This window comes from Vibrio sabulosilitoris, from assembly GCF_055391395.1.
The window spans coordinates 110,901-226,243 of the sequence record NZ_AP029599.1; the positions used below are offsets into that span (position 1 = coordinate 110,901).

The following is a 115,343-nucleotide window of genomic DNA, read 5'->3' on the forward strand; positions in this document are numbered from 1 at the left end:
GAAGTACGGATTTTGTCGCTCATTATGCGCCTGCCTTCTCAGTCAATACGGTTTTAACACGTGCGATATCACGACGTACAGCTTTAAGAGTATGAGTCTGCTGTAGTTGACCAGTCGCAGCTTGCATGCGCAAGTTGAACTGTTCACGTAGCAGATTCAGTAGCTCAGCGTTAAGTTCTTCAACGCTTTTCTCGCGTAGCTCTTGTGCTTTCATTACATCACCTGTTTAGTTACAAATGTTGTTTTGATAGGCAGTTTACGAGCCGCTAGGCGGAACGCTTCACGTGCCAACTCTTCAGGTACGCCATTCATTTCGTACATAACCTTACCAGGTTGGATTTGAGCAACCCAGTACTCAACGTTACCTTTACCTTTACCTTGACGAACTTCAAGAGGCTTTTCAGTAATCGGCTTGTCTGGGAAAATACGAATCCAGATTTGACCTTGACGTTTGATGTGACGTGTCATTGCACGACGTGCCGCTTCGATCTGACGAGCAGTGATACGACCACGGCCAACAGCTTTAAGACCGAATTCGCCGAAGCTTACTTCAGTACCTTTAGCTAGACCACGGTTACGACCAGTCTGAACCTTACGGAACTTAGTACGTTTTGGTTGTAGCATCGTTAGACTCCTTACTTACGGCCTTTACGCTGCTTCTTAGGCTTGTCGCCTGGCTCTACAGCGTTAGCTGCTGGCATGCCGCCTAGGATCTCACCTTTGAAGATCCAAGTCTTGATGCCGATCACACCGTATTGGGTGTGAGCCGAAGAAGTTGCGTAATCAATGTCAGCACGTAGAGTGTGTAGAGGCACACGGCCTTCACGGTACCACTCTGAACGTGCGATTTCAGCGCCGCCTAGACGACCACTTACTTCCACTTTGATACCTTTAGCGCCTAGACGCATTGCGTTTTGTACCGCGCGCTTCATAGCACGACGGAACATAACACGACGCTCTAGCTGAGACGCGATGCTATCACCAACTAGCTGCGCATCAAGCTCAGGCTTGCGTACTTCAGCGATGTTGATTTGAGCTGGTACACCTGCAATTTTAGCTACAGCTGCACGTAGTTTCTCAACGTCTTCACCTTTCTTACCGATAACAACACCAGGACGAGCAGTGTGAATAGTCACACGGATGCTCTTCGCTGGACGCTCGATAACGATGCGTGATAGAGACGCTTTTGCTAGTTCCTTAGTAAGGAACTGACGTACCTTGAAGTCGCCGTCTAGGTTGTCAGCGAAATCTTTGGTGTTAGCAAACCATGTAGCATTCCAAGGCTTAACGATGCCAAGACGAATACCATTAGGATGTACTTTCTGACCCATTGCTTATCTCCTAGTCTTAAGCGTCTGCAACAACAACAGTGATGTGGCAAGAACGCTTCAAGATACGGTCCGCACGGCCTTTAGCACGAGGCATAATACGCTTCATGATAGGGCCTTCATCTACGAAGATTTTAGCGACATTTAGATCGTCGATATCTGCACCTTCGTTGTGCTCAGCGTTCGCGATTGCTGATTCAAGAACTTTCTTAATTAGTTCAGCAGCTTTTTTGTTGCTGAAAGTCAAGATTTCTAGAGCTTGATCAACGTTCTTGCCGCGGATTTGGTCCGCTACAAGGCGAGCTTTCTGTGGAGAAATACGAGCAAAGTTATGTTTAGCTACTGCTTCCATTTTCTACTCCTTATTTCTTCTTAGCTTTCTTATCCGCAGCGTGACCGCGGTAAGTACGAGTTGGTGCGAATTCGCCCAGTTTGTGACCGATCATTTCTTCGGTTACGAATACTGGTACGTGCTGACGACCATTATGGACAGCGATGGTCAAACCGATCATCGTAGGGATGATCATTGAGCGACGGGACCAAGTCTTAATAGGCTTTTTGTCTCCGCTTTCCACCGCTTTCTCTACCTTCTTCAGCAAGTGTAGGTCAATAAATGGACCTTTCTTGAGAGAACGTGGCATGGCGATTCCTCTTTAAATAGATTACTTGTTACGACGACGTACGATGTACTTGTCAGTGCGCTTGTTCTTACGAGTCTTAAAGCCTTTAGTTGGCTGACCCCAAGGAGATACTGGGTGACGACCACCAGATGTACGGCCTTCACCACCACCGTGTGGGTGGTCTACTGGGTTCATCACAACACCACGAACGGTTGGACGAACACCGCGCCAGCGGTTAGCACCAGCTTTACCTAGTTCACGTAGCATGTGCTCAGCATTACCAACTTCACCGATTGTTGCACGGCCTTCTGATAGTACTTTGCGCATCTCGCCTGAACGTAGGCGTAGAGTTACATATGCACCGTCGCGAGCGACGATCTGTGCGTATGCACCTGCAGAACGAGCAATTTGTGCACCTTTACCAGGCTTAAGTTCAACACAGTGTACAGTTGAACCTACTGGGATGTTGCGCATCGGCAGAGTGTTACCTGCTTTGATTGGCGCATCAACACCAGACTGGATTGAATCACCAGCTTGGATGCCTTTTGGTGCAATGATGTAGCGACGCTCACCGTCTGCGTACAGAACTAGAGCAATGTTTGCGCTACGGTTTGGATCGTATTCTAGACGCTCAACTTTCGCTGGGATACCGTCTTTAGTACGTTTGAAGTCAATTACACGGTAGTGGTGCTTGTGACCACCGCCGATGTGACGTACTGTGATACGACCGTTGTTGTTACGACCACCGTTCTTAGAGTTTTTCTCTAGAAGTGGTGCGTATGGCTTACCTTTGTGAAGGTCAGCGTTAACAACTTTAACTACGTGACGACGACCAGGGGAAGTCGGCTTACATTTAACAATAGCCATTGTTTAACTACTCCTGTTATTCCGCGCCGCCAACGAAGTCAAGATCTTGACCTTCAGCCAAAGTAACGTACGCTTTCTTAACGTCGCTGCGGCGACCTTGGCGTAGACCTTGACGTTTGGTCTTACCCTTAGTGATAAGAGTATTTACAGACTTAACTTCAACTTCAAACAACTTTTCTACAGCTGCTTTGATCTCTTTTTTAGTTGCATCTTTTGCTACTTTGAAAACGATAGTGTTCGCTTTCTCAGCAGCCATAGTTGCTTTTTCAGAGATGTGCGGGGCACGTAGAACTTTTAGGATACGCTCTTCAGTGATCATGCTAGCATCTCCTCAACTTGCTTAACTGCTTCAGCAGTAATAACAACTTTGTCGAACGCGATTAGAGATACTGGGTCGATACCAGCAACGTCGCGTGCGTCAACTTTGTATAGGTTACGAGCCGCTAGGAATAGATTCTCATCTACTTCGCTAGTCACGATAAGCGCGTCTGTTAGCTCAAGCTCTTTCAGCTTAGCTACAAGCTCTTTAGTCTTTGGTGCTTCAACTGAGAAGTTATCAACAACGATTAGACGCTCTTGACGAACTAGCTCAGAAAGAATGCTCTTCATAGCACCGCGGTACATTTTCTTGTTTACTTTTTGGCTGTGATCTTGTGGTTTCGCAGCAAAAGTAACACCACCTGTACGCCAGATTGGGCTACGAATTGTACCAGCGCGAGCACGGCCAGTACCTTTTTGGCGCCATGGCTTAGCGCCACCGCCAGAAACTTCTGAACGTGTTTTCTGAGCACGAGTACCTTGACGAGCACCTGCTGCATATGCAACAACTACTTGGTGTACAAGAGCTTCGTTAAACTCACGTCCGAAAGTAGCTTCGGAAACAGTTAGTGCATCAGCACCTTTAACCATTAGTTCCATTACTTACTCCTGAGACGTTATGCTTTAACAGCTGGTTTAACGATCACGTTGCCGCCAGTTGCGCCTGGGACTGCACCTTTAATAAGAAGCAGGTTGCGCTCAGCGTCAACACGTACGATCTCTAGGTTTTGAGTCGTTACACGCTCAGCACCCATGTGACCTGCCATTTTCTTGCCTTTAAATACGCGACCTGGAGTTTGACATTGGCCAATTGAACCAGGTGCACGGTGAGACAATGAGTTACCGTGAGTCATATCTTGAGTAGAGAAGTTCCAACGCTTAACAGCGCCTTGGAAGCCTTTACCTTTAGATGTACCAGTAACGTCTACTTTCTTAGTTTCGTTGAACAGTTCAACAGTTAGCTCAGCGCCAACTTCAAACTCTTCACCGTTTTCCAAACGGAATTCCCAAAGACCACGACCAGCTTCAACACCTGCTTTCGCGAAGTGACCTGCTTCTGGCTTAGATACGCGGTTAGCTTTCTTAGCACCAGTAGTTACCTGTACTGCTGAGTAGCCGTCAGTCTCAAGTGTACGAACTTGAGAAACACGGTTAGCTTCTACTTCAACAACAGTTACTGGGATAGAAACGCCTTCTTCAGTAAATACGCGGGTCATACCCACTTTACGACCGATTAGACCAATCATTCTTCTAATCTCCCTTAACCTAGGCTGATTTGAACATCAACACCAGCAGCAAGGTCTAGACGCATAAGTGCATCTACAGTCTTGTCAGTTGGTTCAACGATGTCGATCAAACGCTTGTGAGTACGGATTTCGTACTGGTCACGCGCGTCTTTGTTAACGTGCGGAGAGATAAGAACTGTGAAACGCTCTTTACGAGTAGGTAGTGGGATTGGACCACGAACCTGTGCGCCAGTGCGCTTAGCCGTTTCTACGATTTCCGCAGTAGAAGCATCGATTAGTTTGTAATCGAAAGCTTTTAGGCGGATACGAATACGTTGGTTCTGCATGAGACAGAGCTCCAATATTAAAAATTACACAAACAATATCGCCACTCAGACTCGCAAAGGCGAGAGAATGTACGATTGATTTATGTGAAACCGTAGCCTCCAAAATTAGGAAGCATTGTCAGTTAATTTTCGATTAACTCTTTCCATCCGAAGACAGAGAACTAATTGTATTAACCGCGAACATAAGCTGAGTCTACATTACTAAGCACTTACCGTAATAAGTAAAGCTTACTCCTCAATGCTCATTGGTTCACAACTGGCTTAACCAGTGCGGGGCATTATACAGATCACAGAATCCCATGCAAGGGGTGGGTGAAAATTAATCGGAAAAAAATCGAGGTGAGGAAAAACAGGGATATAACAGAGGGAAAAGTCTCCCCCTCAATACTAAAGGGGGAGACAAATGGCCGCTTAAGCTAAGCGCTGGCGCACCGCTTCAAATAAACACACACCAGAGGCTACCGAGACATTCAAGCTCGATACGCTGCCCGCCATCGGGATCTTGATCAGGTCATCACAGGTCTCACGTGTCAGGCGACGCATACCATCGCCCTCTGCGCCCATCACGATCGCCAGTGGACCCGTTAGCTTGGCTTGGTAGATATCGTGGGTCGCCTCACCGGCGGTACCCACAATCCATACGCCCTGCTCTTGCATCGCACGCATGGTGCGCGCCAGGTTGGTCACGCGCACCAATGGCACGGCCTCAGCCGCGCCACACGCCACTTTGCTCACGGTCGCGGTTAGCGGCGCTGACTTGTCTTTTGGCACAATCACGGCTGCCACGCCCGCGGCATCGGCATTACGCAGACACGCACCTAGATTGTGTGGGTCCGTCACGCCATCTAGGATTAGCAGTAGTGGTTGTTCATGCTTAGCCAGAATCGCGTCTAGGTCATTCTCGTTAAGCTGTTTGGCTGGCTTCACGCGCGCCATGATGCCTTGGTGGTTGGCACCACGCGCTTTATCGTCAAGCGTCTTACGCGTCATCTGCTGCAGTGACACGCCGCAGTTTTGCAGCTCAGTCAGGATCGGCATCAGGCGGTCATCTTGACGACCTTTAAGGACAAACGCCTCGATAAAGCGCTCTGGCTCACGCTCAAGTACTGCCTTGACCGCGTGGATACCATAAATAAATTCGTTACTCATATTCTGCTCTCTAACTAATTCTTACCGCGGGCTGGTCGCGCGTTCTTCTTGCGACGCACTTTCTTGCCCTTGCTGGTTTTCTTGCCGTTGGCCGGTTTGGCGCTGGCATCTTCTTTGCCATCAGGACGCACCGTTGGCTCAATCAGCGGTACCGCTTTTTGTCTCGAACCAGGTTTGGTCGCGGCACGCTTTTTCGCCTTGGCTTTCTTCTGCGCATCAGCGGCGCGTTTCTTGGCGGTCTTGCCTTTGCCGCGTAGCTTACGACTTGTCTCGACCATTTCAAAGTCAATTTGCTTATCGTTGAGGTTAACCGATAGCACCTTAACCTTAACCGCATCGCCAAGTCGGTAGATATTACCAAAGCTCTCACCAATCAAACGCTGGCCAATCGGGTCGTATTGATAGTAGTCGTTAGCCAGCGATGAGATATGCACTAGGCCATCGATATGCAGCTCAGTCAGACGGACAAAGAAGCCGAAACTGGTGACATTGGCAATCACCCCTTCAAGCTCTTCACCCACGTGATCTTGCATATACTCACACTTGAGCCAGTCAGCGACATCACGTGTCGCGTCATCGGCGCGGCGCTCGGTCATCGAGCACTGCTCACCAAACACATCCATATCGTCAAACGAATAGTGGAAGCCACCGGTCGGTGTCCAGCGATCTTTATTCGTACCCGCCTCTTTAGCAATCAGGTACTTAATCGCGCGGTGCAAGAGCAAATCTGGGTAGCGGCGAATTGGCGAGGTAAAGTGCGCATAGCGCTTGAGTGCCAAGCCAAAGTGTCCGGCATTATCCGCGTTGTACACCGCCTGCTTAAGCGAGCGCAGCAGCATGGTCTGGATCAGCTCTTTGTCCTGACGCTCACTGATCTTGTGTACAAGCTCAGCATAATCGGTCGGCGAAGGCTCCAGCCCACCTTTTAGCTCAAGGCCGAGCTCGCCTAAGAAATCACGGAAACCCTGCAGCTTAAGCTCACCCGGTGATTCGTGGATACGATACAGCGCTGGCTCTTTGGCCTTCTCTACCAGCGAGGCTGAGGCGATATTAGCTAAGATCATACACTCTTCGATGATCTTGTGCGCATCGTTACGTACCACCGGCTCAATGCGGTCAATCTTACGCTCAGCGTTAAAGATAAACTTAGTCTCAGTGGTTTCAAACTCGATCGCACCACGCTGATCACGAGCGTGCTTGAGCACCTTATACATCTTATGCAGCTCTTCAATGTGGCCAATCAATGGCTCATAGCGTGTACGCAGCTCTTCATCACCGTCTAGGATGGCACCAACCTTATTGTAGGTTAGGCGCGCATGCGAGTTCATCACCGCCTCATAGTGTTTGTAGCCAGACAGCTTACCCGCTGCGGAGATCGTCATCTCACACACCATACACAAGCGATCCACCTGTGGGTTCAGTGAGCACAAACCATTCGACAGCACCTCTGGAAGCATCGGCACCACCTGAGATGGGAAGTAGACCGAGTTACCACGTTCAATAGCTTCTTTATCCAGAGCGGTATCTGGGCGCACGTAATAACTGACGTCGGCAATCGCTACCCACAGACGCCAACCACCACTCTTCTTCGCCTCACAAAAGACCGCATCATCGAAATCACGCGCGTCTTCACCATCAATGGTCACCAAAGGCAACTTGCGCAGGTCAACGCGGCCGACTTTGGCCTCTTCTGGCACTTCCTCGCCTAAGTTGGCGATCTGCTTATCCACCTCTTGTGGCCACTCGTGCGGGATCTGATGGGTGCGGATGGCAATTTGGGTCTCCATGCCCGGCGCCATGTTCTCACCAAGCACCTCAATTACTTTGCCCATCATGCCACGGGTACGTGAGCCACGGTCGGTGATCTCAATCACCACCACGTTACCCATCCGAGCGCCTGCCTTGTGCTCGTTCGGGATCAGGATATCTTGGCTGATACGTGAGTCATCCGGGACCACGTAAGAGTAGCCATATTCTAGGAAGAAGCGGCCGACAATTTGGGTGTTACGCTCTTCAAGCACGCGCACTAGGCGACCCTCACGGCGACCACGCTTACTGTTGTCGGTCGGTTGCACCAGAACAAAGTCACCATGGATCAGGCTCTTCATCTGATGATGAGGCAATAAGATATCATCTTCTTTCTTTAGGCTTCCCTCAGGGCGTACCCAGCCATGGCCATCTTTATGACCTATCACGTAGCCTTTGATCATCTCCAGTTTCTCTGGCAACGCGTAGCATTGGCGACGGGTAAACACCAACTGACCATCGCGCTCCATGGCGCGCAGGCGGCGACGTAGGCCTTCGTATTGATCTTCACCGTTGAGCTCCAAAGCATCAAACAGGTCATTTCGGTTCATTGGCACACCCGCACGCTCGAGATAATCAAGGATGAACTCTCGGCTTGGGATGGGGTTTTCATAGTTCTGTGATTCGCGATCAGCAAAAGGGTCTTGATGACTCTTATCAGACATAGGCAGGCCTAAATTAGTTCGGAGATATGGAGCTAGTATAACATAGCTAACTCTACGAAATGGTTTGGAAAACTGGTGATGCTTGAGTTTCTATAGCTCGAGAAGGGTTACAAGTGGCTGGTTATCATCAATCAGAGACTGAATTGAACAATCATCCAGCTCTGCCAGAAACGCACGCTTGGCGGTGGCTAGCGCCTCTTTGAGACGACAGGCGGGCGTGATATGACAAAACTCACTTGAACAATTGACGAGCGTCATTGGCTCGATATCTCGAACCACCTGACCCACAGTGATCGCTTGAGCTGGTTGCAATAAGCGTATTCCACCGTTTTTGCCACGCACTGTCTCGATGTAACCAAGCTGCCCGAGGCGATTGATCACCTTGACCATATGATTACGCGACACACCAAACAACTCGGTAACACGAGTAATGTTGGTCAACTCACCTTGAGGCAATGATGCCAAGTAAATCAGGGTGCGAAGTGCGTAGTCGGTAAAGCTGGTTAAGTGCATGCTGCTATCCTCATTAATGGCAAAAAGTGTAAAGCTTTTCTTGATCAAAAGATACATTTCGGATACAACTTTAAACATACATAATAAATACACGTTAATAGTTAAGTCATATCAGAGTTTTAAAGGAAGCCACTATGCTCAGCAATCAAACCATTGAGATCGTCAAATCCACCGCCCCGTTACTGGCGCAAACAGGGCCTAAACTGACTGCCCACTTTTACACCCGCCTCTTTAGCCACCACCCTGAGCTCAAAGATATTTTTAACATGAGCCACCAAAGAGAAGACCAAGGCAATAATGGCGCACAACGCGAGGCGCTGTTTAACGCCGTGTGTGCATACGCCAACAATATCGACAACCTTGAGGCGCTATTACCGGCGGTTGAGAAGATTGCCCATAAGCACACCAGTTTTCTGATCACCGCTGAGCAATACACTATCGTGGGGGAGCACCTGCTGGCAACGATTGATGAGTTGTTTGCACCGGGCCAAGAGGTGCTTGATGCCTGGGGAGAAGCTTACGCTTTACTTGCAGACATCTTTATCCAGCGTGAGGAGCAAATCTATCAACAGTTGGACTCTCTCGAAGGCGGGTGGCGCGGCTTAAGAGAGTTCGAATTGGTCGAGAAGACCAAAGAGAGTGAACTTATCACCAGCTTTGTCTTTAAGCCGGTTGATGGTCAGCCTGTAGCGAGTTATAAGCCCGGTCAATATATTGGTCTCTACATCCAGTCCAATCTGCTCGAGAATCAGGAAATCCGTCAATACAGCCTATCTAGCGCGCCACGTAGCGATCAATATCGTATCAGCGTCAAAAGAGAAGGAGACGGCCAGGTTTCAAACTTCCTGCATGAGCAGCTCAATCTTGGCGACAGCGTCAAGCTTGCCCCGCCAGCAGGCGATTTTTTCCTTAATGCAGAGCCAAATGACCCGGTGGTGTTAATCTCTGGTGGCGTAGGGCTGACTCCGACTCTTGCGATGTTAGAAAGCCTAACTGACCATGCCGCACCCGTCACTTGGCTGCATGCGGCCAACAATGGAGGTCAACACGCCTTTCGCCAGCATGTAAACAATCTGGCACAGCAATATGCGCACATCAACGCCTACACTTGGTACAACCAACCACTGACCACAGACAGCAAGACACACGACTACCAATTTGAGGGAATGATCGACCTCAGCCGCGTGCAAAATGCGCTGACCAATCCCGATAGCCAAGTTTACTTCTGTGGCCCGGTTGGCTTTATGCAGAGCGTTGCCAAACAGTTGCTAGATCTGGGATTGCGATCAGAGCAAATCCATTATGAATGCTTCGGTCCACACAAAATCATCGACTAAAGGGCAAAAAGCCGACGTTCTCGTCGGCTTTTCTTTATTCTGTAACTTCTAGCGCGTTACGGTGCGCTTGGCTACCAGCGCGTCTCACGCAACTTGGCTCGGGCAATAATATTGTCCGGCATGCGCTGCTCTAGGCCTTGACGTAACAGCGAGATCCGTCGGTGGGTGCGTTGATCAGCAGTGACCGAATTGTACAGCCAGCGATAGGCATCCTCATAATCTAATGGACTCCCGTAGTTTCCTAGCAGCAACTCAGCTAACTGGATACGGGCATTGAGGTTACCCATTGACGCCGCCTCTCGAAGATACGGGATCGCCCGCTCCTGATCCTGCTGAACCAAGGTGCCGCGAGAATAATAACGACCTAGTTGCTCAAGCGCGGTAGGCAACCCTTGGTGGGCAGCGTTTTCCATGTAGTAAAGGCCAAGCTCGACATCTTGCTCGACACACACGCCCCAAGCAAGCATATCGCCATAAAGAAATTCATAAGTAGGCAAGTTAATCCGCGTCGCACGCGCAACAATGTCCTCTACCAGCTGACAATTATCCGCCCTCACCCGCTCAAGGTGCTTATTTTGTTCAATCAGCGAGATCAGCTCAGTTTCAGAGTAGATAGGCACAGGCTCGCCCACCTGATCGAGACCGGCCACCGCCCACTGGCTACTGACCAGCAGCAAAGCCGTTGTCGCAAATTTTGCTAGCCTCATAACATCACTCTTTCCCAGATCTATACACTCAAACACTCCCGACAAAGAAATACCATCGGGCTTGATAGAGTTATCGGCACTCGGCAGCGCAACTTTAGCTCAAAGTGGCAATAAATTGCCGTAGCGAGAAGCGCTGCTAGAGGCGAGAGTCGAGATCGTTTCACTGCGAGAACGCTTCGCTCGAGATGGTGAAATACTTGACAGCTGTGACCAAGGTTGGAAAATTTTCTCGCCTCTCGCAGGGCAAAGCCCGATCTCGACTCTCGCCTCTGATCTTAGGGTACAAAAAAGCCAGCGATAACACGCTGGCTTTCAGGTACAAACTAAACAAAATTAGTCGTTAAGCGGATGTACTTTAACGATAGTCTCGTTACGGTCAGGACCGGTAGAGATGATATCAACAGGTACGCCTGTTAGGTCTTCGATACGCTTGATGTAGTCAAGAGCCGCTTGTGGAAGCTGGTCGATTGACGTCGCGCCGAAGGTCGTCTCAGACCAACCTGGCATGGTTTCGTAGATTGGTGTCGCTTGCTCGAATGACTCAGCAGCCATTGGCGAAACCTCTAGGATAGAGCCATCTGCCATCTTGTAACCCGTACAGATTTTCAGCTCTTCTAGACCGTCTAGAACGTCTAGCTTGGTTAGACAGAAACCAGTGATAGAGTTGATCTGGATTGCGCGGCGCATCGCCACAGCATCAAACCAACCAGTACGACGTAGACGACCAGTTGTTGCGCCGAACTCGTGGCCAACATCACCTAGGTGCTTACCAATTGGGTCTTGCTTGTCTAGACCATCGTAAAGCTCAGTTGGGAATGGACCTGAACCCACGCGAGTACAGTACGCCTTAGTGATGCCAAGGATGTAACCGATGTGGCGAGGACCAAAACCAGAGCCTGCAGCAACACCACCAGCCGTGGTGTTAGAAGAGGTTACGAATGGGTAAGTACCGTGGTCGATGTCCAGTAGTGTACCTTGCGCACCTTCGAACATGATCTTGTCGCCACGCTTGCGCGCTGCATCAAGCTCGTCAGTTACGTCAATAACCATAGAAGTCAGTAGCTCAGCGAAGCCTTTAGCTTGCTCAAGTACATCTTCGTAGCTCACTGGGTCTGCTTTGTAGAAGTTGACTAGTTGGAAGTTATGGTACTCCATCACTACTTTCAGCTTCTCAGCGAATGCTTCCATATCGAAAAGGTCGCCAACGCGTAGACCGCGACGAGCAACTTTATCTTCGTATGCAGGACCGATACCACGGCCTGTTGTACCGATCGCTTTTTTACCAAGTGCTGCTTCGCGCGCTTGGTCCAAAGCCACATGGTAAGGAAGAATTAGTGGACATGCTTCAGAAATGAAAAGGCGCTCGCGCACTGGGATGCCACGCTCTTCAAGAGGCTTCATTTCTTTTAGTAGCGCTTCTGGAGAAAGAACTACACCGTTGCCGATAACGCATTTTACGTTATCACGCAGAATACCTGATGGAATCAAGTGAAGAACGGTTTTTTCACCGTCAATAACAAGAGTGTGACCTGCGTTGTGACCGCCTTGGTAGCGAACCACGTACTTTGCATCTTCAGTTAAAAGGTCAACAATTTTACCTTTACCTTCGTCACCCCATTGGGTGCCTAGAACGACTACGTTATTTCCCATCTTTCCAAGTCTGATTGCTAGTTAAAAATGGATTCTAGCACCGAATCGATCACTATGCAGTCATTTTTTAATCATATAAATGTAATCACCATTTAAGTCGCTGAATTTGTATGATGATTAATCTTGATCTGCGTAGATCTTAATCTCGCGCTCGCCGTCGGACGTGATCGCCCCGCGATACATGCCTAAACTGTTCATCACAAAGTAGGGCTTTCCCTCTGGATCCATCGCGATCAAACCGCCTTCTCCGCCGCGACGTTTAAGTGGCCCATGAATGATCTGCTGTGCCGCCTGCCCCGCATTTTCACCAAGATAACGAATCCTAGCGGCGACGTCACTGGCAACACTCTCTTGCAGAAAGTGCTCTCCCATACCAGTTGTCGACACGGCGACTACCCCATTCTCTGCCCAAGTGCCGGCGCCTATCACCGCCGAGTCACCAACTCGACCATACTGTTTGTTGGTGATCCCACCGGTGCTGGTTGCCGCAGCAAGGTTGCCCTCTTCGTCCAATGCAACCGCTCCAACCGTGCCGTACTTGTTGTCGTCGGGGTAACTCGACTCAGAGAGCGCAAACAGACCCTTTTGTTTCATGCTTTGCAGCTGGTCGTAGCGGCGGTCGGTGTAAAAATAGTCCTGCTCGGTATAGGTAAAACCGCGCTCAAAGGCGAATGCCTCCGCGCCCTCGCCGACCAAAAACACATGTTGGCTGTCTTGCATGACACTTTTAGCAAGCTCGATGGGGTTACGAATATGGCGCACACCGGCAATTGCCCCAGCCTGCTTGCCCCGGCCGCTCATGATAGAGGCATCCATCTCAACCATCTCACGATGTGTCAATACTGAGCCATGCCCAGCATTAAAGTGCGGGCAGTCCTCGAGCACCTTGACCGCACAGGCCACCGCATCAATCGCACAGCCCCCATCCAGCAGGATTTGATACCCCGCAAGCAGCGCTTTATCCAGGGCGGCCTCTATCTCAGTCTGCAGTGCACGACTCATTTGATGGCGTAAGATGGTTCCAGCACCGCCGTGGATGGCAATTGAGATTGGCATAATCACTCCAGAGAGATAAATGACGGGCCAACAGCATAGCGAGTTCATCACATTGAGGCAAACAAGGCCTGAGGTATAAAAAAAGCGCAAACCATCTGGTTTGCGCTTTTTATCAACTAGTCAGTATGACTGGAGGGGATTAGTGTGCGCTGCAGCACTCGTCACCGTTACCACAGTCGCCTTTACCACCACAGCATTCGTGGTCGTCTTCATGGCCGTGGCCACCACAACAGCCGCCCTCTTTGTGGATATGACCGTGTGCGATCTCTTCTTCAGTTGCGGCGCGCGTTGCCACAACTTCAACATCAAACGTCAGTGTTTGACCTGCTAGCATGTGGTTACCGTCAACCACTACCTCGTCACCGTCTACCTCAGTCACTTCCACTGGGATTGGGCCTTGGTCAGTATCCGCTAGGAAACGCATACCTACTTCAATTTGGTCCACACCCTGGAATACGTTTGCTGGCACTCGTTGTACTAGCGCATCGTTGTGCTCACCGTAAGCTTCTTCAGGAGCAACCGTTGCAGAGAACTTCTCACCTACCGCTTTGCCTTCAAGCTGCTTCTCAAGACCTACGATTAGGTTGTTGTGACCGTGTAGGTAATCAAGTGGTGCATCGACGGTTGATTGATCGACAACAACACCATCTTCAGTAATTACTTGATAAGCCAGGCTTACTACTACGTTCTTTTCAATATTCATAACGGCTCCAGGGCGGTTAGGCTGAGCAAAATGCTCAGACATAAAAAATCAGATTCCCCGCTATTATGGGGATCAAATTAGGAAACTCAATCAATCTGGTTTAAAAATCGCGATCATTTGTTGCTCAGATTGGAGAGATTGCTCTAACGATTTTGGGCTTCGCTGTGCCTTGTGCTGGCACTCAACACACTCTACCCACTCAATATTATTCTCGATCCACCAACGCAAGCTGTCTACATTTTGACACTCAGGACAACTTGCTCCGGCAATAAATCTTTTTTTCATACCTTTACTCACTCTTCCAATAGTGGCGCGAGTGCTTGTCATCATCCATCTCGCGACCGAAGATCTCTTCCAGCTCCTTACGCGCCTCTTTCGCCCTTTGTGCCAGTTGCTGCTCATCACTGTGCCCCGGCAAAAGCTCTTTAAGCATCGCGTGATCGAGCTTGCGAAAGTGCGCCTCAGCACGCTTGGCCTGATAAGGGTGCATACCTAGCTCTACCAGCGTCTGGCGACCAAGATCCAACGCGCTGTGGAAGGTCTCTCGCGAGTATGCGGTTACCCCGGCATTGAGCAACTGATAGGCCTCTACACGGCTGCGCGCCCGGGCCAACACCTTGAGGTTAGGAAACTGCTGCTTACATAGCTCCACCACCGCCAAAATCTCATCCGGCGAGTCGGTACAGACAATGATCGCCTCTGCCGTTTCTGCGCCCGCTGCGCGCAGCAGATCAAGCTGGGTGGCATCACCATAAAACACCTTGTAACCAAACTGGCGCAGCAATTGAATTTGGCTGGCTTCACTCTCTAATACGGTCACTTTGATCTTATTGGCGTACATTAGGCGCCCAACCACCTGACCAAAACGACCAAAGCCTGCGATGATCACCCTCGGCTGCTTGTTGATCACCCCCGGCTTTTCAGGTTCCTCATCTAGGCGATTGAGCCTGCGCGCGTACCAGTAGCTCTGTGCCATTAATGCTAGTGGCGTGGTGACCATAGATAAACTCACCACCAGCAGCAGAAACGCCACCAGTTGGCTCTCAAGCAAGCCCTGACTGCCAGCGGCAGCAAAAATCACAAATGCAAACTCGCCACCTTGGCTCAAGATCACCGCCATCTTACTGCGCGCCTTGGAGCTCACTCTGGCAAAACGAGCAAGCAAATAGAGGATTGCGGCTTTAAATACCACCAGTAAAGTGACACACAATAAAATCTCGAGCGGCACTTCTAACAGTAAGCCAAGATTAACCGCCATCCCCACTGCAATAAAAAACAGCCCAAGTAGTAGGCCTTTGAATGGCGCAATCGCGATCTCTAGCTCGTGGCGGTATTCACTTTCCGCCAATAATACACCCGCAAGAAAGGTGCCCAACGCCATCGAGAGTCCCATCTGCTGCATCACCAGCGCGATACCGATCACCACCAGCAGCGCCGCGACGGTAAACAACTCTTTGACCCCGCTGTGGACCACATAACGAAACAGAGGACGGAGCAAAAAGTGCCCCGCCACTACCATAGCGATCACCCCAAGCAACACCCACAGCGCGTCTAGCCAATTGCCAGAGGTATTACCCGCTAATATGGGCAACAGAGCCAGCATAGGGATCACCGCGATATCTTGAAACAGCAAGACTGCAAATCCAGATTGCCCCGCCTCTTTGGCCGTAAGCTCCTGCTCTTCAATGATCTTTAACGCAATTGCGGTCGACGACAGGGTGAGCCCCATCCCCACCGCTAGGCTCGCTTGCCAGCTGAGACCGGCCAGAAAACACAGCGCGGCTAAAACAATACTGGTCACCGCTACCTGGGCGCCGCCCAAGCCAATAATTGGGCCTCGCATCTGCCACAGCTTTTTCGGATTAAGCTCCAAGCCAATCAAAAACAGCAGCAAGACCACGCCAAATTCAGAGAAGTGAAGAATCGAATCTACGTCGGTGATCAGCCCCAACCCCCATGGACCAATCATGATCCCAGCAAGCAGGTAACCCAATACTGAGCCAAGACCTAGCCTTTGGGCCAATGGCACCATCACGACCGCTGCCGATAGAAACACTACACTACTGGTGAGAAAGCTCGACTCAGCCACCATTAACTCTCTCCCCGCTGTGCACGATAACTCAATAACCACCGGCGATAAGCCTGACCGTGCGCATGGCGCTGCGCATCAGTGACGTTATGCGCCCAATACAGCACCAATGGCTCAATCCACTCCATCAAACACAGAGACGCGACCAGCTCAAAGGGCTGAAGGATCTGCTCCATTGGGTATTTGTTATAACCTTGGGTACCAAACGCCTCTTGTTTGCCGCCCGTGGTGATCACGTTGCGCCAGATCTTACCCGCTAGGGCGCAGTCACCGCCAAAAGCAAACCCCTTACCCAACACGCGATCAAGCCACTCCTTCATTAGCGCAGGACATGAATACATATAGAGTGGATGCTGGAACACGATCACGTCATGCTCGATAAGCAGTTGATGCTCGGCTTTGACATCAATAAAAAAATCAGGGTAGACGGCGTAGAGGTCGTGAATGGTGACGTGGTCTAGATCGGATATCGCCTCGATGGCGGCTTGGTTGGCAATAGATTGCTCGGATTCTGGGTGTGCATAGATCACCAGCACGCGCTGATGAGCGCTGCCTGTGTGGGGATCGGGGTTGGAGGGTAAGCGAGTCTGTTTGTCCTGCTGGGTCATTCCTTGAGCCCTACTTCTTTTTCCTTAATCGCTCTCATCATACCCGAAATTAAGATAGAATCGACTTTTGTGCTCGCCAAGTGCGTCAGCAAGCGACCTTTAGATTGCCAGATTAAGAACGAAGACATCATGATCACCTTTACCGATATCCAACTCCTTCGCGGTGGAAAGCCGCTTCTTGACCAAGCATCAGCCACTATCCATCCAGGGGATAAAGTGGGTTTAGTCGGTAAAAATGGCTGCGGCAAGTCAACCCTGTTTGCCCTGATGAAAGATGAGCTGTCGATCGATGCCGGTAACTTCCAACAGCCCAAGCACTGGGAGCTCGCCTGGGTGGCGCAAGAAACCCCAGCGCTTGATCGCAGCGCGATCGAATACGTGATCGACGGCGATCGTGAGTTTCGCCAGCTAGAAGAGCGCCTGGTTGAAGCCGAGCAGGCCGATAACGGCACATTGGTGGCGGATCTGCATGGTCAGATTGAGACCATTGGTGGCTACACGATTCGAGCGCGAGCGGCTGAGCTGCTTGATGGCCTTGGTTTTAGCCAAGATCAAATGCTGTGGAACCTAACGCAGTTTTCCGGGGGGTGGCGCATGCGCCTTAACCTTGCTCAGGCTCTACTGTGTCGCTCTGATCTGTTGCTGCTCGATGAGCCAACCAACCACTTGGACCTTGATGCCGTGATGTGGCTTGAGCGCTGGCTGCAAAGCTATCCTGGCACACTGGTACTTATCTCACACGACCGTGATTTCCTCGATCCGATTGTCAATCGCATCATTCATATTGAGAACCAGAACCTGAACGAGTACACGGGTAACTACTCATCGTTTGAAGATCAACGCGCGCAGAAACTGGTGCTGCAACAGGCCATGTTCCAGAAGCAACAAAAGCAGATGGCGCACATGCAGAGCTACATCGACCGCTTCCGCTATAAGGCCTCCAAAGCACGCCAAGCGCAGAGCCGAATTAAGGCGTTGGAGAAGATGGAAAAAGTCCTTCCGGCGCAGTTTGATAACCCATTTAGCTTCGAGTTTCGCGAGCCTGCGGCGCTGCCCAACCCAATCATGATGATGGATGATGTCGCAGCTGGCTATGACAACAATCTGATCCTAGAGAAGATCCGCCTTAACCTCGTCCCTGGCAGCCGTATTGGTCTTTTGGGTCGTAATGGCGCCGGTAAGTCAACCTTGATCAAGCTGCTCTCAGGCGAGCTTAACGCGCAAGGTGGTGAGCTCACCTACTCGCAAGGTGTGAAGATCGGCTACTTTGCCCAGCACCAGCTTGAGACCCTGCACCCGCAAGAGACGCCGCTGCAACATATGATGCAGATCGCGCCGGATCAAACCGAGCAGCAACTGCGTGACTATCTTGGTAGCTTTGGCTTTCAAGGCGACAAAGCACTAGAGCCAGTAGCCCCCTTCTCCGGAGGTGAAAAAGCCCGCCTTGTGTTGGCGCTGATCGTGTGGCAAAAGCCCAACTTACTGCTGCTCGATGAGCCGACCAACCACCTTGACTTGGATATGCGCCAGGCATTGACGCTCGCGCTGCAAACCTTCGAGGGGGCGATGGTGATCGTCAGCCACGACCGCTACTTACTGCGTGCGACCACCGATGATCTTTACCTGGTGCATGACAAGCAAGTGGCGCCATTTAACGGCGACCTGACCGATTACTACAAATGGTTGACGGAACAACAAAAAATAGAGCGTAAAGAGGCTCAGGCAGAGCAACCGGTAAAGGACAACAGCCAAAGTGCCGCCGCGAAAAAAGAGCAAAAGCGTCGTGAAGCTGAGTTTCGTAAACAAACCGCACCTCTTCGCAAAACTCTGACAAAGCTTGAGCAGAAAATGGATAAGTTAGGCGAAACCGTCTCATTGGCCGAGCAACAGTTGTTGGACAATAGCCTGTATGAGGCAGAAAACAAATCGAAGCTAAATAAAGTGCTTGCCGAGCAAGCTAGCGCCAAGTCTGCACTTGAAGAGGTGGAACTCGAATGGATGGACTTGCAAGAGCAGCTCGAGCAGATGGAACAGGAATTCAACGCAGCATGAGTCAACCGCAGGCACACCCCCTTCTCACCCTAGAGCAGTTGTGGCAATTTAGCCTCGACTACTATGGCGACCGAGAAGTCAAAGATGCCTGCCTTACCCTGCAAAACCACCATCAAGGTAACGTTAACCTGCTCATCGCCCTCAAGTGGCTCGATGAGCAGCAACTCACCCTTCAATCGCCTGATTGGCAGGCCCTTGAGCACAGCCTTGCGCGTACTGAGAGCCTGCTACACAGCTATCGTGGGTTACGTCGCAAGCTTAAGACCGCAACTAACGATACACTGTACCGAGAAGCACTACAGTTCGAATTACAATTAGAAAGACAACAGCAAGCCGACCTGGTCGACTGCATCAATCACCTGCCACTATCACAGGGCAGCGCAGAGAGCCTTACACTGACGTACTGTAAGCATCTTGGTGCAGAGCACCTACAGGCGGCCTTTGCTAAGCCAGTGGACGCGTTGTCAGGCTAACCATTGCGTTAAAAACTGTTTTAACCAATGCGTCAGCCAGTCAACCCAAGCAACAAGGACAGCTGCAATATGCCACAATTCATTGCCGCGACAGGGTTGAAAAACCCACACGCCCAAACTTTACTGCCACGGATGATCCGCAAAAAGGCGCTGTTTGAACCGTTCTGGCAGACGCTGGCTACCCCAGACGGCGACTTTCTCGACCTCGCCTGGAGTGAGCAATCTGATACCGAGACCGCGAAAAACAAGCCTATTTTCGTCCTCTTTCACGGACTCGAGGGGTGTTTTTACAGTCCCTATGCCAATGGCTTGATGAAAGCCTTTGCCGACGATGGCTGGCTGTCGGTGATGATGCATTTTCGCGGCTGCAGCGGCAAACCAAATCTGCAAGCCAGAGCGTATCACTCAGGTGAGACCGAAGATGCACGCTTGTTTCTAGAGACAGTCCGTCAGCAGTTTCCCACTAACCAACTGGTCGCGGTCGGGATCTCGCTTGGCGGTAACATGCTGGCCAATTATCTGGCGAAATATCAAGACCAATCCTTAATTGACGCCGCGACCATTGTCTCGGCCCCTCTTGACCTTGCTGCCTGCTCTAATCGTATCGAGCAAGGCTTTTCTCGTGTCTATCGCAACTACCTGCTCGGCTCACTCAAGCGTAACGCCCTGCACAAGCACCACTTAATCAAGGGCGAGTTAAAAGTCACTTACCAAAGCATCAAGCGAGTCACACGCCTGCAAGACTTTGATGACTTGATCACCGCCCCTCTGCATGGGTTCAAAGATGCCGAAGATTATTATCAGCAATGCTCTGGCATCAATCATCTCAAGGCGATCACCACCCCAACCTTGATCATCCACGCCAAAGACGATCCGTTTATGACCGATGATGTGATCCCGAAATTTATTCTGCCTAGCAACATCGATTATCGTCTGTTTGAGCACGGCGGTCATGTCGGGTTTCTCAGCGGCAGCTTGCTAAAACCGACATTTTGGTTGGAAGAGGCGCTGCCAGCCTATTACGAATGTCTAGCAAAAACGGCATAATAGCGGCCACTGTGCCCAAGTATTCTCTCATCACACAAAGGGAAGCTTGGGCGACATTAATGATCAGCAACAAGAGAGGTCGTCATGATCGTTCCGTGGCAAGAGATAGAGACAGAGACCCTAGATAACCTAGTGCGTGAGTTTGTGTTACGTGAGGGCACCGATTACGGTGCGCAGGAGATAAGCTTAGAGCACAAGGTCGAGCAGGTAAAAGATCAGCTGCGTAACGGCCAGGCGGTGATCGTGTTCTCAGAGCTACACAACACCGTCGATATCCAAGTTCGAAAATTCTAACCCCGCTTCTCGCCATTTAACCATGGGTACGCTAAGGTTAGTTTCTCAAAAGATATAACTACTTAAGACAGGGAATGTCATGTCAGCTAAGCATCCGATTATCGCGGTGACCGGCTCCTCGGGTGCCGGGACGACCACCACATCAGAAGCCTTTCGCAAGATGTTCAATATGATGGACGTTAAGCCTGCATGGGTCGAGGGCGACAGCTTTCACCGCTTCACCCGCCCAGAGATGGATGTCGAAATTCGCAAAGCGCGCGAACAAGGCAAGCACATCAGCTACTTTGGCCCACAAGCCAACGACTTTCCTGCTTTGGAGCAGTTTTTTCGGCGCTATGGTGAAGAGGGACAAGGTGAGGTTCGGCGCTACCTGCACACCTTTGATGAGGCGGTGCCTTACAACCAGATGCCCGGCACATTTACCCCCTGGCAGCAGCTTGCCGATGACACCGATGTGTTGTTCTACGAGGGACTGCACGGTGGTGTGGTTGATGGTGAGGTCAACGTCTCCAAACACGTCGACTTTCTGATTGGTATGGTGCCGATCGTCAACCTAGAGTGGATCCAGAAATTTGTCCGTGACACCCGCGATCGTGGTCACTCGCGAGAGGCGGTGACGGACTCTATCGTTCGTTCAATGGATGATTACCTTAACTACATCACGCCGCAATTTTCGCGAACCCACATTAATTTCCAACGCGTGCCTACGGTCGACACCTCAAACCCACTCAACGCTAAGGGCATCCCTAGCCTAGATGAGAGTTTTGTCGTCATTCGTCTGCGTGGATTCAAGAATGTCGACTTCCCTTATCTGCTGGCGATGATTGATGGCTCATTTATGTCGCGCCACAACACCCTTGTAGTGCCAGGAGGTAAGATGAGTTTTGCGATGGAGTTGATCGTGCGTCCTATCCTGCAGCAACTGATCGAAACTGGGAAAATAGGATAACTGTGCTCAATCACCATACTGACTTCTCAGTACGTGATCAGGTGCACAAAATATGGGTGAATTTCGGTCAACTTACCCCATCAAAATCAAGAAATCGTCACCGAAAAACGGTACTATCTCGTATGAATTACAAGATAGCTTGCAGCATGTGTCGTGAACACATATGCTACTATCCTAGTCAAGGCTTAGCGCAATATGGATAGCAGCAAGCATACCCTGCAGAGGAAGATATATTTATGGTTCTAGGTAAACCTCAAACCGACCCAACGTTAGAATGGTTCTTGTCACACTGTCATATTCATAAGTACCCATCTAAGAGCACGCTGATTCACGCTGGTGAAAAAGCAGAAACTTTATACTACATCGTAAAAGGCTCTGTAGCAGTACTTATCAAAGATGAAGAAGGTAAGGAGATGATCCTTTCTTACCTTAACCAAGGTGATTTCATTGGTGAACTTGGTCTCTTCGAAGAAGACCAAGAGCGTACTGCTTGGGTACGTGCTAAATCACCATGTGAAGTTGCGGAGATCTCATTCAAGAAATTCCGCCAGCTGATTCAAGTCAACCCAGATATCCTAATGCGCCTTTCTGCGCAGATGGCAAGCCGCCTTCAGGTGACTAGCCAAAAAGTAGGTGACTTGGCATTCCTTGACGTCACTGGCCGCATTGCACAGACGCTACTTAACCTAGCGAAACAACCTGATGCAATGACTCACCCAGACGGCATGCAGATCAAGATCACTCGTCAAGAGATTGGTCAGATTGTTGGCTGTTCTCGTGAGACGGTAGGTCGTATCCTGAAGATGTTAGAGGAGCAGAACCTGATTTCTGCCCACGGTAAAACTATTGTAGTTTACGGCACGCGCTAAGCAAACCGCTGTAAAACATCCAACACCAAGCCTCCTCGGCTTGGTGTTTTTTATGCCCTTGCCAATCCCCCAGCAGGGGCATAGTTATCGATCAGTACTCTCAAATATCTTATCTGCCGATGCGGCAACAAAGCCGGAATAAAGCCCGCCACTCAAGGTTGGGTAACGCTTAGCAAACTCGTAAAACCCTCCGGGTATCTCAAACTGTCCCTCATCAAACGCCACCATGACTTTATCAGCCATGGTTGACGACTGCTCGAGCAACACATCCGGTGAGCCTTTGACCTCACCACCGGCTTGATTGATGATGAACCCAGCGTCGATTAGGTGCTGATTAACCTCACTCACCTCTCCAAAGCGCTTGAGCTGGTTAACATTGACCGTAAAGTGATTGGCGCCATAGCCGTGTGCGGCCAACCAAGCCGCATATTCACTCTCCTGAGCTAACTGCTGATAATCACGGTAACTGAGTGACCATAAGCGCCCCGCATAAAGGAACTCTGCACCGTTTAGTTTATCCACTTCGATCTGCGCGATTAACTTGGCCACAATCGCTTGCAGCGACTCGGAGCACTCTTGCACCTTGAGTTCACTGATAAACACCTTAGGCAGAGTTGGGTCTGAGTGCTCATAATGTTTAGCAACCAGCTTCTTGGCGTTAAATAGATAGTCACCGCCAGGCTCATAACCCAGAGCCAAAAACGGCCTAGCCAGCGTCTCAAGACCAACCGGGTCAAGATCAAACGTTCTCAGTGCTATATGGTCGTTAATAAGTGGTGCGTCTTCTTCAAGTAACTGATGAATACGCGCCGCTGAGGGGCAAAGGCGAGCCGTGTAGTCGCGCCATAGCCACTCAAACAGTGCGGTAACACAATTTTCAGGATGCATATAACCTCCTATCACTGGCATCAAATAACAAAACGCCGCGCCAAGTACCTAGTCTAAATCATCGAGATAAATACCAGGGCTAAGCGTTGCAGGCAGCACTGGCGCATCCCCTTCCATCGAGGCCATCGGGTAAGCGCAGTAATCCGCGGCATAATAGGCACTCGGGCGTAAGTTACCCGATGCGCCAGGACCGCCAAACGGCGCGTCGCCACTGGCACCAGTTAGGGGGCGGTTACGATTCACGATCCCAGCACGGATATGGTCAATAAAGTAATCCCACTCACCATCATCGGTTGAAATCAATCCCGCCGATAAGCCATAGCGAGTCTGATTAGCGATCGCCACAGCGCGCTCTAAATTATCGTAACGGATCACCTGTAGCAGTGGCCCAAAGTACTCCTCATCGGGCAGCGCACCTATCGCTGTCACATCGATAATACCCGGAGAGACAAATGCATAGCCCAAGGACTTAGCCTGCAGCAGTGACTGCCCTCCCATCGATATCAGTTTATCTTGCTGCTCAAGGATTCGCTCGGCGGCTTGCGAGGAAATTTGTGGCCCCAAAAACGGAGCCGATTCATCGAACGGTGACCCGATAGTCAGCTTGCTTGTCGCCTTAACAACCACCTTGAGCAGCTCATCGCCGCGATCACCATACGGCACAATCAATCGTCGCGCGCAGGTGCACCTCTGCCCTGCACTCAAAAAAGCCGACTGCAGTATCGTGTACACGCTCGATGTTCGATCACCAAACTGACTTGAGACCACCAGCGGATTATTCCCACCCATCTCAAGTGCCAACATTTTCTCCGGCTGACCTGCAAACTGGCGATGCAACAAGTGCCCAGTATCCGCACTGCCAGTAAACAGCACGCCATCAATCCCTTGTGCTTGCGCGAGAGCAACCCCAACGTCTTTCCCCCCTTGAACTAGATTAATCACCCCATCGGGTAATCCTGCCTGCTGCCACAGCTGCATCACGACCTCAGCGCTTTTCGGCGTCAGTTCAGAGGGTTTAAACACCACAGTGTTACCCGCTAAAAGCGCGGGGACGATATGCCCATTCGGTAGGTGTGCAGGGAAGTTATAAGGGCCAAATACTGCCATGACCCCATGCGGACGGTGACGAAGCACAACTTGACTGCCATTGGCTTCTCGTTGATGTTGCCCAGTCCGCGCTTGGTAGGCCTGAATAGAAATGGCCACCTTACCCACCATGGCGGCGACCTCTGTGCGCGTCTCCCACAATGGTTTACCCGTTTCCTCAGCGATCACACTGGCGATGCGCTCACTGTCAGCGCGAACCCGATCCGCAAAGCGCGTCAAGATGGCTTCACGCTCAGGCAGGGTGGTCTTTTTCCACGTAAAAAATGCTTCTCGTGCCGCCATCACTGCTAAGTCGACCTGCTCGGCTGAGGCGCTGTGGCCACGCCAAATAACCTCATCACTGTACGGCGCAGTAGAGACCAGTTCATCGCCATCCCCACTTACCCACGAACCTGCAATCCAATGTGTCATCAGCGACTCCTTGTTTATTGTGCGTGCATGCGAACCTTATCACCCTCCAAAACGCGTAGCGCATCAGCGACTTGCGCGGTGAGGATCACTCGGCCTTCATCGGCATCGAACGCCGCCTTAGCCGCTGTGGCGCGGAAATCGCTAAAGCTAGTATTGGCAATCAAATAGTCTTGTGAACAGCTATGCTCGGCAATATGCACCGTGGCTTTAAAAGAGTTACGCACGGTTTGGATGTGTTGCACATCGCACTCCACCGTCGGTCCCGCATCGAAAATGTCGACATAATTACGACAGGTAAACCCCTCTTTCTCGAGCAGGCGTAGCGCGGGGCGAGTATCATCGTGTACCTGTCCTATAACGGCTTGCGCCTCTTTACTTAACAGGTTGATGTAAATGGGGAGCTTGGGCATCAGGTCGGCAATAAAACCCTTCTTACCAATCCCAGTCAGGTAATCTGCTAGGGTAAAATCAATCGAGAAGAAATGCTCTTGCAGCCATTGCCAAAACGGCGAATTGCCCTCATGATCGGACACGCCGCGCATCTCGGCAAAGATGGTGTTAGAAAAGCGCTGTGGATGCTCAGCCATCATCAGAAAACGGGCTTTGGACATCAGTCGCCCATTGAGCCCATGGCGAAAGCTTGGGCGCAGAAACAGGGTACAGATCTCAGAGCAGCCGGTATAGTTATTACCCAGGGTTAATAGCTTGACCACATTGTTGACACCAAGCTTGGGTGAGGAGTGCACCACAGTGCTGATGTGATAAGAGTAGAAGGGCACATCCCAACCGATAGCAGCCTCGATACCGGTGCAACCCGCCACCTCTCCGGTCTCGCTATCGACCCCGACCATCAGGTAGCCCTCGTCCGAGGGCTCTCTCACATCCGACTTAGCAAAGCTATATTCAGAATGGGTGATGCGGTTAGTCAACAGCTCTTGATTGACCGGTAGTGAAGTGAACCCATGCCCAGATTCGACTGCACAGGTGTGCAGGTCTTGATAATCCGCCATGGTAATTGGACGAACAACAAGCATAGGTATTCCTCCGTAAACGATGAGATTGCGGCGGCAGCTCCCGACCACCGCATTAGCCAGCTAGTCGGTGACAAGGCTCTCCAACGCCTTATCGAGACACGCTAAGCCAGTATCAAGCTCTTCTTTGCTGATTACTAGAGAAGGGGTAAAGCGCACCACGTTGGCCCCTGCGACTAGAACCATCAGCCCCTGTTCGCCCGCCGCGACCAAGACGTCTCGCGCGCGTCCCTGCCACTGCTCATTCAAGGCCGCGCCCAGCAGTAACCCCTTACCGCGTACTTCAGAGAACATGTGATATTTCTGGTTGAGTTTCTCAAGTCCCTCACGCAGCCACAACTCTCGCTGCTTCACGCCCGCCAGTACCTCTGGTTGGCTGACAAGATTCACCACGGCTTGCGCCACTGCACACGCGAGCGGGTTACCACCATAGGTTGAACCGTGGGTACCCACTGTCATGTGAGCCGCCAGTTTTTCCGTGGTCAGCATCGCGCCGATAGGAAAACCGCCGCCAAGTGACTTGGCAGTACTGAGAATATCAGGCGTGATCCCAAGCCCTTGGTATGCATAGAAATCGCCAGTACGGCCATTACCGGTTTGCACCTCATCAAAGATCAGCAATGCGTTGTGCTTATCACACAGCTCCCGCACCGCCTGCACAAATTCTGGAGTTGGTGGCACGATCCCACCCTCACCTTGTAACGGCTCCATCATCACGGCACAGGTGCGATCAGAAATGTGCGCCTGCAAGGCATCCACATCGTTATAGGGCAAGTGAGTCACATCACCAGGTTTAGGACCAAAGCCATCGGAGTATGATGCCTGACCACCGACAGTAACCGTAAAGAAGGTGCGGCCATGAAAGCCTTGATCAAATGCGATGATCTCCGTTTTTTCGGCACCATAGACATCTGCAGCATAGCGACGAGCCAGCTTGAGTGCAGCCTCATTGGCCTCAGCGCCAGAGTTGGCAAAAAAGACCTTATCGGCAAAGCTTAGCTCTGTCAGTTGCTTAGCCAGTTGCAACGCAGGCTCATTGGTCATCACATTACTCAAGTGCCACAGCTTGTTGCCCTGCTCTTGCAAAGCTTCAACCATCACTGGATGGCAGTGGCCAAGACAGCTCACCGCAATCCCACCGGCAAAATCGATGTATTCATTACCTTGCTGATCCCAGACACGTGCCCCCTGCCCCTTGACAGGAATCATCTCCATCGGGCTATAACAAGGCACCATCACCTGATCAAAGTCTTTGCGTTCTACGTTGTGTTCCATTGTCATCGCACATTCCTTTTCGATACCGCATGCGCCTGGCTTGCGCAACAAACACCTAGTAGTGAGCATGTTCTCTATTTACAACCAAGTGTGTTAGAGATCACCGATCACAGGGTATTTTGTATTGCATTTGACCTATGCTGCATTGTATTTACATTTAATTAACTTTTTCAATAGAGGATCGTTCTGAAGTTAACTAGCCTAATAATGACCAACCCACACTAAATGAATAAAAAATCATAACAATCACATTATTATACAACAACGAAATCTAATCAACTGAATAAGATAGTTAATACGTAGGCGATTATAGTGACTAAAATAGTGAAGATGATTAAATAGGCCTACCTGCCACCATAGCTATGCTGGCGAAAAATATGCATGAATATGCGAGATTGAGGATTAGCAACTAACAGCAAACGCACAGCGAATAGAATTGCAACTGTTTCTCATCACTGCCAAGGCGAATGATTGTTATTAATAGTGATCAATGTCTCATTTATGAGCGAAGAAAGTTCGCCAGCAGCTCGTGACCCTGCTCGGTTTTGATCGATTCTGGATGAAACTGAACCGCATGAATAGGCAGTGTCTTGTGCCGATACCCCATGATCTCATCCATGCTACCATCTGCAAGCGTGGTCCACGCCGTTATCTCGAAGCAATCAGGCAGGCTGTCAGCTTTAACCACCAACGAGTGGTACCGTGTTACGGTTAATGGATTATTCAACTGGTGAAAAACACTGTCATCACGATGGACGATCGCAGACGTTTTGCCATGCATCACTTGGCGAGCACGTACCACCTCCCCCCCAAATGCTTGTGCAATCGCCTGATGACCAAGACACACGCCCAAAATTGGCAATTTACCCGCAAAATGACCAATCGCCTCAAGAGAGATCCCCGCCTCATTGGGTGTACAGGGACCTGGCGAGATCACGAGGTGTGTCGGTGCCATCTGCTCGATTTGAGCAATGCTAATCTCATCATTTCTGACCACCTGAACCTCGGCTCCCAATTCACAAAAGTACTGATAAAGGTTAAAGGTAAAGGAATCATAGTTGTCGATAATGAGTAACATGCAAAGCCAAACGAGTTATACAGGAGGTTTCAGGGCGGTATTGTCCTATCTCACCACGGAAAGGCAAGAAAAAAACGCAGGCCAAGGCCTGCGTTTGCAAATTATCAAGCGAAAGAGCTGGCCTAGAACAGCTCTTCTGCAACTTGGAACAGATCTTCACGAGTTGGGTTACTCATGTTCTCGATACAGTCGATGATATCGTGGTGCACCAGCGCTTCTTTCTGGATGCCCACACAGCGACCACCGTGGCCTTCCATCAATAGGTGAACCGCATAGTTACCCATTCGTGACGCCAACACTCGGTCGAACGCTGCTGGACGGCCGCCGCGCTGGATGTGACCCAGCACAGTTGCGCGGGTCTCGCGCCCTGTTGCCTGCTCAATCTCTTTCGCCAAATCATTCGCGTCCATCATCAGCTCCGTCAGAGCAATGATCGCGTGCTTTTTGCCTTTCTTGATGCCATCTTGAATGTTCTGGATCAGATTGTCTTTTTCCAAACCGGTTTCCGGTGTGATGATGTACTCACAGCCACCTGCGATTGCCGACATTAAGGTCAGATCGCCACAGTGACGCCCCATGATCTCAACGATTGAGATACGCTGGTGCGATGAAGAGGTATCGCGCAGGCGATCGATATTCTCGATAACCGTATTCAGAGCGGTTAGGTAACCGATGGTGTAATCCGTACCAGCGATGTCATTATCAATCGTGCCAGGTAGACCGATACATGGGTAACCCATCTCGGTTAGCTTCTTCGCCCCCATGTAAGAGCCGTCACCACCGATAACCACTAGCGCATCAATGCCATGCTCTTTGAGGTTTTCAATCGCCTTTTCGCGAACTTCAACTTCTTTAAACTCAGGGAAACGCGCCGAGCCTAAGAAGGTTCCGCCACGGTTGATAACGTCTGATACGCTCGAGCGATCCAGTTTCTTAATTCGGTTCTCATATAGACCTAGGTAACCGTCGTAAACGCCGTATACCTCAAGATCTTTAGAAAGTGCAGTACGAACCACGCCGCGAACCGCCGCGTTCATGCCTGGTGCGTCACCGCCACTTGTCAAAACACCGATCTTCTTAATCATGCTTACCCTCGACTTTTGGGAATATTATTCAAAATAATGGTGTAACCACTGATAACCATCCAAGTCTCAGTGACTACCGGATTCTTTTTGTATTGATTTTTATACCGCTCGGTTGCAAGTTAATGACTAGCGAGAAACCAACTTACCCCTGACGGTGTTATTTTAGTTCGTAAAATTATTACAGATTTAGCTACCTTGTGGATTGATTCGCGTCAGAAATGTGAAATCTGTCCGTAGATATTATACGAATCTCATTTTTCGGCCACCTCATCCTCTCGCTCTACCACCCCTTGGCTTTTTGCTCTCTTTCTGTGGTAACCACCACAGAAAACGGATCTTGGTGGATAATCACATCCGACTCAGGAAACAAGGTGAGGATCCTCTCCTCAACTCGATCGGAGATCTCGTGTGCCTCGATAAGTGGCATTGTGTCCTCCAACTCCAAATGTAGCTGAATAAAGCGCGTTGGGCCTGACATTCGAGTGCGTACCTGGTGAATACCAAGCACGCCAGGCTCCTTACGACACTCGGCATGGATCTGCTCAATCTCACTATCAGGCAGTTTTCTATCTAGCAGGGTTTGAGTCGCCTCCCGCACCATTTTAAAGGCACTGACGAGAATAAAGACCCCAATACCAATCGCGAAAATTGCATCCGCCTGAGTAAAGCCGAACCAACTCAGCCCCAACGCCAACATAATGGCGGCGTTCATATACAGGTCGGTTTGATAGTGAAGGGAGTCAGCGGCAATGGCCTGACTGCCAGTTTTATCGACCACGTACTTTTGAAAACGCACCAAAGCCAGAGTAATCAGCATGGCAAACAGGCTGACATAGACGCCAAGCTCGGGTGAATTCAATTCATGTGGTCTAAAGAAGCGATCAATACCATTGAGGATCAAGAAACAGGCAGAGCCAGAGATAAACATCGCCTGCGCCAAAGCTGCCAGCGATTCCGCCTTACCGTGACCAAAAGTATGCTCACGATCAGCAGGTTGCAGCGCGTAACGCACTACCAAGAGATTGACTAGGGAAGCTGCGATATCAAGCAGGGAATCGATCAGTGAAGCCAGTAAGCTCACCGAACCGGTCAGCCACCAGACGATGACTTTTACGATAAGGAGAAATGTAGCAACTAGGGTCGCTGCATAAGCGGCCGAGGTGACAAGCCGGGCGTACTCTTTTTTCATTATCCATAACTGGTGTCTAAATCCTGAGTGGATTATACCTATTATTGACCACAGAGCGACGAAAAAATGGCCAACCTATTCGGAATAAGTTGGCCGTATCGGAAACAAGTTGTGCTACATACTGAGAGTACTAGCTGCGAGACTTATTGCCGCGCTGTTGTTTTTTCTGCATTTTTTCCTGGCATTTCTCCATGCGAGCCTCTTTGGCTTCGAACAGTTGTTCACGCTGCTCTACGGTGAGGATCTGCAGCATCTCATGCTGTTTTTCCAACATCTTAACGCGGCGCTCGGTTTGCTTCTCTACCATAGTCGAGGCAAGCTCTTCCGCCGTTGCTTGGTCAAAGCTGTCGCTTAGCATTAGGGCTTTCACCTTAGCTTTTTCAGCATCACGCTGAGCTTTCACCTCTTCGCGATTGTCCTTACGCTCGCTTCGCTCAGCCTTGTTAGCTTCACGCAGCTCAGCAAATTTGGCCTTTTGCTCTTCAGTCAAATCAAGCTGTTTCCACGCCACGCGTCCAGCATTACATTTGCCCATTCCACCGTTTCCGTGTCCATGTCCGCCCTGTGGACCGCCAAATGCCCATGCGCTTGCAGCGCTAAGTGATAAAGGAATAACCGCCGCAGCCATCAACCATTTGTTTACTTTTTTCATCATCAAGCCCTCATCTCTGTTAATCAGTCACGCCTTTGCGCTTGAGTTAAGATTACTGCCTGGTTCGTAAAGCAACGTTTAGCCAACGTAAAGATTGGTAAATGCATCGTAAAGCGCTCAACACCTGGGGGTATTTATCAGTAAACTTAAAACGTCTCCAATACCAAGAGTGTGCTTTATGAACCATATCCTGATCATCGACGACGATACTGAACTCACTGCGCTGCTGACTGAAGTACTCAGTTTCGAAGGTTTTCAAATCAGCGAGGCCAATGATGGTGAAGCCGGTTTGGCTGCACTTGATCACAGCGTCGACCTGATTTTGATGGATGTCATGATGCCCAAACTCAATGGTATTGAAACTCTTAAGCGACTGCGCGCAGATTGGGATACGCCAGTGTTAATGCTGACCGCCAAAGGGGAAGAGATTGATCGCGTTATTGGGCTTGAGCTTGGCGCCGATGATTATTTGCCTAAGCCATTTAGCGACCGCGAACTGCTGGCCCGGATCAAGGCGATATTACGTCGCACCGCTAGCGACGAGAACAAAAAGGCTGGCAATAGAGACGCTCATCGCTACCTCAACCTGACGACTTATCCAGGAAAACAAGAGGCCTATATGGGCGAAGAGTTACTCGATCTCACCACCACTGAGTTCGCCCTGCTCGACTATTTCCTCCAGTCTCCTGGCGAGGTCCTAACCAAGGAAGCGCTCAGTCTCGAAGTGTTAGGCAAGCGCCTAGCCGCCTTTGATCGCGCGGTGGATATGCATGTTTCAAATTTGCGTAAAAAGCTCGCTCAGGCGGGCGATGGGCAGACCTTGATCAAAACCCTGCGCGGTCGTGGCTACATGCTGGTTGAGGGCGATGCATGAGATTACCCAAGTTTCGCAGCCTGTATGGGCGCATCTTTGCTATCTTCTGGTTCACCATCATGTTGGTGGTTCTGGCCGCGCTCTCTTTGCCTCACCTCGACCCACGCAAGGCGCGAGATGTCTCTGCCGAGCATAACCAGCGCCTGACGGAACTGGCTCAAGGCCTTGAAAAACATCATCGCTCAAGCAAGAACATTAATCAGGTGATTGACGCAATCAATCATCAACTCGAGCAATCGCGTGGTCGCCGGCCTTCGGTTTACCTCACCGACTTGGAGGGCAATATCCTGACTGAGGGGGAGAAGTCGAACTTTAAGCGCAAGGTGCTCAAAAACTTTGTCTCATCATCCGAGGACCCTACGACCCCAAAGCAGCAGTTATACGGCCAATGGATGCTATCAGGACCGATGGAGGTCACGCTGGTTGAGCAGCCAATGTTGATGTACGTTGGTTTTCGCTCCAATCAACCCTCACCGGTGTTGCTGCGATTGTTTGATAAGCCGGTTCAGTTGATGATGGTGATGATGTTAGTCAGCACCCCACTGCTGTTGTGGCTTGCCTGGGCACTCAGTCAGCCTGCAAGGCGCCTTGAGCTTGCTGCCAAACGGGTCGCAAAGGGAGAGTTTGTCGAAGACCCCAAGCTTGAGCAGGGCACCAGCGAGTTTCAGGCCGCCGGTCAAAGCTTCAACCAGATGGTGCAAGCGGTAAACTCGATGATGTCAGGTCAGCAGCACCTGCTATCTGATATCTCGCATGAGTTGCGCTCGCCACTGACTCGTCTGCGTATGGCTTCTGCACTGGCGCAGCGCAAGCAAGGAGAGAGCAGTGAGCTGACCCGCATCGATACTGAGGCACAAAGGCTCGAGCAGATGATCGCTGAGCTTCTGTCGCTATCTCGAATGCAGATGGACTCTCACTTAAGCCGTGAGCAGCAGCCCTTATCGAGCTTATGGGAGGCGCTGCTTGACGATGCCGAATTCGAGGCCCAGCAGCTCGGTAAACAGCTCACCTATACCCCGATCCCTGAGCGCAGTATCTCAGGCAGCCCAAAGCTGTTGATCAGTGCATTTGAGAACATTGTTCGCAATGCCATTCGTTACGCTGATCATCATATTCAAGTGGTGTTTTTAGTCAGCGATGATCTGATCACTATCAAAGTCGATGACGACGGCGACGGCGTGCCGGATGAGCAACTTGACCAAATATTCCGCCCCTTCTATCGCGTCTCGACCGCGCGAGATCGAGATTCTGGAGGGACTGGATTGGGCTTGGCCATCACTGAAAGTGCCATTCGTCAGCACAGCGGGACGATTAAGGCGAGTCGCAGCGAATTAGGTGGCCTTGCGATGACCATGACGCTGCCGCTATCCTAATCAACCTTGCGAGCAAAAGCCCGCCAGTGCTATGCTGCATGCAGCCGACAAGGGGTCACTCCCTTGTCATCCCTTCATCCAAAGCAAAGTCTCAATAATATGTTTGATATTGCGCTCTACGAGCCAGAAATTGCGCCAAATACCGGTAACATTATTAGATTGTCGGCCAACTGTGGTGCCAACCTCCACCTTATTGAACCACTGGGTTTCGACCTTGAAGAAAAGAAGGTGCGCCGCGCTGGGCTCGATTATCACGACCTCGCTCGAGTCACTCGCCATAAGAGCCTGCCAGCGTTTATCGAATACCTCGAACAGCGCGAACAAGAATATCGTCTGTTTGCGTGCACGACCAAAACAACCGGTCATCACGTTGACGCGAGCTACCAACGTGGCGACGTGCTGCTGTTTGGTCCCGAGTCACGCGGCCTGCCAGCAGATGTCATTGAAAGCCTGCCAATGGAGCAACGCATTCGCATCCCAATGATGCCCGAAGCCCGCAGCCTAAACCTATCCAATGCGGTCGCGATTATTGCGTTTGAAGCTTGGCGCCAGATGGGGTTTGAGGGCGCCATTTGAGAGGCGAGATTCGGGAGGCGAGAAGCGAGAAGTTTTCGAGCGCGTGGCTATGACATCGCACACCTTGTCAACGGGAAAAATGACGCGACTATAGTGACGCTCCCCCTCGACTCTCGCAGCAACGCGATCCCGCTTCTCGACTCTGCTATCTAAAACGAAAAAAAACCGCATTAAGCGGCTTTTATTCGTTTTAGACAGTATTAATGCAGGCGATTATTCTTATCGTTCTCATCATCCTTGCGCTCAAACTCACCCTCGAAGGTGTTGCCCTGCTCATCTCTGTTATGCTCAAACGGGTTGTGAGCCGATGGATCTTGCGAATCGAATGGCCCTTGGCCAAAGCCGCCGCCAAATCCGGAGGAGTGAAAATGGCCGGATTGTTTGACCACGACCTTGGTCATCAGGTATTGAGCAAGCGCTGCGCGAGGAGCAGGCAGCAGCACGATCATCCCCATCGCATCGGTCATAAATCCGGGCGTGAGCAACAGCACACCACACACCGCGAGCATGACCCCTTCAAGGATCTGCTGAGCAGGCAGTTCACCTTTTTCAAGACGCGACTGCACTGAAAGGACCGTCTGGATACCTTGAGAGCGCACCAGTGAGGCGCCGACAAGCGCGGTCAGCAACACCAAACCAATCGTTGGCCAAAGGCCTAGCACCCCACCAACTTGAACAAACAGCGCGATCTCAATGATCGGTACAAAAATAAAAGCAAGTAGTAAAATAGGAAACACAATTCCTCCTCGGTTGACCCTCCAACCCAAACATCAGACAGTCACTTGGGTATAAGTGCTTGGGTTTAAGTGTAAGACACTTCATCTCGCAGGGCGGTAATCTTATTGGTTAGTTATAACACTCTGGTCTAGAGACCAAGAAATCAAGTCTAACCCGCCGACTAAGGCCTAATATCTTGTTTTTAGTCAAGCAAGATATCAATAAGTGCCCTCTTGCCAGAGAAAAAACAACAAAGACAAAAAATAGTGATCAAAACTGCTGCTCTTATGCGATTGTTTCAGTATCATTAGCGGGCGGAAATTGAGGAGTGATTTCCAGCCACTTATTCTGCCAAAGGGATTTTTGTACAGCGGAGTTGGCTAACAATAGTACGAGTTGTTAGAACAATAATCTGAGGATCCCGGACATGGCTAAGACAAATAGTTTCGATAATCTCGCTCAACCAGCCACCCGTGTCGAAGAAGATCTCCTGGGACAACGCCATGTCCCCGCAGACGCTTACTATGGCATTCACACCCTGCGTGCCATTGAAAACTTCAATATTTCTGACGTCACCATCTCTGACGTGCCTGAGTTCGTTAAAGGCATGGTGATGACCAAAAAAGCCGCCGCTCTAGCCAACAAAGAGCTAGGCGTGATCCCAAGCGATGTGGCCGATGCCATCATCCAAGCCTGTGACAGCATGATTGACACTGGCAAGTGCATGGATCAGTTCCCATCGGATGTTTTCCAAGGTGGTGCTGGCACTTCGGTCAACATGAACACCAATGAGGTGATCGCCAACCTGGCCCTTGAACTGATGGGTAAACCAAAGGGCGACTACCATGTGGTGAACCCAAACGATCACGTCAACAAGAGCCAATCCACCAACTGTGCCTACCCGACCGGTTTTCGTATCGCGGTGTACAACAGCGTGCGTCAGGTAATTGACGCCATTGAATACCTAAAAGGCGCCTTCGACAACAAGAGCGAAGAGTTCAAAAACATCCTTAAGATGGGCCGCACCCAGCTTCAAGATGCTGTGCCAATGACTGTCGGTCAAGAGTTTCACGCTTGGTCAGTCACCCTGAATGAAGAGATCCGTAACCTAGAGTACACCTCTAAGCTACTGCTTGAGATCAACCTTGGCGCTACCGCGATCGGTACTGGTCTTAATGCGGCACAAGGTTACCAAGATCTGGCGATCAAGCACCTTGCTAATGTGACAGGCCTTGATGTCGTCGCTGCAGAAGACCTGATTGAGGCGACCTCAGACTGTGGCGCATACGTGATGACCCACGGCGCGCTCAAGCGTTTAGCTGTCAAACTATCAAAGATCTGTAACGACCTACGCCTACTCTCTTCTGGCCCTCGTGCTGGTCTTAATGAGCTTAACCTGCCAGAGCTGCAAGCAGGCTCATCCATCATGCCAGCCAAGGTTAACCCGGTTGTCCCAGAGGTGGTCAATCAGGTGTGCTTTAAAGTGATGGGCAACGACACCACTATCTCGTTTGCTGCTGAGGGTGGTCAGCTGCAGCTCAACGTGATGGAGCCGGTGATTGCCCAAAGCATGTTTGAGTCGCTGTCAATCTTGACCAATGCATGTATCAACCTGCGCGATAAGTGCGTCAGCGGTATCACGGTCAACAAAGAAGTGTGCGAGAGCTACGTCTACAATTCGATTGGTATCGTCACCTACCTCAACCCATACATCGGTCACCATGAAGGTGACATCGTGGGTAAGATCTGTGCAGAAACAGGCAAGAGTGTGCGTGAGGTGGTACTCGAGCGTGGACTGCTCACCGCAGACGAGCTGGATGATATTCTCTCAGTCGAGAACTTTATGCAGCCGACCTATAAGGCCAAGCGCTATCAATAATTCTTTACAGGCTTCCATTGGAAGCCTGTTTTGTACCCAGGTATGTCGATTTTTTGCCGTTCAGAAAAATCGCCAACCACAATAATAAAAAATAAGCAGCAACTTAGCTCGCCCTACAACAACTATGCAACACAACACAGGAGTTAAACATGTTCTTTATTGAGTTTGCCGTGGTACTACTATGTATCCTAATCGGTGCTCGCCTTGGTGGTATTGGTCTTGGTGTGATGGGAGGTATTGGTCTTGCCGTTTTGACCTTTGTCTTCGGTCTTGAGCCATCCAGTCCACCGATTGACGTTATGCTGATGATCATGGCCGTGGTCGCAGCAGCCGCTGCTATGCAAGCATCGGGCGGTCTAAACTACATGATCAAGATTGCGTCCAAGATCCTACGCAAGAACCCAAAACACATCACCTTTATTGCGCCAATGGTGACTTATTTCTTCACTATGATGGCCGGTACGGGTCACGTTGCTTACTCGGTGCTCCCCGTGATCGCTGAGGTCAGCCGTCGCAGCGGCGTACGCCCATCTCGCCCACTGGGTATGGCGGTTATTGCCTCTCAGTTTGCTATTGTAGCCAGCCCAATTGCCGCAGCCGTTGTTGCATTGGTGGCCTTCCTTGAGCCACAGGGCATCACTCTGGGCACCGTATTGTCTGTGACTATCCCTGCAACCTTCTTTGGCTTGGCAACGGCGTGTCTTATTGTCAACAAGCTCGGCAAAGAGCTGAAAGACGACCCTGAGTACCAACGCCGCCTGCAAGACCCACAATATCGCGCAGAGATGGAAGGCTCAGACAGCCAAGCCCCAGAAGAGATCGAGGTGACGCCGCAAGCGAAAAAATCAGTTGGCCTGTTCCTCTTTGGTGCTTTGGTGGTAGTTCTTATGGGCGCTATGCCGTCACTGCGTCCAGAATTTAATGGCTCCCCAATGGGCATGGCGCACACAATTGAGATCGTGATGCTCTCTGTTGCCGCGCTCATCATCCTGATCTGTAAGCCTGACAGCATGGCGATCACGCAGGGCTCAGTATTCCACGCCGGTACACGTGCTATCGTGGCGATCTTCGGTATCGCATGGCTAGGTAACACCCTGGTGGGTGGTCACGGAGACTTGGTCAAAGAAACGGTCTCTGGCCTGGTTGAGTTCGCACCATGGACCTTTGCCTTTGCTCTGTTTGCTCTTTCAGTCATGGTCAACAGCCAAGGCGCGACAACAGCCGTACTGGTACCGGTCGCAATCACCATTGGCCTGCCGCCAGAGATCATCATTGCCACCTTCGTGGCCGTCAATGGCTACTTCTTTATTCCAAACTACGGTCCAATCATTGCCTCAATCGATTTTGATACCACAGGCACCACCAAGATTGGTCAGTACATCTTTAACCACAGCTTTATGGCTCCAGGCTTGATCAGTATGTTCTTTAGCATCCTGTACGGCCTACTGATTGCTAGCGTGATGGTTTAATCATCTATCTTTAAGCAAACACCCACCACGCCTTGGTGGGTGTTTTTGTTTCTGGCGTCGACAACTTGTTTGAAACTAAATTGCTCGTGCCACGGTCTGATGAGTTACTATACAATTATTCACACTAGAAGAACGATACAAGATGATGCGCGCTGTAGTTTCCCTGTTTGTTTTAAGCCTGAGCCTTATCAGTCCCACCAGCTGGGCGCTTTTTTCTGATAACAGCTCATCACCACTCAGCTTTGGCTCGAGCACCTCGCGTTTTTTACCGGTTGACGAGGCGTTTCCGCTCAATACCTTTCAGCAGGGTGAGCGACTGTTTATCGATTGGCAAGTTGCTGATGGTTACTACCTGTATCAAGACCGGATAAGAGTCACGACCGAAGGCGCGACACTCGCACCCTATCAATTACGCCCTGGTGAGCCATACTATGATGAGTTCTTTGGTGATGTGAATATCTACACCACACCACTGTTTGTTGAGTTGAATCTCAGTAATTATCAACCCGATGCGCGAGCTATCATAGAGTTCCAAGGCTGCGCTAAGTCTGGTTTCTGTTATCCCCCTGAGATACGAGAAATTGACCTAGCAGCGTTTAGCAGTACAAACAATGCAGCCCCAAGTACTGATGTGAGTGACTCAGTCCAAGCATCTACTGCACCGACTCCAACAACACCAATCAACAACAGTGAAAGCCTAGCCAAGACCTTGGCGGATAACTGGTGGACACCGCTGTTGTTTTTGCTTTTAGGCGTGGGGCTTGCTTTTACGCCCTGTGTGCTGCCGATGTACCCAATTTTGACCAGTATTGTCCTAGGGCAAGGTCAGATCTCTGCTCGCCGTGCACTTGGGCTCTCTCTGATCTATGTACAAGGCATGGCGCTAACTTATACCTTGCTCGGCCTACTGGTTGCCTCTGCTGGCATGCAATTTCAGGCTGCAATGCAACACCCTGCTGTACTGATAACACTTAGCGTGCTGTTTGTGGGTCTTTCGTTGTCGATGTTTGGCGTTTATACCCTCCAATTGCCAGCCAGTGTACAGACTTGGTTAAATAATCTCAGTAATCGCCAGCAAGGGGGCAGCACAACTGGCGTTTTCGCTATGGGGGCTATCTCCGGACTGGTTTGCTCACCGTGCACCACAGCGCCCTTATCTGGTGCTCTGTTATACGTGGCGCAAAGCGGCGACCTTATCACTGGGGCGACTGCACTGTATGCGCTCGCACTTGGTATGGGTATCCCGCTCATTTTAGTTGCTGTCTTTGGTAATAAACTGCTACCAAAAGCTGGCGAGTGGATGGATACGGTTAAGATTGTCTTCGGCTTTGTTTTGCTTGCTGCCCCTATCCTGCTGCTAGAGCGTATCCTGCCGGAGTTGTGGGTTGCCCTATTGTGGACGTTACTTGGCCTCACGACATTTGGCTGGCTCTACCGCCTAAAAAACCGCTTACCGTTTGGCTCCTGGAAACAGAGCACGATTGGTATTGTCGCCGTGTTAGGCATGGTAGCAGCTCTGCAGCCTAGTCTTAACCATTGGCTATCCAAAGACAGTGTCCATGCCTCACCTCTGGTCGAGTTTGTCAGAATTGAAAGCGTGGAAGAGCTTGAGCAACAACTGGCACTGGCCAAAGCCAATCAACAACCGGTGATGCTGGACTTTTATGCGGACTGGTGCGTGGCGTGTAAAGAGTTTGAGAAGTACACCTTTCATGCCAGCGAGGTCGAGCCAGAGCTTGGCAAGTTTGTATTGCTACAAGCCGATGTCACGCGTAATCGCGCCCAAGATATTGCCCTGCTTCAGCACCTGCAGGTGCTAGGTCTGCCAACGATTGATTTTTGGAATGGGCAGGGTGAGCGTGTTTCACAGGCACGCTTAACTGGCTTTGTCGCCGCCGAACCATTCTTGCTCCATATTCAACATATCTCCCAATTAGAACAATAAAAAACGATTAAGCTCAGAGTTTTAGTGGATAAGGATTGTCCACTTTAACTTTCACATCAATAATTAATCATGTCCCAACCGCAATCATTTTGGAGTGTCATGGAGTCGACGTATACCATCATCATTGCTGATGATCACCCTTTGTTTCGCAACGCGCTGTTTCAATCAATCCATATGGCAATCGGTGGTGTTACTCTGCTCGAGGCCGATTCGCTCGATGCGCTGTTGAGTGTCTTGGACAAAGAGAGTGAGCCAGATCTATTGCTGCTGGATCTCAAGATGCCGGGCGCCAATGGCATGTCGGGCCTTATCCAGCTGCGCGCTGAATATCCTGAACTGCCCATTGTGGTCGTCTCAGCCAGCGAAGAGCCAGCGGTTGTTACTCAGGTCAAAAGCCACGGCGCCTACGGTTTTATTCCCAAATCCAGCGATATGCGCACCTTAGTGGCAGCGCTCAATCAGGTGTTAGCCGGTGAGCCCTATTTCCCGGCAGAGCTGATCACCAATGCGGCCGCTTGCGCCGATCTGGCGGAGAAAATTGCTACCCTGACCCCACAGCAATACAAGGTACTCGGCATGCTGTCTGATGGCCTGCTTAACAAGCAGATTGCTTACGAGCTGAATGTCTCTGAGGCGACTATCAAGGCGCACATGACGGCTATCTTTCGTAAGCTCGAGGTCAAGAACCGCACCCAAGCTGTGATCTTATTGCAAGAGCTACAAGGCTAAACGCGACCGCGACTGGGGCGTTCCAAAACAACTAGCCACTGTCTGGCAGGCCTAGTCCTAGCTTGGTCACTTGATGATCATGGGTCTCAGCAACCACCCAGTGTAGGCCTTGCCAATCAAAACTGTCCCCCAATACAGGGTGAGCACCTAAATAACGAGTGGCGAGCTGCTGTAAGGTTTGCTCCCCCTCAGCCTCTGGCACTTCGATACCATAATAACTAATCACATCTTTGACTCGGATATCCACATCCAAGAAGAAATCACCAAAGAAGCGTTTGCTGCCCTCATTCGCGGGTGCCTCACTAAACAGTGCACTTAGCGCGGGTAGATCCTTATTCTGGCCAAGCACACACAGCACATCATTGGCTTCTAGAACTGTGCTGCCAGAAGGGTGTAAAAGCTGATCATCACGAAACATAGCTGAAATTCGCGTACCCTGGGGCATGGTTAGGCGATGCAGAGGCTCCCCGACGCACCATTTGTCTTTATTGAGCTTATACACGAACAGCTCCCACTCACTGGCGCGGAAGATCTCAACCCCACTGCGCGAGACTGGAGTCGGCTTCGGCGGCAAAGTCACCTCGGCAAATCGCGCCGCATGCATCAAGGTGCCCCCTTGCACCAGCAGCGAAACCATAACGACAAAAAAGGCGATGTTGAAGTACAGCTGGGCATTGGGCAGACCGGCCATCATTGGAAACACCGCTAAAATAATCGGTACCGCCCCGCGCAACCCTACCCAAGCAAGGAACTTACGCTCTGGCAGGGTAAAGCTGCGAAACGGCAGCAACCCCACCCACACCGCAATCGGTCTGGCAAACAAGATCATACTAAACGCCAATACCAGTGCGGGGAGCATGATATCCAGTAGTGTCGAGGGGGTGACCAACAAACCCAGCACCAGGAACATTACGATTTGGCTGAGCCAGGTCATGCCATCGAGCACATTGAGGATCGAGTAGCGAAAGCTGGTTGGTTTATTACCGATCAGCAGGCCCACCAGGTAGATGGATAAAATCCCACTCCCACCAAGCTTGTTTGATAGCGCAAACAGCGCCACCCCGCCGCCAAGCACCAACACCGAGTACAGCCCCTCTGGCAACTCCACTCGGTTGACTAAACTCCACAGCAGCCACCCACCGCCAAGCCCAACTAAAGCGCCGACGCCAAACTGCATGCCAAAGCTAGAGAGCAAGAAAGACAAACCAAAATCCGCCTCTGGATTAGCCAGTATCGCAATCAAGGTCACGGTCAAAAACACCGCCATCGGGTCATTGGTACCAGACTCGATCTCAAGGGTTGAGCCGACGCGCTCGTTAAGGCTCTGGCCTTTGAGCAAGGAGAACACCGCCGCCGCATCGGTCGAGCCGACGATTGCCCCAACCAAGATCCCCTGGAGCAAACTTAAGTCAAACAACCAAGCCGCCAACAGCCCGGTGATGGTCGAGGTCACCGCGACCCCGATCGTCGCCAGTGACAGTGCTGGCCAAAAGGCCACTTTAAAACTCGAGACCTTAGTGCGCATGCCACCATCGAGCAAGATGATAGCGAGCGCGAGGTTACTCACTAAATAGGTTAAAGAAAAATTGTCAAACACAATCTGGCCGGGGCCATCTTCGCCAGCGAGCATGCCAACGATCAAAAAGATCAGAAGGATAGGAATGCCTAACTTAGACGATGCCCGGCTAAGCACCACACTCACTACGATTAGAATAGCGCCTGTTAAAAACAGGTTATCGATCACATTGACGTCCAATCCTCTCCCCCCGACTTATCGATTTTAATTACCTTTAATAATAACAAACAATTTTTAATGGCTTTTCGCTATATCAAGCCTCGAAACATCCTCTAACACCTTAGCCCGATCACGCTAAAAATAGGTTAACACGACGCAATATCATTCGACTTTTGGCTAATCTCACCGCGCTTTTGTCGCGAAATTTGTTATTAAATGCAGTCAATTAGGCACCAATTTTCGACAAATAATCATCGCTTTGCCGACTAAAGTTGAACGGAGAGACTTGAGTTAGCTTGCTAGGCTGTTTCTGAAACATCCAATTAACAACAGCATAAGGAGATGGCAATGGCTTTCGAAACTCAAGAACGTGCCAAGGCCTATTGGGACAAAAACGTCAAGCTGATGACCAGCCTGATGGTGGTGTGGTTCGTGGTCTCGTTTGGCTGCGGAATCATCTTTGTTGACTTCCTCAATCAGTTTCAAATTGGTGGATACAAGTTGGGCTTCTGGTTTGCGCAGCAAGGCTCCATCTACACCTTCCTAGTGATCATTTTTTTCTATGCGTGGAAGATGCGTCAGATCGACCGCGAATTTAATGTTGATGAGTAAGGAGCCACTCAGATGGACTTGAAGACTATTACCTACTTGGTTGTTGGTGCAACCTTTCTGCTCTATATCGGTATTGCAATTTGGGCTCGCGCGGGTTCAACCAAGGAGTTTTATGTCGCCGGTGGTGGTGTTAACCCGATTGCAAACGGTATGGCAACCGCGGCTGACTGGATGTCAGCAGCCTCATTTATCTCAATGGCCGGGTTAATCGCATTTATGGGTTACGGCGGCTCAGTCTTTTTGATGGGCTGGACGGGCGGCTATGTATTACTTGCGTTACTCCTCGCTCCTTACCTACGTAAATTTGGTAAGTTCACCGTGCCGGAGTTTGTCGGTGAGCGTTTCTACTCTAACGCCGCGCGTGTGGTCGCGGTGGCGTGTTTGATTATCGCATCAGTCACCTACGTCATCGGTCAGATGAAAGGGGTTGGGGTCGCCTTTGGCCGCTTCCTTGAGGTGGATTACGCCACAGGACTCGGCATTGGTATGTGTATCGTGTTTATCTATGCCGTGCTTGGCGGTATGAAAGGCATCACCTACACGCAGATTGCTCAATATTGCGTACTCATTCTTGCTTACACTATTCCCGCAATTTTTATCTCTCTGCAACTTACCGGCCACCCTCTACCTCAAATAGGCCTTGGCAGCACCATGGCTGGCACCGATGTTTACCTGCTCGATCGGCTTGACCAGGTCGTTACTGAGCTCGGCTTTACAGAGTACACCACAGCGGTGCGGGGCGATACGCTGAACATGTTCGTCTACACCATGTCTTTGATGATTGGTACCGCGGGTCTGCCACACGTGATCATCCGTTTCTTTACTGTACCGAAAGTACGTGATGCACGTACCTCAGCTGGTTGGGCACTGGTGTTTATCGCGATCCTTTATACCACTGCGCCAGCAGTGGCTGCGATGGCTCGCCTTAACCTGATGGATACCGTCAACCCTGCGCCTGGACAGCATCTGGTCTATGACGAGCGACCTGACTGGTTTAGAAATTGGGAAACAACTGGACTGTTAGGCTTTGATGACAAGAATGGCGATGGTCAAATCCAATACACTTCCAGCGCAGAAACCAATGAACTTAAAGTCGATAATGACATTATGGTACTGGCCAACCCTGAGATTGCTAAGTTGCCTAACTGGGTGATTGCCCTGGTTGCTGCAGGTGGCCTTGCTGCCGCACTATCGACCGCTGCAGGACTCTTGCTCGCGATTTCATCGGCGATATCACATGACTTGATAAAAGGGGTGATAAACCCGAGGATCTCAGAGAAAAATGAGCTGCTCGCCAGTCGCATATCGATGGCTGTCGCTATCGGGGTCGCGGGCTACCTTGGCCTCAACCCACCCGGCTTTGCCGCAGGTACAGTAGCGCTCGCCTTTGGTCTTGCCGCCTCATCGATATTCCCGGCCTTGATGATGGGTATCTTTAGCAAGACCATCAATAAAGAGGGCGCGATTGCCGGTATGATCGCGGGTATCAGCATCACCTTGTTCTATGTATTCCAACACAAGGGGATTTTGTTTATCGCCGATTGGACCTATCTAGAGAGCTGGGGCAGTAACTGGTTCTTGGGTATTGAGCCGAACGCCTTCGGTGCGATTGGGGCTCTGTTTAACTTTATCGTTGCCTTCGCAGTATCACGCGTCACCGCGGAAACGCCGCAAGAGGTCAAAGACTTGGTTGAGCACGTACGAGTTCCAGCTGGCGCAGGTGAGGCCACCTCGCACTAATCTGTGTCAAGCGCACAAAAGCCCCTGCGGGGGCTTTTCATTTTGTACTCACAGAGTAATTTAGAGATTGAGGCTCGCAGCAAGGATGCAAATATGTTCAAAAGCAAACACTTTATCGTCGCTCTTCTCGTCGCCCCCATCTTAGCGGTCATCGCTTATTTTGGCGTCGACCTGGCGGTAAGCGAAAAGCCACACGCGGCAAAAAAGGGCGAGACTTACCGCCTGGTGAGCAAGTCCAACTGCCGCTACACCAGTGGTCTGTGTGATATGGAGAATGGTGAGTTCAAGGTTCAATTTCGTTCCGATGCGCTGAGTGCTACCCAGCTTGATCTCAGTCTGACCGCGGCCATCCCGCTACAGGGTATCAAGGTGTCTCTGGTAGATAGTCAGGATGAGCAAGCCATACCCGTAGATATGGTAGAAAACGACAATAATGCCCAATCTTGGCAGGTATCCCTGCCAGCCCCCGCTTCGGAGGATAGCTGGCTACGCGTGGCGATTCAGGCCAATGATTCACTGTATTATGGTGACACACAAACCGCCTTTGTGGTGTACAAAACCCTACTCGAGGACGAGTAACCCCTCGATAATGTGTTAATGCTAGGCATCGCTAGCAAGCTGTGAAGTACTCAATGTCGCTCGCAGTTTAAGCGGCTTAACCGGTTTCGGTAAAAAACTATAGCCACTGGCTTGGATCGAGGCCATCATCTCATCAGTGCGATCCGCACTGATGATGACTCCCTTAAAGCTATCACCGAGTTGCTCGCGGCATCGCTCGAGCACCTCGATACCAGTGCGTCCCTGCTCAAGACGATAGTCTGAGAGGATCACATCCGGATGCCACCCCTCACTCAAGCATGCTAACGACTCGGCGAGATCAACTGCCACACACACATCGCACCCCCAACGAGAAAGCAGGTTCTCCATACCAACTAAAATCTCGACTTCATTGTCGACACACAAGACTTTCAAGTGACTCAGATCGGATGGGACTGGACTGGGACTTACCACGATATTATCTCGCGCTACAGGCGCTGATTGTTTGAGTGAAATGGAGAATACACTTCCTCGCCCTGGCCACGATCGCATCGAGATCTGATGCCCAAGCACGTGTGCAATCCCCTTTGAGATCGCCAGCCCAAGTCCGAGTCCTTGATCGGCGCGGATCTGGCTGCCGCGATTAAACTCCTCAAAGATCTCCTGCTGCTTGTCCGGATCGATGCCAGCGCCGTTGTCCCAAACCTCAATTCTTAGCCGCTCGCCCTCATGACGAACACCCAGCACCACTTTTCCTTTTGGGTTATAACGAAAGGCATTAGTAAGAAAGTTCTGGATCACGCGACGCAAGAGCTTGGGGTCCGACTTGACCCATAATGAGCTCGGGATCATCGAGAAGCTGATCTCCTGATCTTTACTCAGCGCACTGAATTCGGCATTAAGGTTGTTCAACACATCTTTTATCGCAAAGCTGCGCACGTGGACGTCAAGCTTGCCTGACTCCAGACGCGAGATATCCAATAAGTCACCAATCAAATCCTCTGCTGCACCAAGCGCGCTCTCGATATGCCCAGACAGGCGTTTGGCCTCGTTATCATGGGCAACTTCAGACAGCGATGAAGCGAACAACCGCGCCGCGTTCAGTGGCTGCATCAAGTCGTGACTCACCGCAGCAAGAAAGCGACTTTTAGACTTAGATTCATGCTCCGAGCGTTGATTGGCCCTTAATAATTGCTCATTCAACTGTTCTAACTTACGGGTACGCTCGCGCACCCGCTCCTCAAGGCGCTCATTAGCATCTTTTAGCGCCTGCTCAGCCTCACGAAACACGGTGATATCGCTAAAGCTCATCACAAAACCACCGCTTGGCATCGGGTTGCCCTGCACCTCAATCACCCGCCCATCCGGTCTGACTCGCGAAGAGGTGTGGCGAGTTCCTTGCTCGAGGTGATAGATACGCCTTCTCACATGGTCGTCCGTATCTCCAGGGCCACATAACCCCTGCTCAGCATTGTGCCGGATCACATCTGCGATCGGTCGCCCAACCTGAATCAGCCCTGGAGGGAAGACGAAAAGCTCAAGATAGCGCTGATTCCACGCCACCAAGCGCAACTGCTTATCGACGACAGCGATCCCCTGACTTACATGTTCAATCGCCCCCTGCAGAAGACCGCGACTAAAATCGTAAAGCTCAGAAGCCTCATCAACAATCGTGGCAACCTCTTCCAGTTGCATATTCCGCCCTTGTAAGGCAGAACTCAAGACCAGTTTCGCCGAGGATGCACCAAACACACCAGCCAGCAACCGTTCAGTATGACGGATCAAGTTCGCTGGTGCCTGTTGATTGCGCGCTAGATTCGAACGATGATGATGGAAAAAGTCTTGAAAGCCTTTTTGGACTCGACGACGTCCAACAAAACGTGAGGCTAACATCTCCAACTCTGCCACCGTGACACGACTCTGGTATAAGCTGATATTTTCAGTTTCTGGCAGCGGCGTGCCGATAAAGGGAGCAGACTGGAGCCGCTCGGTTAAAGAAGCTTTGGTTAGCGATGACACTAGGATAAAGCAGCCGGCATTTGCAGCAAAACTCAGTAACATCCCCCAGTCAGAGCTTTGAATACCCAGTGGTGCAAGCCACTGGGGTGGCTCAATCAGCCACAGCACCCAGTTACTGCCCGAGTCACCGGCCAACACACCGGTTTGATTCATCAAGGTCAGCAGCCAGATGGTAAAGCCAACCGCCAAACCTGCGTAAACGCCTTTTTTATTGCCCTTATGCCAATACATCCCACCAATAACCGCTGGGGCAAACTGACTGATGGCGGCAAAAGAGAGAAAGCCAATCGCTGAGAGGGAGTCAATAGTATTGAGCACCTGGTAAAAGCCCCAGGCCCCCAATAACAGCAACATGATCAAAGCGCGGCGAATGATCAACAGTAACTTAGAGAAATGAGCGTAACTACGCTGAGCAAAACGTACTCGACGCAACAGCAGCGGCATCACCAGATCGTTCGAGACCATGATCGCCAAGGCAATAGTCGAGACAATCACCATGCCACTGGCAGCTGACGTCCCTCCCAGAAATGCCAGCAAGGCAATAAAATCGGCCTCTACCGCCATCGGCACACTGATCACATAGCTGTCTGGTGATTGACCTGGCAGCAGGCTTTGCCCCACCCATGCGATGGGTAAGACAAACGCTCCCATCGCTAAGAGATACGCAGGGAATACCCAACGCGCAGTATGCAGATCCTGTGCTCGTTCATTCTCAACCACGGTGGTGTGAAACTGGCGCGGCAGACACAAAATAGCCATCATGGTCAGGCTGGTGTGGATCAGTAAAGTCGGTAAGTTGGGTGCTTGATAGGTCTGCGCAGCGGTGGAGAACATGGCAATCTCATCACGCGACAGGGCGAGATAGACGATAAACAGTCCCACCAGTAGAAATGCCACCAGCTTAACAATTGATTCAAATGCGATCGCCAGCATCATGCCGCGGTGATGCTCGGTATTGTCGATATTTCGCGTGCCAAACAGCATGGTGAACACCGCGAGCATGCCAACCACAAACCAAGACACATAATGATCATCATAACCTAATTGCTCGGTCAACTGCGGCGCCACCACATCCAGTCCCATAGTGATACCGCGCAGTTGCAGGGCGATATACGGCAAAATACCGATCACGGCAATTAAGGTCACCACCACCGCCAGCCCCTGGGACTTCCCATAACGGGCAGCAATAAAGTCCGCGATAGAAGTAATATGTTCACGCTTGGCAACTAAGATCAAACGCGCCAATACTCGCCAACCAAAGACAAAAACCAATATCGGCGCCAGATAAATGGGCAAGAAAGACCAGGGATTACTGCTGGCCTGCCCCACGGTGCCATAGAATGACCATGAGGTGCAGTAAACCGCAATCGAGAGGCTGTAAATCCAAGGGCGCCATTGAGCCACCTTTTTCGTCCGGCGATCGCCATACCAGGCGATAAAAAACAGTATCCCCAAATAGGTCAGAGAAACCGGAATCACGATCAATCCTTGCATTCGCTATCCTTTTGTCTGCATAAAAAAGCCGCCTGAGCGGCGGCTATCGGTTACTTGGGTATAAGTAACCACTCAGAGAGTTTCACTTTACCAAGGGTTAAAAAATAAGCGCAATTAGCACAGCCTAATTCTGTGCATTGGTCGCGGCTTTCGCTGCGATGCTGTTCGTCTGTTTTGGCTCGAGGCGAACAAATAGGGCCAATAAACCCATGGCCGCCATCGCCCAAAACACATTCGCTCCCCAGTGCTCGTATCCCCAACCACTTAGTGCAGTCATCAAGGCGATAAAGGCCCCAAGCGGGAGTGCGTTGTATAGCGCCTGAAGGGCGACCATTTTATTCTCAGCCGACTGTTGAATGTACGAAATCGCCGCGATATGCGCGATAGCAAAGGTTACTCCGTGAAGCATCTGCACCAGCACGAGAACGCCAATTTGTGTGGTCGACGCGGTAAGTCCCCAGCGAACCATGGCTCCAAGAGCTGCGATTGAAAATAAGGTGCGCAATGACCAGTTAGCGAACCAGCGCTTACTCACAGCGAAAATGACCACCTCAGCTGCGACACCCAGACTCCAAAGGTAACCAATAACATTTTCCCCATGACCAGCCTCACGCCAATGGATCGCACTAAAGCTGTAATAAGCCGCATGGCTGCCCTGGATGAGAGCGACCAGAAGCAAAAACTTCACCACCGACCACTCTTGTAGCAATGCGGTGATTTTCGGGCGTTCGCTACTAGTGTGAGTATGGCTAGTCGGCATCGGCGTCGGGTTGCGCATCGAAAGCAACCAACCTGCGGTGATGCCCAGCAATGCGGTATACAAGATCATCTCGGTGCCATTGTGTGCAACCAAAAAGCCTACCACCGTTGAGCCGACGATAAAGGCAATTGAGCCCCACAATCGCGTGCGGCCATAGTCGAGTAGCTTAAGCCGTGAATAATGGTTCGCCATCGCATCCGAGAGTGGGATCGCTGGTCCACAGCAGAGGTTAAACAGCACTGTCGCCAACGCCATCAGCCAAAAACTACCGCCAGTAAAAAAGTGAAAACCGATCGCTACAAGGGCAAAGAAGCTAATCCAGCGTAATACGGGTAAAAGGTGCTCGACTCGATGCACTCGTGGGGTGATCACCAAATTAGCCACACAGCGCGTCGCAAGCCCCAAACCAATCAAGAACCCAATATCTGTCGCCGAGACACCCTGGTCCTCAAACCACAGTGCCCAAAATGGCAGATACACGCCATAAGCGAAAAAGAAACCGAGAAAATACTGGGAGATCCAGCCATAAGGAGAGGGAGTTAACATCAAACGATCCTAATTAAAATGCTACTGACGCCGGCTATTATGCGGCGCTCCCAAGGCGAGAAAAAGGAAAATGTCACTAAATAAACTTCCCCTATTAGACCAAAGTCGTCTGGAGAGCAGGCAAAAACCAACCACACTTATAGCCAAGTGACTTCAAGATACAGTTCTTGCGAGATTTGCTTGGACGCCCGCCAGCGACTAGCCGTCCACAACTGGCCGTCCACAACTGGCCGTCCGCAACTGGCCGTCCGCACTTTGCAGCCAAGGCGGTCACTTGGGTAACTATTTTAGATTAGCCGTGCAGAGGAGAATTGGCGATGCCTGACAAGTTCAACTTGCAATCTCCACCCTTTGATCGCTTGAGTGACAAGCAACAAAATATCTTACGCTCATCGCTTGATGTGGCCTACTACCGCAGTGGTGATATCTTGGTTGGCCCCAAGCAATCAGCGCGTGCGCTGCATATGCTGATCAAAGGGGCGGTTGAGGAGCGCAGCCCCGATGGCAAGGAGGTGTTTGCCCATTATGCTAACGATGATCTGTTCGATGTTCGTGGCCTGCTTGATGGCAATAGCAAACACCAATACGTTGCCCTTGAAGACACTCTGTCCTATTTGCTACCCAGGGACGTATTTCTTGACCTTTACCAAGCTAATGGACAATTTGCCGCCTACTTCGATAATAATCTCGCCACACGCCAAGCGCTTATTGAAGCGGCGCATCAGCAGCAAAATTTGGCTGAATTTATTCTGACCAAGGTGGACCGCGAGATCTATCATCCGCCGATGGTACTCAGTGCAGACCAACCGCTTAACCAAGTGACCCAAGTACTCAAGGATAATGGTATCGACGCAGCACTGGTGCAGCTCGACCCGGATGACCCAAGGCTGCAAGCGCACCCAAGCGCCCACCCCTATGCGATCGTCACCCGCACCAACATGCTGCATGCGGTGATGTTAGACAATCACGCCCTCGATACGCCGGTTGGAGAGATTGCCACCTTCCCGGTTTATCACGTCGATGATGGCGACTTCCTGTTTAATGCCATGATCACCATGACGCGAAATCGCATGAAACGCCTAATGGTCTGTGAGGGTTCACAAGCCGTCGGCATGCTGGATATGACCCAAATCTTGAGCGCGTTTTCAACCCACTCCCATGTGCTGAGTTTGAGTATTGCCCGTGCGACCTGCATTGAAGAGCTGGCCTTTGCCTCCAATCGCCAGCGTCACTTGGTGGATAGTCTGCTGAGTAACGGTATTCGAACGCGATTTATTATGGAGCTGATCTCGGCGGTCAACGAGCAGATCATAGAAAAAGCCTTTGAATTGGTTGTGCCACCAGCCCTGCATGATCACTGCTGCCTAATGGTGCTTGGTTCAGAGGGGCGCGGCGAGCAGATCCTAAAAACCGATCAAGACAATGCCCTGATCATCCGCGATGGACTGGAGTGGGAGCAGTGCGCAGCGATTATGGATAAGCTCACCCATACCCTGCAACAACTCGGCTATCCACTGTGTACGGGGCAGGTAATGGTCAATAACCCTGAGTGGGTCAAAATGCAAAGCCAGTGGAAACAGACCATCACCCACTGGGTTGAGCGAGCCACCCCCGACAAGGTGATGGATCTCGCGATCATCGCCGATGCCCACGCAGTAGCGGGTAACAAAGAGCTGCTCAGCCCATTGGCGCAGCACCTACAGCAGTTAATGCTCAACAAGATGCTGGTCCTGCAAACCTTTGTTCGACCCGCTTTGCAATTTTCACTGCCCTTAACCCTGTTTGGTAACGTAAAACAAGCCAAGGAAGGGCTAGATATCAAACAAGGTGGGATCTTTCCGATTGTCCATGGTATTCGCGCCCTCGCGCTTGAGTACGGCGTGGTGGAGAAGAACACCTTTGCCCGCATTGATGCGCTGCGTGAGCTTAATACCCTCGAGCCAGAGACCGCAGACAATCTGAGCGAGGCGTTTAAGTTATTTATCAAGCTCAGGCTCAGTCAGCAACTGGCTCATCAGCACAGCCATAACCGACTCAACCTGGATGACATCGATCGCACTGAGCGCGACTTGCTGCGTCACAGCTTGCATGTAGTGAAGAAGTTCAAACAGTTTCTTGCTCATCACTATCAAATTCGGGATTGATTATGTTTCGATGGATTTATCGTCTGTATTGGCACAATAGACTCAAGGGCTCCCCCTATCAAAGCCTGTTTAGCAAACCACAAAAGGGCGAGTTTGTTTCTCTCGATTGTGAGACAACCAACCTAGACCCGGAGCGAGCAGAGCTGGTCACCATCGCAGCCGCTAAGATCATCGATAACCGGATCCTTCTCAGCCAGCCGTTTGAAGTCAGGCTGCGTGCCCCAGCTTCTCTGAGCGAGGAGTCGGTCAAAATCCATCATATCCGCCATACCGACTTGGTCGATGGCATCTCGGAAAAACAGGCCCTCGAGGCTTTGCTCAGGTTTATTGGCAATCGCCCATTAGTTGGCTATCACATCCGTTATGATAAGAAGATCCTCGACAATGCTTGCCGCCGCCAACTGGGATTTCCCTTACCTAACGAGGTGATAGAGGTAAGCGAGATCTATCACGCTAAGCTAGAGCGTCATCTGCCCAATGCCTACTTTGACTTGAGCTTGGATGCTATCTGTCACCACCTCGATATCCCGGTGCAAAACAAACACGATGCCCTAGAAGATGCGATTGCCGCAGCCCTGATTTTTGTCCACCTCACCAAAGGAACGCTGCCGAGCTTACCGGCACCAAGTCACTAAAATATCGCCCAAATCTGCCACCTTACGGCTAAAGTCTAATTGTTGAAATCCCTTTACTGGTCAAAAGTTATATCAGTCAGTTAACCCATCATCTCGAAATGGATACCCACTACCCACACCCGAGACGCTCAACAGACTTAGGGTGACAGTCAGGCTTAAGGAGATCAGCAATGAGTGAAGTTCACGTTTATCCGGTGAAGGACAATATCAAAGCCACCACCCACGCGGATAATGAAACCTACTTATCTATGTACCAGCAGTCGGTCAGTGACCCACAAGCATTCTGGGGTGAGCATGGCAAGATAGTCGACTGGATCAAGCCATTCACTAAGGTCAAAAGCACCTCGTTCGATACTGGCCACGTCGATATTCGCTGGTTTGAAGATGGCACACTCAACGTCTCAGCCAACTGCATTGATCGCCACCTAGCCACTCGTGCTGACGATGTGGCGATCATTTGGGAAGGGGATGACCCAAGCGATGACAAGACCCTCACCTTTCGTGAATTGCATCAGCAAGTCTGCCGTTTTGCCAATGTGTTGAAGCAACAAGGCGTCAAAAAAGGCGATGTGGTGTGCTTGTATATGCCAATGGTGCCTGAGGCGGCTATCGCTATGCTGGCCTGTACCCGCATTGGCGCGGTGCATACTGTGGTGTTCGGTGGCTTCTCTCCAGAGGCGCTCGCGGGCCGTATTATTGACTCCGATGCCAAGGTGGTGATCACCGCCGATGAGGGCGTACGCGGTGGCCGAGCCGTGCCACTAAAGAAAAACGTTGATGATGCGCTCGCCAATCCTGAGGTCAATACCATAGATTCGGTGCTGGTCCTCAAACGCACCGGCGGTGACATCGGCTGGCAAGAAGGACGCGATGTCTGGTGGCATGATGCGACGGCAAGCGTCTCCGATGACTGCCCACCAGAAGAGATGAAGGCTGAAGATCCCCTGTTTATTCTGTACACCTCAGGCTCAACCGGCAAACCCAAAGGCGTTCTGCACACCACAGGTGGCTATCTCGTGTATGCCACCATGACCTTTAAGTATGTGTTTGACTATCAACCTGGCGAAACCTTCTGGTGTACCGCTGATGTTGGCTGGATCACCGGCCATAGCTACCTCATCTACGGGCCGCTTGCCAACGGCGCCAAAACTATCTTGTTTGAGGGAGTGCCTAACTACCCATCCACCAGCCGTATGAGCGAGGTGGTGGACAAGCATCAGGTCAATATCCTCTATACGGCCCCTACGGCGATCCGCGCCCTGATGGCCAAGGGCGATGAAGCTATCGCGGGTACTAGCCGTGATAGCCTGCGCATTATGGGTTCGGTAGGCGAGCCGATTAATCCTGAAGCATGGGAGTGGTACTACAAAACCATCGGCAATGCGCAATCTCCGATCGTTGATACTTGGTGGCAAACCGAGACTGGAGGGATCCTGATCACACCGCTTCCTGGTGCCACCGAACTCAAGCCAGGATCTGCCACTCGCCCATTTTTCGGCGTCCAACCGGCTCTAGTCGATAACATGGGCAATATCATTGACGGCGCAACAGAGGGCAACTTGGTAATTCTCGACTCATGGCCAGGACAAATGCGCACCGTCTATGGTGACCATGAACGCTTTGAGCAAACCTATTTCTCCACCTTCAAAGGCATGTACTTTACGGGTGATGGTGCTCGCCGTGATGAGGACGGCTATTACTGGATCACCGGGCGTGTTGATGATGTGTTGAATGTCTCCGGACACAGAATGGGAACCGCCGAGATTGAGTCAGCATTGGTGGCTCATGAGAAAATTGCCGAGGCGGCCATTGTCGGTATTCCTCACGACATCAAAGGCCAGGCCATCTACGCCTACATTACCCTTAACGACGGTGAGTACCCCAGTACTGAGCTGCACAAAGAGGTCAAGGAGTGGGTGCGTAAAGAAATAGGTGCCATTGCCACACCTGACGTTCTGCACTGGACCGACGCTCTGCCCAAAACCCGCTCGGGCAAAATTATGCGTCGTATTCTGCGCAAAATCGCCACTGGTGACACCAGCAACCTCGGCGACACATCCACCCTCGCCGACCCAAGCGTGGTCGACAAACTGATCGCCGAAAAAGCCGAACTGGTTTAATAACCCCTAGATCCATTCTCCATAGTACTGCACTGCTTTGCCGCCACTTTTGTGGCGGCCTTTTTTTAACAAAGGGGCGGGGAACGAGTATCACTTCGTTCCGAGGCGCGGGGATTTCCTCACGCGCGACAAACTCCTCGCTCCCCTTAGCGCTAGCGTACCCGCCCCTCGCCCCCTAAAGTTCTCTATATCAAAAAAGTGCTGTAAACCTTTCATCTCATAGTGTTGAAATGATCAACAAATCACCACCAGAGTGCAAAAATGTTAACCTGGTTACAGATTTAACAGCGTAACTTGCGGAGATTAGACCAGTAAATTGCTGCTAATTTCGGTGAATTAGCTATAATCTTGGGCAATTTACTAGAATCACTTCGATTAACGTTATTAAATTGTGTGTGATTCGGGATAGAATGGACAAATTGAACTAAAGTCCCAAGATAAAGGAAGATAGCCTCACAATGTCAGCAAAGTCTCGCATTCTTGTTTTAAATGGACCAAATATAAATCTACTGGGTCTTCGAGAGCCAGGTCACTACGGCTCACAAACCCTAGATCAGATCGTTTCGCGCCTGATGCAACTTGCCAAGCAGGCCGATATCGAGCTTTCACACCTGCAGTCCAACCGAGAATATGAGCTGATTGAGGCCATCCACGCGGCGCATAATAATATCGACTTTATTATTATTAACCCCGCGGCCTTCACTCACACCAGCGTTGCTTTGCGCGATGCCTTATTGGGTGTGGCGATCCCCTTTATCGAAGTCCATCTGTCCAACGTGCATGCTCGCGAACCCTTCCGCCACCACTCGTACCTGTCTGACAAAGCACAAGGGGTGATCTGCGGTTTGGGGGCTCAAGGCTATGAATTTGCTCTGAGTGCAGCCATTAATACGCTGCGCTCATAGGCACAAGATACTCTCCAGCTCAATACTGGGCTGCGTTATTGACTAAGCGAAAGAGAAAGAAACATGGATATCCGTAAAATTAAAAAACTCATTGAATTGGTGGAAGAGTCTGGCATCGCCGAGCTAGAAATCTCTGAGGGCGAAGAGTCGGTACGCATTAGCCGCAACGGCACAGCTGCGCCTGTCGCACCGATCCAATATGCGCCAGCGCCAGTTGCTGCTCCTACAGCACCAGCGGCTCCTGCAGCATCTGCGGCAGAAGCAACACCGGCAGCGGCTGAGTCACCAGCATTGTCTGGTCACCAAGTTCTTTCTCCAATGGTGGGCACCTTCTACCGCGCGCCAACCCCTGATGCGAAACCATTTATTGAAATTGGCCAATCGGTATCGGCAGGTGAAACCCTGTGTATCGTTGAAGCAATGAAGATGATGAACCAGATCGAGGCAGACAAATCGGGTGTGGTTACGGCTATCCTAGCCGAAGATGGTCAAGCTGTTGAGTTCGACCAACCTCTTGTTGTGATCGAATAATCGAGGTTTTGCCGATGTTAGATAAAGTAGTCATAGCAAACCGTGGCGAGATTGCATTGCGCATTCTGCGCGCCTGTAAAGAGCTCGGTATCAAAACGGTGGCGGTCCACTCAACCGCTGACCGCGACCTAAAACACGTCTTGTTGGCTGATGAGACCGTTTGTATCGGCCCTGCCCGCGGTATCGACAGCTACCTGAATATTCCACGCATTATCTCAGCGGCGGAAGTCACTGGCGCTGTAGCGATCCACCCTGGCTACGGCTTCTTGTCTGAAAATGCCGATTTTGCCGAACAAGTTGAGCGCAGCGGCTTTATCTTTGTTGGCCCGAAAGCCGACACCATCCGCATGATGGGCGATAAAGTATCTGCAATCAATGCAATGAAGAAAGCAGGCGTACCCTGCGTTCCAGGCTCTGATGGTCCACTGAACGATGATGATGTGACCAACAAAGCCCACGCTAAGCGTATCGGCTACCCTGTGATCATCAAGGCCTCAGGCGGCGGCGGTGGTCGTGGTATGCGTGTTGTACGCAATGAAGCCGACCTGGTCGAAGCTATCGCAATGACACGCGCAGAAGCCAAAGCCGCATTCAACAATGACATTGTTTACATGGAAAAATTCCTTGAAAACCCACGTCACGTTGAAGTTCAAGTAATTGCCGACGGTCAAGGCGGTGCAATCCACCTTGGTGAGCGCGACTGTTCAATGCAGCGTCGTCACCAGAAAGTGGTTGAGGAAGCTCCAGCGCCAGGTATCACCGCTGAGATGCGTAAGTACATCGGTGAGCGCTGTACGCGTGCGTGTATTGAGATCGGTTATCGCGGCGCAGGTACGTTTGAGTTCCTGTACGAGAATGGTGAGTTCTACTTTATCGAGATGAACACTCGTATTCAGGTTGAGCACCCAGTGACAGAGATGGTAACCGGCGTTGACCTGATCAAAGAGCAGCTGCGCGTTGCGGCAGGCCAGCCGCTGTCTTATACCCAAGATGATATCAAGATCAGCGGTCACGCGATCGAGTGTCGTATCAACGCGGAAGACCCAGTACGTTTCCTTCCGTCACCGGGTAAGGTTGAGCGTTTCCACTCGCCAGGCGGTATGGGCGTGCGCTGGGAATCGCACATCTATACGGGCTACACCGTACCTCCTCACTACGATTCGATGATCGGTAAGCTGATCACCTTTGGTGAGAACCGCGATGTGGCGATTGCCCGAATGAGAAATGCGCTGGGTGAGATGATTGTTGAGGGCATCAAGACCAACGTTCCACTGCAAGAAGAGATCATGAACGATGAGAACTTCCAGCATGGTGGCACCAACATTCACTACCTAGAGAAAAAACTGGGCTTACAGTAAGCGCTGTTAAAGCCAATAGTTTTATCGATTCAATGCCCACCTCGGTGGGCATTGTTCTTTTTACTCGCTGAGTTTTCTTACCATTGCACGGCGACTTTTGGTCTCCCTCTTTATATCTGCTAAACTCAGCGCCAATTCTCCTTTCATATGAGCGACTACCATGCCTTGGATTCAAATCAAACTCAACGCGACCAACACCAATGCAGAGCCGATTGGCGATATGCTGATGGAAGAAACCGGCGCCTTGTCAGTCACTTTCCTTGACGCGCAAGACACCCCTGTATTTGAGCCCCTACCGGGTGAGACTCGCCTATGGGGTGATACTGATATCCTTGCACTGTACGATGCTGAGGCTGACACCGCCTGGATCCTCGAGCAAATCAAGGCTAGCGGTCTGCTTGCTGCCGATTTTGCCCACAAGGTGGAGCAGCTCGAAGATAAAGACTGGGAGCGCGAATGGATGGATAACTTCCACCCAATGAAGTTTGGTCAGCGCCTGTGGATCTGCCCAAGCTGGCGCGATATCCCAGAGCCAGATGCGGTTAACGTCATGCTTGACCCAGGTTTGGCCTTTGGCACCGGCACCCATCCAACCACGGCGCTGTGCCTTGAGTGGCTAGAAGGCCTCGACCTGAGCGGTAAAACCGTGATCGATTTTGGCTGTGGCTCTGGCATTCTTGCGATCGCCGCGATCAAACTGGGCGCAGCAAAAGTCATCGGGATCGACATTGATCCTCAGGCTCTACTGGCATCAAAAGATAACGCAGCACGTAACGGTGTGGCCGAACAGCTTGAAGTGTTCTTGCCTCAAGACCAACCACAAGACCTCATCGCTGACGTCGTCGTGGCAAACATCCTAGCCGGTCCTCTGCGCGAGCTGTCACCGGTGATCAAGGGCTTGGTGAAGCCAAATGGCCTGCTAGCCATGTCGGGTGTACTCGATACCCAGGCAGAAGACGTAGCAAACTACTACCGTGATGAGTTAACTATCGACCCGATTGTTGAACAGAGTGAGTGGTGTCGCATCTCTGGGCAAAAAAATAGCTAAAAAGACAAAACCAGACTAATTGCCTGAAATTTATACAAATTAACAAAACAATTTGTAAATGCTCAAATATTAGTCTTTTCACACAGGAAAAAAATGCGTAAAATGCGCGCCCTTGCTGGCACACAACTGTGATGACGTTTTGAAGATCGGAAACTACCAACTAGACAATAACCTTATCGTTGCACCTATGGCGGGTGTCACTGATAGACCTTTTCGAGAGTTGTGTCTCCGATACGGTGCGGGTATGGCGGTCAGTGAAATGATGTCGTCAAACCCTAAGCTGTGGAAAACGGCCAAGTCGCAACAGCGCATGGTACATGAGGGTGAATCGGGCATTCGCTCTGTACAAATCGCAGGTTCAGACCCTCAGCTTATGGCTGATGCTGCGCAATTTAGTGTTGAGAACGGTGCGCAAATCATCGATATCAACATGGGTTGTCCAGCGAAGAAGGTCAATAAGAAGCTAGCAGGCTCTGCGCTGCTGCAGTACCCAGAGATCATTGAGGATATCCTCAAGGCTGTGGTGAATGCGGTATCCGTGCCTGTGACGCTGAAAACCCGTACGGGTTGGGATCCTGAAAACAAAAACTGTGTCCAGATCGCTAAGCTCGCACAAGACTGCGGCATCCAGGCGCTCGCCCTTCACGGTCGAACCAAAGCCTGTATGTACAAAGGCGAAGCAGAATACGACAGCATCAGAGCAGTCAAGCAAGCTATCTCGATTCCGGTGATCGCCAATGGCGACATCGACAGTCCAGAGAAAGCGAAGCAGGTACTCGAGTATACCGGTGCCGATGCTCTGATGATCGGCCGACCGGCCCAGGGTCGACCATGGATTTTCCAGGAAATCCGCCACTATTTGGAAAACGGCACCACAATGCCTGAGCTTCCAATTGAGGAAGTGAAAGACATTATGCTTGGCCATGTTCAAGCACTCCACGAATTTTACGGGGAGTATCTAGGTCCACGCATCGCGCGTAAGCACGTGGGTTGGTACCTAAAAGAGCATGAGCAAGCGAGTGAGTTTCGCCGTACCTTCAACGCGATTGAAGCAGCCCCGCTGCAACTTGAAGCGTTGAACGGTTATTTTGATAACGTTGCATCATAATTAAGAGAAGAGCTAGACCGAATATGTTCGAACAAAATCTGACTTCAGAAGCTTTAACAGTAACTACCGTAACTTCGCAAGACCAGATCACGCAAAAGCCACTACGTGACTCTGTTAAAGCATCTCTTAAAAACTACTTGGCTCAACTAAACGGCCAAGAAGTAACAGAGCTATACGAATTAGTTCTAGCTGAAGTTGAACAGCCACTACTAGATACCATCATGCAGTACACTCGCGGTAACCAAACTCGCGCAGCAACTATGATGGGCATCAACCGCGGTACTCTTCGTAAGAAGCTAAAGAAATACGGCATGAACTAGAGCTAACGCTTCAGATTCATAAAGAAAGAGGGGGATACCGAAACGGCATCCCCCTCTTTCTTTTTATTGCCACATTGCACAAATATTGTTCCATATGAAACAATTGAGCCAGCGCTCTCTAGCCGTCCTGACAACTGTTCTCAAAACTCTGTAGCTCCGCACCGCCTTGCAATATAAACCCATGATAGCGAGCTTTGACTAGCTGGTAGTCAAGCTCTGGCGCATACCAGAAAGTAACACGCTCTTCTCCAGTTTGCTCGACTGGGATCGCCTTAAGCTCCCCCCACTTATCAAGTTTAATAATCTCTGTCTCTAGCACCTGATACTGATATGGCTCAGGGCCATCACTGGCTTGACGTGTAAGAGTAAATTGCTTGACCCCATCCAGCACGTGTTGGCGGATCTGCACCGATAACGTATCTACATCTCTAAGTGGTTCACCATCATTCTCGTATCGAGTCTCTTTGCCATCGAGGTTGACCAGGCTCTCGCTGCCATCGTCGGAAAAGCTCACCTGCATATCACGGCTTTTAAAGCCAGAGACCACTTGATGAAAAGAGGTCGTTAGCCAGCTATCGCTCTGCTCTGACCAAATCAGGCGCGCTTGCTGGTCATACTCGGTGCCAATGCCTAAGATGCTTGCCTTACTTTGCGATGTCACCGTGGCGCTCATCCCTTGCCATGACTCGGTACGATTCATGTAGCCAGTGCGGATACCACTTAGGTAGATGTGATAATACGCTACCTTCTCGCACTGCTGCGGCAAGGGTTGGCTGTTGGCTTGAGCTGTGATACTCAGACTCAAGACAACCAAGCCCCATTTTATCGCCGCCCTTACACTCACTGGTTTGTTCTCCTAAAATACTTCGTTAACGTTAATGTAGAGAGTTGTCTCATTTTTGCCAAATCCGATATCTGCTCTGAGGTTGACTCGATCCTTAAAGCGAAACCGGAGACCGGTGCCATACGAAGTCAGCACCTCATCTGCCAACTCATTGACTTCAGGTGCCAACGTGCCCACTGCGCCCCAAAATACCATCCCGTAGCGCTGCACCACAGGTAGGCGGTACTCCGCTTGACTCATCAGCATATGATTATCACGATAGCGCCCCTTAATATAGCCGCGCATGACACTTGAGCCACCGATATCAGCCAGCGCATACCAAGGCACATCACCATCAGTAAATTGGCCACGCACTTGCCAAGCCAGCACCCCTGGAACTGGGTTAAGATTAATGTAATTGGCCAGCTCTAAATCATAACGGGTGTACGATTTGCTGCTGTCAAAGTTTTGATAAAGCCCAGCGTCCAATTGAAACAGCCAGCCTTGCGATGGATTGAGTCGATAGTCACGCGAGTCATACACGCTCGACAGCACTAAGCCCGCACTGGTGCCACTTGGTAGCCTATAGTCTTGACTTGGATCCGCATTGCCACTGACATTATCAATATCCTCCGCCCGCGCATAAGAGACATCAGCGCCCACACCTAAGAAATAGTTGGTCCCAAACTCAGTCAACCAGGTCGGCTTTACCGTATACAGCACTTCTCGAAACTCGTGCTTATTGTCATCACGATTGCCCGCTGCAATGCCTTGGCCGTAATACACCGACGCTTCTCGGTGCAGCTCAAGATCAACCATCAAACGCTGCTTGCCTTGATTAAACTGCGTCATATTCTCAACCCAGACGCCATATGATTGGTTGGACGAGAAATACAGGTTGGTGACCACCGACGATGGCTGAGCGGCCTTATCACTGCTGTCGGTATGATAGAGCCCAACTAATAACACGCCAGCAGAGAATTTCTGCTCGGGGGTATAATACAGGGTTGGCAAGTAACTCAAGTCAATCGCCTTATCTTGATCGTAATCGGCATCTGCCCCAAACAGGTCAAACACCTGATCAATAAAGTTATCCTGCATAAATTCTGGAGTTTCAAACAGTGGCTTCACCGGCTCGGCGTAAGATGGCAAGCTGGTAAGTAACACCAGCGAGCATAAGCAATTAGGGAGAAATGACAGCTTCATCGTCGTCCTTGAAATGATCAATATGGGGAGATAGGCGTTTATTATACAGGCTCACCGCTAAACCAACAGTAACGACAATATGGTGATGATAATCATTAGCAATAAAGGACCAATCTCGGCATTTTATTTATCGCTAAAGTAGTAAAATTTCAAAATTACTTTCCACTCCCCGATATCATGCGATTAAAGCGCGACATTATTTGACTAATCACGCTATTTTTCGCTAGATTGTCAGCCTAAAGATAAACATTGGATGTAATTTTTTTACAAGGCAGGACGATTATGAACGAGAAGTACTCCGCGCTAACTAGCAATGTCCGCATGTTGGGGCGATTACTCGGCAACACCATTCGCGACGCGCACGGTGACGCGTTACTCGAGAAAGTGGAAACCATTCGTAAGCTTTCTAAGTCAGCTCGCGGTGGCAGCCAAGCGGATCGCGAAAAGCTGATCGATGAGATCAAAGGCCTACCAAATGATCAGCTAACGCCAGTGGCTCGTGCATTCAATCAGTTCCTCAACCTAACCAATATGGCAGAGCAATATCACACCATCTCTCGTCACTGTGATGCCCATGTGTGTGAGCCTGACTCTATCAATACCCTTTTCGCTAAGCTTGCGCAGAAAAACATCAGCAAGCTAGACACCGCTCAAGCGATTCGTGACCTCAATATTGAGCTGGTATTAACTGCCCACCCCACTGAGATCACTCGTCGTACCATGATCAACAAGTTGGTCAAGATTAACGAGTGTCTCTCCGATCTCGAGCACAGCGATCTCGCAGAGAAAGAGCGCCATAAAACCGAACGTCGTCTAGAGCAATTGATTGCCCAAAGTTGGCACTCCGATGTGATCCGCAAACAGCGTCCAACGCCACTCGATGAGGCCAAATGGGGCTACGCTGTGGTTGAAAACTCGCTGTGGGAGGCGGTACCTGAATTTTTACGTGAGTTTGATGAGCGCCTAAAAGGCCACCTCGGTGAAGGCTTGCCATTGGATGCACGTCCCGTTCACTTCTCATCATGGATGGGTGGCGATCGCGATGGCAACCCGTTTGTGACCCACACCGTCACGCGTGAGGTCATGTTGCTATCGCGTTGGAAAGCCGCTGATCTGTACCTGGGTGACATCAATGAGCTGGTCACTGAGCTATCAATGACCAAGTGTAACGAGGAAGTACGCGCACTCGCGGGCGAAGAGTCACACGAGCCGTATCGCTGCATCCTCAAACGTCTGCGCCAACTGCTTGAAGAGACTAAAGAGATCTTGGATGCCAAGATCAACGGCCAAAAGCTCGCGGTGAAAGCACCACTGCAGCATATCGACCAACTTTGGAAACCTCTGCTCGCGTGTTACCAATCACTGCACGAGTGTGGCATGAGCATCATTGCCGATGGCTCACTGCTGGATACCCTGCGTCGCGTCAAGGCGTTTGGTGTGCACCTTGTTCGTCTGGACATTCGTCAAGAAAGTACTCGCCATTCTGACGTGTTGTCTGAGCTTACGCGTTACTTGGGTATTGGTGATTACGACCAATGGAGTGAGCAGGATAAAGTCGCCTTCCTGACTTCTGAGCTAAATTCAAAGCGTCCACTTTTCCCACTTGACTGGCAACCGTCTGAGCCGGTTCAAGAAGTGATTGATACCTGTCGTATTCTTGCGGCGCAGTCACGTGAGGCCTTTGGTGCCTACGTCATTTCGATGGCACGTACCGCCTCTGATGTGCTGGCAGTTCACCTTATCTTGCAAGAGTCTGGCTGCCCTTATCGCATGGACGTCTGTCCATTGTTTGAAACCCTAGATGACCTTAACAACGCAGAAGACGTTATTAAGCAACTCATGGGCATCGATCTGTACCGCGGCTTTATCCAAAACCACCAAATGGTAATGATTGGCTATTCAGACTCAGCCAAAGACGCTGGCGCGATGTCGGCAGGCTGGGCGCAATATCGAGCAATGGAGGCCCTAGTCAAAGTCGGTGAAGAAGAAGGCATTGACCTAACTCTGTTCCATGGTCGTGGGGGCACCATCGGTCGTGGCGGCGCGCCTGCGCACGCAGCTCTACTTTCACAGCCACCAAAAAGCCTCAAAGGTGGTCTGCGCGTTACCGAACAAGGTGAGATGATCCGCTTCAAGCTTGGCCTACCTGAAGTAGCGATTAACAGCTTCAATATGTATGCCAGCGCGATCCTTGAAGCGAACCTGCTACCACCACCAGAGCCTAAACAAGATTGGCGCGATTTGATGGATGTGCTCTCCGAGGTATCGTGTGAATCGTACCGCAACGTAGTGCGCGGCGAACCAGATTTTGTCCCTTACTTCCGTCAAGCAACACCTGAGCTTGAACTGGGCAAACTGCCACTGGGCTCACGCCCTGCTAAGCGTAACCCGAAAGGCGGAGTAGAGAGCCTGCGTGCTATTCCATGGATCTTCTCATGGAGCCAAAACCGCTTAGTACTGCCAGCTTGGCTGGGTGCTGGTGAGGCCATCCAGTACTCAATTGATAAGGGTCACCTCGAGCTATTGGAAGAGATGTGTCGCGAGTGGCCGTTCTTCTCAACACGCCTGGGTATGCTCGAGATGGTGTACTCTAAGTGTAATATCGAGATCTCACGCTACTACGATCAACGTTTAGCGCAGCCTGAGCTACTGCCCCTGGGCGATCGCCTACGTGCGCAGCTGCAGAGCGACATCCAAGCAGTATTGAACGTTGAAAACAATGAGAACTTAATGCAGAGCGATCCGTGGGGGCAAGAGTCCATTCGTCTGCGCAACATCTATGTAGAGCCATTGAACATGCTACAGGCAGAGCTACTCTACCGAACCCGTCAATCAGAGCAAGGCGATCCCGAGCTCGAAGAGGCATTGATGGTCACTATCGCTGGTATCGCTGCAGGCATGCGTAATACTGGATAAAAACAAAGTGTGAGCTAAGTCTCAGTGCAAAAATGAGAATCCCCAACAAAAGTGATCAAACGCAACTTTGTTGGGGATTTATTTTTCCTTCCTAATCATCTACTTAATAACAAAAGTGTCAATCTTGTTCCATTTTGCTTTTGTCTATCTCCACAACTACACTTCGCATTAGGTATACTATACGGCTTATCAAGAAGCTGCTGCAGACAAAGCGGCTCAATCCTAGGTGAATTCCGGCTTATTTTAAGGTGACAGTACCCGCTGTGTTTTGCGGGCGTGAGTAAGAGCTACTCTCAAGCAAGTACCACTAGAGTGCGCTTGGCTCTCAACTCAGTTGATTGTTTCGTCATTGTATTTTGGATAAAAACATGTCACTACCCCACGTAATACTTACAGTACTTAGCACCCGTGATGCAACGGGTTACGATATTACTAAAGAGTTTTCTTCAAGTATTGGATATTTCTGGAAAGCAAGTCATCAACAGGTCTATCGTGAGCTGAATAAGATGGCGCAAAGCGGCCAGGTAACCTGTGTGCTAGAACCACAGGAGGGAAAACCCGATCGTAAAATCTACTCGATCACCGATGCAGGTCGAACGGCGCTCGGGGAGTGGTTTATCAAACCAACCTCTGATGTAACGGTTCGCGATGAGTTTTCTGCTCGTTTGATGGTGTGCGCAGTTGAAGAAAGTGATTCATTCAAAGCGCAAGTTGACAGCTTGATAGAGGAAGCACATAAACTTGTTGCCCACTATCAAGAGATTGAACATGCCTACTATGGCGACCCAAAAGTACTCGACAAGCAACGTCGGTTAGAGCGCCTTACGCTGCGCCGCAACACCCTACTTCGCCAAGCATGGATTACCTGGGCACAAGAGGTAAGAGCAGAGCTAGACGAGATCTAACCATCATATCCAGCTACCTACGAGCAGGCATGTCGCCTGCTCTGACCATGACCCCAAATCATTGACTCCCTCTTCACTCGTCCAAAATATTACCTACAAACCTTGCCATAAATGGCAGTGTCCCGTTGGTAAAGAGTTTTCTAAGGTCTTGTACATCAAGTAAATCGCAACCGCCGTCATTAGTTATCTATAAAGGGTTAAACCGGATGGCTTACTATTTAAACATAATATTACAAAATACCACCTAAATTAGACTTTATTACAGCTCAATTGCATTGCAAAATGTCGCACATCAACTGTGACTTCGGTCCAAATAATAATAAGCTCGTTAGGTTGGATGTAAATATGTTGTATCAAGAAACTTGTCCTTATTGTAACCAAAAGGGAAACCTGCTCCGTGTCCGTCGCAATTGGCTGGAGCGCACCATCACTTATAAGAACCACCGCAAACTCAAGTGCCCGGAGTGTAAAGAGCTGATCAAATCAGCGTATTTTAAGTAAGTAGCAGGCTAAAGACACAATAAGAACAAGCAGTGCTTCCAAAGGTACACCCAAGCTCTAAGGTGCCGTTATGCCTTTACGAGTATTAAACTCCTCGCACCTGAAAGCCGCGCGCGCACCACAAATATAAAAAAGCCCACACTCTGATAGAAGTGTGGGCTTTTTTATATCATTGGGTGAGAAGTGGGCTAGATCCCATCTCCCCCCATGAATTCGTGGCTTTTGCCATTGAACTGCTGATCCATCTCTAGGGAGGGTTTCGAGGTCTTTGGTCGTCCAACAATCTTTGCGGGTACTCCTGCCACTGTGGTATGAGGTGGAACGGCTTGCAGCACCACCGAACAAGAACCGATCTTAGCTCCCTCACCGACCTCAATATTACCTAGGATCTTCGCACCGGCGCCAATCATCACCCCTTCACGGATTTTAGGGTGACGATCTCCGCCCTCTTTACCAGTCCCGCCTAGGGTAACATCTTGCAAGATCGAAACATCATTCTCGACCACCGCCGTCTCACCAATCACAATACCAGTGGCATGATCGAGCATAATCCCCTTACCAATGCGCGCAGCCGGATGGATATCTACTTGGCAGGCGACCGATATTTGGTTTTGCAGATAAGTGGCAAGGGCAACACGACCCTGCTTCCAAAGCCAGTTGGCAACACGATAGCCTTGCAGGGCATGGTAGCCTTTTAGATAGAGAAGTGGCATGGAGTACATTGATACTGCCGGGTCACGATTGACCGTCGCGCAAATATCGCAGGCAGCAGACTCGCTGATGCTCGGATCGGCAGCTAACGCCTCTTCCACCACCTCGCGCACCGCCATTGCGGGCATTGAGGCGGTTTTTAACTTGTTGGCTAAGATGTAGCTCAGCGCCGCCGCTAAGCTCTCATGCTTAATGATCGTCGCATGATAAAAACTAGCCAACATAGGCTCTTGCTCAGCCAACTCACGTGCTTCATTGACGATGCACTGCCAGACTTTCTGTTTTTCACAGCACTTCATTACCACTTCCTAGTATTAATCTCTGTTACGCTTCAGCCTTTTTGTCGCGCGCTAGCAGATCTTGAGCAGCCAGACGCGCATCCTTTCCTTGGTAAAGCACTTGGTATATTTGATCCACGATTGGCATCTCAACGCCCATGCGGTTGGCCAGCAGCCACACTTCCTTAGTATTGCGATACCCCTCAACCACTTGGCCAATCTCCTGCTGGGCAAGATCAACGTCTTTGCCTTGGCCTAACGCCAAACCAAAGCGGCGATTACGTGATTGATCATCGGTACAGGTAAGAACAAGGTCACCAAGGCCGGCCATACCCATAAAAGTCTCAGGCTGGGCTCCCAACGACGCCCCAAGGCGGCTCATTTCGGCCAAGCCACGAGTGATCAATGCGGTGCGAGCATTGGCACCAAAGCCGATGCCGTCTGACATACCAGCGCCTATCGCAATCACGTTTTTCACCGCGCCACCAAGCTGCATGCCAATAAAGTCAGAGTTGGCGTAAACACGGAAGGTTTTACTACAGTGGATTTTCTCCTGTAGATCGGCAACAAAGTCACTGTCTGGAGATGCCACCGAGATCGCGGTCGGCATCCCCATTGCAAGCTCTTTGGCAAACGTAGGGCCAGAGAGCACTGCCAGCGAATAGTGATTACCTAATTTATCATGCGCGACCTCTTTAAGCAGGCGGCCGGTCTCTGGCTCAAGCCCTTTGGTCGCCCAGCAAATGCGCGCGTCGTCGCGCAGATATGGCTTCATGCTATCAAGCACGATACCAAACACGTGGCTTGGTACCACAACTAGCACATCTCGACTTGCAGTCAGTGCACGCTCAAGATCCGCCTCAACGATCAGGCTTGGTGGAAACTCTACCCCAGGCAAGAACTCATGGTTAGCGCGATCCGCTTCCAGCTGTGCCATATGCTCAGGCTCGTGCCCCCAAATCACCACATTGTCGCCGTTACGCGCCAGGGAGATGGCCAGTGATGTGCCATAAGAGCCGGCACCAATCACCGTCATGCTAATTGGTTTACCATAAGGAAGCGCTTGAGTCATAGAATCAACCTTTGAATTTATCTCTTGTTAGTCTAGCGCAATCTCGTATTGCCCCAGATGAAATTGAGAGGGAGAGTTAAGTCGCTATTATTAAATAATTAATAGCCTAGTGTGAAACAAAAAATGCACAAGATCTTGCCAGACCTTGTGCATTTTCAATCTTTATCATTAAAGCAGACGATTACGCGTCAGCTTGTTGACCTTCTTGTTGAGCTTGCTGCTGTAGGTAGTTCATGAACAGTGCATCAAAATTTACTGGCGCTAGGTTCAGCTGTGGGAACGTACCTTTAACCACTAGGCTTGAGATAGTTTCACGTGCGTATGGGAACAAGATGTTCGGGCAGAACGCACCTAGGCAGTGCGCAAGCTGACCCGCTTCCATTTTCGCAGCAGTGAAGATACCACCTTGCTGGATTTCACACAGGAAAGCCGTCTCTTCAGCGTTTTTAACTGTCACAGTGATGCGTAGAACAACTTCGTATACGCCTTCACCTAGTTCACGGCTTTGTGTGTCTAGGTCCAGTTTTACATCTGGGTTCCATTCTTTCTGGAACATAACTGGTGAGTTAGGCGCCTCAAAAGAAAGATCTTTTAGAAAGATACGTTGAATTGTGAAGTTTTGCTCTGGCGCTTGTGGTTGTGCTGCTTCAGCCATTTTGATTTCCTTTAAATTTTAGTTACTGCACTCGGTTACTGACGAGGCCTTCGCTTTGAGCCTAACCGAGCACATGAAGAATAACGAGGTCATGTTGCGGTTTCGTGTCGACTCTCACAACTAGACTCTCAAAACTATTAGGTTGAGTTGGCTTTAATTTTGCCACCCGAGTGCAAGTCAGTGATTACTTCTTGCCACGAACCAAAGGTAGGTTCGCTTCATTCCAAGCAATTAGACCATTTTTCAACAGGTACACTTTCTCAAAGCCCGCTTTTGCCAGTTCATTTGCACTGTCTGCAGCCGTTTGACCTGTCTTACATACTACGATAATTGGGTTAGTTTTCTTGTTTTCAAGACTGCCCAGGTTACCCGCCTTGATCTCAGACGGTAAAATGTGAACTGAATCGGTAATATGGCCCTTTTTGTACTCGTCCTTAGAGCGGATATCGACCACGACACCTTCTTCTTTGTTCATCATATGGGTAACGTTTGCTGCGGTTACCTCTTTATAGGCTGCTGTCGCTGATTTGAAGATGTTCATGATCAGTGCGATGAACAAACCCACCCACACCAAAGACATTATTGTGTTCTGTTGGAAAAAATCTAAATACTCTTGCATGTCCGCTGCTCATTTCCTGATAAAACCGAGCGACTTTCTATCGAAAGCCAACTAAAAATTAAGTGGCAAGTATAACCACTCACCTAGGTGGCGACCAGAGGCATTTCAAGGTTTGCCGCCATCAAAGACCTCGAAGTGAGATCTCGCCGCCAATATGTCGCTCTAGACCGTGCTCGGTTTCGATCAACACCGCCCCTTGCTCATCGATCCCCTTTTCGATTCCCTTAATTTCTCGCTCTCCGATGATCAATTTTATCGGGCGATCGAGAAAATTATCGACTCGATTCCAACGCTCGACAAACCCTTGCATGCCGATACGCTCGTAATCACGCAATGCCTTGTGCCAAGCTTGAATAAACGCGCAACCCAATCGGTTACGATCTAGTGAGCCATCATCAAGTAACAGCGGGTGATCCGTAACGTGCTCGAGAATCTGCTTAAGCGAGATCCAAGGTTGGTCAATCCCCTCTACTGTTTCTGGCATCGTCAAGTTGATACCAGATCCAATCACTAAGTGCGCTGCGCCACCGGCTTGCCCCGAGAGCTCAACCAAGATACCCGCCAGCTTTTTGTCTTGATAATAAAGATCATTTGGCCACTTGAGCTTCACACCCTCTACACAAAGCGACTCTAGCGCCTCGACCAAGGCCACACCGACAACAAGACTAAGGCCCATCGCAGCCGCCATGCCCGCTTCTAGCCGCCAATACATCGACAGATAGAGATTCGCACCGAAAGGCGATACCCACTGACGCCCACGTCGCCCCCGTCCCTGAGACTGATATTCAGCTACACAGGCCGTGCCTGGCTGCAGGTCATCAACACGCTCGAGAAGATATTGGTTGGTAGAGTCAATGACCGGATAGAGTATTACTGGTGCCGTGGATTCAGCCTGCAATCGTTCCTGCTTGAGTAAGGTCATCGGCTGGGCAAGCTGATATCCGCGTCCTTGTATGGAAAAGAGCTCAACCCCCCATTCTTGGATACCTTTGACGTGCTTACTCACAGCCGCACGACTGATCCCAAGCTGGCGACCAATCTCCTCTCCAGAGTGAAAGCCCCCTTGGGCTAGCAAGGCTAAAATATCAAGCTTGGTTTTTGGTAGGCGCGCAGTCATAAAGCACGCTCGCAGATCTGCTCAAGACGTGTCTCTTGTCTGGGGCCCATAAAGCGCACTTCATGCTCTAGGGCAATGGCGTAGGTCTGCCACACGCAGTCACGCACTTTTGCCGCCAGTATCACCACATCTTGGGCACTGGCATCACCACGATTGACAATCACTAGGGCTTGGTTAGGGTGCACTTGAGCGCCGCCGACCTCATGTCCTTTAAGGCCACACTGGTCGATCAACCACCCCGCTGCCACCTTGACCAGCCCCTGACCTGCTGGGTAAGCGACCATATCCGGGTGTTGATTTTTCAGGTTGTTGAAATGTGCTTCTGGGATCACCGGGTTTTTAAAGAAGCTGCCAGCATTGCCATTCACACTCGGGTCGGGCAGCTTCTCCATTCTCACCTGGCAAACGCGTTCAAAAATCGCCCTGGGAGTGGGTGATTGAAGCTGCTGTAAAGGCCCGTAACCGACATTAGGCTGCCACTCTTTGGCCAGCACCAAACCGACACCAGTAACAATCGCTTTTTGATAGAGCTGGTGCTTAAAGATCGAGTCACGGTAACCAAACTGACACTCATCACGAGTCAGCCGCTTGACCTCAAAGCTATCGAGACACAGTATCTCCACATACTCACAAATATCTTTAAATTCGACCCCATAAGCCCCGATATTCTGGATTGGCGCAGAGCCTGCGCAGCCGGGGATCAAGGCGAGGTTTTCTAGGCCGGCATAACCATTTTCTACACACCAAGCCACCAGCTGTGGCCAGTCCTCACCACCGGCAATATGCAGATGATACGCCTGAGAGGTCTCCACAACTTGCTTACCCAAAAGCTGATTGATGATCACCACTCCTTGGTAAGGCTCGGTAAACAGCATATTGCTGCCCTTACCAAGCAGTAGTTTTGGTAAATCTTGCCACTGAGGTGACTGATAGACAGCAATAAGCTCCTCAAGCGAGGTCACCGTCACTAGGTACTGACAGGTTTGCTCAATACCAAACGTGTGATAAGGCGCGAGACTGGTGTTGGTTTGTATCTGCATAAGTGCGATTTGCCACTGGGTTATTGGGTCGATTAAACTGCGGTTATCTTACACCAATTCCCAGCCCTCTTGTTTATTACAATGTTAGATATTGAGCCACTCGACCCAATTAAGCTGCCTCTGATCACGCGTCTTTATAAGCAGCACTACCCATCGGGTAAAGCCAAGCGCGATGAGCTAATTATCGCCGGGTACCTCGAGGGCACCTTAAGCGCCGTGGTACGTTTTCGCTCGATTGAGTCTTATCGCCTATTGACCGGGATGTTGGTGATACCCGCCGCACAAGGCAAAGGGCTTGGTCACCAGCTGCTCGATTACTGTCAGCATCAGGTGCTCCAGACCGGTGATTACTGCTTTGCCTATCAGCATTTACACTCATTTTATGCCCAGCATGGGTTTGTTGAGGAGCCCGCTCTACCCGGAGCCCTGGATAACCTCTACCGCCGCTACACCGCGAGTGGAAAAAAGCTCGTCGCGATGCGCTATTTAGGGGCTTAATACGTAGGGTTTCATGACGTGCACCGAATGCATTACATGTTTGAAAACACCCAGTTACATTTGATGCTACCTTCTGTGCGCTATTTCTATACTTATGAAATAGAAATTTGCTAGTATTCCATGTTCGCAATTTTGCATACGAATAGGTAACACTGACACCATGATGGTCACCCGCAATCTACTATCACAACTTCCAACCCTCGCTTTAGAGCCAGAGTACCTCGATGTGTTGCCCTCGGCTAAAGCGTTTAAGACCAAATTGCTTGAAGCAATTGCAGGTGCTACCCAACGTATCTATCTGGTCGCCCTGTACTTGGAAGATGATGACGCTGGGCGTGAAATCATGGATGCTCTGTACGCCGCTAAGCAGCGTAACCCTGAGTTAGACATTAAGGTGTGCGTCGACTGGCACCGAGCTCAGCGTGGTTTGATTGGCGCCGCGGCCTCTGAAGGCAATGCTGAGATGTACAAGCATTATGTCAGCCAACACTCACACAAGGTACCTGTGTATGGCATTCCAGTGCGTGGTCGTGAAGTCTTTGGCGTACTGCACCTTAAAGGCTATATCATTGATGACGAGGTGATCTACAGTGGCGCCAGCCTGAATAACATCTACCTTCATCAAGCAGAGCGTTACCGCTACGATCGCTACCATGTGATCAAGCACAGTGCCCTTGCCGATAGCATGGTGGAGTTTGTACAGAAGGTGATGATTGATCACCCGGCGGTCAACGACCTAACTTGCCCTTCTAAGCCGCAGACCAAGCAAATTAAATCGATCATTCGTCAGTTCCGCTCAACTCTGGCACGCGCGGAATATCGCTTTAAGCCGCAAACCGTGAGCGACCAGCAAGTCGCGATCACGCCAATCGTCGGTCTGGGTAATAAGCGCAATAAGCTCAACAAGACCATTGTCCAGTTGATCGCGGCGGCAAAGAAAGAGGTGTTTATCTGCACCCCTTACTTTAACTTCCCGCGTAGCGTGGCCAAAGAGATCCGTCGTGCTCTCAAGCGTGGTGTTCACGTCACGATTGTGGTGGGCGATAAGACGGCCAACGACTTCTATATCTCGCCAGAGGAAGAGTTCAAAACCATCGGCGGCGTGCCTTACCTTTATGAAATGAATCTGCGCCGCTTTGCCAAGGCGCATGAGTCGCATATCGCCAGTCGCAAGTTGTCGATTCGCCTGTGGAAGCACGGCAGTAATAGCTACCATCTCAAAGGCATGACCATCGATGATCGCTACATGCTGATCACGGGCAACAATATCAACCCGCGCGCTTGGAAACTGGATCTTGAGAACGCCATCTTAATCCAAGACCAACATCATCATCTGCGTGATAAGTTCCAGCAGGAGCAGGAGCAGATCCTTGAGCATACTCAGCTGATCTGTACCTATAAGCAAATTGAGAAAGCCGACCAATACCCAATCCCGGCGCAGCGTTTGATCCGCAAAATCAAGCGAGTTAGAGCTGATGGGCTTCTCAAGCAGCTTCTCTAATCAATCACAGCCCGCCCAGTGCGGGCTGCTTTCTCTCGCTTGTTTATCATCAACATCCCCCACAACTTAACTTGTTCAAATAGCCGTTTGACCCATTAATCAAGCAAATAGCCAGTTTTTTCTAATTATTTTTGCGATGCCAAACGATTGCGCGAGCTTTTTTATCAATTGTTGGTTAGAATACGCGCCATCAAATTTACCCTGACTCTATTATGAGCAGTTGGTAAAGGTGTTTACCAAAACTGGCCAATCTTGTCTTCGCGCTCTGGGCGTAAGAACAAACAAGTTCATTTTTGGCAAATATCTTTAATGTCAGCTGTTAGTGGCCTGTTGCCACCGATAGCTACAAGTTTAACTCCGTGAATTTGAGGAAGATGGAAGCATGACTAACGCTCGTCCTATTCGCCGCGCTCTGATCAGCGTATCAGACAAAACTGGTATTGTTGAGTTTGCTCAAGCTCTTGCTGAGCGTGGTGTCGATATCCTTTCTACCGGCGGTACTGCACGCCTACTGGCTGAAAAAGGTATCTCTGTAACTGAAGTTTCTGACTACACTGGCTTCCCAGAAATGATGGATGGCCGCGTGAAGACGCTACACCCGAAAGTTCATGGTGGCGTTCTAGGTCGTCGTGGCCAAGATGATGACGTGATGGCAACACACGGCATCAACCCAATCGATATGGTAGTCGTCAACCTTTACCCATTTGCTGCTACGGTAGCAAAAGAAGGCTGTACGCTGGAAGATGCGGTTGAGAACATCGATATTGGTGGTCCAACTATGGTTCGCTCTGCTGCGAAAAACCACAAAGACGTGACCATCGTGGTAAACGCACACGATTACGATCGCGTAATCGCTGAAATGGATGCGAACCAGAAGTCTCTAACTCTAGAAACTCGCTTCGACCTTGCGATTGCTGCATTCGAGCACACGGCCTCTTACGATGGTATGATCGCAAACTACTTCGGCACTATGGTTCCATCTTACGGTGAGAACAAAGAAGGTGACGAAGAATCGAAGTTCCCACGTACCTTCAACCAACAGTTCGTGAAAAAGCAAGACATGCGCTACGGTGAGAACAGCCACCAAGATGCAGCGTTCTACGTCGAAGCGAACCCAGAAGAAGCGTCAGTGGCAACAGCCCGTCAAATCCAAGGTAAAGCGCTGTCTTACAACAACATCGCTGATACTGATGCCGCGCTAGAGTGTGTGAAAGAGTTTGATGAGCCAGCGTGTGTGATCGTTAAGCACGCTAACCCATGTGGCGTAGCGCTAGGTGGCGACATTCTAGAAGCGTACAACCGCGCTTACCAAACAGACCCAACGTCAGCGTTCGGTGGCATCATCGCCTTCAACAAAGAGCTGGATGCAGAAACGGCTAAAGCGATTGTTGAGCGTCAATTCGTTGAGGTGATCATCGCACCATCTGTGTCGGCAGAGGCTGTTGAAGTGGTTGCAGCGAAGAAGAACGTGCGCCTACTTGAGTGTGGCGAGTGGACAACTAAGACAACTGGCTTTGATGTGAAACGCGTTAACGGTGGTCTACTGGTTCAAGACCGCGACCAAGGTATGGTTGATGCGTCTGATCTGAAAGTCGTCTCGAAACGCCAACCAACAGAAGAAGAGCTAAAAGACGCACTATTCTGCTGGAAAGTTGCCAAGTACGTGAAATCGAACGCGATCGTTTACTCGAAAGGTGATATGACTATCGGCGTGGGCGCAGGCCAAATGAGCCGCGTTTACTCAGCGAAAATTGCCGGTATCAAAGCGGCGGATGAAGGCCTACAAGTTGAAGGCTGTGTGATGGCTTCTGATGCGTTCTTCCCATTCCGCGACGGCATCGATGCGGCTGCAGAAGCAGGCATCAAGTGTGTTATCCAGCCAGGTGGCTCAATGCGCGATGAAGAAGTGATTCAAGCTGCGGATGAGCACGGCATGGCGATGATCTTCACTGGCATGCGTCACTTCCGTCACTAATACGATTGAAGCAACTGGAGCCTGAGGGCTCCAGTTGAGTTTTCACCCTGATTTTTAAGCCCAATCAGAGAACTCCTCTGGTTTTGCTCTCGAAGGAAAGAATATGAACGTACTTGTTATTGGCGCTGGCGGCCGCGAACACGCACTAGGCTGGAAAGCGGCTCAAAACCCAAATGTTGAAACCGTCTTCGTTGCCCCAGGTAACGCGGGTACGGCTCTTGAGCCAAAACTTGAAAACGTCAACATCGGCGTCGAAGACATCGACGCTCTTGTTGCCTTTGCTAAAGAAAAAGCGATTGAGCTGACTATCGTCGGCCCAGAAGCGCCATTGGTTATCGGCGTTGTGGATGCGTTCCGCGCTGCAGGCCTACCTATCTTTGGTCCAACGGAAGCCGCTGCTCAGCTAGAAGGCTCAAAGGCATTCACTAAAGACTTCCTAGCGCGTCATACTATCCCAACCGGTGCTTACGCTAACTTTACTGAGATTGAGCCAGCACTGGCTTATGTGCGTGAGCAAGGCGCACCGATCGTGGTTAAAGCCGATGGCCTAGCGGCAGGTAAAGGCGTTATCGTTGCGATGACGCTAGAAGAAGCAGAAGATGCTATCAAAGATATGCTCGCGGGCAATGCGTTTGGCGAGGCGGGCAGCCGCGTGGTTATCGAGGAGTTCCTTGATGGCGAAGAAGCTAGCTTTATCGTCATGGTTGATGGCGAGAACGTACTACCAATGGCGACCAGCCAAGACCACAAGCGTGTGGGTGACCAAGATACCGGCCCAAACACGGGTGGTATGGGTGCCTACTCTCCTGCGCCAGTGGTGACGCCTGAGATCCACAATCGCATCATGGATGAGGTTATCTACCCAACGGTACGTGGTATGGCTGCAGAAGGTCACCCATACACGGGTTTCCTTTACGCGGGCCTAATGATCGATAAAGATGGCACACCAAAAGTGATCGAATACAACTGCCGCTTCGGTGATCCTGAGACCCAGCCAATCATGATGCGTATGGAATCAGATCTGGTTGAGCTCTGTCTGGCAGCCATTGACCAGAAGCTAGACCAAGTTGAGTCAAAGTGGGACCCTCGCGCATCAATCGGCGTGGTATTGGCAGCAGGTGGCTACCCAGCATCTTACAACAAGGGGGATGTGATCTCAGGCTTGCCAACGACCGATGTTGAAGGGCAAAAGGTCTTCCACGCAGGCACGGCTGAAAAAGACGGCAGTGTTGTCACTAACGGCGGACGCGTTTTGTGTGCGACGGCTCTGGGCAACAGCGTTTCAGAAGCACAAGCACGTGCTTACGAGCTAACTAAGCAGATCAGCTGGGATGGCATGTTCCATCGCAACGATATCGGCTACCGCGCAATCGCGCGTGAACAGCAAAAGTAATCGATAAGCACTAGATACACCAAGGGAGCTCAATGAGCTCCCTTTTTTGTGCTGACATCTTGTCGCTAATCTTCAATCAGCTCCGGACGCTCGATACAATCACGGCCATCGTCATCCAGCAGCAGTAACTGCTCGACCTCGATACGCGTTGAGCGGGCACGACCCACTAAAGCGACGTAACTGTCGACGCTGGCCAAGCGATTCATCAACACCTTGGGCATCGGGTAATTAAACTGCACCTCTGGAAAAGAAGAACCAGAGCAGGAGTTAAACTCCTGACCGTCCCAGTAGCCTTGGAACAAATCATAGCCACGTTGGTCCTGATCGCGAGTCACTGCCACAACACCAGCTGCATCACTTTTCAAATTCGCCAACAACTGTGAGTTAACTGGACGCACATTACCGTCAATACGATAGCGCTGGTAGATTGCATTGCCGTCTTTATTAAAGCGCACATGCAGACGAAAAGGCACCAACTCACTGTCGTTCAGTTGCATCCCTTGTCGAACCAACTCCCGCACCACACCGTCTTCCCAGCGATACTCAGTCTGATAATAACCGTAGTCTCCCATCATCACGTGATCAGCGGCAGAAACCGCTTCTCCGAGGCGATCGCTAGACCAGTACAAGCTCGTCGCGTCACCAACAATCTGACCTCCGGTCAAATCGCGGATTTGTTCAACAGCAGGGTTTGGGCCCGATGACGCGCACCCAGCCAGAGTCAAAATAGCAAGCGAGGTAAATAGGTGATTTCTTTTCATGGCTCACAGATAGAAAAACGAGGCGGTATAAATAATTATACTGCCTCGTTTGCAAGATTATTTGATCAGTAAAGGGTTACTGATTACTTAACTGAATCTTTTAGAGCTTTACCCGCTACGAATGCTGGTACGTTAGCTGCTGCGATTTGGATTTCATCGCCAGTCTTTGGGTTACGGCCAGTACGAGCTGCACGGTGATTTACTTTGAATGTACCAAAACCAATTAGTTGAACTTGGTCGCCCTCTTTCAGAGCTTCAGTCACACCGCCTAGAGTCGCTTCTAGAGCTGCTTTAGCTTGCGCTTTAGATAGATCAGCTTTTTCTGCGATGAAGTCGATTAATTGGGTCTTGTTCATTAGGTTTCCCTTCTTATAGGTTTGTTTATCTAAAACAACTCTAAATCATTCAGCCCCCATCTGGCAAAGGTTTGTGGCGCCTAAACGGTGCTTATGCCGGGTTTTTAAGCATAAACTGCGCAATAACTCACAATTTACCTAACTACTTGGTGGCACTGGGAATGTAATTTACTGTCCAAAGCCTATCGGCTGCCTATTTTGCGTGTATTTACTACGCTTAGTATTGCTACGCAATTGTAAGTGGCAATGTTAAACAACTTTTACTGGATTGGGTGAACCATGTTTCTACTCGCTATTTACATCACGGTTGCGATTGGCGTTTCCTTTGTCTGTTCAGTACTCGAGGCGGTGCTACTCAGTATCACGCCCAGTTATATTGCCCAGCTCGGTAAAGATGGGCACCCCGCCGCCGAGCGTCTTGCCAAACTCAAGGCTGATATCGACCGGCCACTAGCATCGATTCTCACCCTCAATACCATAGCGCATACCATAGGCGCAGCCGGCGCCGGGGCACAGGCCGCAGCGGTGTTTGGCAGCCAGTGGCTTGGGGTATTCTCTGCTGTCTTAACTCTGGGCATTTTGCTCTTGTCTGAAATTGTGCCTAAAACACTAGGGGCTACCTATTGGCGTCAGCTGGCCCCCATGGCGGCAACTCTACTCAAGTGGATGGTGTGGGCATTGACGCCCTTTGTGTGGTTCTCGGAGCAGATCACCAAGCGCCTGGCCCACGGGCACCAAGCACCCAAAATGCGTGATGAGTTATCAGCGATGGCGATCCTGGCTAAAGAAAGCGGCGAGTTTAATGAGGGGGAGTCCAAGCTGCTAAGTAATCTGCTCGACATCCAAGACGTGCCCGTCACTCAAGTTATGACACCAAGAACGGTATTGTTTCGCGTCGATGCTGAGCTAACGATCAATGAATTTCTCACCGAGCATGTCGAAAGCCCGTTCTCGCGGCCGCTGATCTACAGTCAAAGCAAGGGCAATATTATTGGCTTCGTCCATCGATTAGAGCTGTTTAAGCTGCAACAAAATGGTCAAGGCAGTAAACAACTGGGGGCGGTGATGCGCCCGATCCATGTGGTGTTGAATAACCTTCCCCTTCCCACGGCCTTTGAGCAACTGATTGCAAAACGGCTGCAACTGGCGCTGGTTGTCGATGAGTATGGCTCGGTACAGGGCATTATTACCCTTGAGGATATCTTTGAGTACTTACTTGGCGAAGAGATTGTCGATGAGGTCGATAAAACCACCGATATGCAGCAACTCGCCTTTGAGCGCTGGGAGAAGTGGAAACGAGAGCATGGAGTGATTGAGAGTAAAGACTAGATAAAGGAGCGGACAAATTGTAATAAGATCTGCCCGCTACTATTTAGGTGACTTTTTGTGGACCTAGAGCTTATAGAGCCGCTCCAATATTACTGACGCCTTCCTCTTTGAGCTCACTGCGCAGATCTTTGATCAGCTCAGCGTCGTGTCGATCGGCGTCTTTCAGCGGACGGAAGATTGCCCACTGCACGTCCCACTCGCCGCATACGGCTTCGTTCTCTTTCTGGTTATCATCAGTGATCTCGATGTCCAACTGCACTTCCTCAAGCTGAGCAACCGTCTTGACCGACTGCTGACTCACCTTGTGCATGTTTTCTAGCAAGTAGTCTCGATCAAGCAATCCATGCAGTAGGGTCGATAGGCTCACACAAGCATCAATCGCAGGCAGAACACCGTAGAAGTCGTAGTCGTCAGAAGAGGGAATGATCTCCTCTAGCTTCTCTAGCTGACGCTCGAAGTTCACCTTGGCGGTCTTTACCGTCAAGGTTTCCCACACACTGTCAAGAATGTCACGGTAGATACGCGGCTCGGCAAAGTCGGTGGCTTGGCAAAACAGGGCGTAGTTTGGGTACATGCGCTCACACAAGCACGCCATAAAAGTAATCTGCTTCCAAGGCTCGAGTTTTTCCAAGCGAAGCTGTAGGGGATTTCGTAACATAATACTCTAAACAGTAGATATAAGGACTGGGAAAAGTGTAATCCTATCCCTGACTAAGCTCAAGGTAGAACCGAGTGTAATCTCAGTAACAACAACCGTCTATACCCCTCAAAAGCATCACAGAGTGCGCATCTTGAGGTGAGTTAGGTATAATGACCTCAATGGACACCAACACAGCGCCTCGAAGAAAAGGAAACCACTTCTGTTATGCAAGACACCCATCATCAGCTATTTATTCTTACCGACCAGGACGACGTCTATCACTCCCTGATCGAGGCGAAACATCTGCCAGGTCTTTGCATCACAACCGAACCAGACAAAGCCAATATTGTGCTAGCCGCTCCGCCAATGGCGCGCGAGAGGCTGGGTGACCTGCCTAGCCTTGAGTGGCTCCAGTCAATTTACGCGGGTGTTGATGCGCTTTGCGTCCCTCCTCTAAGCGACAAAATCTATCAGCTGACCAATGTAAAAGACATTTTTGGTCCGCAGATCACCGAGTATGTGCTTGGCTATAGCATTAGCTTCTATCGCCACTTTCGACTCTACCAGGCGCAGCAAGACTCACAATTGTGGAGCCCACATCTCTATCAAGGCCTGCAGGGGAAAACACTGGTCACCCTCGGCACTGGCTCAATTGCCAGTTACCTCGCCCAGGTAGCGAAGGCTTTTGGCCTCGAGGTTTTGGGGGTAAATCGCAGTGGGATCCCGCCCAAAGACTCGCCTTTTAGTCAGGTATTTCATGTTGGTGAGCTAGAGGCGGCGCTCGGACAAGCCGACATCGTGGTCAACACCTTGCCTGCCACTCCAGAAACGCGCGGTATCTTGCATAGTGGCAGCCTAGGCCAATGTCACAATGCCTTGCTGTTTAATGTCGGGCGCGGCTCGGCCTTGGTTGAGTCAGACCTTATCTGGGCACTGGACAATCAACACCTTGCCCATGCTTACTTGGATGTGTTTGAGCAAGAGCCTATGACAGACCCCGTACTGTGGTCACACCCCAAAATTACTGTTACCCCTCATATTGCCGCCTTGAGTTTTCCCGAGCAGGTAGTGGAAATTTTCAGTCAAAACTATCGACGCTGGTGTGATGGCTTTGGTCTCAAGTTTGTCGTTGATCAGAAAAAGGGCTACTGATGACCCAAAGCTCTGCTATCACCTTACAGCAGGTGCTTACCCAAGCGAGAGCCTGCAAAGTATGCGAGCCTGAACTGCCGTGTGGCGCGCGCCCGGTGATTCAGGCTAGCCCAGAGGCAGAGCTGTTGATCATCGGTCAAGCCCCTGGACTCAAGGTGCACAAGACAGGGGTTCCATGGAATGACCCATCCGGTGATCGCCTGCGTGACTGGCTCAAACTAAGCAAAGACACATTTTACAACCCTAAAAAGGTGGCGATTGTTCCAATGGGGTTTTGCTACCCAGGCAAGGGCCGCAGTGGCGACCTGCCACCGCGTAAGGAGTGCGCTCCACTGTGGCACCAAGCCTTGCTGAGTCAACTACCTAACATAAAACTCACGCTGCTGATCGGCCAGTATGCGCAAAACCATTACCTGAGTGATAAACCTGCCACTTTAACCGAGACGGTGCGAGACGCCACTCACTGGCTCGAACATCAGCAGTTTCCGCTGCCCCACCCCTCTCCGCGCAATCAAATTTGGCTCAAACGCAACCCGTGGTTTGAGGAGCAAACGCTGCCTTTACTGCGAGACCAACTTAAAGTTCTCAATCTGTGAAAACAGTGGGAACTCTTGGCGCTTAAACTGGACTAACTGATGAATACTTCCTCATGTTTATCAGTACTTTCCTTACATAAGCCACGAAAGCTTTCATTATTCTGAAAACCTTTCACATCCATCAGTTCGTATTGCGCAAAAAAATGACTATCTAGCGTGATAAACCCCGGCAATTGTCATGAAAGGAAACCGCTTTCATGACAATTAATAATACAATAATCAACACAAAACACCTTACTACACCTAGTGTTAGCCGTTTTGGTGATGGTTTTTTGTTATTTCATGACGCATTTCGCTCAAACCACTTGTGACCCCGCAAGATATTTTCAAGCCTTTCATTCCTTAATATAACAATCAACGAGGTGCCACACCCCATCTCGACAACAAAAAATAACTATCTACAGGGAAACAATAAGATGAAAAAGTTTAAGGTTTTACCACTTACTGTCGCGGTGGCCTCCACACTTGCTGCCACCTCTGCTTTTGCTGCTACAGATGCTGATATTGCCGCACTAGAGGCTCGTATTGCCGAGCTGGAAACGCGCGCAACAACCAATTATGTTGACGACCAACAACAAGCGGTGCTGTCTTCAGAGACAGAAGCACCACTAGGTATCATTTTCTCAGGTTACGCTCGTTACGGTGCCCACTACCAGGCTGGCGACGAGCGTTACGTGCAAGTTGGCTCTTCTGGTGCCTCGCTAGGTCGTCTTGGTAACGAAGCGAACGGTGGCGAAGTTCAGTTCGCCAAAGTATTTGAGCAAGACAACGGCGCCCTTTGGGATGTGGTCTTCATGGTTGAAGACTGGGGCTCTGATCAGTGGAGCTCACCAGGTGGTGTAAACCTTAAGAAAATGTACGCTGGCGTAACCAACGTTTTTGACAGCCAGCCAAATCTATACCTTTGGGGTGGCCGTGATTTCCACCAGCGTCCACAACAAGGCCTAAACGATTACTTCTGGATGTCGCACGATGGTCAAGGCGCTGGTTTCAATAATCTAGACCTTGGCGCGGCAAACCTAAACATGGCGGTTGTCGGTCAGGTTGATGGTGGTGAAGCTGGTGCACTGGGCAATGATAATGGCAAATATGCGGTGACGGCTAAGCTACACGGCATCAACGCGGGTATCGGTAACCTAGACCTCTACGCCAACTACGGCTTCACCTCAGACCAAATCGACAGCGACGAGACTGCTTGGTTGGTGGGTGCAACGCTTGGGCTAGGCAGCTCAAACCGCTTGGTAGTTCGCTATGGTGATGGCGCAGATGCATCTGCATTTGACCTAATGAAAGACGCGCAAATCTTTTACGGCAGTTTCGAGGGTGGCTACGCCTTCTCAGACCAGTTCGTGGTTGACTACCTAGCGTCCTACAAAAAACTGTCTGGTGACGACTTCACGTCTGAAGGTGAGAGAACAAAGGATGATGATGGTAATGATCTAGATAAACCTGAAAAAACTGGTCAATTCATCAATGCTGAGCGTGACGAGTATGCGGTAATTGTTCGCCCACAATATAAGTGGAACGACGTGCACTCAACTTGGCTAGAGGCGGGCTATGCGATTGAAGACTACAAAAACGGCGATGAAGTGAAAGGCTGGAAGGTCACGCTATCACAAAACGTTTCCTTCGGTGGTGGCCCTGGTGACCGTCCAATGCTGCGTTTCTACGCCACCGTGGGTGATGTTGATCGTGATGCACGCAAGTTCGACAATGGTGAAGTCGTTGCTGACAATGTGACCATTGATACGGTTTCAATCGGCGCAATGTTCGAAGCTTGGTGGTAATCCCAACGAACCACTAACCAACTTATTTTTATTGTCCATATTATCGCTCTGCCACTGTCGGACTCGGCAGAGCGATTTTCCCCAATTTCATTATTAACTCTGTTTAGGGCACTTTTGTTTCGGTGCTCTCTTTTTTTAGATCTGCAGAGGGCGTCAGATGATTTCTTCCATCTCATCAAGAATCTATCTCGGTTTTGCTTTGCTGATCATCCTGATGTTGATCTCAAGCGGTTATGCCGTGGTGACCAACCAGCAAGCCGCACAGCGAATGTCGGTGATCACCCATCAATCCACCCCATTAATTACCCAGTCGGCACAGCTTACGATTGATTTTCTCGATATCAATCGTAGCCTATCGCCCTATCTCAATGCCCGTTACTTAGACGAGTTGGCGGCACCTAAGCTGGCTATAGAAGAGCAGGTCCAGGCCTACTTTACCCAACTGCAGCGCTTGCAAGAGCTTGCTGTGCAGCAACCAGAACTGCAAGCACCACTTAGCCAAGTGGAAGACTTTAGCCATCAAGTGACAGAAAATATTGATGCTCTGCTTAGCACCTATCACGACTATTTAGACACCAGTGATCTAAGCCTCTATCAACAAGCGGAATTTCAAAGCTTGGTCGCTCAGCTCAATACCAACTTAACCCAAGCACTTGTCCGCGGTCATGCTGAAACCACGGCCTCCATTGAGGCGACGATTAGCCAATTGAACCTCGCCACCAGCGAGGCACGTGAGTCCTTTACCCTCTATGACAGCAGCGAGTTGCGCGGCGTACGCAGACGCTTAGCCAATCGTCAAGAGCGACTCGATCAAGCCCTCACTCAGCTTAAAAGCCAAGCACCGGCTGTATTTCAGTCCAGTGCGTTGGCGATCATGCGATTGCATGAGCAGATTTATGCCCCTGAGGGGGCGGTGGATTGGCACGCCAACGCCGTCGATTTACTTGAGCAGCAACAGACACTGCGAGCGCAGCTTGAAGATAAAATTGACCAACAGCTGAAATACATTGAGCAGTTCTCCGAGCACGCCACCCATGCGGCGCGCACACTTGATATCGCGTCACAGCAGCAATCTCAGTCAACGCTAATATTATTGATTGTCACTTCGACAGTCTCTATTTTGCTCGCTGGCGCTATCGGCAATCATATTGCCCGCACGATTCGCTTGGCCGCACGCCAGATTAATCAGGCGCTTGACCACGTAGCAGGCAAGGATTTATCGCATCGCGTGACCTACACCCGTAACGATGAGTTTGGTCAGCTGGGTCGAAAGATCAATCAGGTCACCGAGCACCTCTCACATGTGATAGAGCAAATGGCCCTCTCTTCGGCGACCCTAGATAAGGCCTCAATCGATAACCAATCCACCAGTACTGATCTGCGTGAAGCCATGGGGCATCAAGCCACACAAACCACCCTTGTCGCCACGGCGATGGAGCAGATTGAATGCTCGGTGGCAGAAATTGCTCAGTCAGCAGAGGAGACCCTCAACACCGTGACGCAAGCGGTAGCGCAGTCCCAAACTGGACAAAGCATGGTCAACACCAGCGGTGCTTTGCTGACCGAGCTGGCCGATGAGCTCACGCAAGCGACGCACAATATTCAAGCTCTTGAGCGAGAGAGCGGCAGTATCGAGTCCATCTTAGAGGTGATCTCGGGGATCTCAGATCAGACCAACCTATTGGCACTCAACGCTGCGATAGAGGCGGCTCGAGCCGGTGAGCAAGGGCGCGGCTTCTCGGTCGTGGCCGATGAGGTGCGCGTATTAGCGGCAAAAACCACCGACTCGACCCGTGAGATCCAGCTCAAAATAGACCAATTGCAGTCCAGCGCCCAATCAGCGGTGAGCCAAATCCATACCTGTGCCAGTCGTATGGAGCACTGTGTCAGTCAAACCCAGCATATGACAGCACAGCTGCTCGAGCAGCATCAGCGGCTCGATAGCATTGAGTCACGCAGCCATCAGATCGCCTCTGCCACCGCAGAGCACCAGAGCGTGGCTGCTGAGGTAACCAGCAGTATCAATCAAATCCATCTGCTCGCCGATGAAAATGACCAGCGTTCACAGCGTTTAGCGGCCAACAGTCGTCAGTTAGAGCAGATGGCAGAGAGTCAGCTCCGCTTGGCGCATGAGTTTCAGCTCAAAACCGACATTGATGAGGAAAATTTCGCCAATAACAATCTCGATTCGTGACCATGAAAGCCCTTTCATGAAATGGTTTCATGGCATCACGCAAAATTCTATCTGACCTCAAGAATTGAATAATTGACAAATATAGGTCTGATTTGGTGTGAGTTTACTCACGTCTGAGGTCAAGCAAATCACAGATACTAGCTCCTGAAAGCGGTTTCTTAACAGGGGGTGAGTAAAGTGGCAACGATAAAGGACGTATCGGAACAAGCAGGCGTTTCACAAGCGACAGTATCGCGTGTGATCAATGGCACCAGCCGCGTCAGTCACGATAAAAAGCTCAAGGTTGAAAAAGCAATCAAGGATTTAGGTTACCGCCCTAACTCGATTGCTCAAGCACTTGCATCGAGTCGCAGCGGCAGCATTGGCGTTATCGTACCCGAGCTAGGTGGGCCATTTTACTCGAGTATTCTGCACAACATTGAAGAGAAGCTGCGCCAGTTTGGTTACCACGTGATTGTCACTGCCGGTGGCAATACCGAGAAAGAGCAACGTGAGTCGGTGGAGTTTTTGTTAAGTCGCCGAGTCGACGCGCTGATCATGCATTGTCAGCAGCTGACGGATGACTACTTAATCAACCTTGAAGAGCAAGGCGTGGTGTTTGTCTTGGTCAATCGCTTTATCCCGGAGCTAAAACACAGCTGTATCAACATTGATAACGAGTACGGGGCAAAGCTGGCGACTGAGTACTTACTGAGCATGGGACACCAAAAAATCGCTTGTATCACCGGACCGTTAGATAAGTCCGATGCACGCGGTCGATTACAAGGTTACCGCACCGCACTAGAGGATGCGGGGCTCGACTACGATGAGTCACTCGTCATCGAGTCAGGATTTACTGAAGAGACGGGCATGAGCGCCACACGCAAGTTGTTCCGTCGTGGCTGTGATTTTTCAGCCTTGTTTGCCTGCAATGACCATATGGCCGTCGCCGCCTCTGAGGTCATGGCAGGCATGGGATATCGGATTCCCCAAGATATTTCTGTGGTCGGCTTTGATGATGTGTTATTTGCACGCTATGTCACGCCATCGCTGACCACAGTCAATTTTCCAATTGAACAGATGAGCATCGAAGCTGTGCAGCTCACTATTCAAAAGTTACATAAAAACAAGCAGGACGTGAACTTTCGACTCGCACCCAAATTGGTGATTCGAGATTCCGTAACCCTCTTACCAACGACTCTATAATAATTAAGGATTGATCATGAAACTAAAGACTTTATCGCTGTCTGTCGCACTTGGCCTTGGACTGGCTACCGCTGTAAATGCTGACGACCATATTCGTTTCGACGGTTTCCCAGATTTCGATAGCAGCCTCAAGGTTCTTCTCCCAGACTTTGAGAAAGAGAGCGGCATCAAGGTAGATTACCTAATGAATAACCATGGTGACCACCACACCAAGCTAACCACCAACCTAGCGACTGGCTCTGGTGCGGGCGATGTGATTGTCGTTGACGTTGAAAAGATCGGTCCTTTTGTTTCATCTGGCGGCCTAGTCAACCTTTCTGAGGCCTACGGTGCTGACAAGTTTGCCGACAGCTTTGCGCCTTATGCTTGGGCACAAGGCAAAGGCGGTGACGGCGCGGTTTATGGTATCCCGGTCGACCTAGGCCCTGGTGTGATGTACTACCGCACCGACGTGTTTGAAAAAGCTGGCATCGATGTTGAAGAGGCGACTAAAGACTGGGACTCTTACATCGCAGCAGGTGAAAAACTCAAAGAGAAAAATATCCAGCTGATCGCCTCTGCAGCCGACGTGGCACAAACCATCATCTTCACCACTGTACCAGAAGGTGAAGGCCTGTACTTTGATGACAAAGGCAACCCAGTCGTGACCTCTGAGCGCTTTGTTCACGCGTTTGAAGTGGCGAAACAGATCCGCGATAAGGGCCTTGATGGACGTATCCTAGCTTGGTCAAACGAGTGGTACGAAGGCTTCCGTAACGGCACATTTGCTACCCAGCTTTCGGGCGCATGGCTACTTGGTCACCTTAACAACTGGATTGCCCCAGACACAGCAGGCAGCTGGGGTGTTGAGCACCTACCAAACGGCATCTACGGCAGCTGGGGTGGTTCATTCCTATCGATTCCAACTCAGTCTGAGAACCCAGATCAAGCTTGGGAGCTGATTGAGTACATGACCACTAAGCGTGATATCCAGCTGAAGCACTTTGAAACCATCGCCGCTTTCCCAGCCAACGTCACCACTTACGATGACCCAATGTTTGCTGAAGAGATTGACTTCCTGGGCGGTCAAAAGGCGCGTCTACTATTTGCTGATGTTGCCCAAAACATCAAACCGGTTGCACCAGCCAAGGGCGACCACGTAGCGCGCTCTATCATTCTTGAGAATGCGCTGATGGAAGTGCTGGACGAAGGTAAAGACATCAAAACCGCACTGGCGGATGCTGAGCGCCTAATCAAACGTCGTACACGCAATCTATAAGCATCATTATTTTCAGAGGCGCAGCTCGCTGCGCCTCTCTTTGGGTAAGAGGTCGTCACAATGAATCAAGCTGCTAGCAAGGTTTTAGACTCTGAGGGTGAACGCAACAGCCTTTTTTCTTGGCTGAACGTGAAAGCGCTTACACCCTACGGGTTCCTACTGCCGTTTTTGGTCATTTTTTCAGTATTTGGAATCTTTCCACTACTTTTTTCAATCTATTTATCATTTCACGAATGGAACCCAGTTGAGGGTCTTGGCGCAATGGAGTACGTGGGCTTTGAGAACTATCATCTCGCCCTCACCGACCCGTGGCTATGGCGTTCACTGAAAAATACATTCTGGCTCGCTATCACCTCTGGCGTTGCGCAGCACCTAGTCGCACTGCCTGTGGCCTACATTTTGGTGTCACTGGGCGATCGCTTGCGCCACTGGCTAACATCGGCTTACTTCTTGCCGTTCATAACCTCGACGGTGGCTGCCTCGCTGATCTTCTTCAATATGTACTCACCAAACTCGGGCATCATCAACCAATCTCTGATGGCGCTGGCCGACAGCACCCTGTTTGGCTGGGCATTTGGCTGGATTAACGACTACCAACCAATCCGCTGGCTAGAAGACTCAACCATGATCAAGCCATCGATCGCCTTTATGGTGTTCTGGAAATATACCGGTTTTAACATCGTCCTTTACACCACAGGCTTGATGACCATTCCTAAAGAAATCTTAGAAGCTGCACGTATGGATGGTGCTAACGCGGTCCGTCGCTTCTTTAGTATCTCACTGCCAATGATCCGTCCATTTGTGTTCTTTGCTATCACCATGACCATTATCGGTAACCTGCAGTTGTTCGAAGAACCGTTCGTCCTAACTCGCGGTACCGGTGGTACCGGCCAGGCGGGTCTAACCATCTCTATGTACCTCTACAAGGTGGGCTGGGAATGGCTAGAAATGGGCACCGCATCGGCTATTTCATGGCTGCTGTTCACCCTAATTGCCGCCTGTACTTCAATCCAATTCTTCTTCTTTGGCAAGAAAGGTCTAGGGGAGCAATAAGATGTCTATTCAAGCACTAAAACCTAGCGATCGCACGATTGAGATCGTAACCAAAATCCTTTTGGTGGCACTAGCGATACTGCTGATCATCTCGGCGATCATCACGGTATTTCCGTTCTTCTGGTCAGCCCTGCTGTCGACTCGTGACCGTAGTGAAATCTTCGGCACTGGCATCAGTCTCGCGATGGGCGATAGCCTGTCGTACAACTACCAGCGCCTATTGGAAATCATGCCGTTTTGGCAGGCGATGTTTAACTCCATCTACGTCGCTTTCCTCGGCACGACTGTCTCACTGCTGTTCTGTAGCATGGGTGGCTATGCCTTTGCCGTATTTAAGTTCAAGGGTAAGAACGTCTTGTTCGGCATGCTTGTGGGCTCGATGATGATTCCGCCAGTACTGAGCCTGATCCCGTACTTTATGATTGTTAAGTTCCTGGGTTTGCTCGACAACCACCTTGCTGTATGGCTTCCGTTCACCACCACGCCATTTGGCATCTTCCTGATGCGCCAACACGTGGTGGCTTCTATTCCAAAGGAGCTACTTGAAGCGGCCAAACTCGATGGCGCGGGCGAGTTTAGAACCTACTGGAGCGTAGTACTGCCACTGATGAAACCTGCGCTGGCCACTCTGGCGATCGTCCAGTTCGTGTTCTTCTGGAACATGTTTATGCAGCCGCTTGTGGTACTGACCTCACCTGAAAACTACGTGATCACTCAGGCGCTGCGCAGTGTGCAGGGCATTCCAAACACGCCATGGGGCGCGGTCATGCTCGGCACCACTATCTCAATTTTACCACTTGTCACTGCTTATCTGTTTGCGTCTCGCCAGATGATCAGCGGCCTTACGTCAGGCGCGGTTAAGGGTTAATAAGAACATCATGAACAAATATCAACTACCACAAGATTCAAAGCTGCGTACCCCTGAGTTTGTCTTCGGTGTCGCGACCTCTTCCTATCAGATCGAAGGGGGAGTGAAGGAAGGTGGTCGCACACCATCGATTTGGGATACCTTCTGCCAGCAGCCTGGCAAGGTCAATAACGGTGATAATGGCGATGTGGCCTGTGACCACTATCACCTGTGGAAACAAGACATCGAGATGATCCAAGGCTTGGGCGTGGATGCTTACCGCCTATCGATTGCTTGGCCACGTATCTTGCCACGCGACGGTGAAATTAACCCTGAGGGTCTCGCGTTTTATGAGCAGATCATCGACGAGTGTCATGCTCGTGGACTCAAGGTGTTTGTCACTCTATATCACTGGGATCTCCCTCAATATCTTGAGGATGAGGGCGGCTGGCTTAATCGCGACACGGCCTACAAATTTGCTGAATATGCCGATGTCGTTAGTCGTCATTTTGGCAACAAGATTGAGGTGTACACCACACTCAATGAACCCTTCGTCGCTGCTTTCCTTGGCTACCGCTGGGGTGAGCATGCGCCGGGCATCAAGGGCGAGAAAGAGGGCTTTTTGGCCTCGCATCACCTAATGCTGGCACACGGTTTGGCGATGCCAATCCTGCGCCGTAATGCGCCTAAAGCCAAACACGGCGTGGTGTTTAATGCCTCACCTTGCTACCCATTGACGCCTGCAGACCAGGCAGCCGCCGATTACTGCGATGCTGAGAACTACCACTGGTTTATCGACCCAGTACTAAAAGGCCAGTACCCGGACGCAGTATGGCAAAAACGCAATGACGTCATGCCTGAGGTGCATGACGGTGACCTTGAGATCATCAGCGCTCCAGTCGATTACATTGGGATTAACTACTATACCCGCGGCGTCGCGCGCCTCGATGAGAATGGCGAGATTGAGAAGTTTAATTCTCCAGATGTCGAGCGCACCTTTATTGGCTGGGAAATCTATCCGCAGGGTCTGCGCGACCTACTAATCCGTCTTGACCAACGCTACGCCAACCTGCCGCCAATTTACATCACAGAGAATGGCGCGGCTGGCAATGACCGCGAGGTGCAAAACCAAGTCAAGGACGAGCAGCGCGTGCGCTACTTCCAAGGGCACCTGGAAGCGGTTGACCAAGCTATTAAATCTGGCGTGCGTGTCGATGGCTATTTCGCTTGGAGTCTGATGGACAACTTCGAGTGGGCCTTTGGGTATTGCCAACGCTTTGGCATCGTCCACGTCGATTACAAAACACAACAAAGAACACTAAAACAGAGCGCAATCGCTTACCGCAACATGCTGATGGAGCGCGCTGAGGAGCACAACAATGGCTAAAGTAGAATTCCGTAATATCAAAAAGTCTTTCGGCGATGTTCACGTAGTAAAAGAGTTCGATTTCACAGTTCAAGACGGTGAGTTTGTCGTTTTCCTTGGTCCTTCAGGCTGTGGTAAGTCCACAACCCTGCGCATGCTAGCGGGCCTTGAGAGCATCACCTCAGGTGAAATCTACGTCGGTGGCAAGCTGATGAACAAGGTTGACGCCAAAGACCGCGACCTTGCGATGGTGTTCCAGAGCTACGCGCTGTATCCCCACATGACGGTATACGAAAACATCGCGTTTGCCCTCAAACTTAAAGGTATGCCTAAAGAGCAGATCGATACCGAGGTGCGCAAAGCGGCGAAAATGCTTGAGCTTGAACCACTGCTTAACCGTAAGCCGAAAGAGCTTTCAGGTGGTCAACGTCAGCGTGTGGCGATGGGTCGCGCGATGGTGCGCACGCCAAAAGTCTTCCTCTTCGATGAGCCGCTGTCTAACCTTGATGCCAAACTGCGTGGGGTGATGCGTGAAGAGATCAAGCAGCTCCACCGCGAGCTGAAAACCACCACCATCTACGTAACCCACGACCAGATTGAGGCAATGACGTTGGCGGACCGCATCGTGATCCTCAAAGATGGCTATGTCGCTCAGGTTGGCACGCCGACTGAGGTGTTCCAGCGCCCTGCAAATAAGTTTGTCGCTCAGTTTATCGGTAACCCATCGATGAATATGCTCAATGCCGAGCTTAAACAGAAAGAGGGGCAATGGCAGGTTGAGGTTGGCGATCTTCATATCCCACTGCCGGCACGCTTTGAGGCGCAAGCAAAACACAACACTGAGCTGTTCTTTGGTGTGCGCCCAACTGATATCCACCTGCGTGCTGAGCAAGTCGACCACGACCGCGTACTGCCAATTCCAGTCAAGATCAAAGACAAAGAGCTGCTTGGTGCCAGTATCCTGCTTAAGACCGAGATCGCGGGCCAGCCACTGATGATCGAAACGCAAGCAGCGGAGGTCGACAGTGATGAGATCACCTTGTACCTCGACCTGGATGCGATTCACCTATTCGACTCGGAAAGTGAGCAGTCACTAGCAAGCTAACCACCAGCCAGTAATTGATTGATTAGGCTCCTCTGAGCAGAGGGGCCGAGGATAGTAATGATGAAATTTGGATATTTCGACGATAGCAACAAAGAATACGTAGCAACCACACCATGCACGCCAATCAAATGGTGTAACTATGTGGGCACCCTAAATTTTGGTGGTCTGGTTGATAGTAATGGCGGTGTTTTATTGTGTAAGGGCGACCCTGCGCTAAACCGCATCACTAAGTACATCGCTCAACTACCAAACTCTGATTTTAAGGGCTCAACGGTTTACCTTAAGGTCAAAGACAGCAGCGGCAAAGAAGAGGTATTTTCACCCTTCTTTACCCCTACCCTAAAACCGCTAGACAAATTTGAAAACCACACGGGTCTATCGTACACCCGCATCGTCTCTGAGGCATTTGGCGTGCGCTGTGAGGTGACCTTCTTTGTACCAAGTGATCAAGAAGTGCTGCTTGAGGATATTAAGATCACCAACATCAGCGGCGGTGAGCTGCATGTCGATGTGGTGCCTGTGTTTGAGTTTACCCACTTCGATGCCCTTAAGCAGTTGTTGAATGCGGACTGGGTTCCGCAAACCATGACACTGAAAGCGCACCAGCATGGCGAGCACACCGTCCTTGAGCAGTACGCATTTATGAAGCGTGACTATGCGGTTAACCTAGTGACCGCTGATCGCCCAGCAACCTCTTTTGAGGGTGACCGTGCTAAGTTCTTGGGTGAATTTGGTTATGGCAGTTGGGCCGCGCCACAAGCGTTAGCCCAAGACGAGCTCAATAACAGTGAGTGCCTGCGTGGCGATAATATCGCAGCCCTGAATCTACGCCTTGGCTGGCTCGCGCCAGAGCAAACTGAGCGCACTGTGGTGCAACTGACTCAGCAAGACAGCGTCGATGCGGCTAAACCACTACTAGAGAAGTACCGTAACCATGGTGCGGTTGACGAAGCCTTCGCGAACCTTGGTCGTTTTTGGGACAACTACCTAGCAACCGTGCAGGTAGAGACGCCAGATCCAGCGATGAACTCGATGCTCAATGTTCACAACCCGCGCCAGTGCCACACCACCAAAAACTGGTCGCGCTACCTGTCCCTGTATCAGCTCGGATTCGGCGCGCGTGGCATCGGTTTCCGTGACTCATCACAAGATACCCTGGGCGTTATCACCCACATGCCAGAAGAAGCGCGTGAGTTTATCGAGCGCCTATTGTCCGTGCAAAACACCAACGGATCTGCGATGCACCAGTTCTTCCCATCGACGATGGAAGCCAACGCCGGTGACTCACGCGAGGAGGAAGATCGCCCAGATTACTATGGTGATGATCACCTGTGGATTATCTATGCCGTCACCCAATACGTGAAAGAGACCGGTAACGCCGACTTCTTGGATAAGGTGATCCCTTACTACCAAAAAGATGCCGCAGGGAATCCAATTGAGCAAGGCAGCGTGTGGGATCACCTGTGTCGCTCGATTGACTTTACTCAAAACAACAAAGGCGCACACGGCTTACCTCTGCTTGGTTTTGCTGACTGGAATGACACCGTCAACCTGCCAACGGGCGCGGAGTCGATGATGGTGGCAAGCATGTTTGGTAAAGCGCTCAACGATATGCTGGATCTGTGCAAGTTGCGTGGTGATGATGCTCTTGCTGAGCAATTTGCCAACTACTACACCGAGATGCAGCAGACCATGAACGAGTGTGGTTGGGATGGCGAATGGTATGTGCGCTACTTCGATGAGCAAGGTCAGCCTATCGGCTCGCACACCAACGAGCAGGGCCAGATCTACACCAATGGTCAAAGCTGGCCGGTGATCTCAGGCTTTGCAACTCCTGAGCGCGCTACGCAAGCGCTCGACTCCGTGTACAGCAAGCTTAATACCGCTAACGGTATCAAGCTGTCGACTCCGGGTTACAACGGTTTTGATCCACAGCTGGGCGGCGTGTCCACTTACCCACCGGGCGCGAAAGAAAATGGCGGCATTTTCCTTCACTCAAACCCTTGGGTCATGATCGCCGAGACCATCATGGGCAATGGCGATCGCGCTTATGAGTACTATCGTCAAATCAACCCAGCCTCGAAGAACGACAGCTTAGATAACTTTGAGTCAGAGCCATACTGCTACCCACAAAATATCCTGGGCGATGAGCACCAACAGTTCGGTCTTGGTCGCAATGCTTGGTTGTCGGGTACCTCATCGTGGACCTATGTCGCGGGCACACAATGGATCTTGGGGATTCGCCCTGATATCGATGGCCTGATTGTCGACCCATGTATTCCAACCGAGTGGCCGGAGTTTAAGGTACGTCGACAGTTCCGTGGGGCGGTTTATCATATCCACGTACGCAACCCGAACCAGGTGAGCAAGGGTGTGATGGAGATGCGCGTCAATGGTGACCTGATTGAAGGTAACAAGGCGCCTGTATTTACCTCAGGTGAGCATCAGGTTGAGGTCGTACTGGGTTAATCCGTTGCCCTCCCCGCTGCCGGGGAGGGCAATAGAATTAGCCGTGATAGATGGCCTGACAGTGCCACTCAAGGGTTTGTGTTTTACCGGGCTTAAGTACCAGCAAACCAAACCCGTTGTTAAACACATTAGCGGGACAAGTCATAGGCTCGACCGCGATACTCGACTCACTTGCTGGTGTATAGAGCTGGATAAATGGATAGTGGGCATCCTGGGCAAAATGCAAACAGGCTTTGTCATCGGTTCGCGAAAGCGTCAACTTGGCATCGGATGAGGAGTCAAACTCGAAGCAATGGTTCAACTCATGCCCCTCGATTGAGATCGCTTGAGTGAATTGATCAAAGGGGCGCTTCTCACCTGTTGGTAAGTCTTGCTCATGCAGCCACTCATGACAAGGTGACATGTTAAGTAGCAATTCTGAGCGCTCTACGCCGAGAGAAAAATAAGGATGCCACGCGTCGCCAAAGGGCAAATCGGAAGCGCCTGTATTGGTGATAGACGTGCGGCAAGTTAGCTTGCCCGAGGTATTAATAACGAACTCAACCTCCAGCGTGAATGGAAACGGGTAGCCCGGATTATCCAACTGACTGGAGACAAAACTTAAGGTCACGCTCGCTTGCTCAACATTCGCGTCAGTGACCTTGATATGAAAAGGCTGGTTGTAGAGCAGGCCATGTACGGCATGCTCTGACCAAGGGAAATTAGCCGCAAGCTGATAAGACTGACCAGCAAACTGATAACGACCAGAAGCGAGGCGATTGGGAAACGGAAATAACTTAGCACTGCGAGAGAAAAACGGGTGCGTATCGAGCAAATCTTGATGGTCTCGATACCCGGCGATAAAAGAAAATGGGCTATTAGAAACAACAAAGCGATTAATTATCGCACCAAAGCTCGCAATAATATCCAGTTCAATTCCGAATTGGGCATTGGCTATGTTTATTACTTCCATTCCCTCATGGTCGTTAATATTTATTTTAAACATGACTGTTACTCCTCTTTTTAAAGATAGTAACAATAAAAAAAAGAATTTGGCAATCTGGATAGTAATATGAAAAATACAATTCCTTACACAAGCTATTTCGGTGATGCAAAAAGTCTCACCTCGAAAGGAGACGCGGTCGAGTTTATTCAGCCTTGGTACACCCCAATCTCGACAACCCCAGAAAACACGGGCATGGCTATCGGTGGCATTGGCAGTACCTTCACCCTGACCCCTAATGGCGACACGCCTAACTTTAGCTTTATCCCCGGTATTTTTATTGATATCTCTGATGAGCATATTCACTTAAACGACTTTTATGCTTCAGTGGCAAGCCCTATCTCTATCGAACAAATAAAAATTAAATCCGAGACAGAGGTGCGAGCATACTTAAATTACTACCCGGCGTTATTCTCTGGAGCTGAAATTCATAACAACACATCAGTAGACTTATTAGCAGAATTAAAGTCCTGTCTCTTGAAGGGTATTTTTTATCAAGAAAACCAATCTCGCTTTGCTCGCTGGAATATCGAGTTTAGCTCACGAACCCTCGCCGCTATTGCAACTGACCCCGTCGGGCTCGAAACCCAGGTATTGGTGGCCATGGATTTCTTCAGTGGACTGCTGATTAATGCTTCTGCTTCGGCAATGCAACTGACGGCCAATGGTAACAGTCAAGTCCCATCGGTTCCTGCTGAAGAGATCGTCTATCGCGCCCTGTACCCAATGGCTGAGTTTCAATACCACAGCTTTGAGCAGGTGAGCATCAAGCGTAAGGTGGTCTCACCAACGGTCAAAAATGACGCTAAGCTATGTAGCCTACCGACACACTGGAACCACTTTGAGCTGACTAACCGCAGCGCTGAGCCAAAAACCGTGACCCTTGTCCAGCCTTTGCTTAACCTGATCGGCTCGACTTATCGCAAAGGCCGTGAGGGCATCCAAGATTCGTTTTGTACCCTGACACAAAATCCAATTCAGCAACACCACCAGCAACTGGATCTAGAGCAAGGCGATGAGCATTATTGTGGCGTGTTGATGACTAGCCAGTCTCCATATGGTGCAGACATCGAGGGTGAGGTCAATTTTGGCGTCGTAACCAATCCAGAGCTCATCCAGCAAGGCAAGGTGTGCATCACTACTAAGCCATCGATGTACGCCACTCATATCGAGCGCGAGGTAACCAATGCCCTTCTGACCGGACGCACCAACCAGAGCTTTGACAAAGGTATCTATTCTGGTCGTGAAGCCTTAGCGGGACTGGCTGTGATCAGTGTCGAGCTAGCGCCGCATGAAACGCTAGAACTTAGGTTTGTTCAAACCATGGATCATGCCAAGATCCACCTGGGGGACTGGCAAAGCAGTAAAGCCTACAGCCGCTTTTTCAGTGGATCACAGCGATCCACGCAGATCACTCAAGCATTGTTGGGTCAATTCGAGACGATCGAGGCTCGCATTGTTGAGCAGCAAACCCAGTTTCTCACTCAAGCGGGGCAGCAATACCGTGATGCCGACAAAGTGCAGCGCTATGCCACCATGGCGATGAACACCCTCTCGTTCCTCGCGGAGTCTACGGTATGGGATGAGGAAAACAAATTCTTGGTCAAAGAGTGTGTGGATTACCCATTCTTTAACTCTCTCGACGTGTACTTCTATGGATCATTTGCCCTGCTCTATCTGCTGCCTGAGTTAGATGGTTGTGTCATGGAAGAATTTGCGCGCGCTATCTTGGCTGAGGATCCGACCCAACGCCGCTACTGGGAATATGAAGACAAGCCCTATGCTGAGCTCATCGACCAGAAATACCAAGGGACTCGCGCAGTGCGCGGCGCAGTGATCCATGATCTTGGTAGCCCATTTGACATTCAGCCGGATGCGTATAGCTGGCACAACGTCAAAGAGTGGAAAGATCTGGCGCCAAAATACATCTTGATGGTGCTGCGTCATTTTAAAAAGACCGGTAATCGTCAGGTTGTTGAGAGCTGCTGGCCGGCAATCAAGGCGAGCATTGAGTATCTTGAAAACCTCATCGAGCCTGGTGATGTTCTGCCGCTGACTCGTGGCACAGACGACACCTTCGACAATCTCTCGTCTCATGGCATCTCAATCTACTGCGCTAGCTTGTGGTCGGCGGGGTTGCGTGCAGCGTCTGTACTTGCGGAACTGATGAATGAACCTGAGCTCAGTATTGAGTGGGCAGAGAAGTCACACGCCGCCCTTGAAGAGCTTGAAGCCAGCCTGTGGGATGAGCAGCAAGGTTACTACCACTTCTTTGTCACTCCGGTCCAAGCCAAACACTTGACGGGTGAAGGGCTCGATGGCTTGCGCCGTCTGGGCATCGAGGCCACTGGCGATCAAATCATCGATAAATCTCTGATCAATTGCTATCTCAACCAAAGAGACGACCTGAGCATCAGTAAATGCGAAGAGCGCCTGACCAAGAAACGCAGCTTGAAAGAGGTGGCCGCTGAAGCGTTTACCAGTGAATTCGAGGCTATCGTTGAGCTCGACTCTGACAACAGTTTTGGCGATGCCCTACTCGCAGATAGCTATCTACAGTTGATTGGTGAGCCTAGCCTACTGCCACAAGACAGAGTCCAGCGCGCACTGGGCTTTATTGAGCGCACCAACTTCAAGATCAACAGCCCCAAGATTGGTGTGGCGAACATGACCTTAGCGAACGGTCTTCCTCATCATGCTTTCCAAGCGCAAGACGTATGGATTGGCGTGCAGTTCAGCGTCGCAACGGCACTGCAACTGGCTGGAATGCGCGACCAAGCAGAGCAACTGATTGACACGACCTATCGCGCGCTCTACCAGTTAGCTCGGATCCCATTTGCCGCACCAGAGGGTTTTAATGCCTCGGGCGTCGTTAGCGCAGAGCTCCTGGCGCAGACACTTGATCTGACCTTTGAGCAGGCTGAGCTGTGGATCTCTGCCCTTAAAGAGGATGATTATCTGCTCAGTGATGGCAGGGTCAATCCACATATGAGCCAGAGCTTGCCTGATTTCCAAAATCAGTTTGGCCCGAAGGTCGAGGAGACACTTTCCTCCATGCTATTTCAAACCCTTAAAGCAACGGGGCTGAAATACACCGCGGGGCGTTATTTCCGTCCTGGGATGATCTTTGCCTATAGCTATCAAACCGCATAAGCCACTTACTGAGGAAAGGCTTAATTAGCCAACTGGGTCTCATTTTGTACCCCCAAGCTTGCTTGGGGGTTTTACGTCCGACACCCTAGAGGTAACGGTCTCCCCCATCTAACTAGAAGACCGAAAACCAGGAGTGAACATAGTGAAAAAGAAAAAAGCTCCGACGGTCTATGATGTCGCTAAACTTGCTGGCGTCTCCCCAAGCACCGTCTCTCGTTACTTAAACCGGACCACTTACGTCAGTGATGAGAAGAGTGAAAAACTCGAGCAAGCGATTAAATCGCTTGGCTACAAACCAAGCCAACCCACCGCCTCTCACCGTCATCGTCGCTCGATGACCATTGGGGTGTTGATCCAACATCCGGACAGTCCCTTCACCAGCCGTATCCTTAACGATATGGAGAAGACACTGATCGCCAAAGGCTACTCGCTGGTCATTGCCACTGGGCACTGGCAAAAAAACTTGGAGAATCACGCCCTCGACTACCTGGCTAAAAGTCATGTCGATGGGGTGATCATCGTCACCGGTGACATCAAAACCGAGCTTATCTGCCAGTTCGCTGAGAATATTCCGGTGGTGGCAGTCGGGTACGACATCAATGCGCGCAATGTCCACAGCATCACCATCGACAATGAGCTCGGTGGCTATATGGCAACGCTGCACCTGCTTCAGCAAGGCCATGTCAATATTGCCCACATTAAGGGGCACAGCTCACAACCCGACTCAGCTGCCCGCTATCACGGTTATCAGCGTGCGCTGGAGGAAGCTGGGATAAAAACCATGCCAAAGTTAGTCAAACAAGGCGACTTTAGCTGTGAGTTGGGCTATCAAAAAACCGTTGAGCTTATCGAGTCCAAGGCGCACTTTAGCGCACTATTTGCCGCGAATGATCAAACGGCTTATGGTGCAATCAAGGCGCTGCACGATAATGGCTATCGAGTCCCCGATGATGTTTCCGTAGTTGGTTTTGATGATCTCCCAACCTCTCAGTACTTTACCCCGGCCCTGACAACCTTACGCCAGCCAGTAGAGGAAGTTGGCGTGGTATGCGCGCACTCAATTCTGAACCTTCTCAATGGTGATGATGCCGAGGCTCGCCTTCCTCCAATTGAGCTGATCGTGCGTCAAAGCACCAAATCAATCTATCGCCGCCCAGCAGACTCGACGAGGCTGCGCTCTACTGTTCCCATTGACTGAGAACGACGCAACAACAAAAAGGGTCAGCACATGGCTGACCCTTGAGAAGGTTGATTTATTCTTGGCGTGGGTTAGAGCAAAACCAAGTACAGCATAAACAACACTGACAGTGCGTAGATAACTGGGTGAACTTGTTTGCCCTTGCCAGCCACCACCATAGAGAAGGCGTAGCTGATAAAGCCCATTGCCATACCGTTTGCTGGCGAGAAGCTCAGAACGGTAAACATAATGGTAAAGAATGCTGCTATACGTGACTCTTTTTGCTCCCAGCTGATCTGACCTAAACGACCAATCATGTAGATACCCACAACCACCATCGCCGGTGCAACCATTGCTGCCGAGAAGATAGAGAAGACAGGGTAAAGGAACAGAGATACTAGGAATAAGCCTGCTACCGTCACCGCCGCTAGACCCGTTTTCGCCCCCTGAGCAGACGCGATACCTGATTCAGAGAATGCCGTGACCGAGGTCGTACCTAGCACCGAACCGATAACCGTACCACCAGCGTCCGCGACCAACGCAGAGCGTGCGTTCGGCACTTTGCCATCTTTATCAATGATGCCCGCATCACGGCCCACACCAACAATGGTGCTCAGGCCATCAAAGAAATCAACAATCAGAAAGATCACCACGATAAACAGCAGGTCAAATAGCTTTTCTGCGGTAAAGCCGGAGAAATCGAAGATCGCACCAAAGCTTCCCGCCATGCTTGGTGGCACAGTCACTAGGGTCTCAGGAATTGGCGCGTTTGAGGTGCCCATGAAGGCATCCGCAATGACGGTTAAGATAATGGCAGAGACAAACGAGATAAAGGTCGCCAACTTAATGTCACGGATCATACAGCCCAGTGCGACAAAGATACTGATGTAAGCGATGATCACTTGTGGGTCAGAGATGTTGCCCATGCTTACCAAAATAAATGGGTTAGAGACGATGATACCAGCGTTTTTCAGGCCGAGAAACGCGATAAAAAGACCCAGAGAAACGGTGATCGCGAGCTTAAGATCCTCGGGAATCGACTCAATCATCGCTTTGCGGATCTGCGTCATCGATAGGATCAGATACAGCACGCCCGAGAGGAAAATACCGAATAAGGCTTCATGCCATACCAGCGCCACAGAGCCACTGAACAGCATGCCTTTAAAGAAGCCGTTCATACTCATACCCGGTGCCAACATCACAGGGTAGTTGCCGAACAAGCCCATAATTAGGGTTGCCAGTGCCGCCGCCAGTGCGGTTGCCGTGAACACGGCACCACGGTCCATGCCAGGGATATCGCCAAGGATTGCAGGGTTGACCGCTAGAATGTAGCTCATTGCCAAAAAGGTAATGAAACCTGCGTAGATCTCGGTACCTATAGTTGTCTTACGCTCAGACAGCTTGAATCTGGTATCGAGAAATGAAGAGGGAGTGGGCTTTGCAGCAGATTCGAGACTCACAATAAAACCTATGTTATTAAGTTGATGTGGTATCGCGCCCTATATGCCGCCATGCTGTGCCAGTCGTAGTCACCAGGGTAGGCCCAGTGGTAGAAACGTCAGATCCAACTCATCTGACATATACAACGCGATAGAATTTAGTCGCGAATTTTATCGAGATAGAGCAAAAATTCAACAACTTTTGCAGTTTGATGACAATAAAAAAACACGATAAAAATCAAACCACTGAAATTTAAGCAATCGTTTGCTGGGCTTTGTTCGTGCTATAACTCGCTGGTTGTAAGCCATCGGATCTTCACTTGTGAATCTGCGCCAACCTATGCTACCCTTCGCGTCCATTTTTTAGCCTACGGCTTCAGTCAGTTATCAGGCTGTATGCTATCTTTATCTCAGTAATTTCGGTTGCTGAACACCTTGACTAATCAGAGCGAGAAGATGTCCATGGCCAAAGGTACTCTTTATATTGTTTCTGCACCGAGCGGCGCAGGTAAATCGAGCCTAATTTCAGCGATGCTTGAAACCAACCCAACTTATGCGATGAAGGTATCGGTTTCTCACACGACTCGCGGTATGCGTCCAGGTGAAGAAGATGGTGTGCACTACCACTTCGTGCAAAAAGAACACTTCGAAGAGCTTATCGAGCAGAGTGTGTTCTTGGAGTATGCCGAGGTGTTCGGTAACTACTACGGCACATCACGCATCTGGATTGAAGAGAATCTGGATAAAGGCATTGATGTCTTCCTTGACATCGACTGGCAAGGCGCGCGTCAAATCCGCGAACAGATGCCACAAGCGAAAAGCATCTTTATCCTGCCACCATCGAATGGTGAGTTAGAGCGCCGCCTAAACACCCGTGGTCAAGACAGTGATGCCGTGATCGCTAAGCGTATGGCTGAAGCGAAATCAGAAATCTCACACTACAATGAATATGATTACGTCATTGTGAACGACGATTTTGATACCGCGTTAATGGACTTTAAAGCCATCATTCGTGCTGAACGTTTGCAGCACGATAAGCAAGCTGCAAAATACAAAGGCATGCTTGACGCGCTATTGGCCGACTAAGTCTATATTTCCTCTAGCAAGATCCTTTTGATGCTTGTATAATTTCTCGTCACACTAAATTTTAGTTAACTATTTTGGAGTTCTCATGGCACGCGTAACTGTTCAAGACGCTGTTGAAAAAGTTGGTAACCGTTTCGACTTAGTTCTTATTGCGGCTCGCCGCGCTCGTCAAATGCAAACTGGTGGTAAAGATGCACTAGTGCCAGAAGAGAATGATAAGACAACGGTTATCGCTCTACGCGAAATCGAAGAGGGTCTTATCACTAAAGAAGTTCTGGATGCACGTGAGCGTCAAGAGCAACAAGAACAAGAAGCAGCAGAACTAGCCGCCGTAAGCAGCATTGCTCACAGCCGTTAATCTGCACTACTGAACCCCTCTTTCAGTAAGTAAAACCAGTCGGGCCCATAATTTGTATCTTTTTGATAGCCTCAAAGACGTTGCCCAAGAATACCTAACAGAGCCTCAAATTGAGGCTCTGCGTCAATCTTATGTGGTAGCGCGTGATGCCCATGAAGGGCAAACCCGCTCTAGCGGTGAACCGTACATCATTCACCCTGTTGCCGTCGCTCGTATCTTGGCCGAGATGCGCCTCGATATCGAGACCTTGCAAGCAGCCCTGCTGCACGACGTCATCGAAGACTGTGATGTCACCAAGGAAGAACTTGAGGCACAATTTGGTAACGCCGTTGCTGAATTGGTTGATGGTGTTTCCAAACTCGATAAACTCAAATTCCGCGATCGAAAAGAAGCTCAGGCTGAAAACTTTCGTAAGATGGTGCTTGCCATGGTGCAAGACATCCGCGTTATCCTGATCAAGCTGGCTGACCGTACGCACAATATGCGCACGCTTGGCGCCCTGCGCCCAGATAAAAAGCGCCGCATCGCGCGTGAGACGCTTGAGATATACTCTCCTCTGGCACACCGCCTCGGTATCCACAACATCAAAACTGAGCTCGAAGAGCTGGGTTTTGAAGCGCTTTACCCAAATCGTTATCGCGTGCTCAAAGCCGTGGTCAAGACCGCGCGTGGCAACCGTAAAGAGATGATCCAGCGTATCCACAGCGAGATCGAGGGCCGCCTGAGTGAATTTGGCGTAACCGCTCATGTCTTTGGTCGAGAAAAAAACCTGTTCTCCATCTACAACAAGATGAAAACCAAAGAGCAGCGCTTTCATACGATTATGGACATCTATGCGTTTCGTGTGGTTGTCACTTCTGCCGATGATTGCTATCGAGTCCTTGGCCAGGTCCACAGCCTGTACAAGCCGCGCCCAAGCCGAATGAAAGACTACATCGCGGTGCCAAAAGCCAATGGCTATCAATCGCTGCATACCTCGATGGTAGGGCCTCATGGGGTGCCTGTTGAGGTACAGATCCGTACTGAGGATATGGATCAAATGGCGGATAAAGGTGTGGCTGCACACTGGTCGTACAAAGACAAAGGCGATCGCTCCGGCACCACGGCGCAAGTCAAAGCCCAACGCTGGATGCAGAGCCTCCTCGAGCTACAGCAAAGCGCTGGTAACTCGTTTGAGTTCATTGAAAACGTAAAATCGGATCTGTTCCCAGATGAGATCTACGTCTTCACACCAAAAGGACGTATTGTTGAACTACCTCTTGGCGCAACTGCTGTCGACTTTGCCTACGCTGTACATACCGATGTCGGTAACTCCTGTGTGGGTGCACGCGTTGACCGTCACCCGTATCCGCTGAGTAAGGCACTGAAAAACGGTCAAACCGTCGAGATCATTAGTGCCCCAGGAGCAAGACCTAACGCCGCTTGGCTCAACTATGTTGTGACATCACGTGCGCGTACGAAGATCCGTCAGGTTCTCAAAACCATGCGCCGCGAAGAGTCAGTTAGCCTTGGCCGTCGCCTGCTCAATCACGCACTGGGTCGCCACTCGATTGACTCTATCTACCCGGATAATGTTCAAGGAGTGCTTACTGACCTGCGCCTAGAAACGGTGGATGATCTGCTGGCAGCCATCGGCCTTGGCGAACTAATGAGTATCGTCATTGCCCGTCGCCTACTCGGTGACACCGATGAGCTGACGACCACCAGCTCTTTGCCTTCAGATACCAACAAGAAGCTGCCGATACGTGGTGCAGAGGGGATCCTACTGACGTTTGCCAACTGCTGTCACCCGATCCCGGATGATCACATTATCGCTCACGTCTCACCCGGACGAGGCTTAGTTGTCCATCGCGAGACCTGTCCAAACGTTCGCGGCTATCAGCGTGAGCCAGATAAGTATATGGCCGTCGATTGGTCTGAAGATTATGACCAAGAGTTCATCTCTGAGCTGCAAATCGATATGCAAAATCGTCAAGGCGCTTTAGCTGAGCTTACCAACGTGATCTCTAAGACAGGGTCAAACATCCACGGTCTCTCAACCGAAGAGCGCGATGGTCGACTCTATACTGTTACTGTTCTGCTCACGACCAAAGATCGCGTGCATCTCGCCAGTATTATGAAACGAATTCGCGTTATGCCTGACGCACTAAGAGTTCGTCGAAGAAAACACTAACTAAATCAGAGCAGCGGTCACGCTGCTCTGTTGTTTCTCCCCTCGCAACTGATCTGCAAGTACTATGAATCCTGAACGCTATCAAAAAATCCAGCAAGTCTTTAAGCAACGTCAAACCGATCTCACGGTGTGCCTTGAAGAAGTCCATAAGCCCAACAACGTGTCTGCCGTAATCCGTACTGCAGATGCAACAGGCCTGCACAAAGTTCATGCGGTTTGGCCTGATGAGAAAATGCGCACCCTGACCCACACCTCGGCAGGAGCTCGTAACTGGGTAGAAGTTGAGACGCACAACTGCACGGCAGAGGCGATTAAAAGCCTCAAAGAACAAGGGATGCAGGTTTTGGTTACCAACCTGTCTGAAACCGCAGTAGACTTTCGCGAGATTGACTACACCAAGCCAACTGCCATTATTCTTGGTGGTGAGAAATTTGGCGCCTCTGAGCAAGCAAAACAGCTCGCCGATCAGGACATCATCATTCCTATGGTAGGTATGGTTCAGTCGCTTAATGTTTCTGTCGCCAGCGCGGTGATTCTTTATGAAGCGCAACGTCAACGTGAAGCGGCTGGTATGTATAATAATGAGCACAGCTCGGTACCTGAAGAAACCATTCATCGCACCTTGTTTGAGCGCGGCCACCCAGTATTGGCCAAAGTGGCCAAGCGTAAAGGCTTAGCTTACCCGCCACTGGATGACGAAGGTCAGATTGTCGCTGACAAGGCCTGGTGGGCCGAGATGCAAAAAGGCAATTAGATCCAGCCACGCTCGGCAAACGAGGTCACCTCGCCATCACCAATAACAAAGTGATCCAGAATACGAATATCAACCAGCAAGAGTGCCTCGACCAAGCGCCTGGTTAAACGGCGGTCTGCTTGGCTTGGCTCAGCCACACCCGATGGGTGGTTATGAGCCAGTATTAAGGCGGCAGCATTGTGGTGAAGCGCTCGCTTCACCACCTCTCTAGGATAAACGCTCGCCGCATCAATGGTGCCCTCAAACATCACCTCATCACAGATCACTCGGTGCTGATTATCGAGAAACAGCACGACAAACGCTTCTCGCGTTCGGTCGCGCAACAACCCCGACAGATACAGCTTGGTTTGTACTGGGCTGGTTAACGCCTCGCCACGTTGCAGAGTCTCTGCCAGGTAGCGCTGGGTCATCTCTAGCACTGCCTGCAACTGAACATACTTTGCTTGCCCAAGCCCTTTGTGTTGACAAAAACTCGGCTCGCTAGCAGCAAATAAGGCCCTTAGAGACCCAAAGTCTTTGAGCACTCTATCGGCGAGCTCGAGCACGCCAACACCCGAGGTGCCAGTGCGCAGGAAAATAGCCAGCAGCTCGGCATCGGTAAGCGCGCTAGGCCCGTGGGATAGGAGTTTTTCCCTTGGCATCGACTCTTTAGGTAGAATAGGAGGATCCCCAAGCACGGTTATCAGTGAGTAAGAGTCTAGTGACTCGGTTGCCAGCCGATGAACAATTAAGCCCATTTTATAACTCAGCTCACACGGCCCAGTTTAATCCATTGTTTATTGAGTTAGAGCAAATCCGACTCGCTTCGCTTAACGAACTACTGACGGAAGCTAGGCACTGCAATGACAAAAGTGCTATCTTAGCGCCCAGAAATTTAAAGGAATTACTCATTATGTCGACACTAGCTGGTAAAAATATCCTGCTTGGCATTAGTGGTGGTATCGCCGCTTATAAATGTGCTGAGCTCACCCGACGCCTCAGCGAGCGAGGCGCCCAAGTTCAAGTTGTGATGACCAACGCGGCCAAAGAGTTTATCACGCCACTGACGCTACAAGCCGTATCAGGCCGACCTGTCTCTGACAGCCTATTTGACCCTGCTGCGGAAGCATCGATGGGACACATTGAGCTGGCCAAGTGGGCTGATCTGGTCCTGCTTGCTCCAGCAACCGCTGATTTGATCGCACGCATGTCGGCAGGCATGGGTAATGACTTACTCACCACACTAGTTCTCGCCACAGAGGCGCCTGTTGCGATTGCTCCAGCGATGAATCAGCAAATGTATAGCAATGTTGCGACTCAAGAAAACATCGCGACCATGGCCCGTCGTGGCGCCATAATTTGGGGACCTGCTGCCGGTGAGCAAGCGTGTGGTGATGTCGGCATGGGCCGTATGCTTGATCCTATGGAGCTCGTCGCTCACTGTGAAGCATTCTTTGCCCCGAAGCTACTCGAGGGTAAATCTGTCACTATCACAGCAGGGCCAACCCGTGAAGCGATTGACCCTGTGCGTTATATCTCTAACCACAGCTCGGGTAAAATGGGCTTTGCCCTGGCAAAAGCGGCGCACCAGCTTGGCGCTAAGGTCACCCTGATCTCAGGTCCTGTCTCCCTGTCTACTCCAGCAGGTGTGCGCCGAATAAATGTTGAAAGCGCTCAGCAAATGTATGACGCATCACTAGCGCAAGCACCTGAATCTGATATCTTTATTGGCTGCGCAGCGGTTGCAGACTATCGCCCTCAAACCGTTGCCGAGAATAAACTAAAGAAAGTCGATGGTCAGGACGATATAGCTATTAGCATGGTGAAAAACCCAGACATCATTGCGAGTGTCGCTCATCTAGAAAACCACCGACCATTTACGGTGGGCTTTGCAGCTGAGACACAAGACGTAGAGTCCTACGCACAAAGCAAGCTAGAGCGAAAAAAACTCGATATGATTTGTGCCAACGATGTCTCTATCGCAGGCCAGGGCTTTAACAGTGACGACAACGCGATTACCGTGTTCTCAAGCGAGGGTAAGCAGTCACTAACCCTTGCGTCAAAAGAGCGTATTGCGAGCGAGATTTTGACTCTTATCGCTAAAAAACTATAAACCTCATTAAGCAGTAAAAGGAATACTTGCATGGCTGGGACCAAAAAAAGTAACCGTAAAGAAGAAATACTCCAAGCCTTGGCACAAATGCTCGAGTCGGCCGACGGTGCGTCTCGAATCACAACCGCCAAGTTAGCCAAGCAGGTTGGCGTATCGGAAGCGGCGCTTTATCGCCACTTTCCAAGCAAGGCGCGTATGTTTGAGGGCCTGATCGAGTTTATCGAGGAGTCGCTGATGTCGCGCATCAACCGTATCCTTGATGAAGAGAAAGATACCCTGATGCGTATCCGTATGGTGATGCAGCTGATCTTGGTTTTTTCTGAGCGCAATCCTGGCCTAACTCGAATTCTGTCAGGCCATGCACTAATGTTTGAGAACGAGCGACTACGCGATCGTATCAATCAGCTGTTTGAGCGTATCGAGACTTCACTGCGTCAGATTCTGCGTGAGAGAAAGCTGCGAGAGAATAAGTCATTCCCAGTAGATGAGAAGATCTTGGCCGCACAACTGCTCGGTCAAGTCGAGGGCAGTCTCAATCGCTTCGTGCGCTCAGACTTCAAATATCAGCCAACTGAAAACTTCGAAGAGTATTGGTCGCTGCTTTGCGCCCAGATTAAATAAATCGTATGGAAAAAAGCAAATATCCTGCCCCACAATTTAGCCTTAAGCTTTTGCACCCCAAGAACTGGGGAGTTTGGCTTGGTTTTGGTTCACTGGCGATTCTGGTGAATATTCTGCCCTACCCTTTGCTGCTCAAGTTGGGTCGCACGGTGGGGCGTATCGGTATGCGTTTTGGTCAAGGGCGTGTCGCTGTTGCCAATCGCAATCTTGAGCTTGCCTTTCCCGATATGCCGCAAACAGAGCGCGATGAGCTGGTTCGAGATAACTTCGCGAATACCGGCCTTGCGTTGATTGAAACGGGTGTAACGTGGTTTTGGCCAACTTGGCGTTTTAAGCGCTTGCTGGTAGAGAGAGATATCTCCGTAGTGCGCGATCACGCCCAGAATGGTAGAGGCGTACTGTTATGCTGTGTGCATGCCCTCAACCTTGAGATCACGGCTAGGGCATTTGCAGTGCTCGGCGTGCCCGGCTATGGGGCATTCCGTCCACATGATAACCCGGCGTACAACTTTATTCAGTACTGGGGACGTACGCACAATAGCAATAAGCTCATCGACCGCAAAGACCTTAAGTTTATGATCAAAGTACTTCGCCAAGGTGGGCGACTCTTCTACTTGCCAGATCATGACTACGGGCGCAACAAATCGGAGTTTGTGCCATTCTTTGCCGTTGAGGATGCCTGCACTACCACCGGCACGAGCATTCTGGCTTATACCAGCAATTGCGCTATTGTCCCTGGCTCAGGCTTTCGTAATGCCGACGGCCAATATGAACTGATTGCCGATCAGTCTATTGAGCAAGATTATCCGCAAAAAGATATGAAGGCGGCAGCAGCCTATATGAACAAGTACGTAGAAATGCTCATCATGCGTGCGCCTTCACAATGGATGTGGCTGCACAAGCGCTTTAAAACAATGCCTGATGCCAACACGCGCAAAGGTATTCGTTATCAGTAAGCAGCTCAAACAAAAAAAGGTATCCAATCGGATACCTTTTTTTGTTAGTCATTTGAATTCAGCTTAGATGCCGTACTCAGCGCGGTAAGATTTTACAGCCTCAAGATGCTCAGTATTGTCACCCTTCTCTTCAAGGAAGGTGATCAAATCTGTCAGGCTTACAATCGAGATAACCGCACATCCAAAGTCACGCTCGACCTCTTGGATAGCAGAAAGCTCACCCTTACCCTTCTCTTGACGGTCGATAGCCACAAGTACGCCCGCTAGGTCAGCGCCGTTAGCCTTGATAATTTCCATCGACTCACGGATTGCCGTACCCGCTGTGATCACATCATCGACCAGCATAATGCGCCCTTCAAGTGCACTACCGACTAGGTTACCGCCTTCGCCGTGATCTTTGGCTTCTTTACGGTTAAAGCAGTAAGGAGTGTCAGTGTCGTGATGGTCTGCTAGTGCAACTGCCGTAGTTGTAGCAATTGGGATACCTTTGTACGCAGGGCCGAATAGTACATCATAATCAATACCTGAATCCGCCAGTGCCGCTGCGTAGAAGCGACCTAGACGTGCAAGGTCACGACCAGCGTTAAACAAGCCAGCGTTGAAGAAATATGGGCTCTTACGGCCAGACTTCAGCGTAAACTCGCCAAACTTCAAAACTTCTTTCTCTAGTGCAAATTCAATAAACTCACGCTGGTATGCTTTCATTGGTTTCTCTCTAAATAGATCGTTGTTAGTCCGAGGGAGACTAACCGGGTTACAAATCTCTCAAACAGCAGTAAAGACGACGTTTGAGATAAAAAAATAGCCCCCATAACGGGAGCTATAAGAATTAGTCAGCAAGTGCCGCTTTTTGAGCCGCAACAATCTCAGTAATACCTTTCTTTGCAGAGGCTAATAGCTCCATTAGCTCTTCATGGCTAAACGGTTCGCCTTCTGCTGTACCCTGGATCTCAATCATCTTGCCTGCTTCAGTCATCACCACATTCATATCGGTATCTGCAGCAGAGTCCTCAACGTACTCTAGGTCACAAAGAACATTTTCACCCAAAATACCGACAGAAACTGCGGCAACATGTCCTTTCATCGGGTTAGCTTTAAGTTTGCCACTCTCGACTAGGTGTTGGAATGCATCCGCCATTGCGACGCTAGCACCAGAGATAGAGGCCGTACGCGTGCCGCCATCAGCTTGAATCACATCACAGTCAACAGTGACCATGATTTCGCCCATTGCTTTTAGATCAACAACCGCTCGCAAGCTGCGCGCGATAAGGCGTTGAATTTCCATTGTACGTCCACCTTGCTTACCACTTGCAGCTTCTCGACGTGTGCGAGAATGGGTAGCGCGAGGTAGCATGCCATATTCAGCAGTCACCCAACCTTTGCCCTGACCTTTTAGCCAGCGAGGCACATTTTCCTCAACGGTCGCATTACAAAGTACTTTCGTGTTACCAAATTCAACTAAAACTGAGCCTTCCGCGTAAGCGGTGTAGTTGCGAGTAATCTTAATAGGACGAACTTGATCTTTAGCACGATCGTTTGGACGCATGGACTAATACCTTATCGAGTGAGGTGTGGGTTTAATTGGTGCGGATTATAGCGGAATCACAGCCAATTCGCTAACAGATTGCGGAATATGCAATTGACCTATCACAGTGGTCAACGCTTCTAATCAGGATGTGCTAGTATTGCGCTGTTAATTTTCAAAAGATTAAATAGGAAAATTCGATGATCTTCAGTATGACAGCCTACGCCCGTAAAGAGGTGAAAGGCGATTGGGGTAGCGCGATTTGGGAAATCCGCAGTGTGAATCAACGCTACCTAGAAACTTACTTCCGTATGCCTGAGCAGTTTCGCGGCCTTGAGCCGGTATTGCGTGAGCGATTCCGTAAACGTCTGGCGCGCGGTAAAGTGGAATGTGCACTGCGTTTTGAGGCAAACCCAGCGGCGAAGGGTGAGCTAACTATCAACGAAACGCTAGCAAAACAAGTCGTTGACGCTGCCAATCAAATTATGGGGATTACCGGTGAATCAACCCGCCTTAACCCATTCCAAGTCATGCAGTGGCCGGGTGTAATGGAAACGCCAGAGCAAGATATGGATGCAATCAATACCACCCTGCTTAGCGCCTTTGACGAGGCATTAAGTGAGTTCATTGAAGCTCGCGGTCGTGAGGGTGAAAACATGAAGGCACTGATTGATCAGCGCCTTGAGGCAATCACTGCAGAAGTGACCAAAGTCCGTGCACGTATGCCTGAAATTCTCGACTGGCAGCGCGAACGTCTACTCAACAAGTTTGAAGATGCCAAGGTTGAGCTAGAGCCAAGCCGTGTAGAGCAAGAGCTTATCTTGTTGGCACAAAAGTCAGACGTGGCAGAAGAGTTGGATCGTCTTGATTCACACGTCAAAGAAGCCACAAATATCCTAAAGAAAGGTGGCGCTGTAGGTCGTCGTCTCGACTTTATGATGCAGGAATTCAACCGTGAATCGAACACCCTCGCCTCTAAGTCTATCAGCACAGATATCACGGCATCAGGTGTAGAGCTTAAAGTCCTTATCGAGCAGATGCGCGAGCAGATCCAAAACATAGAATGATGTTTTTCTAGATTTCAGCCCGTGCGCAATACTACATAAGAGTCCGTATTTACGGGCTTTTTTATACATATAATGGATTAATATCCTTCTTTTAGACTTAGGTTGCGCGTTATCTAAGGCGATGATGAGTGCCCCTGAACACCATAATCCACCACATCACACATTTATTGCTCGTCCATGCATTTTACTGTACGGAGAAATACACCAGTCAGAGATCTGCACAAAGTTACTTCGTCGGCAGCAGCCTGAAGACCTTTTGGTGGGCTCACAACTTTTCAATCAAACCTAAACCAACTTTTTACTAACATCATTTGGTCGGCTTTTATTCTCATCGTTTAACGCAAATCACTTAACCGACTTAACAGCGCTTTGCGGCTATTGTTCGCCACAACAAAGCGCTTAAAACTATGTTCAAATGCCACCATATCGTTTTTAAACTGATAAGCTTCAGATAACTGATGCAAATAACGTGATGCTGTATCATACCCACTGGCGCAAGTTCGTTTGGCTTGGGCTTGTGCCTGTTTCCAGTAGTGCTCACGCTGGTTATAGATATCCGCCAACATTTTGTCTCTTTCCGCTTTTTCAATCGCTAATTTCTTTGCGAGCGCTGCGGCTTGCTCTTGTTGTAACTGGCTTTGCGCTTGTTCGATGAAAGGGGAAATCAGGTCGGGCGTTAACCAATACTGATAGGGCTCGTCTTTTTTGGCTGGTTCTTTTCGCATCAGTGCTAAGGCTTGATGACGGGTCAACTGGCCTTGCTCAAACAGAGCGCGTAATAGCGTGTCTTTCTCTGCTTCTGAGAGATTATGGAGCCACGCATCAAATTGAAACTGGATTTGTTTGGCTTGGTGACTTGGATGTTCGTTCAGCACCAAAGCTAATGCCCTAGCCAATGCTAAAGGAATATCATACAGCGTCGCAAACGCCTGCACCTCTTCACTGAGGTGCTCAAAATCAAATTGAATTAAAGGTATTTCCTCAAGTTCGTCATTACAATCAGCGGCTTTGAGCCACATAAAGTACACCAGACGCCAATTCCCTTGGATTAACTCGCTGCGTAAAACAGCTAAATGCTGGAAAAAATTGTCAGCATGTTCATCGTCAAAATATTCGTAATATTCCTCAAGAGAAAAAATCAGCAACTGGCGCTCATCGCTTTGAGACACATGAAGCTCGTCACTTGAAAAGCCAAGTAACGCATCGGGGAGCGTTCCAGCGGGTAGCTTGATGTAAACATTGATTGAACCCCAATTAGCATAATAGAAACCGATGTCGAAGTGCTTTAGCATCAACTCGGATGGTTCCGCCTTTATGTCACTGTAGGTGTAAGACACCTGAAAGGACGTAGCGTTGATCTCGGCACGACTTGAAGTGGCCCTAAGTGATTGGCGCGCTTTAGAATCTAAACAACCATCCAGCCGCTCGAATCTATAGTATTGATATTCGCTCACGATGACCTGACTATGTGTTTATTGTGAATTGAAAAGTTTGTTTTAACAAAGGCTGTAACTGAACCTCTCTGGCGACGGGTTCAGCGTTTATATAACGTCTTGGGTCTATGGTCATAAATCCCCAAAACTGCAAAAATCGCTCAATAAATCGAGATTCGATGAGCATGCTTAAGTTTCTTTCTGGCGAGAAGTAATCATCCTTTGGGAATGCCAGCAATAAATCGGGGAAAGCTGTCATCACCTCTTTAATAAGCTGATCCATACTGTTGTGGCCTTGAATGCGCCACATCATAAATAGCCAAAAGGTTCGCAAGTCGACATCAAACTCAAAACCATCCAAATAGCCCCAGTTATACTTGCTGATAGCGGCCTCTAACATAGGTTTAAAAAACGCCTGGATACCTAAAGCCTGATACTGTTTTTGCGCTGATTTTTTCACATGGTAGCGACCGCTACGTCGATAAATAATGCCACTAATTTCAGCAAGCACTCGGGTGTAGTGCAAGGCATTAAACTTGTCCTCGTTGCTGCCTGCAAACTCGCTGAGACTTATATCACATTCGAATTGAGCAACGGCAAATTCAGGCAATAACTCACTGGCCTGTTTAACCAACTTAGCTGGTAAGTTGCCTTTA

The 115,343-nt window shown here is 50.3% G+C and carries 105 protein-coding genes and 1 riboswitch (2 of these 106 cut by a window edge); of the genes, 54 read left to right on the forward strand and 51 right to left on the reverse strand.

Features of this window, described 5'->3' with window-relative positions:
• From rpsQ to nsrR, 14 genes are all read right to left on the reverse strand, one after another.
• Positions 1-23, reverse strand: the 5' portion of a protein-coding gene (gene rpsQ, locus ACZ5R2_RS00670) for a 30S ribosomal protein S17 (protein WP_464900361.1). It extends 232 nt beyond the left edge of the window; 23 of the gene's 255 nt are visible here — the first part of the coding sequence; its start codon is at positions 21-23; its stop codon lies off the left edge, out of view.
• Complete coding sequence (rpmC, locus tag ACZ5R2_RS00675; protein WP_164647220.1) at positions 23-214, reverse strand: 50S ribosomal protein L29; 192 nt, start codon at positions 212-214, stop codon at positions 23-25. Before rpmC ends, rpsQ begins: the two co-directional genes overlap by 1 nt.
• On the reverse strand, positions 214-624 hold the full coding sequence (rplP, locus tag ACZ5R2_RS00680; protein ID WP_261834581.1) for a 50S ribosomal protein L16: 411 nt from the start codon (positions 622-624) through the stop codon (positions 214-216). Before rplP ends, rpmC begins: the two co-directional genes overlap by 1 nt.
• A gap of 11 nt (positions 625-635) precedes the next feature.
• A complete protein-coding gene (rpsC, locus tag ACZ5R2_RS00685) occupies positions 636-1,331 on the reverse strand; it encodes a 30S ribosomal protein S3 (RefSeq protein WP_438460526.1) in 696 nt (231 codons plus the stop codon).
• Between the two features lie 16 nt (positions 1,332-1,347).
• Positions 1,348-1,680, reverse strand: coding sequence for a 50S ribosomal protein L22 (rplV, locus tag ACZ5R2_RS00690; RefSeq protein ID WP_438460527.1), 333 nt, complete (start codon positions 1,678-1,680; stop codon positions 1,348-1,350).
• A 10-nt stretch (positions 1,681-1,690) separates the two neighbouring features.
• Positions 1,691-1,969, reverse strand: coding sequence for a 30S ribosomal protein S19 (rpsS, locus tag ACZ5R2_RS00695; RefSeq protein WP_004736729.1), 279 nt, complete (start codon positions 1,967-1,969; stop codon positions 1,691-1,693).
• Between the two features lie 21 nt (positions 1,970-1,990).
• Positions 1,991-2,815: a 50S ribosomal protein L2 gene (gene rplB, locus ACZ5R2_RS00700; protein WP_438460528.1), complete on the reverse strand. Its 825-nt coding sequence runs from the start codon at positions 2,813-2,815 to the stop codon at positions 1,991-1,993.
• A gap of 16 nt (positions 2,816-2,831) precedes the next feature.
• Entirely contained in the window at positions 2,832-3,134 is a 303-nt protein-coding gene (gene rplW, locus ACZ5R2_RS00705; RefSeq protein ID WP_164647215.1) for a 50S ribosomal protein L23, read from the reverse strand.
• On the reverse strand, positions 3,131-3,733 hold the full coding sequence (gene rplD, locus ACZ5R2_RS00710; RefSeq protein ID WP_047047613.1) for a 50S ribosomal protein L4: 603 nt from the start codon (positions 3,731-3,733) through the stop codon (positions 3,131-3,133). The genes rplW and rplD overlap by 4 nt, the downstream gene beginning before the upstream one ends.
• A gap of 17 nt (positions 3,734-3,750) precedes the next feature.
• The gene (gene rplC / locus ACZ5R2_RS00715; RefSeq protein WP_464900362.1) at positions 3,751-4,380 is read right to left on the reverse strand and encodes a 50S ribosomal protein L3; all 630 of its coding nucleotides are present in this window, start codon (positions 4,378-4,380) and stop codon (positions 3,751-3,753) included.
• A gap of 14 nt (positions 4,381-4,394) precedes the next feature.
• The gene (gene rpsJ / locus ACZ5R2_RS00720; protein ID WP_001181007.1) at positions 4,395-4,706 is read right to left on the reverse strand and encodes a 30S ribosomal protein S10; all 312 of its coding nucleotides are present in this window, start codon (positions 4,704-4,706) and stop codon (positions 4,395-4,397) included.
• Positions 4,707-5,117: 411 nt separating this feature from the next.
• Entirely contained in the window at positions 5,118-5,855 is a 738-nt protein-coding gene (gene rlmB, locus ACZ5R2_RS00725; protein WP_464900363.1) for a 23S rRNA (guanosine(2251)-2'-O)-methyltransferase RlmB, read from the reverse strand.
• Between the two features lie 14 nt (positions 5,856-5,869).
• Entirely contained in the window at positions 5,870-8,326 is a 2,457-nt protein-coding gene (gene rnr / locus ACZ5R2_RS00730; protein WP_464900364.1) for a ribonuclease R, read from the reverse strand.
• Between the two features lie 90 nt (positions 8,327-8,416).
• Positions 8,417-8,839, reverse strand: a complete 423-nt coding sequence (nsrR, locus tag ACZ5R2_RS00735; protein ID WP_464900365.1) for a nitric oxide-sensing transcriptional repressor NsrR — start codon at positions 8,837-8,839, stop codon at positions 8,417-8,419.
• A gap of 134 nt (positions 8,840-8,973) precedes the next feature.
• Between nsrR and hmpA the strand changes: the two genes are divergently transcribed.
• The gene (hmpA, locus tag ACZ5R2_RS00740; protein ID WP_464900366.1) at positions 8,974-10,176 is read left to right on the forward strand and encodes an NO-inducible flavohemoprotein; all 1,203 of its coding nucleotides are present in this window, start codon (positions 8,974-8,976) and stop codon (positions 10,174-10,176) included.
• 71 nt (positions 10,177-10,247) lie between these two features.
• Here hmpA and motX read toward each other — a convergent pair whose 3' ends face one another.
• The 7 genes from motX to kefG all read right to left on the reverse strand — a co-directional run bounded on the left by motX (position 10,248) and on the right by kefG (position 16,989).
• Positions 10,248-10,883, reverse strand: coding sequence for a flagellar protein MotX (gene motX / locus ACZ5R2_RS00745; RefSeq protein WP_438460534.1), 636 nt, complete (start codon positions 10,881-10,883; stop codon positions 10,248-10,250).
• Between the two features lie 333 nt (positions 10,884-11,216).
• On the reverse strand, positions 11,217-12,533 hold the full coding sequence (locus ACZ5R2_RS00750) for an adenylosuccinate synthase (RefSeq protein WP_464900367.1): 1,317 nt from the start codon (positions 12,531-12,533) through the stop codon (positions 11,217-11,219).
• A gap of 117 nt (positions 12,534-12,650) precedes the next feature.
• On the reverse strand, positions 12,651-13,595 hold the full coding sequence (locus tag ACZ5R2_RS00755) for an isoaspartyl peptidase/L-asparaginase family protein (protein WP_464902396.1): 945 nt from the start codon (positions 13,593-13,595) through the stop codon (positions 12,651-12,653).
• 133 nt (positions 13,596-13,728) lie between these two features.
• Positions 13,729-14,292 carry a peptidylprolyl isomerase gene (slyD, locus tag ACZ5R2_RS00760; RefSeq protein ID WP_464900368.1) on the reverse strand — a complete coding sequence of 188 codons (564 nt, stop codon included), beginning with the start codon at positions 14,290-14,292 and terminating at the stop codon, positions 13,729-13,731.
• Positions 14,293-14,382: 90 nt separating this feature from the next.
• Positions 14,383-14,577 carry a YheV family putative zinc ribbon protein gene (locus ACZ5R2_RS00765; protein ID WP_464900369.1) on the reverse strand — a complete coding sequence of 65 codons (195 nt, stop codon included), beginning with the start codon at positions 14,575-14,577 and terminating at the stop codon, positions 14,383-14,385.
• A 4-nt stretch (positions 14,578-14,581) separates the two neighbouring features.
• Positions 14,582-16,384, reverse strand: coding sequence for a glutathione-regulated potassium-efflux system protein KefB (gene kefB, locus ACZ5R2_RS00770; RefSeq protein ID WP_464900370.1), 1,803 nt, complete (start codon positions 16,382-16,384; stop codon positions 14,582-14,584).
• Positions 16,384-16,989 carry a glutathione-regulated potassium-efflux system ancillary protein KefG gene (gene kefG / locus ACZ5R2_RS00775; RefSeq protein WP_464900371.1) on the reverse strand — a complete coding sequence of 202 codons (606 nt, stop codon included), beginning with the start codon at positions 16,987-16,989 and terminating at the stop codon, positions 16,384-16,386. The genes kefB and kefG overlap by 1 nt, the downstream gene beginning before the upstream one ends.
• Before the next feature lie 129 nt (positions 16,990-17,118).
• Between kefG and ACZ5R2_RS00780 the strand changes: the two genes are divergently transcribed.
• From ACZ5R2_RS00780 to crp, 6 genes are all read left to right on the forward strand, one after another.
• On the forward strand, positions 17,119-19,041 hold the full coding sequence (locus ACZ5R2_RS00780; protein WP_464900372.1) for an ABC transporter ATP-binding protein: 1,923 nt from the start codon (positions 17,119-17,121) through the stop codon (positions 19,039-19,041).
• A complete protein-coding gene (locus tag ACZ5R2_RS00785) occupies positions 19,038-19,514 on the forward strand; it encodes a TIGR02444 family protein (RefSeq protein WP_464900373.1) in 477 nt (158 codons plus the stop codon). Before ACZ5R2_RS00780 ends, ACZ5R2_RS00785 begins: the two co-directional genes overlap by 4 nt.
• A gap of 69 nt (positions 19,515-19,583) precedes the next feature.
• The gene (locus ACZ5R2_RS00790) at positions 19,584-20,561 is read left to right on the forward strand and encodes a hydrolase (protein WP_464902397.1); all 978 of its coding nucleotides are present in this window, start codon (positions 19,584-19,586) and stop codon (positions 20,559-20,561) included.
• Between the two features lie 84 nt (positions 20,562-20,645).
• On the forward strand, positions 20,646-20,855 hold the full coding sequence (locus tag ACZ5R2_RS00795; RefSeq protein WP_464900374.1) for a YheU family protein: 210 nt from the start codon (positions 20,646-20,648) through the stop codon (positions 20,853-20,855).
• A gap of 79 nt (positions 20,856-20,934) precedes the next feature.
• The gene (locus ACZ5R2_RS00800; RefSeq protein ID WP_438460544.1) at positions 20,935-21,804 is read left to right on the forward strand and encodes a phosphoribulokinase; all 870 of its coding nucleotides are present in this window, start codon (positions 20,935-20,937) and stop codon (positions 21,802-21,804) included.
• A 236-nt stretch (positions 21,805-22,040) separates the two neighbouring features.
• Positions 22,041-22,673 carry a cAMP-activated global transcriptional regulator CRP gene (crp, locus tag ACZ5R2_RS00805; RefSeq protein ID WP_004410522.1) on the forward strand — a complete coding sequence of 211 codons (633 nt, stop codon included), beginning with the start codon at positions 22,041-22,043 and terminating at the stop codon, positions 22,671-22,673.
• Between the two features lie 84 nt (positions 22,674-22,757).
• On the opposite strand, the gene ACZ5R2_RS00810 is transcribed toward crp, so the two are convergent.
• The 8 genes from ACZ5R2_RS00810 to ACZ5R2_RS00845 form a co-directional block, all read right to left on the reverse strand.
• A complete protein-coding gene (locus tag ACZ5R2_RS00810; protein ID WP_464900375.1) occupies positions 22,758-23,561 on the reverse strand; it encodes a 2-oxoadipate dioxygenase/decarboxylase family protein in 804 nt (267 codons plus the stop codon).
• 48 nt (positions 23,562-23,609) lie between these two features.
• Complete coding sequence (astD, locus tag ACZ5R2_RS00815) at positions 23,610-25,079, reverse strand: succinylglutamate-semialdehyde dehydrogenase (protein WP_464900376.1); 1,470 nt, start codon at positions 25,077-25,079, stop codon at positions 23,610-23,612.
• 14 nt (positions 25,080-25,093) lie between these two features.
• Positions 25,094-26,113: an arginine N-succinyltransferase gene (astA, locus tag ACZ5R2_RS00820; protein WP_464900377.1), complete on the reverse strand. Its 1,020-nt coding sequence runs from the start codon at positions 26,111-26,113 to the stop codon at positions 25,094-25,096.
• Positions 26,114-26,173: 60 nt separating this feature from the next.
• Positions 26,174-27,391 (reverse strand): aspartate aminotransferase family protein, encoded by a 1,218-nt coding sequence (locus ACZ5R2_RS00825; protein ID WP_464900378.1) that lies wholly within the window; start codon positions 27,389-27,391, stop codon positions 26,174-26,176.
• Positions 27,392-27,884: 493 nt separating this feature from the next.
• Complete coding sequence (locus ACZ5R2_RS00830) at positions 27,885-28,463, reverse strand: aminodeoxychorismate/anthranilate synthase component II (RefSeq protein ID WP_464900379.1); 579 nt, start codon at positions 28,461-28,463, stop codon at positions 27,885-27,887.
• A gap of 122 nt (positions 28,464-28,585) precedes the next feature.
• Entirely contained in the window at positions 28,586-29,548 is a 963-nt protein-coding gene (gene pfkA, locus ACZ5R2_RS00835) for a 6-phosphofructokinase (protein ID WP_464900380.1), read from the reverse strand.
• 280 nt (positions 29,549-29,828) lie between these two features.
• Complete coding sequence (gene fieF / locus ACZ5R2_RS00840) at positions 29,829-30,737, reverse strand: CDF family cation-efflux transporter FieF (protein WP_464900381.1); 909 nt, start codon at positions 30,735-30,737, stop codon at positions 29,829-29,831.
• A 130-nt stretch (positions 30,738-30,867) separates the two neighbouring features.
• On the reverse strand, positions 30,868-31,389 hold the full coding sequence (locus ACZ5R2_RS00845) for a CpxP family protein (protein ID WP_464902398.1): 522 nt from the start codon (positions 31,387-31,389) through the stop codon (positions 30,868-30,870).
• Positions 31,390-31,567: 178 nt separating this feature from the next.
• Between ACZ5R2_RS00845 and ACZ5R2_RS00850 the strand changes: the two genes are divergently transcribed.
• The 3 genes from ACZ5R2_RS00850 to ACZ5R2_RS00860 all read left to right on the forward strand — a co-directional run bounded on the left by ACZ5R2_RS00850 (position 31,568) and on the right by ACZ5R2_RS00860 (position 34,212).
• Positions 31,568-32,263, forward strand: a complete 696-nt coding sequence (locus ACZ5R2_RS00850) for a response regulator (RefSeq protein WP_464900382.1) — start codon at positions 31,568-31,570, stop codon at positions 32,261-32,263.
• Complete coding sequence (gene cpxA / locus ACZ5R2_RS00855; RefSeq protein ID WP_464900383.1) at positions 32,260-33,636, forward strand: envelope stress sensor histidine kinase CpxA; 1,377 nt, start codon at positions 32,260-32,262, stop codon at positions 33,634-33,636. Before ACZ5R2_RS00850 ends, cpxA begins: the two co-directional genes overlap by 4 nt.
• A gap of 99 nt (positions 33,637-33,735) precedes the next feature.
• On the forward strand, positions 33,736-34,212 hold the full coding sequence (locus tag ACZ5R2_RS00860) for a tRNA (cytidine(34)-2'-O)-methyltransferase (protein ID WP_464900384.1): 477 nt from the start codon (positions 33,736-33,738) through the stop codon (positions 34,210-34,212).
• 200 nt (positions 34,213-34,412) lie between these two features.
• Here the strand turns inward: ACZ5R2_RS00860 and ACZ5R2_RS00865 are convergent, their stop codons facing one another.
• Positions 34,413-34,949, reverse strand: coding sequence for an FxsA family protein (locus tag ACZ5R2_RS00865; protein ID WP_464900385.1), 537 nt, complete (start codon positions 34,947-34,949; stop codon positions 34,413-34,415).
• A 407-nt stretch (positions 34,950-35,356) separates the two neighbouring features.
• On the opposite strand from ACZ5R2_RS00865, the gene aspA reads away from it, so the two are divergent.
• The 4 genes from aspA (at position 35,357) to ACZ5R2_RS00885 (ending at position 40,951) form a co-directional block, all read left to right on the forward strand.
• A complete protein-coding gene (gene aspA, locus ACZ5R2_RS00870) occupies positions 35,357-36,808 on the forward strand; it encodes an aspartate ammonia-lyase (protein ID WP_464900386.1) in 1,452 nt (483 codons plus the stop codon).
• A 149-nt stretch (positions 36,809-36,957) separates the two neighbouring features.
• Positions 36,958-38,277: an anaerobic C4-dicarboxylate transporter family protein gene (locus tag ACZ5R2_RS00875; RefSeq protein WP_464900387.1), complete on the forward strand. Its 1,320-nt coding sequence runs from the start codon at positions 36,958-36,960 to the stop codon at positions 38,275-38,277.
• Between the two features lie 145 nt (positions 38,278-38,422).
• A complete protein-coding gene (locus ACZ5R2_RS00880) occupies positions 38,423-40,222 on the forward strand; it encodes a protein-disulfide reductase DsbD (protein WP_464902399.1) in 1,800 nt (599 codons plus the stop codon).
• Between the two features lie 99 nt (positions 40,223-40,321).
• A complete protein-coding gene (locus tag ACZ5R2_RS00885) occupies positions 40,322-40,951 on the forward strand; it encodes a response regulator (RefSeq protein WP_438460561.1) in 630 nt (209 codons plus the stop codon).
• Positions 40,952-40,982: 31 nt separating this feature from the next.
• Here ACZ5R2_RS00885 and ACZ5R2_RS00890 read toward each other — a convergent pair whose 3' ends face one another.
• On the reverse strand, positions 40,983-42,707 hold the full coding sequence (locus ACZ5R2_RS00890) for a potassium/proton antiporter (RefSeq protein ID WP_464900388.1): 1,725 nt from the start codon (positions 42,705-42,707) through the stop codon (positions 40,983-40,985).
• Positions 42,708-43,034: 327 nt separating this feature from the next.
• Here ACZ5R2_RS00890 and ACZ5R2_RS00895 point away from each other — a divergent pair, with 327 nt between their 5' ends.
• The 3 genes from ACZ5R2_RS00895 to ACZ5R2_RS00905 all read left to right on the forward strand — a co-directional run bounded on the left by ACZ5R2_RS00895 (position 43,035) and on the right by ACZ5R2_RS00905 (position 45,617).
• Complete coding sequence (locus tag ACZ5R2_RS00895; RefSeq protein ID WP_464900389.1) at positions 43,035-43,298, forward strand: DUF4212 domain-containing protein; 264 nt, start codon at positions 43,035-43,037, stop codon at positions 43,296-43,298.
• A 12-nt stretch (positions 43,299-43,310) separates the two neighbouring features.
• The gene (locus tag ACZ5R2_RS00900) at positions 43,311-45,038 is read left to right on the forward strand and encodes a sodium:solute symporter family protein (RefSeq protein ID WP_464900390.1); all 1,728 of its coding nucleotides are present in this window, start codon (positions 43,311-43,313) and stop codon (positions 45,036-45,038) included.
• Positions 45,039-45,131: 93 nt separating this feature from the next.
• Complete coding sequence (locus ACZ5R2_RS00905) at positions 45,132-45,617, forward strand: hypothetical protein (protein ID WP_464900391.1); 486 nt, start codon at positions 45,132-45,134, stop codon at positions 45,615-45,617.
• 21 nt (positions 45,618-45,638) lie between these two features.
• Here ACZ5R2_RS00905 and ACZ5R2_RS00910 read toward each other — a convergent pair whose 3' ends face one another.
• Positions 45,639-49,088: a hybrid sensor histidine kinase/response regulator gene (locus ACZ5R2_RS00910; RefSeq protein WP_464900392.1), complete on the reverse strand. Its 3,450-nt coding sequence runs from the start codon at positions 49,086-49,088 to the stop codon at positions 45,639-45,641.
• A gap of 124 nt (positions 49,089-49,212) precedes the next feature.
• A complete protein-coding gene (locus tag ACZ5R2_RS00915) occupies positions 49,213-50,394 on the reverse strand; it encodes a 3-phenylpropionate MFS transporter (RefSeq protein ID WP_464900393.1) in 1,182 nt (393 codons plus the stop codon).
• Between the two features lie 317 nt (positions 50,395-50,711).
• Here ACZ5R2_RS00915 and ACZ5R2_RS00920 point away from each other — a divergent pair, with 317 nt between their 5' ends.
• From ACZ5R2_RS00920 to fis, 9 genes are all read left to right on the forward strand, one after another.
• On the forward strand, positions 50,712-52,538 hold the full coding sequence (locus tag ACZ5R2_RS00920) for a DUF294 nucleotidyltransferase-like domain-containing protein (RefSeq protein ID WP_464900394.1): 1,827 nt from the start codon (positions 50,712-50,714) through the stop codon (positions 52,536-52,538).
• A gap of 2 nt (positions 52,539-52,540) precedes the next feature.
• Complete coding sequence (locus tag ACZ5R2_RS00925; RefSeq protein ID WP_464900395.1) at positions 52,541-53,173, forward strand: 3'-5' exonuclease; 633 nt, start codon at positions 52,541-52,543, stop codon at positions 53,171-53,173.
• 170 nt (positions 53,174-53,343) lie between these two features.
• On the forward strand, positions 53,344-55,293 hold the full coding sequence (gene acs, locus ACZ5R2_RS00930) for an acetate--CoA ligase (protein ID WP_464900396.1): 1,950 nt from the start codon (positions 53,344-53,346) through the stop codon (positions 55,291-55,293).
• Positions 55,294-55,751: 458 nt separating this feature from the next.
• Positions 55,752-56,198 carry a type II 3-dehydroquinate dehydratase gene (gene aroQ / locus ACZ5R2_RS00935; RefSeq protein WP_464900397.1) on the forward strand — a complete coding sequence of 149 codons (447 nt, stop codon included), beginning with the start codon at positions 55,752-55,754 and terminating at the stop codon, positions 56,196-56,198.
• Positions 56,199-56,261: 63 nt separating this feature from the next.
• Positions 56,262-56,729: an acetyl-CoA carboxylase biotin carboxyl carrier protein gene (accB, locus tag ACZ5R2_RS00940; protein ID WP_464900398.1), complete on the forward strand. Its 468-nt coding sequence runs from the start codon at positions 56,262-56,264 to the stop codon at positions 56,727-56,729.
• Positions 56,730-56,743: 14 nt separating this feature from the next.
• Positions 56,744-58,087, forward strand: coding sequence for an acetyl-CoA carboxylase biotin carboxylase subunit (gene accC, locus ACZ5R2_RS00945; RefSeq protein ID WP_464900399.1), 1,344 nt, complete (start codon positions 56,744-56,746; stop codon positions 58,085-58,087).
• Between the two features lie 160 nt (positions 58,088-58,247).
• Positions 58,248-59,135, forward strand: coding sequence for a 50S ribosomal protein L11 methyltransferase (prmA, locus tag ACZ5R2_RS00950; protein WP_464900400.1), 888 nt, complete (start codon positions 58,248-58,250; stop codon positions 59,133-59,135).
• Between the two features lie 139 nt (positions 59,136-59,274).
• Entirely contained in the window at positions 59,275-60,243 is a 969-nt protein-coding gene (gene dusB, locus ACZ5R2_RS00955) for a tRNA dihydrouridine synthase DusB (protein WP_438460575.1), read from the forward strand.
• 23 nt (positions 60,244-60,266) lie between these two features.
• Positions 60,267-60,563, forward strand: coding sequence for a DNA-binding transcriptional regulator Fis (fis, locus tag ACZ5R2_RS00960; RefSeq protein ID WP_000462885.1), 297 nt, complete (start codon positions 60,267-60,269; stop codon positions 60,561-60,563).
• 118 nt (positions 60,564-60,681) lie between these two features.
• On the opposite strand, the gene ACZ5R2_RS00965 is transcribed toward fis, so the two are convergent.
• Together ACZ5R2_RS00965 and ACZ5R2_RS00970 are read right to left on the reverse strand one after the other, a co-directional pair.
• Positions 60,682-61,407, reverse strand: coding sequence for a DUF3108 domain-containing protein (locus tag ACZ5R2_RS00965; protein WP_464900401.1), 726 nt, complete (start codon positions 61,405-61,407; stop codon positions 60,682-60,684).
• Positions 61,408-61,419: 12 nt separating this feature from the next.
• Complete coding sequence (locus ACZ5R2_RS00970) at positions 61,420-62,592, reverse strand: BamA/TamA family outer membrane protein (RefSeq protein ID WP_464900402.1); 1,173 nt, start codon at positions 62,590-62,592, stop codon at positions 61,420-61,422.
• A 282-nt stretch (positions 62,593-62,874) separates the two neighbouring features.
• Here ACZ5R2_RS00970 and ppc point away from each other — a divergent pair, with 282 nt between their 5' ends.
• Positions 62,875-65,508, forward strand: a complete 2,634-nt coding sequence (gene ppc / locus ACZ5R2_RS00975; RefSeq protein WP_464900403.1) for a phosphoenolpyruvate carboxylase — start codon at positions 62,875-62,877, stop codon at positions 65,506-65,508.
• A gap of 368 nt (positions 65,509-65,876) precedes the next feature.
• Positions 65,877-66,413, forward strand: a complete 537-nt coding sequence (locus ACZ5R2_RS00980; RefSeq protein WP_464900404.1) for a PadR family transcriptional regulator — start codon at positions 65,877-65,879, stop codon at positions 66,411-66,413.
• A gap of 689 nt (positions 66,414-67,102) precedes the next feature.
• Here the strand turns inward: ACZ5R2_RS00980 and cysE are convergent.
• From cysE to murB, 6 genes are all read right to left on the reverse strand, one after another.
• A complete protein-coding gene (gene cysE, locus ACZ5R2_RS00985) occupies positions 67,103-67,924 on the reverse strand; it encodes a serine O-acetyltransferase (protein ID WP_464900405.1) in 822 nt (273 codons plus the stop codon).
• Between the two features lie 25 nt (positions 67,925-67,949).
• Positions 67,950-68,975 (reverse strand): NAD(P)H-dependent glycerol-3-phosphate dehydrogenase, encoded by a 1,026-nt coding sequence (gene gpsA / locus ACZ5R2_RS00990; protein WP_464900406.1) that lies wholly within the window; start codon positions 68,973-68,975, stop codon positions 67,950-67,952.
• Between the two features lie 181 nt (positions 68,976-69,156).
• On the reverse strand, positions 69,157-69,630 hold the full coding sequence (secB, locus tag ACZ5R2_RS00995; RefSeq protein ID WP_464900407.1) for a protein-export chaperone SecB: 474 nt from the start codon (positions 69,628-69,630) through the stop codon (positions 69,157-69,159).
• A 184-nt stretch (positions 69,631-69,814) separates the two neighbouring features.
• Complete coding sequence (locus tag ACZ5R2_RS01000; RefSeq protein ID WP_464900408.1) at positions 69,815-70,249, reverse strand: rhodanese-like domain-containing protein; 435 nt, start codon at positions 70,247-70,249, stop codon at positions 69,815-69,817.
• 121 nt (positions 70,250-70,370) lie between these two features.
• Entirely contained in the window at positions 70,371-71,366 is a 996-nt protein-coding gene (birA, locus tag ACZ5R2_RS01005; RefSeq protein WP_464900409.1) for a bifunctional biotin--[acetyl-CoA-carboxylase] ligase/biotin operon repressor BirA, read from the reverse strand.
• A complete protein-coding gene (gene murB / locus ACZ5R2_RS01010; protein ID WP_464900410.1) occupies positions 71,363-72,406 on the reverse strand; it encodes a UDP-N-acetylmuramate dehydrogenase in 1,044 nt (347 codons plus the stop codon). The genes birA and murB overlap by 4 nt, the downstream gene beginning before the upstream one ends.
• An 81-nt stretch (positions 72,407-72,487) precedes the next feature.
• Between murB and ACZ5R2_RS01015 the strand changes: the two genes are divergently transcribed.
• The 4 genes from ACZ5R2_RS01015 to purD all read left to right on the forward strand — a co-directional run bounded on the left by ACZ5R2_RS01015 (position 72,488) and on the right by purD (position 77,773).
• Positions 72,488-72,904 (forward strand): GNAT family N-acetyltransferase, encoded by a 417-nt coding sequence (locus ACZ5R2_RS01015; RefSeq protein WP_464900411.1) that lies wholly within the window; start codon positions 72,488-72,490, stop codon positions 72,902-72,904.
• Positions 72,905-73,064: 160 nt separating this feature from the next.
• Positions 73,065-74,405: a CDP-diacylglycerol--serine O-phosphatidyltransferase gene (pssA, locus tag ACZ5R2_RS01020; RefSeq protein ID WP_464900412.1), complete on the forward strand. Its 1,341-nt coding sequence runs from the start codon at positions 73,065-73,067 to the stop codon at positions 74,403-74,405.
• Between the two features lie 382 nt (positions 74,406-74,787).
• Positions 74,788-76,380, forward strand: a complete 1,593-nt coding sequence (gene purH / locus ACZ5R2_RS01025; protein WP_464900413.1) for a bifunctional phosphoribosylaminoimidazolecarboxamide formyltransferase/IMP cyclohydrolase — start codon at positions 74,788-74,790, stop codon at positions 76,378-76,380.
• A 103-nt stretch (positions 76,381-76,483) separates the two neighbouring features.
• Positions 76,484-77,773 (forward strand): phosphoribosylamine--glycine ligase, encoded by a 1,290-nt coding sequence (gene purD, locus ACZ5R2_RS01030; RefSeq protein WP_464900414.1) that lies wholly within the window; start codon positions 76,484-76,486, stop codon positions 77,771-77,773.
• A gap of 65 nt (positions 77,774-77,838) precedes the next feature.
• On the opposite strand, the gene ACZ5R2_RS01035 is transcribed toward purD, so the two are convergent.
• A complete protein-coding gene (locus ACZ5R2_RS01035) occupies positions 77,839-78,534 on the reverse strand; it encodes a DUF1481 domain-containing protein (RefSeq protein WP_464900415.1) in 696 nt (231 codons plus the stop codon).
• Positions 78,535-78,617: 83 nt separating this feature from the next.
• A complete protein-coding gene (gene hupA / locus ACZ5R2_RS01040) occupies positions 78,618-78,890 on the reverse strand; it encodes a nucleoid-associated protein HU-alpha (RefSeq protein ID WP_438460592.1) in 273 nt (90 codons plus the stop codon).
• Positions 78,891-79,169: 279 nt separating this feature from the next.
• Between hupA and ACZ5R2_RS01045 the strand changes: the two genes are divergently transcribed.
• Entirely contained in the window at positions 79,170-80,219 is a 1,050-nt protein-coding gene (locus ACZ5R2_RS01045; protein WP_438460593.1) for a CNNM domain-containing protein, read from the forward strand.
• 70 nt (positions 80,220-80,289) lie between these two features.
• Here ACZ5R2_RS01045 and ACZ5R2_RS01050 read toward each other — a convergent pair whose 3' ends face one another.
• Complete coding sequence (locus tag ACZ5R2_RS01050; protein ID WP_464900416.1) at positions 80,290-80,877, reverse strand: YjaG family protein; 588 nt, start codon at positions 80,875-80,877, stop codon at positions 80,290-80,292.
• Positions 80,878-81,084: 207 nt separating this feature from the next.
• On the opposite strand from ACZ5R2_RS01050, the gene ACZ5R2_RS01055 reads away from it, so the two are divergent.
• From ACZ5R2_RS01055 to ACZ5R2_RS01105, 11 genes are all read left to right on the forward strand, one after another.
• Positions 81,085-82,011 carry a D-2-hydroxyacid dehydrogenase gene (locus ACZ5R2_RS01055; RefSeq protein ID WP_464900417.1) on the forward strand — a complete coding sequence of 309 codons (927 nt, stop codon included), beginning with the start codon at positions 81,085-81,087 and terminating at the stop codon, positions 82,009-82,011.
• Positions 82,011-82,607 carry a uracil-DNA glycosylase family protein gene (locus ACZ5R2_RS01060; protein WP_464900418.1) on the forward strand — a complete coding sequence of 199 codons (597 nt, stop codon included), beginning with the start codon at positions 82,011-82,013 and terminating at the stop codon, positions 82,605-82,607. Before ACZ5R2_RS01055 ends, ACZ5R2_RS01060 begins: the two co-directional genes overlap by 1 nt.
• A gap of 416 nt (positions 82,608-83,023) precedes the next feature.
• A complete protein-coding gene (locus ACZ5R2_RS01065; RefSeq protein WP_464900419.1) occupies positions 83,024-84,394 on the forward strand; it encodes a carbohydrate porin in 1,371 nt (456 codons plus the stop codon).
• Positions 84,395-84,551: 157 nt separating this feature from the next.
• Entirely contained in the window at positions 84,552-86,588 is a 2,037-nt protein-coding gene (locus tag ACZ5R2_RS01070) for a methyl-accepting chemotaxis protein (protein ID WP_464900420.1), read from the forward strand.
• A gap of 177 nt (positions 86,589-86,765) precedes the next feature.
• A complete protein-coding gene (locus ACZ5R2_RS01075; RefSeq protein WP_464900421.1) occupies positions 86,766-87,773 on the forward strand; it encodes a LacI family DNA-binding transcriptional regulator in 1,008 nt (335 codons plus the stop codon).
• Positions 87,774-87,789: 16 nt separating this feature from the next.
• Entirely contained in the window at positions 87,790-89,031 is a 1,242-nt protein-coding gene (locus ACZ5R2_RS01080; protein WP_464900422.1) for an extracellular solute-binding protein, read from the forward strand.
• Between the two features lie 60 nt (positions 89,032-89,091).
• Positions 89,092-90,084 carry a carbohydrate ABC transporter permease gene (locus tag ACZ5R2_RS01085; protein WP_464900423.1) on the forward strand — a complete coding sequence of 331 codons (993 nt, stop codon included), beginning with the start codon at positions 89,092-89,094 and terminating at the stop codon, positions 90,082-90,084.
• Between the two features lies 1 nt (position 90,085).
• The gene (locus ACZ5R2_RS01090) at positions 90,086-90,952 is read left to right on the forward strand and encodes a carbohydrate ABC transporter permease (protein ID WP_438460602.1); all 867 of its coding nucleotides are present in this window, start codon (positions 90,086-90,088) and stop codon (positions 90,950-90,952) included.
• 10 nt (positions 90,953-90,962) lie between these two features.
• Entirely contained in the window at positions 90,963-92,318 is a 1,356-nt protein-coding gene (locus ACZ5R2_RS01095; protein WP_464900424.1) for a GH1 family beta-glucosidase, read from the forward strand.
• Complete coding sequence (locus ACZ5R2_RS01100) at positions 92,311-93,402, forward strand: ABC transporter ATP-binding protein (protein WP_464900425.1); 1,092 nt, start codon at positions 92,311-92,313, stop codon at positions 93,400-93,402. The genes ACZ5R2_RS01095 and ACZ5R2_RS01100 overlap by 8 nt, the downstream gene beginning before the upstream one ends.
• 57 nt (positions 93,403-93,459) lie before the next feature.
• Positions 93,460-95,871 carry a glycoside hydrolase family 94 protein gene (locus ACZ5R2_RS01105; protein ID WP_464900426.1) on the forward strand — a complete coding sequence of 804 codons (2,412 nt, stop codon included), beginning with the start codon at positions 93,460-93,462 and terminating at the stop codon, positions 95,869-95,871.
• A 37-nt stretch (positions 95,872-95,908) separates the two neighbouring features.
• On the opposite strand, the gene ACZ5R2_RS01110 is transcribed toward ACZ5R2_RS01105, so the two are convergent.
• On the reverse strand, positions 95,909-96,856 hold the full coding sequence (locus tag ACZ5R2_RS01110; RefSeq protein WP_464900427.1) for an aldose epimerase family protein: 948 nt from the start codon (positions 96,854-96,856) through the stop codon (positions 95,909-95,911).
• A gap of 66 nt (positions 96,857-96,922) precedes the next feature.
• Between ACZ5R2_RS01110 and ACZ5R2_RS01115 the strand changes: the two genes are divergently transcribed.
• Together ACZ5R2_RS01115 and ACZ5R2_RS01120 are read left to right on the forward strand one after the other, a co-directional pair.
• Entirely contained in the window at positions 96,923-100,006 is a 3,084-nt protein-coding gene (locus ACZ5R2_RS01115) for a GH116 family glycosyl hydrolase (protein WP_464900428.1), read from the forward strand.
• Positions 100,007-100,145: 139 nt separating this feature from the next.
• Positions 100,146-101,204, forward strand: a complete 1,059-nt coding sequence (locus tag ACZ5R2_RS01120) for a LacI family DNA-binding transcriptional regulator (protein WP_464902400.1) — start codon at positions 100,146-100,148, stop codon at positions 101,202-101,204.
• 71 nt (positions 101,205-101,275) lie between these two features.
• On the opposite strand, the gene ACZ5R2_RS01125 is transcribed toward ACZ5R2_RS01120, so the two are convergent.
• On the reverse strand, positions 101,276-102,643 hold the full coding sequence (locus ACZ5R2_RS01125) for an NCS2 family permease (RefSeq protein ID WP_464900429.1): 1,368 nt from the start codon (positions 102,641-102,643) through the stop codon (positions 101,276-101,278).
• A 46-nt stretch (positions 102,644-102,689) separates the two neighbouring features.
• Positions 102,690-102,789: riboswitch (purine riboswitch) on the reverse strand.
• Positions 102,790-103,084: 295 nt separating this feature from the next.
• Between ACZ5R2_RS01125 and gmk the strand changes: the two genes are divergently transcribed.
• The 4 genes from gmk to trmH all read left to right on the forward strand — a co-directional run bounded on the left by gmk (position 103,085) and on the right by trmH (position 106,993).
• The gene (gene gmk, locus ACZ5R2_RS01130) at positions 103,085-103,708 is read left to right on the forward strand and encodes a guanylate kinase (RefSeq protein ID WP_464902401.1); all 624 of its coding nucleotides are present in this window, start codon (positions 103,085-103,087) and stop codon (positions 103,706-103,708) included.
• A gap of 85 nt (positions 103,709-103,793) precedes the next feature.
• On the forward strand, positions 103,794-104,066 hold the full coding sequence (gene rpoZ, locus ACZ5R2_RS01135) for a DNA-directed RNA polymerase subunit omega (protein ID WP_164647124.1): 273 nt from the start codon (positions 103,794-103,796) through the stop codon (positions 104,064-104,066).
• 52 nt (positions 104,067-104,118) lie between these two features.
• Positions 104,119-106,239: a bifunctional GTP diphosphokinase/guanosine-3',5'-bis pyrophosphate 3'-pyrophosphohydrolase gene (spoT, locus tag ACZ5R2_RS01140; RefSeq protein ID WP_464900430.1), complete on the forward strand. Its 2,121-nt coding sequence runs from the start codon at positions 104,119-104,121 to the stop codon at positions 106,237-106,239.
• Positions 106,240-106,303: 64 nt separating this feature from the next.
• On the forward strand, positions 106,304-106,993 hold the full coding sequence (gene trmH / locus ACZ5R2_RS01145; protein ID WP_464900431.1) for a tRNA (guanosine(18)-2'-O)-methyltransferase TrmH: 690 nt from the start codon (positions 106,304-106,306) through the stop codon (positions 106,991-106,993).
• On the opposite strand, the gene radC is transcribed toward trmH, so the two are convergent.
• Positions 106,990-107,730 carry a RadC family protein gene (gene radC, locus ACZ5R2_RS01150; protein ID WP_464900432.1) on the reverse strand — a complete coding sequence of 247 codons (741 nt, stop codon included), beginning with the start codon at positions 107,728-107,730 and terminating at the stop codon, positions 106,990-106,992. The genes trmH and radC overlap by 4 nt on opposite strands.
• 155 nt (positions 107,731-107,885) lie before the next feature.
• On the opposite strand from radC, the gene coaBC reads away from it, so the two are divergent.
• From coaBC to lpxL, 3 genes are read left to right on the forward strand one after another with little or no spacing between them, the layout of a single operon-like run.
• On the forward strand, positions 107,886-109,085 hold the full coding sequence (gene coaBC / locus ACZ5R2_RS01155) for a bifunctional phosphopantothenoylcysteine decarboxylase/phosphopantothenate--cysteine ligase CoaBC (protein ID WP_464900433.1): 1,200 nt from the start codon (positions 107,886-107,888) through the stop codon (positions 109,083-109,085).
• 30 nt (positions 109,086-109,115) lie between these two features.
• Positions 109,116-109,706: a nucleoid occlusion factor SlmA gene (gene slmA / locus ACZ5R2_RS01160; protein WP_438460613.1), complete on the forward strand. Its 591-nt coding sequence runs from the start codon at positions 109,116-109,118 to the stop codon at positions 109,704-109,706.
• Between the two features lie 5 nt (positions 109,707-109,711).
• On the forward strand, positions 109,712-110,662 hold the full coding sequence (lpxL, locus tag ACZ5R2_RS01165; protein ID WP_464900434.1) for an LpxL/LpxP family Kdo(2)-lipid IV(A) lauroyl/palmitoleoyl acyltransferase: 951 nt from the start codon (positions 109,712-109,714) through the stop codon (positions 110,660-110,662).
• 63 nt (positions 110,663-110,725) lie between these two features.
• On the opposite strand, the gene pyrE is transcribed toward lpxL, so the two are convergent.
• Both pyrE and rph read right to left on the reverse strand, forming a co-directional pair.
• Positions 110,726-111,367, reverse strand: coding sequence for an orotate phosphoribosyltransferase (gene pyrE / locus ACZ5R2_RS01170; RefSeq protein WP_464900435.1), 642 nt, complete (start codon positions 111,365-111,367; stop codon positions 110,726-110,728).
• Between the two features lie 124 nt (positions 111,368-111,491).
• Positions 111,492-112,208 (reverse strand): ribonuclease PH, encoded by a 717-nt coding sequence (gene rph, locus ACZ5R2_RS01175; protein WP_438460616.1) that lies wholly within the window; start codon positions 112,206-112,208, stop codon positions 111,492-111,494.
• Between the two features lie 179 nt (positions 112,209-112,387).
• Here rph and ACZ5R2_RS01180 point away from each other — a divergent pair, with 179 nt between their 5' ends.
• The gene (locus ACZ5R2_RS01180) at positions 112,388-113,254 is read left to right on the forward strand and encodes a YicC/YloC family endoribonuclease (RefSeq protein ID WP_438460617.1); all 867 of its coding nucleotides are present in this window, start codon (positions 112,388-112,390) and stop codon (positions 113,252-113,254) included.
• 335 nt (positions 113,255-113,589) lie between these two features.
• Here the strand turns inward: ACZ5R2_RS01180 and ACZ5R2_RS01185 are convergent, their stop codons facing one another.
• Both ACZ5R2_RS01185 and ACZ5R2_RS01190 read right to left on the reverse strand, forming a co-directional pair.
• Entirely contained in the window at positions 113,590-114,708 is a 1,119-nt protein-coding gene (locus tag ACZ5R2_RS01185; protein ID WP_464900436.1) for a hypothetical protein, read from the reverse strand.
• Between the two features lie 10 nt (positions 114,709-114,718).
• Positions 114,719-115,343 carry the 3' portion of a YecA family protein gene (locus ACZ5R2_RS01190; protein WP_464900437.1) on the reverse strand. Its footprint extends 380 nt past the window's final position, so only the last 625 of its 1,005 coding nucleotides appear in the window; its start codon lies off the right edge, out of view; it ends in the stop codon at positions 114,719-114,721.

Excerpts from the sequence above, each read along its gene's own strand:
- rpmC (WP_164647220.1), bottom strand. The coding sequence starts at position 214 with ATGAAAGCACAAGAGCTACGCGAGAAAAGCGTTGAAGAACTTAACGCT.
- rplP (WP_261834581.1), bottom strand. The coding sequence starts at position 624 with ATGCTACAACCAAAACGTACTAAGTTCCGTAAGGTTCAGACTGGTCGT.
- rpsC (WP_438460526.1), bottom strand. The coding sequence starts at position 1,331 with ATGGGTCAGAAAGTACATCCTAATGGTATTCGTCTTGGCATCGTTAAG.
- rplV (WP_438460527.1), bottom strand. The coding sequence starts at position 1,680 with ATGGAAGCAGTAGCTAAACATAACTTTGCTCGTATTTCTCCACAGAAA.
- rpsS (WP_004736729.1), bottom strand. The coding sequence starts at position 1,969 with ATGCCACGTTCTCTCAAGAAAGGTCCATTTATTGACCTACACTTGCTG.
- rplB (WP_438460528.1), bottom strand. The coding sequence starts at position 2,815 with ATGGCTATTGTTAAATGTAAGCCGACTTCCCCTGGTCGTCGTCACGTA.
- rplW (WP_164647215.1), bottom strand. The coding sequence starts at position 3,134 with ATGATCACTGAAGAGCGTATCCTAAAAGTTCTACGTGCCCCGCACATC.
- rplD (WP_047047613.1), bottom strand. The coding sequence starts at position 3,733 with ATGGAACTAATGGTTAAAGGTGCTGATGCACTAACTGTTTCCGAAGCT.
- rplC (WP_464900362.1), bottom strand. The coding sequence starts at position 4,380 with ATGATTGGTCTAATCGGTCGTAAAGTGGGTATGACCCGCGTATTTACT.
- rpsJ (WP_001181007.1), bottom strand. The coding sequence starts at position 4,706 with ATGCAGAACCAACGTATTCGTATCCGCCTAAAAGCTTTCGATTACAAA.
- rlmB (WP_464900363.1), bottom strand. The coding sequence starts at position 5,855 with ATGAGTAACGAATTTATTTATGGTATCCACGCGGTCAAGGCAGTACTT.
- rnr (WP_464900364.1), bottom strand. The coding sequence starts at position 8,326 with ATGTCTGATAAGAGTCATCAAGACCCTTTTGCTGATCGCGAATCACAG.
- nsrR (WP_464900365.1), bottom strand. The coding sequence starts at position 8,839 with ATGCACTTAACCAGCTTTACCGACTACGCACTTCGCACCCTGATTTAC.
- hmpA (WP_464900366.1), top strand. The coding sequence starts at position 8,974 with ATGCTCAGCAATCAAACCATTGAGATCGTCAAATCCACCGCCCCGTTA.
- motX (WP_438460534.1), bottom strand. The coding sequence starts at position 10,883 with ATGAGGCTAGCAAAATTTGCGACAACGGCTTTGCTGCTGGTCAGTAGC.
- ACZ5R2_RS00750 (WP_464900367.1), bottom strand. The coding sequence starts at position 12,533 with ATGGGAAATAACGTAGTCGTTCTAGGCACCCAATGGGGTGACGAAGGT.
- slyD (WP_464900368.1), bottom strand. The coding sequence starts at position 14,292 with ATGAATATTGAAAAGAACGTAGTAGTAAGCCTGGCTTATCAAGTAATT.
- ACZ5R2_RS00765 (WP_464900369.1), bottom strand. The coding sequence starts at position 14,577 with ATGAAAAAAAGATTTATTGCCGGAGCAAGTTGTCCTGAGTGTCAAAAT.
- kefB (WP_464900370.1), bottom strand. The coding sequence starts at position 16,384 with ATGGTGGCTGAGTCGAGCTTTCTCACCAGTAGTGTAGTGTTTCTATCG.
- kefG (WP_464900371.1), bottom strand. The coding sequence starts at position 16,989 with ATGACCCAGCAGGACAAACAGACTCGCTTACCCTCCAACCCCGATCCC.
- ACZ5R2_RS00780 (WP_464900372.1), top strand. The coding sequence starts at position 17,119 with ATGATCACCTTTACCGATATCCAACTCCTTCGCGGTGGAAAGCCGCTT.
- ACZ5R2_RS00785 (WP_464900373.1), top strand. The coding sequence starts at position 19,038 with ATGAGTCAACCGCAGGCACACCCCCTTCTCACCCTAGAGCAGTTGTGG.
- ACZ5R2_RS00790 (WP_464902397.1), top strand. The coding sequence starts at position 19,584 with ATGCCACAATTCATTGCCGCGACAGGGTTGAAAAACCCACACGCCCAA.
- ACZ5R2_RS00795 (WP_464900374.1), top strand. The coding sequence starts at position 20,646 with ATGATCGTTCCGTGGCAAGAGATAGAGACAGAGACCCTAGATAACCTA.
- ACZ5R2_RS00800 (WP_438460544.1), top strand. The coding sequence starts at position 20,935 with ATGTCAGCTAAGCATCCGATTATCGCGGTGACCGGCTCCTCGGGTGCC.
- crp (WP_004410522.1), top strand. The coding sequence starts at position 22,041 with ATGGTTCTAGGTAAACCTCAAACCGACCCAACGTTAGAATGGTTCTTG.
- ACZ5R2_RS00810 (WP_464900375.1), bottom strand. The coding sequence starts at position 23,561 with ATGCATCCTGAAAATTGTGTTACCGCACTGTTTGAGTGGCTATGGCGC.
- astD (WP_464900376.1), bottom strand. The coding sequence starts at position 25,079 with ATGACACATTGGATTGCAGGTTCGTGGGTAAGTGGGGATGGCGATGAA.
- astA (WP_464900377.1), bottom strand. The coding sequence starts at position 26,113 with ATGCTTGTTGTTCGTCCAATTACCATGGCGGATTATCAAGACCTGCAC.
- ACZ5R2_RS00825 (WP_464900378.1), bottom strand. The coding sequence starts at position 27,391 with ATGACAATGGAACACAACGTAGAACGCAAAGACTTTGATCAGGTGATG.
- ACZ5R2_RS00830 (WP_464900379.1), bottom strand. The coding sequence starts at position 28,463 with ATGTTACTCATTATCGACAACTATGATTCCTTTACCTTTAACCTTTAT.
- pfkA (WP_464900380.1), bottom strand. The coding sequence starts at position 29,548 with ATGATTAAGAAGATCGGTGTTTTGACAAGTGGCGGTGACGCACCAGGC.
- fieF (WP_464900381.1), bottom strand. The coding sequence starts at position 30,737 with ATGAAAAAAGAGTACGCCCGGCTTGTCACCTCGGCCGCTTATGCAGCG.
- ACZ5R2_RS00845 (WP_464902398.1), bottom strand. The coding sequence starts at position 31,389 with ATGAAAAAAGTAAACAAATGGTTGATGGCTGCGGCGGTTATTCCTTTA.
- ACZ5R2_RS00850 (WP_464900382.1), top strand. The coding sequence starts at position 31,568 with ATGAACCATATCCTGATCATCGACGACGATACTGAACTCACTGCGCTG.
- cpxA (WP_464900383.1), top strand. The coding sequence starts at position 32,260 with ATGAGATTACCCAAGTTTCGCAGCCTGTATGGGCGCATCTTTGCTATC.
- ACZ5R2_RS00860 (WP_464900384.1), top strand. The coding sequence starts at position 33,736 with ATGTTTGATATTGCGCTCTACGAGCCAGAAATTGCGCCAAATACCGGT.
- aspA (WP_464900386.1), top strand. The coding sequence starts at position 35,357 with ATGGCTAAGACAAATAGTTTCGATAATCTCGCTCAACCAGCCACCCGT.
- ACZ5R2_RS00875 (WP_464900387.1), top strand. The coding sequence starts at position 36,958 with ATGTTCTTTATTGAGTTTGCCGTGGTACTACTATGTATCCTAATCGGT.
- ACZ5R2_RS00880 (WP_464902399.1), top strand. The coding sequence starts at position 38,423 with ATGCGCGCTGTAGTTTCCCTGTTTGTTTTAAGCCTGAGCCTTATCAGT.
- ACZ5R2_RS00885 (WP_438460561.1), top strand. The coding sequence starts at position 40,322 with ATGGAGTCGACGTATACCATCATCATTGCTGATGATCACCCTTTGTTT.
- ACZ5R2_RS00895 (WP_464900389.1), top strand. The coding sequence starts at position 43,035 with ATGGCTTTCGAAACTCAAGAACGTGCCAAGGCCTATTGGGACAAAAAC.
- ACZ5R2_RS00900 (WP_464900390.1), top strand. The coding sequence starts at position 43,311 with ATGGACTTGAAGACTATTACCTACTTGGTTGTTGGTGCAACCTTTCTG.
- ACZ5R2_RS00905 (WP_464900391.1), top strand. The coding sequence starts at position 45,132 with ATGTTCAAAAGCAAACACTTTATCGTCGCTCTTCTCGTCGCCCCCATC.
- ACZ5R2_RS00910 (WP_464900392.1), bottom strand. The coding sequence starts at position 49,088 with ATGCAAGGATTGATCGTGATTCCGGTTTCTCTGACCTATTTGGGGATA.
- ACZ5R2_RS00915 (WP_464900393.1), bottom strand. The coding sequence starts at position 50,394 with ATGTTAACTCCCTCTCCTTATGGCTGGATCTCCCAGTATTTTCTCGGT.
- ACZ5R2_RS00920 (WP_464900394.1), top strand. The coding sequence starts at position 50,712 with ATGCCTGACAAGTTCAACTTGCAATCTCCACCCTTTGATCGCTTGAGT.
- ACZ5R2_RS00925 (WP_464900395.1), top strand. The coding sequence starts at position 52,541 with ATGTTTCGATGGATTTATCGTCTGTATTGGCACAATAGACTCAAGGGC.
- acs (WP_464900396.1), top strand. The coding sequence starts at position 53,344 with ATGAGTGAAGTTCACGTTTATCCGGTGAAGGACAATATCAAAGCCACC.
- aroQ (WP_464900397.1), top strand. The coding sequence starts at position 55,752 with ATGTCAGCAAAGTCTCGCATTCTTGTTTTAAATGGACCAAATATAAAT.
- accB (WP_464900398.1), top strand. The coding sequence starts at position 56,262 with ATGGATATCCGTAAAATTAAAAAACTCATTGAATTGGTGGAAGAGTCT.
- accC (WP_464900399.1), top strand. The coding sequence starts at position 56,744 with ATGTTAGATAAAGTAGTCATAGCAAACCGTGGCGAGATTGCATTGCGC.
- prmA (WP_464900400.1), top strand. The coding sequence starts at position 58,248 with ATGCCTTGGATTCAAATCAAACTCAACGCGACCAACACCAATGCAGAG.
- fis (WP_000462885.1), top strand. The coding sequence starts at position 60,267 with ATGTTCGAACAAAATCTGACTTCAGAAGCTTTAACAGTAACTACCGTA.
- ACZ5R2_RS00970 (WP_464900402.1), bottom strand. The coding sequence starts at position 62,592 with ATGAAGCTGTCATTTCTCCCTAATTGCTTATGCTCGCTGGTGTTACTT.
- ppc (WP_464900403.1), top strand. The coding sequence starts at position 62,875 with ATGAACGAGAAGTACTCCGCGCTAACTAGCAATGTCCGCATGTTGGGG.
- ACZ5R2_RS00980 (WP_464900404.1), top strand. The coding sequence starts at position 65,877 with ATGTCACTACCCCACGTAATACTTACAGTACTTAGCACCCGTGATGCA.
- cysE (WP_464900405.1), bottom strand. The coding sequence starts at position 67,924 with ATGAAGTGCTGTGAAAAACAGAAAGTCTGGCAGTGCATCGTCAATGAA.
- gpsA (WP_464900406.1), bottom strand. The coding sequence starts at position 68,975 with ATGACTCAAGCGCTTCCTTATGGTAAACCAATTAGCATGACGGTGATT.
- secB (WP_464900407.1), bottom strand. The coding sequence starts at position 69,630 with ATGGCTGAAGCAGCACAACCACAAGCGCCAGAGCAAAACTTCACAATT.
- ACZ5R2_RS01000 (WP_464900408.1), bottom strand. The coding sequence starts at position 70,249 with ATGCAAGAGTATTTAGATTTTTTCCAACAGAACACAATAATGTCTTTG.
- birA (WP_464900409.1), bottom strand. The coding sequence starts at position 71,366 with ATGACTGCGCGCCTACCAAAAACCAAGCTTGATATTTTAGCCTTGCTA.
- murB (WP_464900410.1), bottom strand. The coding sequence starts at position 72,406 with ATGCAGATACAAACCAACACCAGTCTCGCGCCTTATCACACGTTTGGT.
- ACZ5R2_RS01015 (WP_464900411.1), top strand. The coding sequence starts at position 72,488 with ATGTTAGATATTGAGCCACTCGACCCAATTAAGCTGCCTCTGATCACG.
- pssA (WP_464900412.1), top strand. The coding sequence starts at position 73,065 with ATGATGGTCACCCGCAATCTACTATCACAACTTCCAACCCTCGCTTTA.
- purH (WP_464900413.1), top strand. The coding sequence starts at position 74,788 with ATGACTAACGCTCGTCCTATTCGCCGCGCTCTGATCAGCGTATCAGAC.
- purD (WP_464900414.1), top strand. The coding sequence starts at position 76,484 with ATGAACGTACTTGTTATTGGCGCTGGCGGCCGCGAACACGCACTAGGC.
- ACZ5R2_RS01035 (WP_464900415.1), bottom strand. The coding sequence starts at position 78,534 with ATGAAAAGAAATCACCTATTTACCTCGCTTGCTATTTTGACTCTGGCT.
- hupA (WP_438460592.1), bottom strand. The coding sequence starts at position 78,890 with ATGAACAAGACCCAATTAATCGACTTCATCGCAGAAAAAGCTGATCTA.
- ACZ5R2_RS01045 (WP_438460593.1), top strand. The coding sequence starts at position 79,170 with ATGTTTCTACTCGCTATTTACATCACGGTTGCGATTGGCGTTTCCTTT.
- ACZ5R2_RS01050 (WP_464900416.1), bottom strand. The coding sequence starts at position 80,877 with ATGTTACGAAATCCCCTACAGCTTCGCTTGGAAAAACTCGAGCCTTGG.
- ACZ5R2_RS01055 (WP_464900417.1), top strand. The coding sequence starts at position 81,085 with ATGCAAGACACCCATCATCAGCTATTTATTCTTACCGACCAGGACGAC.
- ACZ5R2_RS01060 (WP_464900418.1), top strand. The coding sequence starts at position 82,011 with ATGACCCAAAGCTCTGCTATCACCTTACAGCAGGTGCTTACCCAAGCG.
- ACZ5R2_RS01065 (WP_464900419.1), top strand. The coding sequence starts at position 83,024 with ATGAAAAAGTTTAAGGTTTTACCACTTACTGTCGCGGTGGCCTCCACA.
- ACZ5R2_RS01070 (WP_464900420.1), top strand. The coding sequence starts at position 84,552 with ATGATTTCTTCCATCTCATCAAGAATCTATCTCGGTTTTGCTTTGCTG.
- ACZ5R2_RS01080 (WP_464900422.1), top strand. The coding sequence starts at position 87,790 with ATGAAACTAAAGACTTTATCGCTGTCTGTCGCACTTGGCCTTGGACTG.
- ACZ5R2_RS01085 (WP_464900423.1), top strand. The coding sequence starts at position 89,092 with ATGAATCAAGCTGCTAGCAAGGTTTTAGACTCTGAGGGTGAACGCAAC.
- ACZ5R2_RS01090 (WP_438460602.1), top strand. The coding sequence starts at position 90,086 with ATGTCTATTCAAGCACTAAAACCTAGCGATCGCACGATTGAGATCGTA.
- ACZ5R2_RS01095 (WP_464900424.1), top strand. The coding sequence starts at position 90,963 with ATGAACAAATATCAACTACCACAAGATTCAAAGCTGCGTACCCCTGAG.
- ACZ5R2_RS01100 (WP_464900425.1), top strand. The coding sequence starts at position 92,311 with ATGGCTAAAGTAGAATTCCGTAATATCAAAAAGTCTTTCGGCGATGTT.
- ACZ5R2_RS01105 (WP_464900426.1), top strand. The coding sequence starts at position 93,460 with ATGATGAAATTTGGATATTTCGACGATAGCAACAAAGAATACGTAGCA.
- ACZ5R2_RS01110 (WP_464900427.1), bottom strand. The coding sequence starts at position 96,856 with ATGTTTAAAATAAATATTAACGACCATGAGGGAATGGAAGTAATAAAC.
- ACZ5R2_RS01115 (WP_464900428.1), top strand. The coding sequence starts at position 96,923 with ATGAAAAATACAATTCCTTACACAAGCTATTTCGGTGATGCAAAAAGT.
- gmk (WP_464902401.1), top strand. The coding sequence starts at position 103,085 with ATGGCCAAAGGTACTCTTTATATTGTTTCTGCACCGAGCGGCGCAGGT.
- rpoZ (WP_164647124.1), top strand. The coding sequence starts at position 103,794 with ATGGCACGCGTAACTGTTCAAGACGCTGTTGAAAAAGTTGGTAACCGT.
- trmH (WP_464900431.1), top strand. The coding sequence starts at position 106,304 with ATGAATCCTGAACGCTATCAAAAAATCCAGCAAGTCTTTAAGCAACGT.
- radC (WP_464900432.1), bottom strand. The coding sequence starts at position 107,730 with ATGGGCTTAATTGTTCATCGGCTGGCAACCGAGTCACTAGACTCTTAC.
- coaBC (WP_464900433.1), top strand. The coding sequence starts at position 107,886 with ATGTCGACACTAGCTGGTAAAAATATCCTGCTTGGCATTAGTGGTGGT.
- slmA (WP_438460613.1), top strand. The coding sequence starts at position 109,116 with ATGGCTGGGACCAAAAAAAGTAACCGTAAAGAAGAAATACTCCAAGCC.
- lpxL (WP_464900434.1), top strand. The coding sequence starts at position 109,712 with ATGGAAAAAAGCAAATATCCTGCCCCACAATTTAGCCTTAAGCTTTTG.
- pyrE (WP_464900435.1), bottom strand. The coding sequence starts at position 111,367 with ATGAAAGCATACCAGCGTGAGTTTATTGAATTTGCACTAGAGAAAGAA.
- rph (WP_438460616.1), bottom strand. The coding sequence starts at position 112,208 with ATGCGTCCAAACGATCGTGCTAAAGATCAAGTTCGTCCTATTAAGATT.
- ACZ5R2_RS01180 (WP_438460617.1), top strand. The coding sequence starts at position 112,388 with ATGATCTTCAGTATGACAGCCTACGCCCGTAAAGAGGTGAAAGGCGAT.